The 114,543-nt window shown below is 69.7% G+C and carries 113 protein-coding genes and 1 pseudogene (1 of these 114 running past the window's edge); 95 read left to right on the top strand and 19 right to left on the bottom strand.

Annotation, left to right across the window (positions count from 1 at the left end; all coding sequences use genetic code 11):
• The first annotated feature begins 126 nt into the window (after positions 1 to 126).
• The 19 genes from rplJ (at position 127) to H976_RS28485 (ending at position 24,254) form a co-directional block, all read left to right on the top strand.
• Positions 127 to 840, top strand: coding sequence for a 50S ribosomal protein L10 (rplJ, locus tag H976_RS0104305; RefSeq protein WP_027860546.1), 714 nt, complete (start codon positions 127 to 129; stop codon positions 838 to 840).
• Between the two features lie 51 nt (positions 841 to 891).
• Positions 892 to 1,284 (top strand): 50S ribosomal protein L7/L12, encoded by a 393-nt coding sequence (gene rplL / locus H976_RS0104300; RefSeq protein ID WP_027860545.1) that lies wholly within the window; start codon positions 892 to 894, stop codon positions 1,282 to 1,284.
• 264 nt (positions 1,285 to 1,548) lie between these two features.
• Positions 1,549 to 2,502 carry an ABC transporter ATP-binding protein gene (locus H976_RS0104295; protein ID WP_027860544.1) on the top strand — a complete coding sequence of 318 codons (954 nt, stop codon included), beginning with the start codon at positions 1,549 to 1,551 and terminating at the stop codon, positions 2,500 to 2,502.
• Positions 2,503 to 2,509: 7 nt separating this feature from the next.
• Positions 2,510 to 3,295, top strand: a complete 786-nt coding sequence (locus H976_RS0104290) for an ABC transporter permease (protein WP_027860543.1) — start codon at positions 2,510 to 2,512, stop codon at positions 3,293 to 3,295.
• Positions 3,296 to 3,299: 4 nt separating this feature from the next.
• Positions 3,300 to 4,127 (top strand): ABC transporter permease, encoded by an 828-nt coding sequence (locus H976_RS0104285; protein WP_027860542.1) that lies wholly within the window; start codon positions 3,300 to 3,302, stop codon positions 4,125 to 4,127.
• A 2-nt stretch (positions 4,128 to 4,129) separates the two neighbouring features.
• Positions 4,130 to 5,434 (top strand): MCE family protein, encoded by a 1,305-nt coding sequence (locus tag H976_RS0104280; RefSeq protein ID WP_027860541.1) that lies wholly within the window; start codon positions 4,130 to 4,132, stop codon positions 5,432 to 5,434.
• Positions 5,431 to 6,471 (top strand): MCE family protein, encoded by a 1,041-nt coding sequence (locus H976_RS0104275; RefSeq protein WP_027860540.1) that lies wholly within the window; start codon positions 5,431 to 5,433, stop codon positions 6,469 to 6,471. Before H976_RS0104280 ends, H976_RS0104275 begins: the two co-directional genes overlap by 4 nt.
• A complete protein-coding gene (locus tag H976_RS0104270) occupies positions 6,468 to 7,436 on the top strand; it encodes an MCE family protein (RefSeq protein WP_036224510.1) in 969 nt (322 codons plus the stop codon). The genes H976_RS0104275 and H976_RS0104270 overlap by 4 nt, the downstream gene beginning before the upstream one ends.
• Position 7,437: 1 nt before the next feature.
• Positions 7,438 to 8,619: an MCE family protein gene (locus H976_RS0104265; protein ID WP_027860538.1), complete on the top strand. Its 1,182-nt coding sequence runs from the start codon at positions 7,438 to 7,440 to the stop codon at positions 8,617 to 8,619.
• 8 nt (positions 8,620 to 8,627) lie between these two features.
• Entirely contained in the window at positions 8,628 to 10,115 is a 1,488-nt protein-coding gene (locus H976_RS24445) for an MCE family protein (protein WP_196803948.1), read from the top strand.
• Positions 10,112 to 11,395 carry an MCE family protein gene (locus H976_RS0104255; RefSeq protein WP_027860537.1) on the top strand — a complete coding sequence of 428 codons (1,284 nt, stop codon included), beginning with the start codon at positions 10,112 to 10,114 and terminating at the stop codon, positions 11,393 to 11,395. Before H976_RS24445 ends, H976_RS0104255 begins: the two co-directional genes overlap by 4 nt.
• Before the next feature lie 6 nt (positions 11,396 to 11,401).
• Positions 11,402 to 11,950 (top strand): hypothetical protein, encoded by a 549-nt coding sequence (locus H976_RS0104250; RefSeq protein WP_027860536.1) that lies wholly within the window; start codon positions 11,402 to 11,404, stop codon positions 11,948 to 11,950.
• Between the two features lie 14 nt (positions 11,951 to 11,964).
• Positions 11,965 to 12,843 carry a DnaJ domain-containing protein gene (locus H976_RS0104245; RefSeq protein WP_027860535.1) on the top strand — a complete coding sequence of 293 codons (879 nt, stop codon included), beginning with the start codon at positions 11,965 to 11,967 and terminating at the stop codon, positions 12,841 to 12,843.
• A gap of 232 nt (positions 12,844 to 13,075) precedes the next feature.
• Positions 13,076 to 16,579: a DNA-directed RNA polymerase subunit beta gene (gene rpoB / locus H976_RS0104240; protein WP_027860534.1), complete on the top strand. Its 3,504-nt coding sequence runs from the start codon at positions 13,076 to 13,078 to the stop codon at positions 16,577 to 16,579.
• 92 nt (positions 16,580 to 16,671) lie between these two features.
• Positions 16,672 to 20,556, top strand: a complete 3,885-nt coding sequence (locus H976_RS0104235; protein WP_027860533.1) for a DNA-directed RNA polymerase subunit beta' — start codon at positions 16,672 to 16,674, stop codon at positions 20,554 to 20,556.
• Positions 20,557 to 20,715: 159 nt separating this feature from the next.
• Positions 20,716 to 21,231, top strand: a complete 516-nt coding sequence (locus tag H976_RS24440) for a DUF4232 domain-containing protein (protein WP_051276162.1) — start codon at positions 20,716 to 20,718, stop codon at positions 21,229 to 21,231.
• 22 nt (positions 21,232 to 21,253) lie between these two features.
• Positions 21,254 to 21,859, top strand: a complete 606-nt coding sequence (locus H976_RS0104225; RefSeq protein WP_027860532.1) for a GrpB family protein — start codon at positions 21,254 to 21,256, stop codon at positions 21,857 to 21,859.
• Positions 21,860 to 21,975: 116 nt separating this feature from the next.
• Complete coding sequence (locus tag H976_RS0104220; RefSeq protein WP_231388785.1) at positions 21,976 to 23,229, top strand: geranylgeranyl reductase family protein; 1,254 nt, start codon at positions 21,976 to 21,978, stop codon at positions 23,227 to 23,229.
• A 215-nt stretch (positions 23,230 to 23,444) separates the two neighbouring features.
• Positions 23,445 to 24,254, top strand: a complete 810-nt coding sequence (locus H976_RS28485; protein WP_051276161.1) for a 1-acyl-sn-glycerol-3-phosphate acyltransferase — start codon at positions 23,445 to 23,447, stop codon at positions 24,252 to 24,254.
• Here the strand turns inward: H976_RS28485 and H976_RS0104210 are convergent.
• Complete coding sequence (locus H976_RS0104210; protein ID WP_027860530.1) at positions 24,190 to 25,293, bottom strand: acyltransferase family protein; 1,104 nt, start codon at positions 25,291 to 25,293, stop codon at positions 24,190 to 24,192. The two genes, H976_RS28485 and H976_RS0104210, sit on opposite strands and share 65 nt — an antisense overlap.
• Positions 25,294 to 25,338: 45 nt before the next feature.
• Here H976_RS0104210 and H976_RS0104205 point away from each other — a divergent pair, with 45 nt between their 5' ends.
• From H976_RS0104205 to tuf, 7 genes are all read left to right on the top strand, one after another.
• A complete protein-coding gene (locus tag H976_RS0104205; RefSeq protein WP_027860529.1) occupies positions 25,339 to 26,229 on the top strand; it encodes an NUDIX domain-containing protein in 891 nt (296 codons plus the stop codon).
• A 10-nt stretch (positions 26,230 to 26,239) separates the two neighbouring features.
• The gene (locus tag H976_RS0104200) at positions 26,240 to 27,502 is read left to right on the top strand and encodes a hydroxyacid-oxoacid transhydrogenase (protein WP_036224670.1); all 1,263 of its coding nucleotides are present in this window, start codon (positions 26,240 to 26,242) and stop codon (positions 27,500 to 27,502) included.
• On the top strand, positions 27,496 to 30,312 hold the full coding sequence (locus H976_RS0104195) for an FAD-binding and (Fe-S)-binding domain-containing protein (RefSeq protein ID WP_027860527.1): 2,817 nt from the start codon (positions 27,496 to 27,498) through the stop codon (positions 30,310 to 30,312). Before H976_RS0104200 ends, H976_RS0104195 begins: the two co-directional genes overlap by 7 nt.
• Before the next feature lie 139 nt (positions 30,313 to 30,451).
• Entirely contained in the window at positions 30,452 to 30,826 is a 375-nt protein-coding gene (rpsL, locus tag H976_RS0104190) for a 30S ribosomal protein S12 (RefSeq protein ID WP_027860526.1), read from the top strand.
• A gap of 73 nt (positions 30,827 to 30,899) precedes the next feature.
• Positions 30,900 to 31,370 (top strand): 30S ribosomal protein S7, encoded by a 471-nt coding sequence (gene rpsG / locus H976_RS0104185; RefSeq protein ID WP_027860525.1) that lies wholly within the window; start codon positions 30,900 to 30,902, stop codon positions 31,368 to 31,370.
• Between the two features lie 85 nt (positions 31,371 to 31,455).
• Positions 31,456 to 33,567 carry an elongation factor G gene (fusA, locus tag H976_RS0104180; protein ID WP_027860524.1) on the top strand — a complete coding sequence of 704 codons (2,112 nt, stop codon included), beginning with the start codon at positions 31,456 to 31,458 and terminating at the stop codon, positions 33,565 to 33,567.
• Positions 33,568 to 33,642: 75 nt separating this feature from the next.
• On the top strand, positions 33,643 to 34,836 hold the full coding sequence (gene tuf, locus H976_RS0104175) for an elongation factor Tu (protein WP_027860523.1): 1,194 nt from the start codon (positions 33,643 to 33,645) through the stop codon (positions 34,834 to 34,836).
• A gap of 64 nt (positions 34,837 to 34,900) precedes the next feature.
• Here the strand turns inward: tuf and H976_RS0104170 are convergent, their stop codons facing one another.
• Positions 34,901 to 36,244, bottom strand: coding sequence for a transaminase (locus H976_RS0104170; protein ID WP_027860522.1), 1,344 nt, complete (start codon positions 36,242 to 36,244; stop codon positions 34,901 to 34,903).
• A 67-nt stretch (positions 36,245 to 36,311) separates the two neighbouring features.
• Here H976_RS0104170 and trmB point away from each other — a divergent pair, with 67 nt between their 5' ends.
• Positions 36,312 to 37,040 carry a tRNA (guanosine(46)-N7)-methyltransferase TrmB gene (trmB, locus tag H976_RS0104165; protein ID WP_027860521.1) on the top strand — a complete coding sequence of 243 codons (729 nt, stop codon included), beginning with the start codon at positions 36,312 to 36,314 and terminating at the stop codon, positions 37,038 to 37,040.
• Positions 37,041 to 37,061: 21 nt separating this feature from the next.
• Here trmB and H976_RS0104160 read toward each other — a convergent pair whose 3' ends face one another.
• Together H976_RS0104160 and H976_RS24430 are read right to left on the bottom strand one after the other, a co-directional pair.
• A complete protein-coding gene (locus H976_RS0104160; RefSeq protein ID WP_027860520.1) occupies positions 37,062 to 37,715 on the bottom strand; it encodes a response regulator transcription factor in 654 nt (217 codons plus the stop codon).
• On the bottom strand, positions 37,712 to 38,848 hold the full coding sequence (locus H976_RS24430) for a sensor histidine kinase (protein WP_155917950.1): 1,137 nt from the start codon (positions 38,846 to 38,848) through the stop codon (positions 37,712 to 37,714). Before H976_RS24430 ends, H976_RS0104160 begins: the two co-directional genes overlap by 4 nt.
• A gap of 158 nt (positions 38,849 to 39,006) precedes the next feature.
• Here H976_RS24430 and H976_RS0104150 point away from each other — a divergent pair, with 158 nt between their 5' ends.
• Positions 39,007 to 39,477: a hypothetical protein gene (locus H976_RS0104150; protein WP_027860519.1), complete on the top strand. Its 471-nt coding sequence runs from the start codon at positions 39,007 to 39,009 to the stop codon at positions 39,475 to 39,477.
• Positions 39,478 to 39,495: 18 nt separating this feature from the next.
• On the opposite strand, the gene H976_RS0104145 is transcribed toward H976_RS0104150, so the two are convergent.
• Entirely contained in the window at positions 39,496 to 39,918 is a 423-nt protein-coding gene (locus H976_RS0104145; protein WP_036224505.1) for a hypothetical protein, read from the bottom strand.
• A gap of 129 nt (positions 39,919 to 40,047) precedes the next feature.
• On the opposite strand from H976_RS0104145, the gene H976_RS0104140 reads away from it, so the two are divergent.
• From H976_RS0104140 to rplQ, 36 genes and pseudogenes are all read left to right on the top strand, one after another.
• Complete coding sequence (locus tag H976_RS0104140) at positions 40,048 to 41,364, top strand: MFS transporter (protein WP_027860517.1); 1,317 nt, start codon at positions 40,048 to 40,050, stop codon at positions 41,362 to 41,364.
• Positions 41,365 to 41,733: 369 nt separating this feature from the next.
• Positions 41,734 to 42,042 (top strand): 30S ribosomal protein S10, encoded by a 309-nt coding sequence (rpsJ, locus tag H976_RS0104135; protein ID WP_008360994.1) that lies wholly within the window; start codon positions 41,734 to 41,736, stop codon positions 42,040 to 42,042.
• A gap of 73 nt (positions 42,043 to 42,115) precedes the next feature.
• Positions 42,116 to 42,739, top strand: coding sequence for a 50S ribosomal protein L3 (gene rplC, locus H976_RS0104130; protein WP_369758997.1), 624 nt, complete (start codon positions 42,116 to 42,118; stop codon positions 42,737 to 42,739).
• A gap of 2 nt (positions 42,740 to 42,741) precedes the next feature.
• Positions 42,742 to 43,395: pseudogene (gene rplD, locus H976_RS24425) on the top strand (50S ribosomal protein L4); the annotation flags it as partial.
• Positions 43,396 to 43,541: 146 nt separating this feature from the next.
• Positions 43,542 to 43,847, top strand: coding sequence for a 50S ribosomal protein L23 (rplW, locus tag H976_RS0104120; protein ID WP_027860515.1), 306 nt, complete (start codon positions 43,542 to 43,544; stop codon positions 43,845 to 43,847).
• 27 nt (positions 43,848 to 43,874) lie between these two features.
• Entirely contained in the window at positions 43,875 to 44,708 is an 834-nt protein-coding gene (gene rplB, locus H976_RS0104115; protein WP_027860514.1) for a 50S ribosomal protein L2, read from the top strand.
• Positions 44,709 to 44,712: 4 nt separating this feature from the next.
• The gene (gene rpsS, locus H976_RS0104110) at positions 44,713 to 44,994 is read left to right on the top strand and encodes a 30S ribosomal protein S19 (protein WP_027860513.1); all 282 of its coding nucleotides are present in this window, start codon (positions 44,713 to 44,715) and stop codon (positions 44,992 to 44,994) included.
• A 27-nt stretch (positions 44,995 to 45,021) separates the two neighbouring features.
• Positions 45,022 to 45,444 (top strand): 50S ribosomal protein L22, encoded by a 423-nt coding sequence (gene rplV / locus H976_RS0104105; RefSeq protein ID WP_081682647.1) that lies wholly within the window; start codon positions 45,022 to 45,024, stop codon positions 45,442 to 45,444.
• Positions 45,444 to 46,280, top strand: coding sequence for a 30S ribosomal protein S3 (rpsC, locus tag H976_RS0104100; protein ID WP_027860511.1), 837 nt, complete (start codon positions 45,444 to 45,446; stop codon positions 46,278 to 46,280). The genes rplV and rpsC overlap by 1 nt, the downstream gene beginning before the upstream one ends.
• Before the next feature lie 5 nt (positions 46,281 to 46,285).
• On the top strand, positions 46,286 to 46,705 hold the full coding sequence (rplP, locus tag H976_RS0104095) for a 50S ribosomal protein L16 (protein WP_027860510.1): 420 nt from the start codon (positions 46,286 to 46,288) through the stop codon (positions 46,703 to 46,705).
• Positions 46,705 to 46,932, top strand: a complete 228-nt coding sequence (rpmC, locus tag H976_RS0104090; protein ID WP_027860509.1) for a 50S ribosomal protein L29 — start codon at positions 46,705 to 46,707, stop codon at positions 46,930 to 46,932. The genes rplP and rpmC overlap by 1 nt, the downstream gene beginning before the upstream one ends.
• Positions 46,929 to 47,201, top strand: a complete 273-nt coding sequence (gene rpsQ / locus H976_RS0104085; RefSeq protein WP_027860508.1) for a 30S ribosomal protein S17 — start codon at positions 46,929 to 46,931, stop codon at positions 47,199 to 47,201. The genes rpmC and rpsQ overlap by 4 nt, the downstream gene beginning before the upstream one ends.
• 12 nt (positions 47,202 to 47,213) lie before the next feature.
• Positions 47,214 to 47,582, top strand: coding sequence for a 50S ribosomal protein L14 (rplN, locus tag H976_RS0104080; RefSeq protein ID WP_027860507.1), 369 nt, complete (start codon positions 47,214 to 47,216; stop codon positions 47,580 to 47,582).
• A gap of 1 nt (position 47,583) precedes the next feature.
• Positions 47,584 to 47,940: a 50S ribosomal protein L24 gene (gene rplX / locus H976_RS0104075; RefSeq protein ID WP_231388784.1), complete on the top strand. Its 357-nt coding sequence runs from the start codon at positions 47,584 to 47,586 to the stop codon at positions 47,938 to 47,940.
• Positions 47,940 to 48,539, top strand: coding sequence for a 50S ribosomal protein L5 (rplE, locus tag H976_RS0104070; protein ID WP_231388783.1), 600 nt, complete (start codon positions 47,940 to 47,942; stop codon positions 48,537 to 48,539). Before rplX ends, rplE begins: the two co-directional genes overlap by 1 nt.
• A 1-nt stretch (position 48,540) precedes the next feature.
• Positions 48,541 to 48,726 (top strand): type Z 30S ribosomal protein S14, encoded by a 186-nt coding sequence (locus tag H976_RS0104065; protein ID WP_027860504.1) that lies wholly within the window; start codon positions 48,541 to 48,543, stop codon positions 48,724 to 48,726.
• Positions 48,727 to 48,805: 79 nt separating this feature from the next.
• Entirely contained in the window at positions 48,806 to 49,210 is a 405-nt protein-coding gene (rpsH, locus tag H976_RS0104060) for a 30S ribosomal protein S8 (protein WP_027860503.1), read from the top strand.
• A gap of 34 nt (positions 49,211 to 49,244) precedes the next feature.
• Positions 49,245 to 49,784: a 50S ribosomal protein L6 gene (gene rplF, locus H976_RS0104055; RefSeq protein WP_027860502.1), complete on the top strand. Its 540-nt coding sequence runs from the start codon at positions 49,245 to 49,247 to the stop codon at positions 49,782 to 49,784.
• A 2-nt stretch (positions 49,785 to 49,786) separates the two neighbouring features.
• Positions 49,787 to 50,170: a 50S ribosomal protein L18 gene (gene rplR / locus H976_RS0104050; protein ID WP_027860501.1), complete on the top strand. Its 384-nt coding sequence runs from the start codon at positions 49,787 to 49,789 to the stop codon at positions 50,168 to 50,170.
• 48 nt (positions 50,171 to 50,218) lie between these two features.
• Positions 50,219 to 50,842, top strand: a complete 624-nt coding sequence (gene rpsE, locus H976_RS0104045) for a 30S ribosomal protein S5 (RefSeq protein WP_027860500.1) — start codon at positions 50,219 to 50,221, stop codon at positions 50,840 to 50,842.
• Positions 50,842 to 51,024, top strand: coding sequence for a 50S ribosomal protein L30 (gene rpmD / locus H976_RS0104040; RefSeq protein WP_027860499.1), 183 nt, complete (start codon positions 50,842 to 50,844; stop codon positions 51,022 to 51,024). Before rpsE ends, rpmD begins: the two co-directional genes overlap by 1 nt.
• Position 51,025: 1 nt before the next feature.
• Positions 51,026 to 51,466 carry a 50S ribosomal protein L15 gene (gene rplO, locus H976_RS0104035; RefSeq protein WP_027860498.1) on the top strand — a complete coding sequence of 147 codons (441 nt, stop codon included), beginning with the start codon at positions 51,026 to 51,028 and terminating at the stop codon, positions 51,464 to 51,466.
• A gap of 144 nt (positions 51,467 to 51,610) precedes the next feature.
• A complete protein-coding gene (gene secY / locus H976_RS0104030; RefSeq protein WP_027860497.1) occupies positions 51,611 to 52,906 on the top strand; it encodes a preprotein translocase subunit SecY in 1,296 nt (431 codons plus the stop codon).
• Between the two features lies 1 nt (position 52,907).
• A complete protein-coding gene (locus H976_RS0104025; protein WP_027860496.1) occupies positions 52,908 to 53,483 on the top strand; it encodes an adenylate kinase in 576 nt (191 codons plus the stop codon).
• A gap of 16 nt (positions 53,484 to 53,499) precedes the next feature.
• Positions 53,500 to 54,339 carry a type I methionyl aminopeptidase gene (gene map / locus H976_RS0104020; protein WP_027860495.1) on the top strand — a complete coding sequence of 280 codons (840 nt, stop codon included), beginning with the start codon at positions 53,500 to 53,502 and terminating at the stop codon, positions 54,337 to 54,339.
• Entirely contained in the window at positions 54,336 to 55,067 is a 732-nt protein-coding gene (locus tag H976_RS0104015; protein WP_027860494.1) for a glutamine amidotransferase, read from the top strand. The genes map and H976_RS0104015 overlap by 4 nt, the downstream gene beginning before the upstream one ends.
• A gap of 30 nt (positions 55,068 to 55,097) precedes the next feature.
• On the top strand, positions 55,098 to 56,063 hold the full coding sequence (locus H976_RS0104010) for a MoxR family ATPase (RefSeq protein WP_036224659.1): 966 nt from the start codon (positions 55,098 to 55,100) through the stop codon (positions 56,061 to 56,063).
• Position 56,064: 1 nt separating this feature from the next.
• Positions 56,065 to 57,240 carry a DUF58 domain-containing protein gene (locus H976_RS28480; RefSeq protein WP_051276153.1) on the top strand — a complete coding sequence of 392 codons (1,176 nt, stop codon included), beginning with the start codon at positions 56,065 to 56,067 and terminating at the stop codon, positions 57,238 to 57,240.
• Positions 57,237 to 59,471 (top strand): transglutaminase-like domain-containing protein, encoded by a 2,235-nt coding sequence (locus H976_RS0104000; protein WP_155917946.1) that lies wholly within the window; start codon positions 57,237 to 57,239, stop codon positions 59,469 to 59,471. The genes H976_RS28480 and H976_RS0104000 overlap by 4 nt, the downstream gene beginning before the upstream one ends.
• 220 nt (positions 59,472 to 59,691) lie before the next feature.
• Positions 59,692 to 59,913 carry a translation initiation factor IF-1 gene (infA, locus tag H976_RS0103995; protein WP_027860491.1) on the top strand — a complete coding sequence of 74 codons (222 nt, stop codon included), beginning with the start codon at positions 59,692 to 59,694 and terminating at the stop codon, positions 59,911 to 59,913.
• Between the two features lie 35 nt (positions 59,914 to 59,948).
• Positions 59,949 to 60,062: a 50S ribosomal protein L36 gene (gene rpmJ, locus H976_RS0103990; RefSeq protein WP_004008316.1), complete on the top strand. Its 114-nt coding sequence runs from the start codon at positions 59,949 to 59,951 to the stop codon at positions 60,060 to 60,062.
• A 177-nt stretch (positions 60,063 to 60,239) separates the two neighbouring features.
• Complete coding sequence (gene rpsM / locus H976_RS0103985) at positions 60,240 to 60,614, top strand: 30S ribosomal protein S13 (protein ID WP_027860490.1); 375 nt, start codon at positions 60,240 to 60,242, stop codon at positions 60,612 to 60,614.
• A gap of 74 nt (positions 60,615 to 60,688) precedes the next feature.
• Entirely contained in the window at positions 60,689 to 61,096 is a 408-nt protein-coding gene (gene rpsK / locus H976_RS0103980) for a 30S ribosomal protein S11 (RefSeq protein WP_027860489.1), read from the top strand.
• Between the two features lie 29 nt (positions 61,097 to 61,125).
• Complete coding sequence (gene rpsD / locus H976_RS0103975) at positions 61,126 to 61,734, top strand: 30S ribosomal protein S4 (protein WP_027860488.1); 609 nt, start codon at positions 61,126 to 61,128, stop codon at positions 61,732 to 61,734.
• Positions 61,735 to 61,806: 72 nt separating this feature from the next.
• Positions 61,807 to 62,820 (top strand): DNA-directed RNA polymerase subunit alpha, encoded by a 1,014-nt coding sequence (locus tag H976_RS0103970; protein ID WP_027860487.1) that lies wholly within the window; start codon positions 61,807 to 61,809, stop codon positions 62,818 to 62,820.
• Positions 62,821 to 62,869: 49 nt separating this feature from the next.
• Positions 62,870 to 63,508 carry a 50S ribosomal protein L17 gene (gene rplQ, locus H976_RS0103965; RefSeq protein ID WP_027860486.1) on the top strand — a complete coding sequence of 213 codons (639 nt, stop codon included), beginning with the start codon at positions 62,870 to 62,872 and terminating at the stop codon, positions 63,506 to 63,508.
• Positions 63,509 to 63,577: 69 nt separating this feature from the next.
• On the opposite strand, the gene H976_RS0103960 is transcribed toward rplQ, so the two are convergent.
• Both H976_RS0103960 and H976_RS0103955 read right to left on the bottom strand, forming a co-directional pair.
• Positions 63,578 to 65,260, bottom strand: coding sequence for an FAD-dependent oxidoreductase (locus tag H976_RS0103960; RefSeq protein WP_027860485.1), 1,683 nt, complete (start codon positions 65,258 to 65,260; stop codon positions 63,578 to 63,580).
• Positions 65,257 to 65,856, bottom strand: a complete 600-nt coding sequence (locus tag H976_RS0103955) for a hypothetical protein (RefSeq protein WP_196803966.1) — start codon at positions 65,854 to 65,856, stop codon at positions 65,257 to 65,259. The genes H976_RS0103960 and H976_RS0103955 overlap by 4 nt, the downstream gene beginning before the upstream one ends.
• 43 nt (positions 65,857 to 65,899) lie before the next feature.
• On the opposite strand from H976_RS0103955, the gene truA reads away from it, so the two are divergent.
• The 6 genes from truA (at position 65,900) to H976_RS0103925 (ending at position 71,620) form a co-directional block, all read left to right on the top strand.
• Positions 65,900 to 66,727: a tRNA pseudouridine(38-40) synthase TruA gene (gene truA / locus H976_RS0103950; protein ID WP_027860483.1), complete on the top strand. Its 828-nt coding sequence runs from the start codon at positions 65,900 to 65,902 to the stop codon at positions 66,725 to 66,727.
• A gap of 56 nt (positions 66,728 to 66,783) precedes the next feature.
• A complete protein-coding gene (locus H976_RS0103945) occupies positions 66,784 to 66,987 on the top strand; it encodes a hypothetical protein (RefSeq protein ID WP_027860482.1) in 204 nt (67 codons plus the stop codon).
• A complete protein-coding gene (locus H976_RS0103940; RefSeq protein WP_027860481.1) occupies positions 66,984 to 67,343 on the top strand; it encodes a hypothetical protein in 360 nt (119 codons plus the stop codon). Before H976_RS0103945 ends, H976_RS0103940 begins: the two co-directional genes overlap by 4 nt.
• Positions 67,340 to 69,628 (top strand): glycosyltransferase family 1 protein, encoded by a 2,289-nt coding sequence (locus tag H976_RS0103935; RefSeq protein ID WP_027860480.1) that lies wholly within the window; start codon positions 67,340 to 67,342, stop codon positions 69,626 to 69,628. Before H976_RS0103940 ends, H976_RS0103935 begins: the two co-directional genes overlap by 4 nt.
• 70 nt (positions 69,629 to 69,698) lie before the next feature.
• Positions 69,699 to 70,688: a GDP-mannose 4,6-dehydratase gene (locus H976_RS0103930; protein ID WP_027860479.1), complete on the top strand. Its 990-nt coding sequence runs from the start codon at positions 69,699 to 69,701 to the stop codon at positions 70,686 to 70,688.
• 8 nt (positions 70,689 to 70,696) lie between these two features.
• Positions 70,697 to 71,620, top strand: a complete 924-nt coding sequence (locus tag H976_RS0103925) for an NAD(P)-dependent oxidoreductase (protein WP_027860478.1) — start codon at positions 70,697 to 70,699, stop codon at positions 71,618 to 71,620.
• A gap of 2 nt (positions 71,621 to 71,622) precedes the next feature.
• On the opposite strand, the gene H976_RS0103920 is transcribed toward H976_RS0103925, so the two are convergent.
• Complete coding sequence (locus H976_RS0103920) at positions 71,623 to 71,988, bottom strand: single-stranded DNA-binding protein (protein ID WP_027860477.1); 366 nt, start codon at positions 71,986 to 71,988, stop codon at positions 71,623 to 71,625.
• 112 nt (positions 71,989 to 72,100) lie between these two features.
• On the opposite strand from H976_RS0103920, the gene H976_RS0103915 reads away from it, so the two are divergent.
• Positions 72,101 to 72,703 (top strand): class I SAM-dependent methyltransferase, encoded by a 603-nt coding sequence (locus tag H976_RS0103915; RefSeq protein ID WP_027860476.1) that lies wholly within the window; start codon positions 72,101 to 72,103, stop codon positions 72,701 to 72,703.
• Here H976_RS0103915 and H976_RS0103910 read toward each other — a convergent pair.
• From H976_RS0103910 to H976_RS0103885, 6 genes are read right to left on the bottom strand one after another with little or no spacing between them, the layout of a single operon-like run.
• Positions 72,700 to 72,903 (bottom strand): ferredoxin, encoded by a 204-nt coding sequence (locus H976_RS0103910; RefSeq protein ID WP_027860475.1) that lies wholly within the window; start codon positions 72,901 to 72,903, stop codon positions 72,700 to 72,702. The two genes, H976_RS0103915 and H976_RS0103910, sit on opposite strands and share 4 nt — an antisense overlap.
• The gene (locus H976_RS24415; protein WP_051276151.1) at positions 72,887 to 74,044 is read right to left on the bottom strand and encodes an NADH-ubiquinone oxidoreductase-F iron-sulfur binding region domain-containing protein; all 1,158 of its coding nucleotides are present in this window, start codon (positions 74,042 to 74,044) and stop codon (positions 72,887 to 72,889) included. The genes H976_RS0103910 and H976_RS24415 overlap by 17 nt, the downstream gene beginning before the upstream one ends.
• Positions 74,041 to 74,604, bottom strand: a complete 564-nt coding sequence (locus tag H976_RS0103900; protein ID WP_027860474.1) for a ferric reductase-like transmembrane domain-containing protein — start codon at positions 74,602 to 74,604, stop codon at positions 74,041 to 74,043. Before H976_RS0103900 ends, H976_RS24415 begins: the two co-directional genes overlap by 4 nt.
• Positions 74,601 to 75,530: an FAD:protein FMN transferase gene (locus H976_RS0103895; protein ID WP_027860473.1), complete on the bottom strand. Its 930-nt coding sequence runs from the start codon at positions 75,528 to 75,530 to the stop codon at positions 74,601 to 74,603. The genes H976_RS0103900 and H976_RS0103895 overlap by 4 nt, the downstream gene beginning before the upstream one ends.
• Positions 75,530 to 75,805 (bottom strand): hypothetical protein, encoded by a 276-nt coding sequence (locus H976_RS24410; protein ID WP_036224502.1) that lies wholly within the window; start codon positions 75,803 to 75,805, stop codon positions 75,530 to 75,532. Before H976_RS24410 ends, H976_RS0103895 begins: the two co-directional genes overlap by 1 nt.
• Before the next feature lie 39 nt (positions 75,806 to 75,844).
• Positions 75,845 to 76,192, bottom strand: coding sequence for a hypothetical protein (locus tag H976_RS0103885; protein ID WP_027860472.1), 348 nt, complete (start codon positions 76,190 to 76,192; stop codon positions 75,845 to 75,847).
• Between the two features lie 158 nt (positions 76,193 to 76,350).
• Here H976_RS0103885 and H976_RS0103880 point away from each other — a divergent pair, with 158 nt between their 5' ends.
• Entirely contained in the window at positions 76,351 to 77,205 is an 855-nt protein-coding gene (locus tag H976_RS0103880; protein ID WP_027860471.1) for an alpha/beta hydrolase, read from the top strand.
• Positions 77,206 to 77,211: 6 nt separating this feature from the next.
• Here H976_RS0103880 and H976_RS0103875 read toward each other — a convergent pair whose 3' ends face one another.
• Positions 77,212 to 78,048 (bottom strand): phosphotransferase, encoded by an 837-nt coding sequence (locus H976_RS0103875; protein ID WP_027860470.1) that lies wholly within the window; start codon positions 78,046 to 78,048, stop codon positions 77,212 to 77,214.
• Between the two features lie 61 nt (positions 78,049 to 78,109).
• On the opposite strand from H976_RS0103875, the gene H976_RS0103870 reads away from it, so the two are divergent.
• From H976_RS0103870 to H976_RS0103855, 4 genes are all read left to right on the top strand, one after another.
• Entirely contained in the window at positions 78,110 to 79,786 is a 1,677-nt protein-coding gene (locus H976_RS0103870) for an ABC-F family ATP-binding cassette domain-containing protein (protein ID WP_027860469.1), read from the top strand.
• A 248-nt stretch (positions 79,787 to 80,034) separates the two neighbouring features.
• A complete protein-coding gene (locus H976_RS0103865; protein ID WP_027860468.1) occupies positions 80,035 to 80,910 on the top strand; it encodes a DMT family transporter in 876 nt (291 codons plus the stop codon).
• A 66-nt stretch (positions 80,911 to 80,976) separates the two neighbouring features.
• Positions 80,977 to 82,551, top strand: a complete 1,575-nt coding sequence (locus tag H976_RS0103860; RefSeq protein WP_027860467.1) for a long-chain-fatty-acid--CoA ligase — start codon at positions 80,977 to 80,979, stop codon at positions 82,549 to 82,551.
• Between the two features lie 83 nt (positions 82,552 to 82,634).
• On the top strand, positions 82,635 to 83,645 hold the full coding sequence (locus tag H976_RS0103855) for a hypothetical protein (protein WP_027860466.1): 1,011 nt from the start codon (positions 82,635 to 82,637) through the stop codon (positions 83,643 to 83,645).
• A 4-nt stretch (positions 83,646 to 83,649) separates the two neighbouring features.
• Here H976_RS0103855 and H976_RS30275 read toward each other — a convergent pair whose 3' ends face one another.
• The gene (locus H976_RS30275; protein WP_196803947.1) at positions 83,650 to 84,600 is read right to left on the bottom strand and encodes a hypothetical protein; all 951 of its coding nucleotides are present in this window, start codon (positions 84,598 to 84,600) and stop codon (positions 83,650 to 83,652) included.
• Between H976_RS30275 and H976_RS28475 the strand changes: the two genes are divergently transcribed.
• The 8 genes from H976_RS28475 (at position 84,550) to H976_RS24390 (ending at position 95,780) form a co-directional block, all read left to right on the top strand.
• Positions 84,550 to 86,754: a glycosyltransferase gene (locus H976_RS28475; RefSeq protein ID WP_369758994.1), complete on the top strand. Its 2,205-nt coding sequence runs from the start codon at positions 84,550 to 84,552 to the stop codon at positions 86,752 to 86,754. The genes H976_RS30275 and H976_RS28475 overlap by 51 nt on opposite strands.
• Positions 86,751 to 87,863 carry a family 16 glycosylhydrolase gene (locus H976_RS0103840; protein ID WP_027860464.1) on the top strand — a complete coding sequence of 371 codons (1,113 nt, stop codon included), beginning with the start codon at positions 86,751 to 86,753 and terminating at the stop codon, positions 87,861 to 87,863. Before H976_RS28475 ends, H976_RS0103840 begins: the two co-directional genes overlap by 4 nt.
• A 122-nt stretch (positions 87,864 to 87,985) precedes the next feature.
• A complete protein-coding gene (locus H976_RS0103835; protein WP_027860463.1) occupies positions 87,986 to 89,359 on the top strand; it encodes a glycoside hydrolase family 16 protein in 1,374 nt (457 codons plus the stop codon).
• 13 nt (positions 89,360 to 89,372) lie between these two features.
• Entirely contained in the window at positions 89,373 to 91,391 is a 2,019-nt protein-coding gene (locus tag H976_RS0103830) for a glycosyltransferase family 2 protein (protein WP_155917940.1), read from the top strand.
• A 34-nt stretch (positions 91,392 to 91,425) separates the two neighbouring features.
• Positions 91,426 to 92,619, top strand: a complete 1,194-nt coding sequence (wecB, locus tag H976_RS24400; RefSeq protein ID WP_081682642.1) for a non-hydrolyzing UDP-N-acetylglucosamine 2-epimerase — start codon at positions 91,426 to 91,428, stop codon at positions 92,617 to 92,619.
• Positions 92,616 to 93,878 (top strand): UDP-N-acetyl-D-mannosamine dehydrogenase, encoded by a 1,263-nt coding sequence (gene wecC, locus H976_RS0103820; RefSeq protein ID WP_027860461.1) that lies wholly within the window; start codon positions 92,616 to 92,618, stop codon positions 93,876 to 93,878. The genes wecB and wecC overlap by 4 nt, the downstream gene beginning before the upstream one ends.
• The gene (locus tag H976_RS28470) at positions 93,878 to 94,795 is read left to right on the top strand and encodes an NAD(P)-dependent oxidoreductase (protein ID WP_051276146.1); all 918 of its coding nucleotides are present in this window, start codon (positions 93,878 to 93,880) and stop codon (positions 94,793 to 94,795) included. The genes wecC and H976_RS28470 overlap by 1 nt, the downstream gene beginning before the upstream one ends.
• On the top strand, positions 94,788 to 95,780 hold the full coding sequence (locus tag H976_RS24390; protein ID WP_051276144.1) for a hypothetical protein: 993 nt from the start codon (positions 94,788 to 94,790) through the stop codon (positions 95,778 to 95,780). The genes H976_RS28470 and H976_RS24390 overlap by 8 nt, the downstream gene beginning before the upstream one ends.
• Before the next feature lie 7 nt (positions 95,781 to 95,787).
• Here the strand turns inward: H976_RS24390 and H976_RS0103805 are convergent, their stop codons facing one another.
• Positions 95,788 to 97,056 carry a polysaccharide biosynthesis tyrosine autokinase gene (locus tag H976_RS0103805; RefSeq protein ID WP_027860460.1) on the bottom strand — a complete coding sequence of 423 codons (1,269 nt, stop codon included), beginning with the start codon at positions 97,054 to 97,056 and terminating at the stop codon, positions 95,788 to 95,790.
• Between the two features lie 153 nt (positions 97,057 to 97,209).
• On the opposite strand from H976_RS0103805, the gene H976_RS0103800 reads away from it, so the two are divergent.
• The 10 genes from H976_RS0103800 to H976_RS0103755 all read left to right on the top strand — a co-directional run bounded on the left by H976_RS0103800 (position 97,210) and on the right by H976_RS0103755 (position 111,018).
• Positions 97,210 to 98,541: an O-antigen ligase family protein gene (locus tag H976_RS0103800; protein ID WP_027860459.1), complete on the top strand. Its 1,332-nt coding sequence runs from the start codon at positions 97,210 to 97,212 to the stop codon at positions 98,539 to 98,541.
• A 100-nt stretch (positions 98,542 to 98,641) separates the two neighbouring features.
• On the top strand, positions 98,642 to 100,498 hold the full coding sequence (locus H976_RS24385) for a nucleoside-diphosphate sugar epimerase/dehydratase (RefSeq protein ID WP_051276142.1): 1,857 nt from the start codon (positions 98,642 to 98,644) through the stop codon (positions 100,496 to 100,498).
• Positions 100,495 to 101,634: a glycosyltransferase gene (locus H976_RS0103790; protein ID WP_027860458.1), complete on the top strand. Its 1,140-nt coding sequence runs from the start codon at positions 100,495 to 100,497 to the stop codon at positions 101,632 to 101,634. The genes H976_RS24385 and H976_RS0103790 overlap by 4 nt, the downstream gene beginning before the upstream one ends.
• Before the next feature lie 70 nt (positions 101,635 to 101,704).
• Positions 101,705 to 102,667: an NAD-dependent epimerase/dehydratase family protein gene (locus H976_RS0103785; RefSeq protein ID WP_027860457.1), complete on the top strand. Its 963-nt coding sequence runs from the start codon at positions 101,705 to 101,707 to the stop codon at positions 102,665 to 102,667.
• Positions 102,664 to 103,923, top strand: coding sequence for a nucleotide sugar dehydrogenase (locus H976_RS0103780; RefSeq protein ID WP_027860456.1), 1,260 nt, complete (start codon positions 102,664 to 102,666; stop codon positions 103,921 to 103,923). The genes H976_RS0103785 and H976_RS0103780 overlap by 4 nt, the downstream gene beginning before the upstream one ends.
• A gap of 8 nt (positions 103,924 to 103,931) precedes the next feature.
• Positions 103,932 to 105,020 (top strand): glycosyltransferase, encoded by a 1,089-nt coding sequence (locus H976_RS0103775; RefSeq protein ID WP_027860455.1) that lies wholly within the window; start codon positions 103,932 to 103,934, stop codon positions 105,018 to 105,020.
• Entirely contained in the window at positions 105,008 to 106,891 is a 1,884-nt protein-coding gene (gene asnB / locus H976_RS0103770) for an asparagine synthase (glutamine-hydrolyzing) (protein ID WP_027860454.1), read from the top strand. Before H976_RS0103775 ends, asnB begins: the two co-directional genes overlap by 13 nt.
• On the top strand, positions 106,888 to 107,973 hold the full coding sequence (locus H976_RS28465) for a glycosyltransferase (protein ID WP_051276140.1): 1,086 nt from the start codon (positions 106,888 to 106,890) through the stop codon (positions 107,971 to 107,973). Before asnB ends, H976_RS28465 begins: the two co-directional genes overlap by 4 nt.
• Positions 107,970 to 109,673, top strand: a complete 1,704-nt coding sequence (locus H976_RS0103760; protein ID WP_027860453.1) for an ABC transporter ATP-binding protein — start codon at positions 107,970 to 107,972, stop codon at positions 109,671 to 109,673. The genes H976_RS28465 and H976_RS0103760 overlap by 4 nt, the downstream gene beginning before the upstream one ends.
• Complete coding sequence (locus H976_RS0103755; protein ID WP_155917938.1) at positions 109,663 to 111,018, top strand: O-antigen ligase; 1,356 nt, start codon at positions 109,663 to 109,665, stop codon at positions 111,016 to 111,018. The genes H976_RS0103760 and H976_RS0103755 overlap by 11 nt, the downstream gene beginning before the upstream one ends.
• Here H976_RS0103755 and H976_RS0103750 read toward each other — a convergent pair.
• Positions 110,922 to 111,752 carry a bifunctional 2-polyprenyl-6-hydroxyphenol methylase/3-demethylubiquinol 3-O-methyltransferase UbiG gene (locus tag H976_RS0103750; RefSeq protein ID WP_036224632.1) on the bottom strand — a complete coding sequence of 277 codons (831 nt, stop codon included), beginning with the start codon at positions 111,750 to 111,752 and terminating at the stop codon, positions 110,922 to 110,924. The two genes, H976_RS0103755 and H976_RS0103750, sit on opposite strands and share 97 nt — an antisense overlap.
• A 149-nt stretch (positions 111,753 to 111,901) precedes the next feature.
• On the opposite strand from H976_RS0103750, the gene H976_RS0103745 reads away from it, so the two are divergent.
• The gene (locus H976_RS0103745) at positions 111,902 to 113,932 is read left to right on the top strand and encodes an acyltransferase family protein (protein ID WP_196803944.1); all 2,031 of its coding nucleotides are present in this window, start codon (positions 111,902 to 111,904) and stop codon (positions 113,930 to 113,932) included.
• Here H976_RS0103745 and H976_RS24375 read toward each other — a convergent pair.
• Positions 113,899 to 114,543: the 3' portion of a ceramidase domain-containing protein gene (locus H976_RS24375; protein ID WP_051276138.1), read on the bottom strand. 108 nt of this gene lie beyond the right edge of the window; only the last 645 of its 753 coding nucleotides appear in the window; the start codon falls outside the window, past its right edge — the gene reads right to left on this strand; its stop codon occupies positions 113,899 to 113,901. The two genes, H976_RS0103745 and H976_RS24375, sit on opposite strands and share 34 nt — an antisense overlap.

The raw sequence follows: 114,543 nt of genomic DNA, 5'->3' as shown, positions 1-114,543 counted from the left end.
AGTGAGACGCCCTGCGTCATACGCCCTGTGCACCTGCACAGGGCGTTTTTGCTGTGCGGCCCGACCTGGTCCGAGGCTCGGGCGACACACAGCCGTGTGCCGTCCAACCAGGTTGGAAGGAGACCCATGGCGCGGCCAGACAAGGCAGCAGCCGTCGCGGAGATCGTCGACTCGTTCAACGAATCCACGGGCGCTGTGCTGACCGAGTACCGCGGTCTCACCGTGAAGCAGCTGCAGGACCTGCGGCGAGCCCTCGGCGAGAACGCCAACTACGCCGTGGTCAAGAACACGCTGACCAAGATCGCTGCCAAGGAGGCGGGCGTCGACGGGTTCGACGACCTGCTCACCGGCCCGACCGCCATCGCCTTCATCAACGGCGACCTGGTCGAGGTAGCGAAGGGCCTGCGTGACTTTGCCAAGGCGAATCCCGCCCTCGTCATCAAGGGTGGCTTTGTCGACGGTGCCTCGATGGACGCCAAGGAGATCGCCAAGCTGGCCGATCTCGAGTCCCGCGAGGTTCTCCTGGGCAAGCTGGCGGGCGCCATGCTCGCTTCGCTCAGCCAGGCCGTCTACCTGCTCAACGCCCCCATCTCGCAGGCTGCCCGGCTCGCCGGCGCCCTGCAGGCCAAGGCGGAGCAGGACCCCACCATCCTCAAGGGCGGAGCCGGTGAGCCGGCGGCCGAGGTGACGGAGGCCCCCGAGGCCGCCGCTGCCGAGGAAGCCCCTGCCGAGGAGACCGCGGACGAGGCGCCCGTCGCCGAGACCGCCACCGACGACGCAGCCGCGTCGGAGGAGTCCAGCGAGGCCCCCGAAAACAGCTCTGAGAGCACCGAGGCCTGACATCCGTCGCGTCCCGCACGGGACGAGGCACCAACTGAAAGGAACGCCACCATGGCGAAGCTCAGCACCGACGAGCTGCTCGACGCTTTCAAGGAGATGACCCTCCTGGAGCTCAGCGAGTTCGTGAAGCAGTTCGAGGAGACCTTCGGCGTGACCGCGGCCGCTCCGGTCGCCGTTGCCGCTGCCCCTGCGGCCGGCGGCGCCGGCGCGGGTGCCGAAGAGGCCGCCGAGCAGGACGAGTTCGACGTCGTCCTCGAGGCCGCTGGCGAGAAGAAGATCAACGTCATCAAGGAGGTCCGCGCCCTGACGAGCCTCGGCCTGAAGGAGGCCAAGGACCTCGTCGAGTCGGCCCCCAAGGCTGTCCTCGAGAAGGTCAACAAGGAGGCGGCGGAGAAGGCGAAGGAGTCCCTCGAGGGCGCCGGCGCCACCGTCACCCTGAAGTGACCTCGCAGGCCCTCACGGCCTGCTGAGAACCGGCCGACGGCCGCTTCGGACCCCCGGGTCCGGGGCGGCCGTCGTCGGTTTCCGGACCGCTTCCGGTGGGTTGCGGCCGATTTTATGAGACGACGGACACCAAGGGTGACGAGCAGGACAATGTGTGCGTAACTTAGCGGTCGGCTACTCGTTGGTACGTGTGGGTGGGGAGATCCGTGCGTACGTCGCTGTCCAGGCCCGAGACCGACGGAACTGAGTGAGAGGGAGGCCCCGATGGGTGTCGAGATCGAGATCAAGGACTTGACCAAGAGTTTCGGCAAGCAACTGATCTGGGGCGACGTCACCCTCACCATCCCGGCCGGCGAGATCTGCGTCATGCTCGGCCCTTCCGGAACCGGCAAGTCCGTCCTCCTCAAGACCATCATCGGCCTGCTCAAGCCGGACAAGGGCAGCGTCGTGATCGAGGGCATCGACATCGCGACGTGTCCCGAGAAGGAGCTCTACGAGATCCGCAAGCTGTTCGGGGTGCTGTTCCAGGACGGCGCGATGTTCGGCTCGATGAACCTCTACGACAACATCGCCTTCCCTCTCCGCGAGCACACCAAGAAGAGCGAGTCGGAGATCCGCGAGATCGTCATGGAGAAGCTCGACCTCACCGGTCTGATCGGCACCGAGGACAAGCTCCCGGGCGAGATCTCCGGCGGCATGCGCAAGCGGGCCGGTCTGGCCCGCGCCCTGGTCCTCGACCCCGAGATCGTGCTCTTCGACGAGCCTGACTCCGGTCTCGACCCGGTCCGCACCTCGTTCCTCAACCAGCTGATCGTCGACCTGAACGCCCAGATCGACGCCACCTTCCTGATCGTCACCCACGACATCAACACGGCGCGCACCGTGCCCGACAACATCGGCCTGCTCTACCACAAGCACCTGGCGATGTTCGGCCCGCGCGAGATGCTGCTCTCCTCCGAGGAGCCTGTCGTGCGGCAGTTCCTCAACGCCCAGATGGTTGGCCCGATCGGCATGTCCGAGGAGAAGGACGCCGACGAGCTGGAGTCCGAGAAGGACATGGAGCTGCCTCCGCTGCCGCCGATCCCGCCCCAGATCGAGCCCAGCAGCGGTGTGCCGCGCCGCAGCCAGCGCGAACCCGGTGTCTGGTGCAAGGAGAACGGCATCACGCCACCTCCGGGCTCCTTCGAGGAGAACATGACCATGACCACCGGGTCGTGACTCGCTGATGGCTTCAGCTGTTGCCAACCGCGTACTGGCTCCAGTCGGTACTGCGGGGAAGCTCTTCGCCTTCGGGCTGGACGTCGGGCGCAACCTGTTCAAGCGCCCGTTCCAGACTCGTGAGTTCATCCAGCAGGCGTGGTTCATCGCGTCGGTGACGATCATTCCGACTGCTCTCGTCGCCATCCCGTTCGGCGCGGTCATCGCGCTCCAGGTCGGCAGCCTGATCAAGCAGTTCGGCGCGCAGTCCTTCACGGGGTCGGCGTCCGTGCTCGCCGTGGTGCAGCAGGCCGCCCCCATCGGTACGGCGCTGCTGATCGCCGGCGCGGGCGGCTCCGCGATCGCCGCCGACCTCGGCGCCCGCAAGATCCGCGAAGAGCTCGACGCCATGATGGTGCTGGGCATCGACCCGATCCAGCGCCTCGTCGTACCCCGCGTGCTCGGCTGCATGATGGTCGCGGTCTTCCTCAACGGCATGGTCACCGTCGTCGGTGTCGCCGGTGGCTACGTGTTCAACGTGATCCTCCAGGACGGGACACCAGGCGCCTACATCGCCAGCTTCACCGCGCTCGCGCAGCTGCCCGACCTGTGGATCGGCATGATCAAGGCCCTGATCTTCGGGATGCTCGCCGCCATCGTCGCGGCCTACAAGGGCATGTCGGCCGGCGGCGGCCCGAAGGGCGTCGGTGACGCCGTGAACGAGTCCGTCGTCATCACCTTCGTGCTGCTGTTCATCGTCAACTTCACCCTGAGTGCGATCTATCTCCAGATCGTTCCTCCGAAGACGGGTTGACGCCATGGTCGACCTGAAGCAGGCCTACACCAAGCCGCTCTCCTCCCTCGACAAGATGGGCGAGGAGCTCGGCTTCTACATCCGCGCGCTCCGGGCCACGCCGCGGTCCATCACCCGCTACCCCAAGGAGATCCTGCGGCTGCTCGCCGAGGTGACCCTGGGCTCAGGTGCGCTCGCAGTCATCGGCGGAACGGTCGGCGTCATCACGGCGATGACCTTCTTCACCGGCGCCCAGGTCGGCCTGTCCGGCTACGCCGCGCTCGACCAGATCGGCACGGCGGCGTTCTCCGGGTTCGTCTCGGCGTACTTCAACACCCGCGAGATCGCGCCGCTCGTCGCCGGCATCGCGTTGGCGGCCACGGTGGGCTGCGGGTTCACCGCCCAGCTGGGTGCCATGCGGATCTCCGAGGAGGTCGACGCCCTCGAGGTGATGGCGATCCCCTCGATGCCGTTCCTGGTCACCACCCGCATCGTCGCGGGCCTGGTCGCGATCATCCCGCTCTACGTCGTCGGCCTGCTGTCGTCGTACTTCGCCACCCGACTGACCGTGACCCTGTTCTACGGGCAGAGTCCGGGGACCTACGACCACTACTTCAACCAGTTCCTGCCACCGGGTGACGTCTTGTGGTCCTTCGGCAAGGTGGTCGTCTTCGCCGTGTCGGTCATCCTCATCCACTGCTACCACGGCTACACCGCCGGCGGCGGACCCGCGGGCGTGGGCGTCGCCGTGGGCCGGGCAGTGCGTACGTCGATCGTCGTCATCAACGTGATCGACCTGTTCCTGTCCATGGCCATCTGGGGCTCGTCGACCACGGTCAGGTTGGCGGGATAGGCATGTCCAAGTACTTCATGGCCCCACGCTTCCTGGGTGTGGTGTTCGTAGCCCTGCTCGTCCTCGGCGTGTGGGCGGTCAATGGCGTCTTCAACCAGAAGTTCACCAGCTTCGACCACGTCACGCTCAAGTCCGACACCATCGGCCTGCAGCTCCCCAGCCGGGCCGACGTCAAGGTGCGCGGCGTGATCGTCGGCGAGGTCCTCAAGGTCGAGAGCGAGGGCGACGGAGCCACGCTCGACCTGGGCATCAAGCCCGACGCGATCAGCTCGATCCCCGGCAACGTGACCGCCTCGATCCTGCCCAAGACCCTGTTCGGCGAGAAGTACGTCGAGCTCAACGTCCCGAAGGACGCCGCCTCGACCTCCCTGAAGCCGGGCGCCGAGATCGACCAGACCAAGCTCCCGATCGAGGTCGAGAAGGTCCTCAACGACCTCTACCCCTTGCTGCGCACCGTGCAGCCGGCCGAGCTCAACTACACGCTGAACGCGCTGGCTGATGCTCTTGAAGGTCGCGGCACCAAGCTCGGCGAGAGCTTCTCCACGCTCGATGGCTACCTCAAGCAGCTCAACCCGCAGCTGCCGGCCCTGATCGACGACTTCAAGCTGCTGGCCAAGGTGACCGACACCTACGCCGACGTCACCCCGGAGCTGGCAGCCACGCTGCGCAACACCGTCAAGACCGGCAACACCCTGGTCAGCAAGCAGGCGAAGCTGAACGCGTTCCTCAAGGACACCACGGCGTTCTCCGACACCGCGACGCAGTTCCTGGACACCAACGGCGACAACATCGTCCGCCTGGGCCAGCTCAGCGAGCCGATCCTGGCCCTGCTCGCGCGCTACTCCAGCACCTTCCCCTGCATGCTCGAGGGCATCGTCAAGCAGGCACCCATGCTGGCCAACACCTTCCGCGGGTTCCGCTTCCACATCACCTTGAAGACGATCCCCTACCAGCCGCGCGGCTACACGGCGGCCGACAAGCCCGTCTACGGCGCCGACAACGCCCCCAACTGCGCCGGCCTGCCCAACCCGCCGATTCCCTACTACCCGAGGGGCGGGGAGTTCCCGAACATCAACGACGGCGTCAACAACATCGGGAAGGGTGACAACCAGCGCACCGCGACCGGCTTCGGCCAGCGCACGGCCACCCCCGGGTTCACGACCGGTACGTCGGGCACCGCCTCGCAGAAGGCGCTGATCAACTCGCTGTTCGCGCCCTCCCTCGGCGTCCCCGCCGACCAGATGTCCGACCTCACCGCGTTGCTGTTCGCGCCGACCCTCGCCGGTTCGGAGGTGAGCGTGAAGTGAGCGTTCTCGACAAGGACACCAGGGGACCCCTGGTCAAGCTGATCATCTTCATCGTCGCCACCACGATGGCCACGGGTGTGCTGGTCGTGCTGATCGGCAACATCACCTTCCAGACCTCGCGCGACTACAAGGCGATCTTCACCGACGCCACCGGCGTGACCAAGGGCGACGACATCCGTATCGCGGGCGTGAAGGTCGGCAGCGTGAAGAAGGTCGAGGTGGTCGACCGCACGCACGCCCGGGTCTCGTTCACGGTGGCGAAGAGCTCCATCGTCACCAAGAGCTCCACCGCGACGATCCGCTACCGCAACCTGGTCGGCCAGCGCTACATCTCGCTGACCCAGGGGGTCGGTGACCTCGACCGGATGGCGTCGGGCACCACCATCCCGGTCTCCCGGACCCAGCCGGCCCTCGACCTCACCGTGCTGTTCAACGGCTTCAAGCCGCTGTTCGCCGCGCTGTCCCCGGCCGACATCAACAAGCTGTCGGCCGAGGTGATCCAGGTCTTCCAGGGCGAGGGCGGCAACTTCAACGCCCTGCTCCAGAACACCGCGTCGCTGACCAACACCCTGGCCGACCGCGACAAGGTCATCGGCGAGACCATCGACAACCTCAACGTGGTGCTGAAGACCCTCTCGGGCCGCGACAAGCAGCTGAACAGCCTGATCACCCAGTTCCAGCGGTTCATGGCCGGCCTGGTGCAGGACAAGGACGCCATTCTGGGTTCGCTCGACTCGGTGTCCAACCTGGCCGAGCAGACCTCCGACCTCGTCACCGGCATCCGCCCCTCCCTCGTCAAGGACGTCAAGGGCCTGCGCCAGGTGGCCGGCAACCTCAACGCCGGTCGCGCCGAGCTGGACCGGGCGCTGCAGATCCTGCCCATCAAGCTCACCAAGATCGGACGTACGGCGATCTACGGCTCCTTCTTCAACTTCTACCTCTGCGACTTCCAGGGCAAGGTCGACCTGCCCACTGGCGGCAGCCGGACGATCACCTACGACATCGGCAAGCCCGGGACGAGGTGCAACCTCGGATGAGTACGCCATTTCGTGAGCGCAACCCGGTCAAGATCGGGGCGATCAGCATCGCCGTGATGCTCGCCCTGCTGGTCGCCGCGTTCAAGGCCGGTGACCTGCCCCTGATCGGCGGCGGCGACACCTACCACGCCGACTTCGCCGAGGCCGGTGGCCTGCAGGCCAACGACGAGGTCCGCATCGCCGGCGTGCGCGTGGGCAAGGTGACCGGTATCGACCTCGACGGCGACAAGGTCAAGGTCACCTTCAAGGTCGACACTCCGTCCCACTTCGGCAGCGAGTCGGGCGCCCAGATCAAGGTCAAGACCCTGCTCGGTTCGATGTACCTCGCACTCCTGCCCAAGGGGTCCGGCCAGCTCGAGAAGGACGCCACCATCCCGGTCTCGCGCACCCAGTCGCCGTACGACATCGTGCAGGCCTTCTCCGGGCTCGCCAACCGTGCCGAGCGCATCGACACCGACCGGCTGGCGAAGTCGATCGACACCGTCGCCGACCTGACCAAGGACACGCCGGCGGCCTTCCAGGGCACCTTGCGCGGGCTGTCGCGTCTCTCGCAGACGGTGGCCAGCCGCAACGAGCAGATCAACGACCTGCTCAAGAACCTCGACACGGTGTCGGGCACCCTGGCCGACCGTGACCAGGACATCGTCAGCCTGATGCACGACAGCGACACCCTGCTGCGGGCACTTGTCTCGCGCCGTGCCGCCGTGCACCGGCTGCTCGTGTCCACCAGCAAGTTCTCGACCGAGCTGACGCTGCTCGTCCAGCAGTCGCGGGCCGACCTCAAGCCCGCCCTGAACAACCTCCAGGGCGTGGTGAACCTGCTGCTGAAGAACCAGAACAACCTCGACGAGAGCCTGCGGCTGATGGCGCCGTTCTACCGGGTCTTCGCCAACACCCTGGGTGACGGTCCGTGGTTCGACACCTGGATCTCCAACCTGCCCCCTATCCCGCCGGTGGGTGGTTGAGATGAAGATCTTCAATAGGGTCAACCCGCTGATCGCGGCACTGGTGGTCGCGGCGCTGATCGCTGGGCTGCTCTTCGTGTTCTGGCCGAGCAGCGACAAGAAGTACATCGTCGCGGACTTCCCGCGCACGGTGTCCCTCTACGAGGGCTCCGACGTCAAGATCCTCGGCGTGGCCGTCGGCAAGGTCGACAGCGTGGTCCCCGAGGGCACCAAGGTGCGGGTCAAGCTCTCCTACGACGCGAAGTACAAGGTGCCGGCCAACGCCAAGGCAGCGGTCATCTCGCCGTCGGTCGTGGGCGACCGGTTCGTCCAGCTGACGCCGGCGTACCGCGGTGGCGAGGTGATGGCGGACAACACGCACCTCGGCGTCGACCGTACGGCGACCCCGCTCGAGCTCGACGAGATCTTCCGCAGCCTCAACGACCTCAACATCTCGCTGGGGCCCAACGGTGCCAACAAGTCCGACGCCAGCGGCACCGGACCGCTGACCCGGCTGCTCGACTCCACGGCACGCAACCTCGGTGGCCAGGGCGTGCAGTTCAACCAGACGCTGAAGAACTTCGGAGCGTTCTCCAAGACCCTGGCCGACAACAAGGACGAGCTGTTCGGCACGCTCTCGCAGGTCGAGCAGTTCACCAAGACGCTGTCCAAGAACGACCAGACCGTGCGCAGCTTCAACGACTCGCTCGCCAGCGGTGCCGACCTCCTGGCCGGCGAGCGCCAGGACCTCGCCGCGGTGCTGCGCAACCTGAGCACCGCGATGACCCAGGTGAGGTCCTTCGTCAAGGAGAACAAGGCGTCGCTGACGCGCAACATCTCCGGCCTGAACCGCATCTCCAAGACGCTGGTGAAGCAGCGCGACGCGCTGGACAAGACGCTGCAGTACGCCCCCACGGCCCTGAACAACCTCTACCTGGCGGGCAACGTCAAGCAGGGCACCCTGGACACGCGTGACAACGCCGGTCAGCTCTTCAGCCAGCTGCAGGACGACCCGGCAGCGACCCTGTGCACGCTCATCGGCCAGGCCAACCCGCCGGGGGGTGTCTGCAGCACCATCTCGGGTGCCATGAAGAGCAAGGCGCCCGGGCGTGCCGCGGCGCTGAGCGGCACCTCGACGCAGCCGGCCCGGGTGGTCGAGCCGATCGATCCCACCATGGGCGGACTCCTGGAGCCGACGCGATGAGGACCGTGATGACGACCGCCCGCCGGCGTACCGCCGCGCTCCTTGCAGCGATGCTCTCCGGGGCGCTGCTGCTGTCGGGCTGCTCGATCTACGACTTCCCGCTGCCGGGTGGTGCCAAGACCGGCGACAACCCGCAGCACCTGACCCTGATGTTCCGCGACGTGCTCGACCTGGTGCCCCAGTCCACGGTGAAGGTCGACGACGTGACCGTCGGCAAGGTGAAGGCGATCAAGCTCAAGGGGTACGTCGCCGAGGTCTCCGTCGAGATCCCCCGCGACCTGAAGCTGCCGGCCAACACCACGGCCCAGATCCGCCAGACCAGCCTCCTGGGCGAGAAGTTCATCGCCCTCGACCGGCCGCAGAACGCCAGCAGCGCGATGCTGTCGGACCACGCCGTCATCGGCCTCGACCGCACCGGGCGCAACCCGGAGGTTGAGGAGGTGTTCAGCGCGCTCGCCCTGCTGCTCAACGGCGGTGGCGTCGGCCAGCTCAAGACGATCGTCTCCGAGCTCAACAACGCGATGTCCGGCCGTGAGGACGACGTCCGGTCGGTGCTCACCCAGATCCGCACGTTCATGGGCCAGCTCGACCAGAACAAGGCCGCCGTGGTGGCCGCGATCGAGAACACCAACCGGCTCGCGGCCGGGCTGCGCAAGCAGGACAGCACGATCAAGAGCACGCTGGACGACCTGCCGCGCGCGCTGCAGTCCGTGAACAGCCAGCGGGCCGACCTGGTCAAGCTGCTCAAGGCGCTCACCCGGCTCTCCGGCGTCGGCGTCGACGTCATCAAGGCGTCCAAGGTCTCGACGATCAACAGCCTCCGCGAGCTCGCGCCTGTCCTCGACGGCTTCGCCAAGGCGGGCAAGAACTTCCCCGAGTCCTTCCAGGTCTTCCTCACCTACCCGTTCGTGGACGCAGCCGTGGGTCGTGACCCGCAGGTGGCCCGCAACCTGCACATGGGTGACTTCACCAACCTGTCGATCAAGCTCGACCTGAACATCGCCGACCTCAACCTGCCGGACATCCCGCCGATCACGATCCCGCCGCAGCTGTGCGACGCGGTGAAGACGGCCCGACGGTTCGCTCACCAGCGCATCTACAACCTCCCCGGTCTCACCGACGCGCAGAAGAAGGCCATCGACCAGGTCGTGCAGGCCAAGATCGAGGACGACGACTGCACCATCACCCTCAACACGGTGCGCAAGTACATCGCCGCGGCGCTGCTGTCGCTCGGCACGGCCGTGACCCAGGCCGTCTGTCCCCAGGCGGGTCCGCTGCTGTGCGGCCTGCTCGCCAGCCCCGGCGCCCTGCCGACCCTCGGGCCGATCCCGCTCGGGAACAACGCCGGTGGTGGCCTCGGCGGACTGCTCCCACGGGCGCAGCTGAACAGCGGCTACCAGCAGCCGCGCAGCATCGACCCGTTCCATCTCGCCCAGCTGGGGCTCGACCCCGGCATCGGGACCATGCTCTTCCAGGGGGTGGCTGAAGTCCGATGATCACCTCACGTACCAAGAAGCAGCTGATCGTGTTCGCGATCATCACCCTGCTCGGGGTGACCTTCGTCGGCGCACGCTACGCCCGCCTCGACCGGCTGTTCTACGACTCGGCGTACGCCGTGGACGCCCACTTCGCCCAGTCGGGCGGCATCTTCACCGGCGCCGAGGTCACCTACCGCGGTGTGACCATCGGCAAGGTGTCGAAGATGAAGCTCACCGACAAGGGCGTCGATGTGATCTTGTCCATCAACAAGAGCGAGGACAAGATCCCCGAGAAGAGCGTCGCCCTGGTCGGCAACAAGTCGGCGGTCGGTGAGCAGTACGTCGAGCTGCAGCCCCAGACCGACAACGGGCCCTACCTCAAGGACGGCTCCGCGATCGAGACGCCGGACACCGAGACGCCGGTGTCGACGACGGAGATCCTCACCAACCTCGACAACCTCGTCGAGTCGGTCCCGCAGGCCGACCTGCGCACGGTGGTGGCCGAGTCCGGTGCCGCCTTCCACGACGCCGGTCCGAGCCTGGGCCAGATCATCGACACCTCGAGCTCGTTCATCAAGACCGCCGAGGCCAACTTCGAGACCACCACGGCGCTGATCAGGGACTCGCGCGTGGTGCTGCAGACCCAGGTCGACAAGGGCTCGGCGATCCGCAGCTTCTCCAAGAACCTCGCCTTGTTCTCCGGCACGGTCGCCGCCAACGACAAGTACCTCCGCGCGCTGATCGACAACGGCTCGGCGACCGCCAACGAGCTGCGCTCGTTCCTGGAGCAGAACAAGGTCAACCTGGGCCAGCTGCTGAACAACCTGGTCACGACCAACGAGATCGTGGTCAAGCACCTCAAGGGGATCCGCCAGATTCTGGTCATCTACCCCTACGTCGTCGCCGGCGGCTTCACGGTGGCCGAGAAGTCCGGGAGCAACTACAACGCCCGGTTCGGCCTGATCCTGACCCAGGGCGCGGACGCCTGCGAGAAGGGCTACGAAGGCACCGACCGCCGCTCGGCCCAGAACACTGCGGATCGGCCGATGAAGACCAACGTCGGATGCGCGGACCCGAGCAGGAACTTCCGCGGTGCCGAGAAGTCCCCGCGGGGCCGCACCGGCGCGGCGTACCGCTCACCGGTGGCCACGTACGATGCGAGCACTGGCAAGGTCGTCTGGACCGACCAGGACACTCGCCCGCAGATCGCCTACGACGGTGGCGCCGCCGATGTGTTCGGCGAGGACTCCTGGAAGTGGATGCTCCTGCAGCCGTCGCTTGCCCGCAATCAGGAGTAGTAACCCTTGAGCAACGAAACCCACGCCGGGATCGAAGATCCCGGGGAGCACGGCCGTCCTGCCCGCCGTCTGTCCGAGCGCCTGCTGCGCATCGCGGCGGCGGTGCTGGCGCTGGTCCTGGTCGTCGCCGTGGCCTTCGCCCTCTACTTCGCGGCCAAGGTTCGCCACTCCGACGACGAGCAGCAACAGCGGGCCGAGGCCGTCAACGCTGCCTCCCAGTTCGCGCTGCGGATGGACACCTTCGACGGCAAGGACATGGACAGCTACTCCAAGAAGGTCCAGCAGCTGCTCACCACGAAGTACAAGAGTGAGTTCGACAAGCAGTTCCAGCCGTTCAAGCAGGTCTACACCCAGGCCCAGGCCGTGGGCACCGGCAAGGTCGTGATGAGCGGGGTCGCCTCCTACGACGACGACTCCGCGACCGTCCTGGTCGTGCACGACGGCTCGGTCAAGTCCAAGCTCGGCCAGTCCCAGGTGCGGCACCAGCGCTGGACCGTCGACCTGGTCAAGGTCGACGGACGCTGGCTGGTCGACGACTTCAGCCCGGTCAACTAGAAGGAGGCTCCGACATGACCAGCAGCACCAACCCCACCTGGTACGACGTGCTCGGCGTCTCCCGCGACGCCAGCCCGGCGGAGATCAAGGCCGCCTGGCGCGACGCCACCGACAAGTTCGAGCCCGGCAGCGGGGCCGGACAGTTCCGGATGTTCAACGAGGCAGCCGACGTGCTGCTCGACCCCGCCCGCCGGGCCGAGTACGACGCCTCCCTCGCCGCCCCCGGAGGCACGAGCGAGGCGGCCCCTCCGCCCCCCGCGCCGGTCGCGGCGGAGCCGACGCCCCTGGTCGACCCCGAGACGGACGCGAAGGCACAGCGCCGCGAGGAGCGGGCGCGCCGTCGTGAGCAGAAGCGCGAGGCCAAGGCCTCGCAGGCACCGGCCGCCGAGCCGGCCTCGCGCTGGACCATGGTGGTCGCCGGCCTCGTCGCCCTGCTGGCCGTCGCCGCCGTCGTGGTGGCGGTGGTCCTGGGACTCCAGGTGCGGACCGAGGCGCGCGTCGCCGACGCCCGGGAGCAGGCTCCCGCGGCCGCCGAGCGGGCCGCCAAGGCGATCTTCGCCTACAACTACCAGGACATGCCGGCCGACCTGGCCCGCGCGAAGCCGTACCTCACCGACGACTTCGCGAAGGAGTTCACCAAGAACTTCCACCTGCTCGAGAAGCAGCAGGACGGCACGCCCGGACCGGCGATCCAGACGAAGACCGTGGTGAAGTCGGACGTCCCGGCCACCAGCGTCGTCGACGCCGAGGACGGCGTGGTCCGGGTGCTGGCCTACGTCAACCTCACCTCGACCCGGCCCGGTCGGGATCCCCAGATCTTCCAGAACCGGGTGACCATGAAGATGGTCAAGGACGGCGACCGCTGGCTCGTCGACAAGGTCGACACCTACTGATCTGCCGGAAACACGGGTCCGGAGGATGTGCTACTCCTACGGCCCGGTACGGGGTAGCGTGTCCGGCCAGAGGAGCCCTGTACGACCCGGGATCGACCGGAGTTGTCCAGGGCTTGGGCAGTGTTGTAGTCTGACTCTTTGCGCCCTCCCTCAAATGCTTCCTGCCTGCCCGGTGGCTGGTTTGTGGTGGGACTGGGCGCCGCCACACATGTGAGCCTCGGAAGGACCACTCTTGGCCGCCTCGCGCAGCAAGAACAGCACCAACAACAGTCCCCGCCGCATCTCCTTCGCCAAGATCTCCGAGCCCCTCGAGGTTCCGCAGCTTCTTGCCCTCCAGACCGACAGCTTCGACTGGCTGATCGGCAACGAGAAGTGGGAGAACAAGGTTGCGGAGCGCCGGAAGGCCGGCGAGGAGCTCTCGCAGAAGTCGGGACTGCACGAGATCTTCGAAGAGATCTCCCCGATCGAGGACTTCTCCGAGACGATGTCGCTCTCGTTCGAGAACCCCGTCTTCCTCGACCCGAAGTACACCGAGGAGGAGTGCAAGGAGAAGGACTTCACCTACTCCCGTCCCCTCTACGTCTCCGCTGAGTTCACCAACGGCGAGACCGGCGAGATCAAGGGCCAGACCGTCTTCATGGGCGACTTCCCGATGATGACCCGCAAGGGCACCTTCATCATCAACGGCACCGAGCGTGTCGTGGTCTCCCAGCTCGTGCGTTCGCCCGGCGTCTACTTCGAGCGTTCGGCCGACAAGACCTCCGACAAGGACATCTTCACCGCGAAGGTGATCCCGTCGCGTGGTGCCTGGCTGGAGTTCGAGATCGACAAGCGCGACATGGTCGGCGTACGCCTCGACCGCAAGCGCAAGCAGAACGTCACCGTGCTGCTCAAGGCCCTCGGCTGGACCAACGAGCAGATCCGCGAGGAGTTCGGCGAGTACGAGTCGATGATGCTGACCCTCGAGAAGGACCACACCGAGGCTCAGGACGACGCGCTGCTGGACATCTACCGCAAGCTGCGCCCGGGTGAGCCCCCGACGCGTGAGGCTGCGCAGACGCTGCTGCAGAACTACTACTTCAACCCCAAGCGCTACGACCTGGCCAAGGTCGGCCGCTACAAGATCAACAAGAAGCTCGGCACCCACGAGGCCTTCGACCAGTCGACGCTGACCATCGACGACATCGTGGCCACGATCCGCTACATCGTGCAGCTGCACGCGGAGAAGCCGAACCTGGTCGATGCCAAGGGCAAGGACATCAAGAACGCCCACAACGAGGCGATCGAGGTCCGGGCCGACGACATCGACCACTTCGGCAACCGGCGCATGCGCACGGTGGGCGAGCTGATCCAGAACCAGCTCCGCACCGGCCTGGCCCGGATGGAGCGCGTGGTCCGCGAGCGGATGACGACCCAGGACGTCGAGGCCATCACCCCGCAGTCCCTGATCAACATCCGTCCCGTGGTGGCGGCGCTGAAGGAGTTCTTCGGAACCTCGCAGCTCTCGCAGTTCATGGACCAGACCAACCCGATCGCCGGTCTGACCCACAAGCGCCGGCTCTCCGCGCTCGGCCCGGGCGGTATCTCCCGTGACCGCGCGCAGATGGACGTCCGCGACGTCCACCCGTCGCACTACGGCCGCATGTGCCCGATCGAGACTCCTGAAGGCCCGAACATCGGCCTGATCGGGTCGCTGGCCTCCTACGGCCGGATCAACCCGTTCGGTTTCGTGGAGACCCCCTACCGGGTCGTGAAGAAGGGTCGCGTCACCAACGAGATCCACCACCTGACCGCCGACGAGGAGGACTCGAAGGTCATCGCGCAGGCCAACGCGCGTCTCGACGACCAGGACAACCTGATCGACGAGCGGGTGCTGGTCCGCACGCGTGGCGGAGAGGCCGTCGACATCCCGCGCGACGAGGTCGAGTACATGGACGTCTCGCCGCGCCAGATGGTGTCGGTCGCGACCGCGCTGATCCCGTTCCTCGAGCACGACGACGCCAACCGCGCGCTCATGGGCGCCAACATGCAGCGCCAGGCCGTGCCGCTCATCAAGAGCGACGCGCCCCTGGTCGGCACCGGCATGGAGTACCGCGCTGCGGTCGACGCCGGCGACGTGGTCACCACGGACGTGGCCGGTGTGGTCAAGTCGGTCTCGGCCGACGAGGTCGTGATCATGACCGACGAGGGCGGCGACAAGTCCTACCGCCTGCTGAAGTTCACGCGCTCCAACCAGGGCACCTGCATCAACCAGCGTCCGCTGGTCAGCGAGGGTGACCGGGTCGAGGTCGGTTCGCCGATCGCCGACGGGCCGTGCACCGACGAGGGCGAGATGGCGCTGGGCACCAACCTGCTCGTCGCCTTCATGCCCTGGCAGGGTCACAACTACGAGGACGCGATCATCCTGAGCCAGCGACTGGTGCAGGAGGACGTGCTCACCTCGATCCACATCGAGGAGCACGAGGTCGACGCCCGCGACACCAAGCTGGGTCCCGAGGAGATCACCCGCGACATCCCCAACGTCAGCGACGACCTGCTCGCCGACCTCGACGAGCGGGGCATCATCCGCGTCGGCGCGGAGGTCACCACCGGTGACATCCTCGTCGGCAAGGTGACCCCCAAGGGTGAGACCGAGCTGACCCCGGAGGAGCGGCTGCTCCGCGCGATCTTCGGTGAGAAGGCGCGCGAGGTCCGCGACACCTCGATGAAGGTGCCCCACGGTGAGTCGGGCACGGTCATCGGCGTACGCGAGTTCAACCGCGAGGACGGCGACGAGCTGCCCCCGGGTGTGAACCAGCTGGTCCGCGTCTACGTCGCCCAGAAGCGCAAGATCTCGGTGGGCGACAAGCTCGCCGGGCGTCACGGCAACAAGGGCGTCATCGCGAAGATCCTGCCGATCGAGGACATGCCGTTCACCGAGGACGGCACCCCGGTCGACGTGATCCTGAACCCGCTCGGTGTCCCGCGACGGATGAACATCGGCCAGATCCTCGAGCTCCACCTGGGCTGGCTGGCCAAGCAGGGCTGGGACCTGAACCTCCACGAGGACAAGTCCGACACGGAGTGGAAGCAGCGCCTGATCAAGATCCACGCCGACAAGGCCGACCCGGACACCAACGTCGCCACTCCGGTGTTCGACGGTGCTCGTGAGGACGAGATCGTGGGTCTGCTCGGGTCCAGCAACCTGAACCGTGACGGTGTCCGCATCGTCGGGGACAACGGCAAGGCCAACCTGTTCGACGGTCGCTCGGGCGAGCCGTTCCCGGAGCCGGTCGCGATGGGCTACATGTACATCCTCAAGCTCCACCACCTCGTCGACGACAAGATCCACGCTCGCTCGACGGGTCCGTACTCCATGATCACCCAGCAGCCGCTCGGCGGTAAGGCCCAGTTCGGTGGCCAGCGCTTCGGTGAGATGGAGGTCTGGGCCATGGAGGCGTACGGCGCCGCCTACGCCCTGCAGGAGCTGCTCACCATCAAGTCCGACGACGTGCCTGGTCGCGTCAAGGTCTACGAGGCCATCGTGAAGGGCGAGAACATCCCCGACTCCGGCATCCCCGAGTCGTTCAAGGTTCTCGTCAAGGAGATGCAGTCGCTCTGCCTCAACGTCGAGGTGCTGTCGCAGGACGGCACCGCGATCGAGATGCGCGACGCGGAGGAAGACGTCTTCCGTGCCGCCGAGGAGCTCGGCATCGACTTGTCCCGCCGCGAGCCCAGCTCGGTTGAAGAGGTCTGAGGAAGGCGGCGGTACGCCGGACCCGGCGTACCGCCCCACCTCAGCCCCCACCACGATCCAAACCCAAATTTGAACGAGGGAAAGCAGCCACCGTGCTCGATGTGAATTTCTTCGACCAGCTGAAGATCGGCCTGGCCACCGCGGACGAGATCCGCGCCTGGAGCCACGGCGAGGTCAAGAAGCCGGAAACCATCAACTACCGCACGCTCAAGCCCGAGCGTGACGGACTCTTCTGCGAGAAGATCTTCGGTCCCACCCGGGACTGGGAGTGCTACTGCGGCAAGTACAAGCGCGTGCGCTTCAAGGGCATCATCTGCGAGCGCTGCGGCGTCGAGGTGACCCGTTCCAAGGTTCGTCGTGAGCGCATGGGCCACATCGAGCTCGCCGCGCCCGTGACGCACATCTGGTACTTCAAGGGTGTGCCGAGCCGGCTGGGCTACCTGCTCGACCTGGCTCCGAAGGACCTCGAGAAGGTCATCTACTTCGCGGCGTACATGATCACCAGCGTCGACGAGGACGCCCGCCACAAGGACCTCTCGGACCTCGAGGGCAAGATCGGCCTGCAGCGCAAGAGCCTGGAGAACCGTCGCGACGTCCAGATCGAGGAGCGGGCCCAGAAGCTCGAGGCCGACCTGGCCGCCCTCGAGGAGGAGGGCGCGAAGGCCGACGCCAAGCGCAAGGTCAAGGACGGCGCCGAGCGCGAGATGGCCGCTGTCCGCAAGCGCTCGGACGCCGAGCTGGCCCGTCTCGAGGAGGTGTGGAACACCTTCAAGAACCTCAAGGTCCAGGACCTCATGGGTGACGAGCTGCTCTACCGCGAGATGAAGAACTGGTTCGGCAAGTACTTCGAGGGCCACATGGGCGCCACGGCGATCCAGAAGCGCCTCGAGACCTTCGACATCGCCGACGAGGTCGCGTCCCTGCGCGAGACCATCGCCACCGGCAAGGGCCAGAAGAAGGTCCGCGCCCTCAAGCGACTCAAGGTCGTCGACGCGTTCCGCAAGACCGGCAACAGCCCCATGGGCATGGTGCTCGACGCCGTCCCGGTCATCCCGCCGGACCTGCGTCCGATGGTGCAGCTCGACGGTGGCCGCTTCGCGACCTCCGACCTCAACGACCTGTACCGCCGCGTGATCAACCGGAACAACCGGCTCAAGCGGCTGCTCGACCTCGGTGCGCCCGAGATCATCGTCAACAACGAGAAGCGGATGCTCCAGGAGGCCGTCGACTCGCTGTTCGACAACGGCCGTCGTGGTCGTCCCGTCACCGGCCCGGGCAACCGGCCGCTGAAGTCGCTGTCCGACATGCTCAAGGGCAAGCAGGGTCGTTTCCGTCAGAACCTGCTCGGCAAGCGCGTGGACTACTCGGGCCGTTCGGTCATCGTGTCCGGTCCGCAGCTGAAGCTGCACCAGTGCGGTCTGCCGAAGTACATGGCGATCGAGCTGTTCAAGCCGTTCGTGATGAAGCGTCTGGTCGACCTGTCGCACGCGCAGAACATCAAGTCCGCCAAGCGGATGGTCGAGCGCGCCGTACGCCCCGAGGTCTGGGACGTGCTGGAAGAGGTCATCGCCGAGCACCCGGTGCTGCTGAACCGCGCACCGACGCTGCACCGCCTCGGCATCCAGGCCTTCGAGCCGCAGCTGATCGAGGGCAAGGCCATCCAGATCCACCCGCTCGTCTGCTCGGCCTTCAACGCCGACTTCGACGGTGACCAGATGGCCGTGCACCTGCCGCTCTCCGCGGAGGCGCAGGCCGAGGCCCGCATCCTGATGCTGTCGACGAACAACATCCTGAAGCCGTCGGACGGTCGCCCCGTGACCATGCCGACTCAGGACATGATCATCGGCATCTTCTTCCTGACCCGCGCCGACGAGGGTGCGATCGGCGAGGGCCGGGCGTTCTCCTCCATCGGCGAGGCGATCATGGCCCTCGACAAGAAGGAGATCACTCTCCAGTCGAAGGTCCGGATCCGTCTCGAGGGCGTCGTGCCGCCTGCCGGCACCGAGCTGCCCGAGGGCTGGGAGCAGGGTGACCCGGTCACGCTCGACACCACGCTGGGTCGCGCGCTGTTCAACGAGACGCTGCCGTCGAACTACGAGTACGCCGAGTTCGGTGTCGGCAAGCGTGAGCTCGGCCGGATCGTCAACAACCTCGCGGAGCGCTACTCCAAGGTCGAGGTGGCACACAGCCTCGACTCCCTCAAGGACGCCGGCTTCGCCTGGGCCACGCGCTCGGGTGTGACCGTGTCCATCGAGGACGTGGTGACCCCGGCCAACAAGCCGGAGATCCTCGCGAAGTACGACGAGAAGGCCGCCAAGGTCCAGTCGCAGGCCGAGCTGGGTCTGATCACCGACGACGAGCGCCGTCAGGAGCTCATCGAGATCTGGACCCAGGCGTCCAACGAGGTCGCCAAGGCCATGGAGGCCAACTTCGACAAGAACAACCCGATCTACATGATGGTGGACTCGGGTGCCTCCGGAAACATGATGCAGATGCGTCAGGTGGCGGCCATGCGTGGTCTGGTGGCCAACCCGAAGGGCGACATCATCCCGCGTCCGATCAAGGCGAACTTCCGTGAGGGCCTCTCGGTCCTGGAGTACTTCATCTCCACCCACGGTGCCCGCAAGGGTCTCGCCGACACCGCGCTGCGTACCGCCGACTCGGGTTACCTGACCCGCCGTCTGGTGGACGTGTCGCAGGACGTGATCATCCGCGAGGACGACTGCGGGACCGAGCGGGGCATGCCCAAGGTCATCGGTGTGCGTGGCGAGGACGGCGTGGTCCGCAAGGACGAGAACGCCGAGACCTCGGCGTACGCCCGCACGGCGGCTGTCGACATCACGCACCCGGACACCAACGAGGTGCTCGCGGTGGCCGGTGCCGACCTGGGTGACGTGCAGATCGAGGAGCTCGTCGCGGCCGGTATCGAGGAGGTCAAGGTCCGCTCCGTGCTGACCTGTGACGCCAAGACCGGCACCTGCGCGAAGTGCTACGGCCGTTCGCTGGCCACCGGCAAGCTGGTCGACATCGGTGAGGCGGTCGGCATCATCGCCGCGCAGTCCATCGGTGAGCCCGGCACGCAGCTGACGATGCGTACCTTCCACACCGGTGGTGTGGCCTCGGCCGACGACATCACGCAGGGTCTGCCCCGCGTGGTCGAGCTGTTCGAGGCGCGCCAGCCCAAGGGTCGTGCTCCGATCTCGGAGTCGGCCGGTCGGATCGAGATCGAGGACACCGACAAGGCCCGCAAGGTCCTGGTCACCCCCGACGACGGTTCGGACGTCCAGGAGTACCCCGTCAGCAAGCGCTCGCGCCTGCTGGTGGCTGACGGCGACCACATCGAGGTCGGCCAGCAGCTCACCCAGGGAACTCCCGACCCGCAGGAGGTGCTGCGCATCCTCGGTGTCCGCAAGGCCCAGGAGCACCTGGTGGCCGAGGTCCAGCAGGTCTACCGCAGCCAGGGTGTGTCGATCCACGACAAGCACATCGAGATCATCGTGCGGCAGATGCTGCGCCGCGTCACGGTGATCGAGTCCGGCGACACCAAGCTGCTCCCGTCCGACCTCGTCGACCGGGTGCGCTACGAGGAGGAGAACCGCCGCGCGGTCTCCGAGGGCTCCAAGCCCGCCTCGGGTCGTCCGGTGCTGATGGGCATCACCAAGGCCTCGCTCGCGACCGAGTCGTGGCTCTCGGCGGCCTCCTTCCAGGAGACCACCCGGGTGCTCACCGACGCTGCCATCAACGGCAAGTCGGACTCGCTGCTGGGTCTGAAGGAGAACGTGATCATCGGCAAGCTGATCCCGGCTGGTACCGGCCTCGAGCGGTACCGCAACATCCGGGTGGAGCCCACCGAGGAGGCCCGCGCTGCGGCGTACGCCGTGACTGGCTACGACAGCTACGGAGACGACTACTTCGGCTCCGGCAACCAGACCGTGGCGCTGGACGACTTCGACTTCGGGTCCTACCAGCAGCACTGATCGGTTGATCTGACTCGACGGCCCCCGGCACTGCGCCGGGGGCCGTCGTGCGTCCCGGGCGGTTTCTCAGGCAATCCTTCGCCACGTGAGGTATCTGGCAGGCGCTGTCGGGCGTCTCATGGATGAGGCTGCACTCGCGGCCACCGAGGAGGTCCCATCGTGTCCGGTTCCCGCAAGCTCGTCTCCGGTTTCGCCGCAGTCTCCGTCGCCGCGCTCGCTCTGGTGGCTGTACCGCTCGCGCCCGCGCAGGCGGCGACTCCGCAGTGCACCAACGCGAACCTCCACGCGACCTTCCACCACACCGACTCCGGGGCCGGCCACCGCTTCGGACGACTGGTGCTCACCAACGTCTCGAACCACGCCTGCCACACGGGTGGGTACGGCGGGCTGTCGTACGTCGGTCACGGCAACGGCACCCAGATCGGTGCCGCTGCGACCCGCGACGCGGGCACGGTGCGCACCCTCGTGCTCTCACCGGGCCAGCGGGTCGTCAGTGAGGTGTCCGAGACGGTCGCGAGCAACTTCTCGGCCTCGACCTGCCACCCCACCGCTGTCGACGGCTTCCGTGTCTATGTGCCGAACGCGACCAGGTCGCAGTTCATCGCGCACCGCACGACCGGTTGTGCCAATGCATCGGTGCACCTGATCGCGCACAAGCCCTTCCGTCGGCCCTGACCCGTCGGGCTACCCTCACCGGATGCCGACGCCAGAGGAGATCACCCGTCACCACGGCGTCGACCCTCCCGCGGGGGAGTCGGCCTGGGTGCCGGGGAAGTCGCCTCGAGCCGGGGTCGAGGTGGTGGATCCGGACCCCTCCTGGCCCGACCTCTTCTCGTCGTTGGCCGAGCGGATTCGCGGGGCGCTCGGCGCGAGGGCATTGTCTGTCGAGCACGTCGGCTCGACCGCCGTACCCGGGCTGCCGGCGAAGCCGGTGATCGACATCGACCTCACGGTGGCCGACTCCGCCGACGAGGCAGCCTGGCTGCCCGCACTCGAGGAGGCGGGCTTCGAGCTGGTCATCCGCGAGCCGTGGTGGCACGAGCACCGCTGCCTGACCTTCGAGGACCCGCGGTGCAACCTGCACGTGTTCTCACCCGACTGCCCGGAGACGATCCGGCACGTCCTCTTCCGTGACTGGCTGCGGGCTCACCCCGACGACCTCGAGGCCTACCGCAACGCCAAGCTCGGCGCCGCCAGGGCCGCCAACGCCGCCGGTGAGCACGTGATGGACTACAACGCCCGCAAGCAGCCGGTGATCCGGGCGATCTACGACCGCGCGTTCAGGGATGCGGGGTTGTTGTAGGTGCAGGAATCCCCGGTCAGCCGGGTATCCATGGACTCTTCGGGCGTGGCAACACCCCAATGGACCATGAGTACCCGGCTAGCCGGGTGTCCCGGCACCGCTGCGAGAATGTCCGGGTGAGCAGCACCGACACCCCGAGCGCGCCGTTGCGCACCGACGTGCTCGTTGTCGGGGCGGGGCCGGCGGGCTCGGCCACCGCGGCGTGGGCGGCCCGGGCGGGGCTGGACACGGTGCTCGCGGACGCAGCGGTGTTCCCCCGCGACAAGACCTGCGGCGACGGGTTGACGCCTCGCGCGATCGGTGAGCTCGAGCGGCTGGGCCTGGGCGACTGGGTGCGCGCGCACACGGTCAACCACGGCCTGCGGGCGCACGGCTTCGGTCAGACCTTGCTGCTGCCCTGGCCGGGCGGCTCGCTGCCGGCGTACGGGTCGGCCGTGGCGCGCACCGAGCTCGACGACCACCTCCGCACCACCGCGATCAAGGCGGGCGCGCAGGGCATGGACGGTGCCCGGGCGGTCGACGTACGCATGGACGGCGGTCGCGTCGCCGGGGTCCTCTTCGACCGCGACGGTGACCGCGTGGAGGTGGCCTGCGAGCGGCTGGTGGTGGCGGACGGCGTCCGGTCGCCGCTGGGCAAGAAGCTCGGACGGGAGTGGCACCGCGACACGGCGTACGGCGTCGCGGCGAGGTCGTACGTCGACTCCGGCAAGCACGATGATCCCTGGATCAGCAGCCACCTCGAGCTGCGTGGTCAGGAGGGAGAGATCCTCTCCGGCTACGGCTGGATCTTCCCGCTGGGCGACGGCCAGGTGAACATCGGCGTCGGCACCCTCGCCACCGAGAAGCGTCCCGCCGACGTCGCCCTGCGCCCGCTGATGCAGTTCTACGCCGACGAGCGGCGGGAGGAGTTCCAGCTCTCCGGCGAGCTGCGGATGCCCACCTCCGCGCTGCTACCCATGGGCGGCGCGGTCTCCCATGTCGCCGGACCCAACTGGGCGTTGGTGGGTGACGCCGCAGCGTGTGTGAACCCGCTCAACGGCGAGGGCATCGACTACGGGCTCGAGGGCGGCAGGCTCGTCGTCGACCTGATGCTGGAGGGCGCCGACCTGGCCGAGGCGTGGCCACGACTGCTGCGCGAGCACTACGGCGAGGCATTCTCGATCGCCCGGCGGCTGGCCGGGCTGGTGACGGTGCCCCGGCTGCTCCCGGCCCTCGGCCCGGCCGGGATGCGCAGCGACTGGCTGATGACGCTCGCCCTGCGGTGGATGGGCAACCTGGTCACCGACGAGGACCGCGACCGGGCGGCTCGCGTGTGGCGGTGGGCCGGTCGTCGTTCGGTGCGGTTCGACGACCGCCCGCCGTTCAGCTGAGCGGCGGTGGTTTGGGAGGTGGCGGCTCGGGTCACGAGTTTCCCCGGGCGCCCGGGGAACCGCCCTCGTGCCACACCAGGGTCGTCGTACGCCGCCCGGGGGAGCTTTCCTGTGACACGAGCACGCGGGTGCGGTCGACGCGGCTCGTCCAGCTGTCCAATCCCGCCGCCCGACTGCGCCGAAGCCCTACGGTGGCGCGACAGGCAGGAGGGGTGATGGGTGACGCGGTCTACCGGTGCGTGAACGGGCTCGGCCGGCTCGCGCTGCTCGGCCTCGGGCTCGACGTCCGCTGGACCGGCGAGGAGCACCTGCCGCGCACCGGACCCGTCGTGCTCGCCGCCACGCACGTGTCCTACCCCGACTTCGTGCTCGTCGAGAAGGCTGCCGTGACCCGCGGTCGCCACGTGCGGTTCATGACCCGCCACGACGTCTGGGAGGTGCCGGTCGTGCCGTGGTTCATGGACCGGATGCGGCACATCCCGGTGAACCGGCAGGCGCCGGCGTACACCTATCTCCGCGCCCGCCACGAGCTCGAGGCAGGGGAGGCCGTCTGCGGGTTCCCCGAGGCCGGGATCAGCCACTCCTACACCGTGCGGCCGCTGATGCGGGGAGTGGCGTCGCTGGCAAGGGACACCGGAGCTCCACTGGTGCCGGTCGCGATCTGGGGCTCCCAGCGGGTCGCCTCGGTGGGCGACCCCACGTCCACGGTCGAGTGGACCCGCCGGCGCCGCGTGGACCTCGCCTTCGGCCCCCCGTTGTACGTCGGCCCGGGGGACGACGTGACCGCACGGACCCACGAGCTCGGGCACCATCTCACCGACCTGCTCGAGGGCCTCCAGCGGTTGCCCCACCACGTGCCGCGACCCGGCGAGGTGGCCACCTGGTACCCCGCCCACCTCGGCGGCCACGCACCCACTCGTCAGCGAGCCCGTGAGCTCGACGCGGTGCCGTTCAACGCGGTCACCCCGAGCTGGGGTCCGGACCTGGCGGCGTTCGGGAAGCCAGCCGTTTCCGACGACGGGTGAACGTGCCGATCGGGTCGACGAACATGGTCAGCCGGCTCGAGACCGGTTTCCAGGCCAGGAAGAGGGCCAGCGCCGGGGCCAGGATCGACACCAGGATCATGGAGAGCGGCCAGTGGTCCGCGGCCCAACCCTTGAAGCCGGCGAACTCGGCGCCGAGCACGAAGAACCCGTGGAACAGGTACACCACGAGGGTGGCCCCGCCGAGGGTGGAGAACCACGTCTTGCTGCGCGGCACGACGGCGAAGAAGGCGAAGGAACCCACCAGGCCCGCGATCAGCAGCGACATCCGGATCACCATGGCGCGCAGGTTGTCCGGGTCGAGCGCGTCGTAGCGCGAGCGGTAGTAGAGCCACTCGGTCTCGAACCAGTTGCCGGAGAAGCGGGCGACCACGAACAGGATGACGAGAGCGCCGATGCCGTACCAGCGTGCCCGCCTGGTGCGCAGCAGACTCCAGTGGCCCTCGTGCATCTTCAGCCCCAGCACGAAGAACGGCAGCAGCCCGAAGATGCGGGCATTGTCGAAGATGTCGTTGGCGTAGAGGCCCGCCACCAGACTGATCACGACCGCGACCACCACCTTGCCCGGCATCCGCTTGAAGATCGGCGTCATCAGGCGCCAGAAGAACATCGCGGAGAGGTACCACATCGGCCAGTGGGGGTTGGCCCACAGCCGCTCGAAGTCGACACCGCCGACGACGTGCCGGTAGAGCGCGTAGACGCCCTCGAAGATCACGTACGGCACGGCCACCGTGGTGACCAGGTTCCACAACCGGATGCGGGTGTACTCGAAGGACCGCGAGAGGTAGCCGGTGACGATGACGAAGGCCGGGATGTGCCAGGCGTAGAGGAAGTTGTAGAACCAGGTGTCGACCTGGGTCGCGGTCGAGCTGCCGCCGTCGGTGAGGTTGAGCGGCAACAGGGTCCAGGAGTGCCCCAGGACCACCAGCGTGACCAGCGCCATCTTGGCGTTGTCGAACCACGGGTCGCGTTGCTTGGCCGGCGCCGGGCTGGGCGCGAGTGGAGCATCGACGTCGGGCACGGGCACAAAATACCGGCCACCTGCGAGGTCCCTAGACTCCCCTCCATGGTCGAGGATCCGGGTGGCCTTCCACGCAGGCAGCGGGTCGCGGCGTACGCCGTGATCGTGCGAGCCGGCGAGGTCCTGCTGTCCCGTCTCGCGCCCTCGATCTCCGAGGCCGAGCTCTGGACGTTGCCCGGCGGTGGCATCGAGTTCGGCGAGCACCCCGACGACGCCGTGGTGCGCGAGGTCCACGAGGAGACCGGGCTCGAGTGCCACCTCGGCCGACCGCTGTGGATCGGGTCGGCGCACCGGGTCGTCGACCGCACGAGCGCGCCGACCGAGATGCACTCCGTGCGGATCGTGTACGACGCCTGGGTGGCCGCAGAGGCGCCCGAGCCCCGGGTCGTCGAGATCGACGGGTCCACCGTCGACGCCCGCTGGCTACCCGTCGCGGACGTCGAGTCCGGCCTCGTCCCGACCGTCCCGATGGTGCGCGAGGCGCTGGCCCACCACTGGCCCGCCGAGCGGCAGCGGCTCGCGGCGTACGCCCTCGTCCGGCGAGACGACGCCCTCCTGCTGACCCGCCACTCGGCTCGCGGTCCGCGCCCGGGCACCTGGACGCTGCCGGGAGGTGGCCTCGACCACGGCGAGCCGCCGGCCGTGGCGGTGGCCCGCGAGGTGCTCGAGGAGACCGGGCTGGTCGCCACGGTCGGGAACCTGCTCGGCGTGCACGACGAGCACTTCACCGGAACCGCGCCACACGGTCGCGAGGAGGACTTCCACGGCGTCCACCTCGTCTTCGCGGTCGACGTGAGCGACGAGGAGCCGAACGTCGAGGACCTCGACGGGACCACCGACGCCGTCGCGTGGGTCCCGCTGGCCGAGGTGACCTCCGGCGCGGTCCTGGTGTCCACGCTGGTCACCGCCGCGCTGGGCATGGGCGCGGCTCGTTAGATTGGCGGACATGAACGAATCCGTGTTCACCTACGGCGCTCCCGGACTGAAGTTCGGCGAGGGGGCCTCGGACGAGATCGGCTACGACCTCTCGCAGTACGACGTGAAACGGGTGCTCGTGATCACCGACCCCGGCGTCGCCGCGACCGGGCATCCCCAGCGGGTGGCCGACCAGATGGGCCAGTTCGGCATCGAGGCGGCGGTGTACGACGGCACCCACGTCGAGCCGACCGACGCCAGCCTCGAGGCGGCGATCGCCCACGCCCGTGACACCGGCCCGTGGGACGCCTACGTCGCGGTCGGCGGGGGATCAGCGATCGACACCGCCAAGGCGGTCAACCTGCTCACCACCAACGACGGTGAGCTGATGGACTACGTCAACGCCCCGGTCGGCAAGGCCCGCAACCCCGAGAAGCCGCTCAAGCCGCTGGTGGCAGTCCCGACCACGACCGGCACCGGCGCGGAGTCCACGACGATCTGCGTGCTCGACGTACTCGCGCAGAAGGTGAAGACCGGCATCAGCCACCCCCGGCTGCGGCCCACCCTGGCTGTGGTCGACCCGGTCCTGACGCTGACCCAGCCGGCAGGGGTCACCTCGGCCGCCGGGATGGACATCCTGTGCCACGCGCTGGAGAGCTACACCGCGCGCTCGTTCGCGTCGTACGACAAGAAGCGGCCCGAGGAGCGGGTGCCCTACTGCGGAGCCAACCCGATCTCCGACATGTGGTCGGAGAAGGCGATGTCGCTGCTGTCGCGCTGGTTCCGGCCCGCCGTCCAGGACGGCGACGACACCGAAGCCCGGCATGCCATGGCCATGGCCGCGACCTTCGCCGGTCTCGGTTTCGGCAACGCCGGCGTGCACATCCCGCACGCCAACGCCTATCCGATCGCCGGACGGGTCAAGGACTTCCACCCCGAGGGCTACCCCGACGACGAGGCGATGGTGCCCCACGGGATGGCCGTCTCGCTCACCGCGCCCGAGGCGTTCCGGTGGACCTTCGAGGCCGATCCCGGGCGACACCTGCGGGCGGCCGAGCTGCTCGCGCCCGGCCACGACTACGACGGACCCGACGCGCTCCCCAACGTTCTGACCGACCTGATGCGCGACATCGTCATCCCCAACGGCCTCGGCGCTGTCGGGTACGACGAGGGCGACATCGACGACCTCGTCGAGGGCACCCTCAAGCAGCAGCGCCTGCTCGCCACCGCCCCACGCGAGGTGACCGAGGAGGATGCGGCACAGATCCTGACCCGGTCGCTCGAGCTGTGGTAGCCGGCGACGTCGTCGCCGCGCTCCGCCGTGCTGGACTCGTCGAGGTCGACGACTCGCAGCTCGCGAGGACGCTGTACGCGAGCGACGCCTCCCTCTACCGGATCCCGCCGCTGGTCGTCGTACGCCCCCGCGACACCGACGAGATCGCCGCCACCCTCGCGGTGGCGCGGGAGACGGGTACGCCGCTGACCATGCGCGGAGCCGGTACGTCGATCGCCGGCAACGCGATCGGGGCCGGCATCGTCGTCGACACCAACCGCCACCTCAACCGCGTGCTCGAGCTCGACCGCGAGGCGCGCCTTGCTCGCGTGCAGCCCGGTGTGGTGCACGCCGTGCTCCAGAAGCAGGCGGTGGCGGCCGGGCTCCGGTTCGGTCCGGACCCGTCGACCCACACCCGCTGCACAGTCGGCGGGATGATCGGCAACAACGCGTGCGGCTCGCGGGCGCTGGCCTACGGCCGGACCGTCGACAACGTCGAGGCTCTGAGCGTGCTGCTCGCCGACGGGACGGTCGTCTCCTCGGTGGTTGAGGAGCGAGCGCAGCGAGCGTCTCGAAACCGCCAGCTCCAGGCACTCGACACCCTGGTCGACGAGCACCGCGGCACCGTGCGTACCGAGTTCGGTCGCTTCGGGCGCCAGGTCTCGGGCTACTCCTTCGAGCACCTGCTCCCCGAGCACGGCCGTCGGTTCGACCGCTTCCTGGTCGGCACCGAGGGCACCCTCGGGCTGGTCCTGGAGGCGACCGTCCGGCTGGTCGAGGACGCGCCTGCTCGTGCACTCGCGGTGCTCGGCTACCCGACGATGGCCGATGCGGCCGACGCCGTACCCGCCCTCCTGGAGCACCCGCTCGTCGCGTGCGAGGGGCTGGACCAACGCATCGCGGGCATGGTGACGGGCCATCCCGAGCTCCCGGCCGGCGGCGGCTGGCTGTTCGCCGAGGTGACCGGCACCGATCTCCGCGAGGCCGAGTCGAAGGCCGAGGCAGTCGCCGCGACGGCGGGAGTGCCGCACCGGATCGTCACCGACGTCGTCGAGCAGCTGGCCCTGTGGCGGATCCGTGAGGACGGCGCCGGGCTCGCGGCCCGCTCGCTGAGCCGCCCGGCCCAGGCAGGGTGGGAGGACGCCGCCGTTCCGCCCGACAGGCTCGGCGACTACCTGCGCGACTTCGACGCGCTGTTGAAGGACCGCGCCCTCGATGGCGTGCCCTACGGCCACTTCGGTGACGGCTGCGTGCACGTGCGCATCGACTTCGAGCTCGAGGACGCCGGTGGTCGGAGCCGTTTCCGGGGCTTCATCGAGGACGCGGCCGACCTGGTGGCGTCGTACCGCGGCTCGATGTCGGGGGAGCACGGCGACGGCCGGGCCCGCTCCGAGCTGCTGCCGCGGATGTACTCCCCGCAGGCGATCGCGCTGATGCAGCAGGCGAAGCGGATCCTCGACCCCGGCAACCTGCTCAACCCCGGCGTGCTCGTCGAGCCTGCCCCCTTCGACGCCGACCTGCGGCTGGCCGCACCCATGCGCCCGGTGCGTACGACGCTGAAGCTGACCCACGACTCCGGCTCGTTCAAGGACGCCGTGCACCGCTGCACTGGCGTGGGCAAGTGCATCGCCGACAACACGGGCACAGGTGGCGTGATGTGCCCGTCGTACCTCGCCACCCGGGAGGAGAAGGACTCCACCCGCGGCCGCGCGCACGTCCTCCAGGACGTCGCCAACGGCACCCTCGGCTTCGACGACCCGGCCGTCGGCGACGCGCTCGACCTCTGCCTGTCCTGCAAGGGCTGTGCCCGCGACTGCCCGACCGGCATCGACATGGCGACCTACAAGTCGGAGGCCCTGTCGCAGCAGTACCGCCGCAAGCTGCGCCCCCGCTCCCACTACGCCCTCGGCCAGCTGCCGCGCTGGGCCCGGATGACTCCGCCGAAGCTGGCCAACGCCATGCTCCGCAGCGAGACCGTCGGCCGTCTCGCGAAGGCCGCCGCCGGGGTCGACCGGCGCCGCAGCCTGCCCCGCTTCTCCGAGCAGCCACTGCGTGCGTCATACGGACGGAGCGCTCAAGGCCACGATTCGGATGACGCAAAGCCGGACGTGTGGATCTGGGCCGACTCCTTCACCGACCGGTTCGCTGCCGACACCGGACGGGCGGCGATCGAGCTGCTCGAGTCGTTGGGACTCCGGGCCGCCGTCATCCCCGACCAGGCGTGCTGCGGCCTCACCTGGATCACCACCGGGCAGCTGGCCGCGGCGCGGCGCATCGTGGGCGCGGCGGTCGAGACCCTGCACGGGTACGTCGCCGACGGGACCCCCGTCATCGGCCTGGAACCCAGCTGCCTGGCCGCGATCCGCGAGGACGCCGGCCAGCTGGTCGACGACCCGCGCGTCGCCGAGGTGAGCAGGGGCCTGCTGTCGCTCGCGGAGTTCCTCGCCGACCAGGTGCGCCGCGGGACATGGACGCCGCCCGACCTCACCGGCGTCGAGGTGGTGGCCCAGCCGCACTGCCACCACCACGCCGTCATCGGCTGGGAGACCGACGCCGCGCTGCTCGCGCAGACCGGTGCCACCGTCACCCGCGTGGGCGGCTGCTGCGGCCTCGCCGGCAACTTCGGGGTCGAGCAGGGGCACTACGAGGTCTCGGTGGCCGTGGCCGAGCACGACCTGCTGCCCGCCGTACGGAATGCCGGGCCAGACGCCGTTGTTGTGGCAGACGGATTCTCCTGCCGCACGCAGCTCGACGACCTCGCCGGACGGCGGGCCTTGCACCTCGCGGAGCTGCTCCACCCGCGTTTTGCCTTGACTGCTGCCCGCCGGTAGTCTTGCTCCTTGTGCTTGGGCGATCCAGGCCTGTTTGCGTGCCCTCTGTGCCGCACTCCCGCACCACATGCAACAAGCGACATCATCGTGCCCGGCAAGGCGTCGGGTACTGAGAGCAGAACAGAAAGGGAACCACCAGGTGCCCACCATCAACCAGCTGGTCCGCAAGGGCCGCCAGGACAAGGTGTCCAAGAACAAGACGCCTGCCCTGAAGGGTTCGCCCCAGCGACGCGGTGTCTGCACCCGCGTCTACACCACGACTCCCAAGAAGCCGAACTCTGCTCTTCGCAAGGTCGCCCGCGTGCGCCTGTCGAGCGGCATCGAGGTCACCGCTTACATCCCGGGTGTCGGCCACAACCTCCAGGAGCACTCGATCGTGCTCGTCCGCGGCGGCCGGGTGAAGGACCTGCCCGGTGTCCGCTACAAGATCATCCGCGGTTCGCTCGACACCCAGGGTGTCAAGAACCGCAAGCAGGCCCGTAGCCGTTACGGCGCCAAGAAGGAGAAGAGCTAATGCCGCATTCAGCAGAGTCCGCTTCCTTCGCTTCCGCCATCAGCCCTGCAAACCGTAAGTCGGTGAACCTCTAATGCCGCGCAAGGGTCCCGCAACCAAGCGGCCAGTCGACATGGACCCCGTCTACGGGTCCCAGCTCGTCTCCCAGCTCGTCTCCAAGGTGCTGCAGGACGGCAAGAAGCAGGTCGCCCAGCGCATCGTCTACGGCGCCCTCGAGGGCACCCGTGAGAAGACCGGCACCGACCCCGTCGTGACGCTCAAGCGCGCGCTCGACAACGTCAAGCCCGCCATCGAGGTCAAGTCCCGCCGTGTCGGTGGCGCGACCTACCAGGTGCCGATCGAGGTCAAGGCGGGCCGCAGCACCACGCTGGCCCTGCGCTGGCTCGTCGGCTACGCCGCGGACCGTCGCGAGAAGACGATGTCCGAGCGCCTGATGAACGAGATCCTCGACGCCTCCAACGGCCTCGGTGCCGCTGTGAAGAAGCGCGAGGACACCCACAAGATGGCCGAGTCCAACAAGGCCTTCGCCCACTACCGCTGGTGATCGCCGGGAGGGGAACACGGCGCTCAGCACCGGCGTTCTCCTCCCGCACCCCAGACGTTTTTCTACCCTAAGGAACAGGCTTTCAGTGGCTGTCGACATCACCACGGACCTCAACAAGGTCCGCAACATCGGCATCATGGCGCACATCGATGCCGGCAAGACCACCACCACCGAGCGCATCCTCTTCTACACCGGCATCACCTACAAGATCGGTGAGGTCCACGAGGGCGCCGCCACGATGGACTGGATGGAGCAGGAGCAGGAGCGCGGCATCACGATCACGTCCGCCGCGACGACCTGCTGGTGGAAGGACCACCAGATCAACATCATCGACACCCCCGGGCACGTCGACTTCACCGCCGAGGTCGAGCGCTCGCTGCGCGTCCTCGACGGAGCGGTCGCCGTCTTCGACGGTGTCGCCGGTGTCGAGCCCCAGACGATGACCGTGTGGCGCCAGGCCAACAAGTACTCCGTGCCGCGGATGTGCTTCGTGAACAAGCTGGACCGCACCGGCGCCGACTTCTGGCGCTGCGTCGACATGATGGTCGAGCGCCTCAACTCCACCCCGCTGGTCCTCCAGCTGCCCATCGGTGCCGAGGCCGACTTCCTCGGTGTCGTCGACCTGGTCGGCATGCGTGCCCTCACCTGGCGCGGCGAGACCAAGATGGGCGAGGACTACGAGATCGAGGAGATCCCCGCGGAGCTGGCCGAGCAGGCCGCCGAGTACCGCGAGAAGCTGCTCGAGACGCTGGCCGACGCGGACGACGAGATCATGGAGAAGTTCCTCGAGGAGGGCGAGTTCTCCGTCGAGGAGCTCGAGGCCGCGATCCGTCGCGCCACCCTGGCCGACAAGATCAACCCCGTCCTGTGCGGCACTGCGTTCAAGAACAAGGGCGTGCAGCCCCTGCTCGACGCCGTCGTCAAGTACCTGCCCTCCCCGCTCGACATCGACGGGATCCAGGGCCACTCGGTCAAGGACGAGGACGAGGTCATCGTCCGTCAGCCCAGCGACGACGAGCCGTTCGCCGGTCTCGCCTACAAGATCGCGACCGACCCCCACCTCGGGAAGCTGATCTACGTCCGCGTCTACTCCGGCAAGCTCGAGGCGGGCACCTCGGTGCTCAACTCGGTCAACGGCCGCAAGGAGCGGATCGGCAAGGTCTACCAGATGCACGCCAACAAGCGTGAGGAGATCGCGTCGGTCGGCGCCGGCCAGATCGTGGCCGTCATGGGCCTGAAGGACACCAAGACCGGTCACACCCTGTGCGACCAGAACCACCCGGTGATCCTCGAGTCGATGACCTTCCCGGCCCCGGTGATCGAGGTCGCGATCGAGCCCAAGACCAAGGGTGACCAGGAGAAGCTCGGCACCGCGATCCAGCGCCTGTCCGACGAGGACCCCACGTTCACCGTCAAGGCGGACGAGGAGACCGGGCAGACGATCATCGCCGGCATGGGCGAGCTCCACCTGGAGATCCTCGTCGACCGGATGAAGCGCGAGTTCCGGGTTGAAGCAACCGTCGGCAAGCCGCAGGTCGCCTACCGCGAGACCATCCGCCGCAAGGTGGAGAAGCACGGCTACACCCACAAGAAGCAGACCGGTGGGTCCGGCCAGTTCGCGAAGGTGCTGGTCTCACTCGAGCCCAACATCGACGCGGAGACCGGCCACGGCGCCGGCTATGAGTTCGTGAACAACGTGTCCGGTGGTCGCGTGCCGAAGGAGTACATCCCCTCGGTCGACCAGGGCGGCCAGGAGGCCATGGAGTTCGGCGTGCTCGCCGGCTACCCGATGGTGGACGTCAAGTTCACCCTCGAGGACGGCGCGTACCACGACGTGGACTCCTCGGAGCTCGCGTTCAAGATCGCCGGCAACCAGGCCTTCAAGGAGGCCGCACGGATGGCCAAGCCCGTGCTGCTGGAGCCGATGTTCGCGGTCGAGGTCGTCACCCCGGAGACCTTCATGGGTGACGTGATCGGTGACATCAACTCGCGCCGCGGACAGGTGCGGGCGATGTCCGAGCGCTCGGGGGACCGCGTCGTCGACGCCCTCGTGCCGCTCTCTGAAATGTTCGGGTACGTTGGTGACTTGCGGTCGAAGACCTCAGGTCAGGCGTCGTACTCGATGGAGTTCGACTCGTACGCCGAGGTTCCCCAGAACGTCGCCGACGAGATCATCAAGAAGGTCCGTGGCGAGTAACGTTCGCACCGGCCCTCGGCAGCAGCACAGCAGTTCAACTACACGAGTCAAGTAACAACAACAGGAGGAGCCCCAGTGGCTAAGGCGAAGTTCGAGCGGACCAAGCCGCACGTCAACATCGGAACCATCGGTCACATCGACCACGGCAAGACGACGTTGACCGCAGCAATCACGAAGGTGCTGCACGACAAGTACCCCGACCTGAACGCTGCCTCGGCCTTCGACGAGATCGACAAGGCCCCCGAGGAGCGTCAGCGCGGTATCACCATCTCGATCGCGCACGTCGAGTACCAGACCGAGGCGCGCCACTACGCGCACGTCGACTGCCCGGGTCACGCGGACTACATCAAGAACATGATCACCGGTGCCGCGCAGATGGACGGCGCGATCCTGGTCGTGGCCGCCACCGACGGTCCGATGCCGCAGACGCGTGAGCACGTGCTGCTCGCCCGCCAGGTCGGCGTGCCGGCCCTGGTCGTCGCGCTGAACAAGTGCGACATGGTCGACGACGAAGAGCTCATCGAGCTCGTCGAGATGGAGGTGCGCGAGCTCCTCAACGAGTACGAGTTCCCCGGCGACGACGTCCCGGTGATCAAGGTCGCTGCCTTCCCGGCCCTCCAGGGTGACGAGAAGTGGGGCGAGTCGATCCTCGAGCTGATGAACGCGGTCGACGAGTTCATCCCGCAGCCCGAGCGCGACACCGAGAAGCCCTTCCTGATGCCCGTCGAGGACGTCTTCACGATCACCGGTCGTGGAACCGTCATCACCGGTCGCATCGAGCGCGGCATCGTCAAGGTGAACGAGGAGGTCGAGATCATCGGCATCCGCCCGGGTTCGCAGAAGAGCACGGTCACCGGTGTCGAGATGTTCCGCAAGCTCCTCGACGAGGGCCAGGCCGGCGAGAACGTCGGGCTGCTCCTCCGTGGCACCAAGCGCGAGGACGTCGAGCGCGGCATGGTCGTGATCAAGCCGGGCACGACCACCCCGCACACCAACTTCGAGGCCTCGGTCTACATCCTCTCGAAGGAGGAGGGCGGCCGTCACACGCCGTTCTTCAACAACTACCGCCCGCAGTTCTACTTCCGTACGACGGACGTGACGGGCGTGGTGACCCTTCCCGAGGGCCGCGAGATGGTCATGCCGGGCGACAACACCGACATGTCGGTCGAGCTGATCCAGCCGATCGCCATGGAGGACGGTCTCCGCTTCGCGATCCGCGAGGGCGGTCGCACCGTCGGCGCCGGTCGCGTCACCAAGATCACCAAGTGAGCTTGCTGATCTAGCGCTTCACCGAACGGCCCCGGACCTGCTGGTCCGGGGCCGTTCTGCGTGCTCAGCCGACGAGTGCCTGCACGGCCTCGCCGAACACCTCGGTGTGCCCGTCGACGTCGGCCTCGGTGTGGTGCGGGCTGAACAGCGCCATGTTGTGGAAGGGCGTCAGCAGCACCCCGCGGTTCAGCGCCCACAGGTGCATGAACCCCTCGAGGTCGTCGTCGACCGCGGCCGCTGCAGCGGCACCGTCACGCGGCGGAGGGCAGAACCAGTACTCGGCCCGGCAGCCGAGGCGCTGCACGTGCCACGGCAGCGCGTGCTTCTCGATGACGCCCGCGACCCCGTCGGTGAACCGCTGAGCCAGGGGTACGGCGACCGCGAAGTCCTCCTCGCGCAGGCACGTCGAGAGCGTCGCCCTGATCGCAGCGAGGGCCAGGGCGTTGGCCGTCAGTGTCCCGCCGACGCCGGCGACGTCGATCTCGTGACCCAGCATCGGGCCGGCCAACCGATCGGCGATCTCCGCGGTCATGCCGTAGGCCGCTGACGGCACCCCGCCGCCGATCGGCTTCCCGACCACCACGAAGTCGGGATCGAGACCCCAGGCGCTCGTGCAGCCACCCGGCCCGGCGCACAGGGTGTGCGTCTCGTCGATCACCAGGAGCACGTCGTGGCGGCGGGTGACCTCCCGGACGCCGTCGAGGTAGCCGTCGTCGGGCAGCACGATGCCGATGTTGGTCAGGGCCGGCTCCATCAGCAGGCAGGCGACGTCGCCCTCGGCCAGACGTCGGTCGAGGGCGTCGAGGTCGTTGAACGGCACCACGGCGGTCGTCGTCACGACGTCGACCTGGGGACCGAGAGCGCCGGGCCGGGGGACCACCCGCCCCTCGTCGAGCACGGCCAGGGTCTCGTCCACCGTGCCGTGGTAGCACCAGTCCATCACCGCGATCCGTGGCCGTCCGGTGAGGTGACGGGCGAACCGCAGCACGAACCGGTTTGCGTCGGTGGCCGACATCGCCAGCTGCCACGTCGGCAGCCCGAACCTGCGGGCCAGCTCCTCGCCGACCCATACCGCGTCCTGCGACGGCAGCATCGTGGTGATGCCGGCGGCTGCCTGACGAGCGACCGCCTCTGCCACCTGGGGGAGCGCGTGCCCGGTCATCGCGCCGGTGTCGCCGAGACAGAGGTCGACGTACTCCAGCCCGTCGGCGTCGACCAGCCGCGCGCCCGTGGCCGAGGCGGCAAAGACCGGGAAGGCGCCCGGCCACCGGGTCATCCATGGCATCGGCACGCCGGCCAGGAGCGGCCCTCGGGCTCGCGCGGCCTGCTCGGCGGAGCGGGGGTGGAGGTCGAGGAAGAGCTGGTCCTCGGCGGCGCGGAGGTCGGCAAGGCGCTGGCGGTCGATCATGAGGGCAATCTAGGCCCCGGGGGGAGGGGGTGGTCTCGCGTCCCGGCGCGAACGCGACAATGAGCACGTGAACCACCCGCTGCCTCCCGCGCGACCGCACCAGCGCTTCACCGACGACGGGCGGCGGATCCGCGAGGTGCTCACCTACTCACGCCGGGGCAGCCGCTTCACCCCGTCGCAGCAGGAGTCCTGGGACGCCCACCACCGCGACTGGGTGATCCCCGACGAGGCGGTCGACGACCCGTCGTTCAGCTGGGCGGAGGAGTTCGGGCGGACCGCACCGATCGTCGTCGAGATCGGCTCCGGGATCGGCGAGGCGACCGCTGCGCTCGCGGCCGGCCGTCCGTCGTACGACATCGTCGCGCTCGAGGTCTGGCGGCCCGGAGTCGCGCACACGCTCGGGCTCCTCGCCGAGGCAGGTGCCGACAACGTCCGGCTGCTCTCCGTCGATGCAGTCTGGTGCGTGGAGCACCTGTTCGGTGAGGGCGAGGTCACGGAGCTGTGGACCTTCTTCCCCGACCCGTGGCCGAAGACGCGGCACCACAAGCGGCGGCTGGTCAATGCCGAGTTCGCACGGCTGGCTGCCTCGCGACTCCGTCCCGGCGGGATGTGGCGGTTGGCGACCGACTGGGCGGACTACGCCGCACAGATGTGCGCGGTGCTCGACGCCGACCCGGCGTTCGAGGGCGGACCGGTGCCGCGCTGGGAGGACCGGCCGGTCACGAAGTTCGAGCGCAAGGGACGGGCAGCCGACCGGCAGATCGTGGACCTGGCCTACCGACGTCTGGTCGACTGACCGCCCGACTTCCCGCACACCTCACCCGCCCGGCTGGACGAGGCCCGACTCGTAGGCGAGTACGACGGCCTGGACCCGGTCACGCAGCCCCAGCTTCATCAGCAGCCGGGCCACGTGGGTCTTGACCGTGTTCTCGGTGACGAACAGCGCCGCTGCGATCTCCGCGTTGGACTCACCGCGCGCGAGGTGGGCGAGGACCTCGGTCTCACGGTCGGTCAGTGACCCGAACGCCTCGGGTTCCCGCGACGGCGCTCGGCGACGCGAGAACTCCTCGATCAGTCGCCGGGTCACCGAAGGGGCGAACAACGATCCCCCGTCGGCCACCACCCGTATCGCGGTGATCAGTCGCTCCTCCGGGGCATCCTTGAGCAGGAAGCCACTGGCCCCCGCACGCAGCGCGTCATAGACGATGTCATCGAGGTCGAACGTGGTCAGTACGAGAACCCGTGGTGGATCCTTCGCCGCGGTGACAGCCCGTGTCGCGTCGATGCCGTCGACTCCGGGCATCCGCACGTCCATCAGGACGACGTCCGGGTTCCTCTCGGCACAGATCTCGATCGCCTGTGCCCCGTCCGCTGCCTCGCCGACGACCTCGATGTCCTCCTGGTCACTGAGGATCATGCGGAGGCCCGTCCTGACCAGTGGCTGGTCATCGGCCAGCACGACGCGGATCATGACGTCCCCAACAGGTACGGAAGCCGGGCGCGTACGACGTAGCCACCCTCTGCGGGACCGGCCTCGACCGAACCGCCTGCCACCGAGACGCGTTCACGGATGCCGATCAGGCCGTGGCCGGTGCCAGCCCCCGACGTCGTCGTGGCCCCGTCGTTGGTGACCGCGACCTCGAGGTCATCAGGCCCGTAGACCAGCTCTACCTTCGCGTGTGCCTGAGGTCCGGCGTGCTTGAGCACGTTGGTCAGCGCCTCCTGCACGATCCGGTAGGCGGAGAGGTCGAGCCCAGGTGGCACCGGCAACGGATCGCCACTGACCTCGAGCTCGACAGGGAGGCCCGACGAGCGCACCTCATCCACCAATTCGTCGAGGCGTTGGAGGGATGGCTGCGGCTCGGCACGAGCGCCGTCCTCCTCGGTACTGCGGAGCAGCCCGAGCAGGCGGCGCATGTCGGCCAGGGCCGAGGTGTTCGTGTGCTCGATCGAGGCCAACGCCCGTCGTACCGCCTCGTTGTCGCGGCCGACCATCTTCGCGCCACCACGCGCCTGGAGGACGGTCACAGCGATCGCGTGGGAGACGGTGTCGTGCAGCTCGCGAGCGATGCGGGCGCGCTCGTCGGCGATGGCGCGAGCACTCTCTTCCTGCAGCGCGAGGTTGCGCGCACCGAGCTCGCGTTCCCGGTCGCGGCGGACCCGCACGGCAACGCCGAGGCTCCACGGGGTCCCGCAGAAGACGAGGGCGAAGAAGACGTCGGAGGCATCGTGCGCGCCGTCGCCGACCACGAAGCCCACCGTCACCCCCAGCACTCCGAGGACCCCGAGCCACGCCTCGACCCCGTGCGCGTTGGCTCCCAGCGAGAACAGGTTGAACAGGAAGATCGCGACGAACACGATCGAGTTCCCATCGAAGTCCGGCGCCCAGTGGACGACGGCCACGTCGAGCACGGCGACGACGACGAAGGACAGGAACGGCGCCCGTCGCCGGGCCGCCAGTGCCAACCCAGCGGCGATCGCCAGCGGCACCGCGACGACGTGGTTCGCATCGTCGTAGGCGAGCAGCTCCCCGGCGTACGCCACCGCGAAGGCCACCGCAACCAGCAGGTCACCGTGTCGACGCACCCCTGGAGGCACCCTCATGGAGCCACGTTAGGGCCTCGGGCCGGGGTCGGCAGTCACTCCTGAGGATGACGCCTCGACTCACTCGGGGGAGCGACGGGTTTCGTCAGCCCGGGCGACGACGGAGGTGTGTCTCAGACCGAACACTGCTGGGACAACCAACCCGAGAGGAAACCGCCATGAGCTCCATCACTGCAGGTGCCAGTCCGAGTGCCATCGTCGACCGTGACCGCGCGCGGCACGCACTCGTCCCAGTAGCGGCAGTCAGTCTCGGGGTCGCTGCGTTCCTCGATCTGGCTCGCGCCGACAGCGCCGTGGAGGCGCTGAGCATGGTCGTGTTCGACCTGGTCGTCGTCGGTCTGCTCTACCCGCTCGTCGTGGTCCGCGGCCTGCGTCACGAGAGCGCAATCGGACGTGCCCTCGCCCTGGGCATCACCGGCGTCCTGCTGATCGTCCCCGCTGCGTGGTCTGGACTGCCGATCATCCTGGGGGCTGCGGCAGCGTTGCTCGGGTACGCCGGCCGACGGGCGTCGACCGGTGCCGGCAAGGCGACCGCAGCGTTCGTGATCGGAGTGCTCGCCGTGGTCGGGTACGCCGCCTTCTACGTGAGCGACTGGATCGCCAACCCCGGTGCGAGCTGGTGGTCGTAGGTCCCGCGTCGGTCGGGCTCAGTCCTGGTGCAGGTGCCAGCTGAGCCCGGCCGCCTCGAGTGCGTCCTCGACCCGCAGGCGCTCGGCCTCCCGGTCGATCCCCTCGGGCAGGTCGGTGAGGGACGTCGGGACACCCAGCGCCCTGGCCGTCGCGACGAGCACGCCGTCGTAGGCCGCCACGATGCCCTTCTGCCTGGCCATGGGTACGCCGGGGCGGGGTGACCTCGCCTCGGGACGGAGCCGGCGCAGGTCGGCCGCGAGCTTCTCCAGCGGAGGTCCGGCCGGCGGGGCCGGGGGAGGCGGCACGACCCGCACCCGGCGACCCAGGGCGACACTGACTTCACAGATGCGCTCGCGGTGGATGAGCACGGCGAAAGCCGTCACCGGGACCATGGAGATCGCGACGACTTCGAGCAGTCCGGTCAGGACCCTGCCGTCCATGTCCTGACTCTAAGCCCTGTTGGCAACCGCTGGGTCGGTCGAGGACCGGTGGATCCGGTGGCAGGATCCCGGCGATGGTGGGCAGTCAGCCCCGGCGTGCGAGCGCTCCGACGTCCCTAGACTCGCGGCGTGGCCACCACCGCGAAGCCCGAGGCGCGCACCAGCACCCGGGCCTGGTGGGTCGCCGGGGTCACCATGGCTGCCCTCGTGGCGGCCGCGGGTTTCCGCTCCTCGACCGGTGCGCTGCTCGAGCCGCTGGAGCACGAGTTCGGCTGGTCCCGGGCGACGACGTCGGGTGCGGTCAGCCTCAACCTGGTGATCTACGGGCTCACGGCCCCCTTCGCAGCGGCGCTGATGGAGCGGTTCGGCGTACGACGGGTGGTGGCGCTGGCGCTCGCCCTCGTCGCCGCGGGGGCCGGCCTGACGTTGGTGATGACCTCGGCCTGGCAGCTGTGGTTCCTTTGGGGCGTCCCGATCGGCGTCGGCACCGGGGCGATGGCCCTCGTCTTCGGCGCCATCGTGGCCAACCGCTGGTTCGTGCGCGACCGCGGGCTCATCACGGGCGTCTTCTCGGCGGCGAGCTCGACCGGACAGCTGATCTTCCTGCCGGCCATCGCCCACCTGGCACACGGGCCCGGTTGGCGCTGGGCCGCGGGCCTGGTGGCCGGGTTCGCGCTGCTGCTCGTGCCGGTGGTGCTGCTGGTCATGCGCGACCGGCCCTCCGACGTCGGCCAGGTGCCGTACGGCGCCCCGGAGTCGTACGCCGAGCCGCCGGTCGTGCGCGACGGACCGGGGCCGGCCAGGCTCGCGCTGACGACGCTGCGCGAGATCAGCCACCGCTGGACGTTCTGGGCCCTGTTCCTGACGTTCTGGATCTGCGGCTGGTCGACCAACGGGCTGATCGGCACCCACTTCATCCCGGCCGCCCACGACCACGGCATGCCGGAGACCACGTCAGCGGGACTGCTCGCCCTGATCGGCATCTTCGACATCGTCGGCACGATCGCGTCGGGGTGGCTCACCGACCGGGTCGACTCCCGCTACCTGCTCTTCGGCTACTACTTCCTGCGCGGGCTGAGCCTGCTCGTCGTACCCACCCTGCTCGGGCCGCACGTCCAGCCCAGCCTGTTCCTGTTCATCGTCTTCTACGGGCTCGACTGGGTGGCCACCGTGCCGCCGACGGTCGCCCTGTGCCGGATCCACTTCGGGCTGGAGAAGTCGGGCGTCGTGTTCGGCTGGGTGTTCGCCTCGCACATGGTCGGCGCGGGGGTCGCGGCGTCGTACGCGGGCTGGATCCGGCAGGGACTCGGCGACTACTTCGTCGCCTGGATGACGGCCGGCGGGCTGTGCCTGCTCGCCTCGCTGATGTGCCTGTCCATCCCACGGGCGCGGAGGTCCGGAGACCCCGCTCTGGAGCAGGTGGCCCAGGAGTCCGCCCAGCTGTGAGGCCCGGGAAGGTGCACGGCGAACCCGATTTGGCGTACCGCGGGTGTCTCTGACAAGATAGTTCGGTTGCTCCGGCGGGATTGCCGGGGCGCGGACATTGACTACTGAACAGGTTCTCCTGAGCTGCTGACATGGCAGTTGTAGTGGTCGCGCGTGTTCGCGCCGCACCAGGAGATCCCGTTCTGCCCGGCCCACCGGGCGCCACTCCAGACAACGACCAGCACGATCGTGTGCGTCGCGCGCAGTTTGAAGGCCGCGACACGCCCGACCGCGTGGGTCGGGGCCTGGAGCGAGAAGGAGCAGGGCGGACCACCTCACCGAGGGGGTCCGAGACCAGTCGTTGGGACTACTGAGTAAGGACGTTGTTTGATGGCGGGACAGAAGATCCGCATCAGGCTCAAGGCCTATGACCACGAGGTGATCGACACCTCGGCGCGGAAGATCGTGGACACCGTGACCCGTACGGGCGCGAAGGTGGCCGGCCCGGTGCCGCTGCCGACGGAGAAGAACGTCTACTGCGTCATCCGCTCGCCCCACAAGTACAAGGACTCCCGCGAGCACTTCGAGATGCGCACCCACAAGCGCCTGATCGACATCATCGACCCCACGCCGAAGACCGTCGACTCGCTGATGCGTCTCGACCTTCCCGCCGGCGTCGACATCGAGATCAAGCTCTGAGGCCCAGGAGATTAGTGGAGTCATGAGCACTTTCGAACGCAACCTCAAGGGGCTGCTGGGCACCAAGCTCGGCATGACCCAGACCTGGGACGAGAACAACCGCATCGTCCCCGTCACCGTGATCGCGGCCGGCACCAACGTGGTGACCCAGGTCCGCACCCCGGAGAAGGACGGCTACAACGCCATCCAGATCGGCTTCGGAGAGATCGACGGCTCGAAGGTCACCAAGCCCTCGGCCGGTCATTTCGGCAAGGCCGGGGTCACCCCGCGCCGCCACGTGGCCGAGATCCGTACGTCGGAGGCCCCGGCCTACGAGGTCGGCCAGGAGCTCGGTCCCGACACCTTCGCCGCCGGCCAGGAGGTCGACGTCACGGGCACCAGCAAGGGCAAGGGCTACGCCGGTGTGATGAAGCTGCACGGCTTCCACGGCGTCGGCGCCTCCCACGGTGCACACCGCAACCACCGCAAGCCGGGCTCGATCGGCGCCTGCGCGACCCCGGGTCGCGTCTTCAAGGGCACCCGCATGGCCGGCCGCATGGGTAGCGACACCGTCACCACCCAGAACGTCACCGTGCACGCCGTCGATGTCGAGAAGGGCCTGATCCTGCTCAAGGGCGCCGTTCCCGGCCCCAAGGGTGGCCTCGTCGTCATCCGCTCGGCTGCGAAGAAGTCCGCAACTCTCACCGGGGAGGCCTGAGCATGACCGCCAAGACCGTGAAGGTCGATCTCCCCGCCGAGATCTTCGACGCCAAGACCAACATCCCGCTGATCCACCAGGTCGTGGTGGCCCAGCAGGCCGCTGCTCGTCAGGGCACCCACGCCACCAAGACCCGCGGCGAGGTTCGCGGCGGTGGCCGCAAGCCCTACAAGCAGAAGGGCACCGGCCGCGCCCGCCAGGGCTCGACCCGCGCGCCGCAGTTCGCCGGTGGTGGCGTCGTCCATGGCCCGCAGCCGCGTGACTACGACCAGCGCACCCCGAAGAAGATGAAGGCCGCCGCCCTGCGCGGAGCCCTCTCCGACCGGGCCCGCGCCGGGCGCATCCACGTCGTGGAGTCGTTGATCGGTGACCAGAAGAAGCCGTCGACCAAGGGTGCCGTCGAGGCGCTGAACGGGCTCACCGAGCACCGCCGCCAGCTGGTCGTGCTCGAGCGTGACGACGCCCTGACGTGGCTCTCGCTGCGCAACGTGGCCTCGGTGCACCTCCTCGCCGTCGACCAGCTGAACACCTACGACGTGCTGCTCTGCGACGACGTGGTGTTCACCCAGGGCGCCTACGACTCGTTCGTCAACGGCACCGCCTCGGCGACCGCCCGCAAGGCGACCATCGTCGAGCCCGCCGGCAACGACGCGGCTGACGACGAGGCCGAGGTCGAGGAGGCTCCCGCAGTCGAGGAGCCGACCGCCGCTGCCGACGAGCCGGGCGACGCCGACGAGCCGACTGAGGCCACCGACGACACTGAGGCCGCCGACGAGGCTGAGACCGCTGAGGAGGACACCAAGTGAGCACGCTGCACAAGGACCACCGCGACGTACTGATCGCGCCGGTCGTGAGCGAGAAGAGCTACGGCCTCCTCGACGCGAACAAGTACACGTTCCTGGTGCGTCCCGACGCGAACAAGACCGAGATCAAGGTCGCGGTCGAGAAGGTCTTCGACGTCAAGGTCACCTCCGTGAACACGCTGAACCGACCCGGCAAGACCCGTCGTACCCGCACCGGCACCGGCAAGCGCAAGGACACCAAGCGCGCGATCGTCAGCCTGGCCGAGGGTCACCGCATCGACATCTTCGGAGGTCCGGTCTCCTGACCGGGCTCGAGGAGCTGAGGAACTGACATGGCAATCCGCAAGTACAAGCCGACCACCCCGGGCCGTCGTGGCTCGTCGGTCGCTGACTTCGTCGAGATCACCCGGACCACGCCGGAGAAGTCGCTGGTCAAGCCGCTGCCCAAGAAGGGTGGCCGCAACAACCAGGGCCGCATCACCACCCGTCACCAGGGTGGTGGCCACAAGCGCGCCTACCGCATCGTCGACTTCCGTCGCTACGACAAGGACGGCGTGCCGGCCAAGGTCGCGCACATCGAGTACGACCCCAACCGCACCGCGCGCATCGCGCTGCTGCACTACGCCGACGGCGAGAAGCGTTACATCATCGCGCCGCTCGGCGTCAGCCAGGGCACCGCGATCGAGGCCGGTCCGACCGCCGACATCAAGCCGGGCAACAACCTGCCGCTGCGCAACATCCCCGTCGGTACCACGATCCACTGCATCGAGCTCCGGCCCGGTGGCGGTGCCAAGATCGCCCGTTCCGCCGGCAACAGCGCCCAGCTCGTCGCCAAGGAGGGCTCGCGCGCACAGCTGCGGATGCCCTCCGGCGAGATGCGTTACGTCGACGTCCGCTGCCGCGCCACGGTCGGCGAGGTCGGCAACGCCGAGCAGTCCAACATCAACTGGGGCAAGGCCGGCCGGATGCGGTGGAAGGGCAAGCGCCCGACCGTCCGCGGTGTCGTCATGAACCCCGTCGACCACCCGCACGGCGGTGGCGAGGGCAAGACCTCCGGTGGTCGCCACCCGGTCACCCCCTGGGGCAAGCCCGAGGGCCGTACGCGCAAGCGCAAGGCCAGCGATGCCCTGATCGTCCGTCGCCGCAAGTCCGGTAAGAGGAAGTAGCCAGATGCCACGCAGCCTGAAGAAGGGCCCGTTCGTCGACGACCACCTGATCAAGAAGGTGGACGCCCAGAACGAGGCCGGGACCCACAACGTGATCAAGACGTGGTCGCGTCGCTCGATGATCGTGCCGGCCATGATCGGCCACACGCTCGCCGTGCACGACGGACACAAACACGTCCCGGTGTTCGTGACCGACTCGATGGTCGGCCACAAGCTGGGCGAGTTCGCGCCCACCCGCACCTACCGGGGCCACGTCAAGGACGACCGGAAGAGCCGCCGCCGCTGACCGCGGTAGCTGAGGAGAGAACAGACAATGAGTGTTACTGAGCGTCGGCGCACCAGCGCCCGCCGTGACTCGCTGCTCGGCGACCAGCCGGGTGCGTTCGCCAGCGCGCGCTTCGTCCGGATCACCCCGATGAAGGCCCGCCGTGTCGTGGACATGGTCCGTGGACTTCCCGTGGATGACGCCCTGGCGTTGCTGCAGTTCGCGCCGCAGGCGGCCAGCGAGACCGTCTACAAGGTGCTCGAGAGCGCCGTGGCCAACGCCGAGACGACCGAGGACCTCGACCGCGGCACGCTCGTGGTCAGCAAGGCCATGGTCGACGAGGGCCCCACCATGAAGCGCTGGCGCCCGCGTGCGCAGGGCCGGGCCACCCGGATCAACAAGCGCACCAGCCACATCACGCTCGTGGTGTCGCCTGCCGACGAGAACCAGACGAAGGGACGGAAGGCCTGATGGGTCAGAAGATCAACCCGAACGGGTTCCGCCTCGGCATCTCCACCGACCACAAGAGCCGGTGGTACGCCGACAAGCTCTACAAGTCCTACGTCGGTGAGGACGTCGCGATCCGTCGTCTCCTGTCCAAGGGCATGGAGCGCGCCGGCATCGCCAAGGTGGAGATCGAGCGCACCCGCGACCGCGTGCGAGTGGACATCCACACCGCACGGCCGGGCATCGTCATCGGTCGCCGCGGTGCCGAGGCCGACCGCCTGCGCGGCGAGCTGGAGAAGCTCACCGGCAAGCAGGTGCAGCTGAACATCCTCGAGGTGAAGCAGCCGGAGATCGACGCTCAGCTGGTCGCCCAGGGCGTGGCCGAGCAGCTCGCCGGTCGTGTGCAGTTCCGTCGCGCGATGAAGAAGGCCATGCAGACCTCGATGCGCTCCGGTGCCAAGGGCATCCGGATCCAGTGCTCGGGTCGTCTCAACGGCGCCGAGATGTCGCGCTCGGAGTTCTACCGCGAGGGCCGCGTGCCCCTGCACACGCTGCGTGCCGACATCGACTACGGCTTCTACGAGGCCAAGACCACCTTCGGCCGCATCGGCGTGAAGGTCTGGATCTACAAGGGCGAGGTCGCGGGCACCCGCGCCGAGCGCGAGGCCCAGGCTGCGGCCCGTGCCGGAGCCCCCGGCCGTGGCCGTGGCGGCGCCCGCACCGACCGCCCCACGCGTGGTTCGCGTGGCGGTGCCGAGCGTCCGACGCGTTCCGACCGTACCGAGGCTCCTGCTGCCGAGACCGCTGCTGCGGCCCCGGCTGCCGAGGCCGCACCGACCGCTACCAACGGGGAGGGCTGAACATCATGTTGATGCCTCGAAGGGTCAAGCACCGCAAGCAGCACCACCCGAAGCGGACTGGCGCCGCCAAGGGTGGCACCAAGCTCTCCTTCGGTGACTTCGGTATCCAGGCGACCGAGTCCGCCTACGTGACCAACCGACAGATCGAGTCAGCGCGTATCGCGATGACCCGTCACATCAAGCGCGGCGGAAAGGTGTGGATCAACATCTACCCCGACCGCCCGCTGACCAAGAAGCCCGCCGAGACCCGGATGGGTTCCGGCAAGGGCTCGCCCGAGTGGTGGGTGGCCAACGTCAAGCCCGGTCGCGTCATGTTCGAGCTTGCCGGTGTCGACGAGGACATTGCCCGCGAGGCCATGCGTCGCGCGATCCACAAGCTCCCGATGAAGTGCAAGTTCATCAGCCGTGAGACAGGTGATTTCTGATGGCGACCGCACATGAGCTCGACGAGCTGAACAACGTCGACCTCGAGGGCAAGCTGCGCGAGGCCAAGGAGGAGCTGTTCAACCTCCGTTTCCAGGCCGCGACCGGTCAGCTCGAGAGCCACGGCCGTCTCAAGGCCGTCAAGAAGGACATCTCCCGGATCTACACCGTGGTGCGCGAGCGCGAGCTCGGCATCCGTACGGCGCCGGGCGCTAAGGAGAACGCATGAGCGAGAACGCTGTTGAGGACAGGTCGGCCCGCAAGGTCCGTGAAGGCCTGGTCGTCAGCGACAAGATGGACAAGACCGTCGTGGTCTCTGTCGAGGACCGCGTCAAGCACGCGCTCTACGGCAAGGTGCTGCGTCGTTCCACCCGGCTCAAGGCACACGACGAGGCCAACTCCTGTGGAGTCGGCGACCGTGTGCTCCTGATGGAGACCCGCCCGCTCAGCGCGACCAAGCGCTGGCGCGTGGTGGAGATCATCGAGAAGGCGAAGTAGGAGACAGGACAGATGATCCAGCAGGAGTCGCGACTCAAGGTCGCCGACAACACGGGTGCCAAGCAGATCCTGTGCATCCGTGTGCTCGGCGGCTCCGGTCGGCGCTACGCCGGCATCGGTGACGTCATCGTCGCCACCGTCAAGGACGCGATCCCGGGCGGCAACGTCAAGAAGGGCGACGTCGTCAAGGCCGTGATCGTGCGCACCGTCAAGGAGCGCCGTCGTGCCGACGGTTCCTACATCCGCTTCGACGAGAACGCAGCGGTGATCCTCAAGGCCGACGGGGAACCCCGTGGCACGCGCATCTTCGGCCCCGTGGGCCGCGAGCTGCGCGAGAAGCGGTTCATGAAGATCATTTCGCTCGCGCCGGAGGTGCTCTGAGATGAGCGTGAAGATCAAGAAGGGCGACACCGTCAAGGTGATCGCAGGCAAGGACAAGGGTGCCGAGGGCAAGGTCATCCAGGTGCTCCGGGAGGAGCAGCGGGTGATCGTCGAGGGCGTCAACCGGGTCAAGAAGCACACCAAGGTCGTCAACCAGGGCGGCCGCGCCGGCAACACCGGCGGCATCGTGACCGCGGAGGCCCCGATCCACGTCTCCAACGTGATGGTCGTCGACGGCAAGGGCACCACCCGCATCGGCTCCAAGCGGGTGGAGGCCACGAAGCGTCGCAGCGACGGGTCGACGTACGAGACCACGCGCAGCGTCCGCGTCTCCCGGAAGTCCGGAGAAGAGATCTGATGACTGAGTCAATGACCGAGATCAACAGCGACCGCTCGGCCGAGCAGTCGGCCGGCCCGCGCATGAAGGCCCGCTACCGCGAGGAGATCCTCCCCGCGCTGCGCGAGCAGTTCGGCTACGCCAACGTCATGCAGGTGCCGGGCCTGACCAAGATCGTGGTGAACATGGGTGTCGGCGAGGCCGCTCGCGACTCCAAGCTCATCGAGGGTGCCGTCAAGGACCTCACCGCGATCACCGGCCAGAAGCCGCAGGTCACCCGGGCCCGCAAGTCGATCGCGCAGTTCAAGCTGCGTGAGGGGATGCCCATCGGCGCGCACGTCACCCTGCGTGGCGACCGCATGTGGGAGTTCCTCGACCGCCTGCTGGCGCTCGCCCTGCCCCGCATCCGCGACTTCCGTGGTCTCTCGGACCGCCAGTTCGACGGGCGCGGCAACTACACCTTCGGTCTCACCGAGCAGGTCATGTTCCACGAGATCGACCAGGACAAGATCGACCGCTCCCGCGGCATGGACATCACCGTGGTGACGTCCGCGACCAACGACGACGAGGGCCGGGCTCTGCTGAAGAAGCTCGGTTTCCCGTTCAAGGAAGGCAACTGACATGGCGAAGACCGGACTGAAGGTCAAGGCCGCACGCAAGCCCAAGTTCGCGGTGCGCGGCTACACCCGCTGCCAGCGCTGCGGCCGGCCCAAGGCCGTCTACCGCAAGTTCGGCCTGTGCCGCATCTGCCTCCGGGAGATGGCACACGCCGGCGAGCTGCCCGGCGTCACCAAGAGCTCCTGGTAACCACCACCTACAAACGATCGCTACAGGTCGCCCCGAGATGCGGGAGCGAAACCGGAGTGGAGAAAGGGCCGAGAAGGCCATGACGATGACTGACCCGATCGCAGACATGCTGACGCGTCTGCGCAACGCCAACCAGGCGTACCACGACTCGGTGTCGATGCCGTACAGCAAGCTCAAGCAGGGCGTCGCCGAGATCCTCAAGCAGGAGGGGTACATCACCTCCTTCGAGGTCAAGGACCTCGAGGGCGTGGTCGGCAAGACGCTGGAGATCCAGCTCAAGTACGGCCGCAGCCGTGAGCGCTCCATTGCCGGCGTACGCCGGATCAGCAAGCCCGGCCTGCGCGTGTACGCCAAGCACACCGCCCTGCCGAAGGTGCTCGGCGGCCTCGGCGTCGCGATCATCTCGACCAGCCAGGGCCTGCTCACCGACCGTCAGGCCAACAGCAAGGGTGTAGGTGGGGAAGTCCTCGCCTACGTCTGGTGACCCGGAACAAGACGAGGAAGCTGAGGTAGAAGCAATGTCGCGCATCGGCAAGCTGCCCGTCCCGGTCCCGTCCGGAGTCGACGTGCAGGTCCAGGCGAACATCGTCACGGTCAAGGGCCCCAAGGGCACCCTGACCCACGCGGTGGCCGCGCCCATCACCGTCGAGAACGGTGACGGTGCCCTCGAGGTGAAGCGTCCCAACGACGAGCGGGAGAGCCGTGCCCTGCACGGACTGACCCGGTCGCTGATCAACAACATGGTCGTGGGCGTCACCGAGGGCTACGAGAAGAAGCTCGAGATCGTCGGCGTGGGCTACCGCGTCCTCTCCAAGGGCCCGACCCAGCTGGAGTTCCAGCTCGGCTACTCCCACTCGATCACGTTCAACGCCCCCGACGGCATCACCTTCACCGTCGAGGGCCCCACCAGGCTCGGTGTCCAGGGCATCGACAAGCAGCTCGTCGGCGAAGTCGCCGCCAACATCCGCAAGCTGCGCAAGCCGGAGCCCTACAAGGGCAAGGGCGTGCGCTACGCGGGAGAGCACATTCGCCGCAAGGTCGGAAAGGCTGGTAAGTGACGATGGCTATCGCACTCAAGACTGGCAAGCACACCGCGGCCCGGGTCGCGTCCCGCGCGCGGCGCCAGATCCGCGGTCGCAAGAAGGTCAGCGGCACTGCGGAGCGTCCTCGCCTCGTGGTGACGCGCTCCTCGAAGCACATCACCGTGCAGGTCGTCGACGACCTGGTCGGCAAGACGCTTGCGTCGGCCTCGACCATGGAGCCCGACGTCCGCTCGATCACGGGTGACAAGACGGCCAAGGCCCGCAAGGTCGGCGAGCTCGTCGCCGAGCGCGCGAAGTCCGCTGGTGTCGAGGGCGTGGTCTTCGACCGCGCCGGCAACAAGTACCACGGTCGCGTTGCGGCCCTCGCGGACGGCGCCCGCGAGGGCGGCCTGACCTTCTGATCCACCCAAGAGATTCCACAGAGCTTAAGAAATGGAAGAGGTAGTTTCATGAGCGGACCCCAGCGCGGAGGACGCGCCGGCGGTGGCGAGCGTCGTGGAGGTCGCGACAACCGCGGCCGAGACGGTGCCGACAAGAGCACCTACATCGAGCGCGTCGTCGCCATCAACCGTGTCGCCAAGGTCGTCAAGGGTGGTCGTCGCTTCAGCTTCACCGCCCTGGTGATCGTCGGCGACGGTGACGGCATGGTCGGCGTCGGCTACGGCAAGGCCAAGGAGGTCCCGGCCGCGATCGCCAAGGGTGTCGAGGAGGCCAAGAAGCACTTCTTCAAGGTTCCCCGCATCCAGGGCACCATCCCGCACCCCGTGCAGGGTGAGAAGGCTGCCGGCGTCGTACTCCTGCGTCCTGCCGCCCCCGGTACCGGCGTGATCGCCGGTGGCCCGGTGCGCGCGGTGCTGGAGTGCGCGGGCATCCACGACGTGCTCAGCAAGTCGCTCGGCTCCTCGAACCAGATCAACATCGTGCACGCCACGGTGGCAGCACTGCGCGCCCTCGAGGAGCCCGCTGCCGTCGCCGCACGTCGTGGTCTGCCGGTCGAGGACGTGGCCCCGGCTGCCCTGCTCCGGGCTCAGGCCGAGGTGCCGGAGGGCGTGAGCCAGGAGGTGGCCTCCTGATGCCGCGTCTCAAGGTCGAGCAGAAGAAGTCCACCATCGGCTGCAAGAAGAACCAGCGCGACACGTTGCGCTCGCTGGGTCTCAAGCGGATCGGTGACGTGGTCGTCAAGGAGGACCGCCCGGAGTTCCGGGGCATGGTCCACACCGTCCGTCACCTCGTGACGGTCGAGGAGGTTGACTGACATGTCGCTCAAGCTGCATCATCTGCGCCCGGCTCCCGGCGCCAAGACCGCCAAGACCCGCGTGGGTCGCGGTGAGGCGTCGAAGGGCAAGACGGCCGGTCGCGGTACCAAGGGAACCAAGGCCCGTTACCAGGTGCCGGCGGCGTTCGAGGGTGGCCAGATGCCCATCCACATGCGCCTGCCCAAGCTGAAGGGCTTCAAGAACCCGTTCAAGGTCGAGTTCCAGGTCGTCAACCTCGACCGGATCAACGAGCTGTTCCCCGAGGGCGGCGAGGTGACTGTCGCTGACCTGGTCGCCAAGGGCGCCGTCCGCAAGGACAAGCCCGTGAAGGTGCTGGGCCAGGGCGACCTCTCGGTCGCCGTCCAGGTCACTGCGCACGGCTTCTCGGGTTCCGCCAAGGAGAAGATCGCGGCTGCCGGCGGCAGCGCGACCCAGATCTGACCGCACCTATTGCGTGACAGGGCAGGATGATCCCGAAGGTCCCGTAGTCCACGGAGGCCTGAGGACGATCGTCCTGCCCTGTTAGGCTTCCACGGATTTGGTCCCCTCCCCAGCCGGCCTGATCGAAACCCGAAAGAGGAGCACGTGCTAGGCGCATTCGCCAACGCTTTCCGGACACCGGACCTGCGCAAGAAGCTGCTGTTCGTGCTGTTCATCGTGGCCGTCTTCCGGCTCGGATCCCACATCCCGACGCCCGGGGTCGACGTGGCCAACGTGCAGTCGTGCTTCGAGGCCACCAAGAACAGCGGCGTCTACGGGTTGATCAACCTGTTCTCCGGCGGAGCGCTGCTCCAGCTGACGATCTTCGCGCTGGGGATCATGCCCTACATCACCGCGAGCATCATCCTGCAGCTGCTCGTGGTCGTGATCCCGCGGCTGGAGGCCCTCAAGAAGGAGGGCCAGGCCGGTCAGACCAAGATCACGCAGTACACCCGCTACCTCACCCTCGCGCTGGCCATCCTCCAGGCGACCGGCATCGTGGCCCTCGCCCGCACCGGCAACCTGCTCCAGGGCTGCGACAAGCCGCTGCTCTACAAGGACACCACCTGGGTGGCCATCCTGATGGTCATCACGATGGCCGCTGGCACCGCCGTGATCATGTGGCTCGGCGAGCTGATCACCGAGCGCGGCATCGGCAACGGCATGTCGATCCTGATCTTCACCCAGGTCATCGCGACCTTCCCGGCCGCCCTCTGGGGCGTGCAGAAGGCCAAGGGCCCGTGGGTCTTCGGTGCGGTCATCATCATGGGCATCGTGGTGATGGCGGCCGTGGTCTTCATCGAACAGGCGCAACGGCGAATACCGGTGCAGTACGCCCGCAGGATGGTCGGCCGCAAGATGTTCGGCGGCTCCTCGACCTACATCCCGCTCAAGGTCAACCAGGCCGGCATCATCCCGGTCATCTTCGCCTCGAGCCTGCTCTACCTGCCGGCCATGGCGGTGCAGTTCAACTCGGGCACGAACAACCAGATCCTGATCTGGATCCAGCGCTACTTCGTCCGGGGCGACCACCCGCTGTACATGCTGGCCTACTTCCTGCTGATCATCTTCTTCACCTACTTCTACGTCGCGATCACCTTCAACCCACAAGAGGTCGCGGACAACATGAAGCAGTACGGCGGTTTCATCCCCGGGATCCGGGCGGGAAAGCCGACCGAGGAGTACCTCAACTACGTCCTCTCCCGCATCACGCTGCCCGGCGCTCTGTATCTGGGTCTGCTGTCCTTGATCCCGTTGATCGCACTCGTGTGGGTCCAGGCCAACCAGAACTTCCCGTTCGGCGGCACCTCGCTGCTGATCATGGTCGGTGTCGCGCTCGACACCGTGAAGCAGATCGAGTCCCAGCTCCAGCAGCGCAACTACGAAGGATTCCTGCGCTGATATGAGAATCATCCTGATGGGGCCCCCGGGGGCCGGCAAGGGCACTCAGGCCAAGGTCGTCGCCGAGCACTTCGGCGTACCCGCGATCTCGACCGGTGACATCTTCCGGTTCAACGTCTCGGAGGGCACCGAGCTGGGCGTGAAGGCCAAGCAGTACATGGACGCCGGGGAGTACGTCCCGGACGAGATCACCAACCTGATGGTGCGCAACCGCATCGACGAGTCCGACGCCGAGCCGGGATTCCTGCTCGACGGCTACCCGCGCACGCTCTCGCAGGTCGAGGAGCTCGACGGGATGATCAAGTTCACCGGCCACGAGCTCGACGCCGTCGTGGTGCTCACCGTCGACAGCGAGGAGCTGGTGCAGCGGTTGCTGGCCCGCGCGGAGACCGACGGTCGCTCCGACGACACCGAGGACGTCATCCGCCGCCGCCAGGAGGTGTACGCCGAGCAGACCGAGCCGCTGATCGACGTCTACCGCGACCGCAACCTGCTGATCGAGGTCGACGGCATGGGCGAGGTCGACGAGGTCACCAAGCGCATCTTCGACGCCCTCGACGACGTCCGCGAGAGCTGAGCCCGGGTAGGCCGCCATGGGCTTGCGAGACCGCGGGGTCGAGATCAAGACCCCCGAGCAGATCGGCAAGATGCGGGTCGCCGGGCTGCTCGTGGGGGAGACCCTCGAGCTGCTCCGCGAGTCGGTGCGGCCCGGCATCACGACCGGTGACCTCGACGCCATCGCGGAGAAGAACATCCGCGACGGGGGCGGCGTGCCGTCGTTCCTCGGCTACGGCCATCCTCCGTTCCCGGCCACGATCTGCGCTTCCGTGAACGACGAGGTGGTGCACGGCATCCCCGGCGAGCGGACCCTCCAGGAGGGTGACGCGATCTCCATCGACTGCGGGGCGATCGTCGACGGCTGGCACGGCGACGCGGCGATCACCGTCGCGGTCGGCGAGGTCGCCCCCGACGTACTCCAGCTGATGCGGGTCACCGAGGGCTCGATGTGGGCCGGCATCGCCGCCGCTCGTCTCGGCGGCCGGGTCACCGACATCTCGCACGCCGTCGAGTCCTACGTGCGCTCGCAACCGCATCCGACCGGCGGCACCTACGGCATCCTCGAGGACTTCACCGGGCACGGGATCGGGACCGCCATGCACCAGCCGCCCAGCGTGCCCAACTACGGGCGCGCGGGACGCGGCCCGAAGCTCGAGCGCGGCCTCGCGCTCGCCGTCGAGCCGATGATCACGCTCGGCAGCAAGTACACCGACCTCGACGACGACCAGTGGACCGTGGTCAGCGACGACGGCAGCTGGGCGGCCCACTTCGAGAACACCTTCACCCTCACGCCCGACGGCGCCTGGGTCCTCACCGCCCTCGACGGTGGCCGGGCAATGCTCGCCGCGCTCGGCGTCCCGTACGGCGGCGAGTGAAGCCCTTCCTGCTGCTCTCGATCCGGGCCGAGCCAGCAGCAGCCGACAACGAGTACGACTCGTTCCTCCGGTTCACCGGCCTGCCCGAGGCAGAGCTGCCCCGGGTCAACCTGGTCCGCGACGAGCTGCCTCCGGTCGACCTCGACGCCTTCTCCGGCATCCTGCTCGGCGGCGGGCCGTGGAACGCCAGTGACGCCCGCGAGACGAAGTCGGCGGCCCAGGTGCGCTCCGAGGTGGCCATCCTGCGCCTGCTGGACGAGGTGGTGGAGCGCGACTTCCCCTTCCTCGGCGCCTGCTACGGCATCGGCACCCTCGGGGTCCACCAGGGCGCCGTGGTCGACCGCAGCTCGCCCGAGCCCGTCGGTCCGCTCTCGGTGACGCTCACGGCCCAGGGCGAGGCCGATCCGCTGTTCGCCGGTGTGCCCACCGACTTCGCGGCGTACGGCGGGCACAAGGAGGCCATGGTCACGCTGCCCTCGAGCGCGGTCCAGCTGGCCACGTCGGCCGCCTGCCCGGTGCAGGCCTTCCGGGTGGGCAGCAACGTCTACGCCACCCAGTTCCACCCCGAGCTCGACCTCGAGGGCGTCTGCACCCGGATCGAGGTCTACAAGGACGCCGGCTACTTCCCGCCCAGCGAGGCGGAGACGCTCAAGGAACGATCGCGGGCGGTCGAGGTGAAGCACCCGATGACCCTGCTGGCCAACTTCGTCTCGCTGTACGCCCGCTGACCCGGGACCCCGAGCCCTACGATGACCGCCATGACGTCTGGCACCGAGCGCGTGGAGTGGTTCGGCGACACCTTCGAGGCGATGACGCAGAACATCGAGCGTGCTGTCCTCGGCAAGCGCAACGTCATCCGGCTCACCCTGGCCTGCCTGGTCTCCGAGGGCCACCTGCTGATCGAGGACTTCCCGGGGACCGGCAAGACCATGCTGGCCCGGGCGCTGGCGGCCACCCTGGAGGGCTCCCACGCGCGCATCCAGTTCACGCCCGACCTGCTGCCGAGCGACGTGACCGGGGTGACGGTCTACGAGCAGCAGAAGGGCACCTTCACCTTCCACCCCGGCCCGATCTTCCACGCGATCGTGCTGGCCGACGAGATCAACCGTGCCTCGCCCAAGACCCAGTCGGCGCTGCTCGAGGTGATGGAGGAGGGACACGTCACCGTCGACGGGATCACCCACGACGTGCCGCGGCCGTTCATGGTCATCGCCACCCAGAACCCGATCGAGCAGGCCGGCACCTACCGGCTTCCCGAGGCCCAGCTCGACCGGTTCCTGATGAAGACCTCGGTCGGCTACCCGGACGCCGCCGCGACCGAGGAGCTGCTGATGAACTCCCAGGTCCGCGACCGCGCCTCGCTCGTCGAACCGATCCTGAAGACCGAGCTCGTCACCGAGATGAGCCGCATCGCCGACGCGGTGTACGTCGACCGCGCGGTGATCAGCTACGTGCGCCAGCTGGCCGAGGCCTCTCGTGAGGCCGAGCACGTGCGACTCGGCATCTCGGCGCGCGGTTGCCTGGCCCTGATCCGGGTGACGAAGACCTGGGCCGCGGCGGCCGGGCGGGCGCACGTCGTACCCGAGGACGTGGCGGAGCTGGCTCACCCCGTGCTCAGCCATCGCCTGATCCTGGATGGCGAGGCGCAGTACCGCGGGGTCGCCATCGAGACCGTGGTCGACGACCTGCTGGACCGCGTGCCCGTGCCTGCCCTGCGGGCGTGACGTGCGGCGCCGGCTGTCGCGCCCGTTCGGCGTGGTGACGTCCGGAGGTCGGTCGCTGGTCGCCGTCGGGGTGTTCTCCTACGCGGCCGACGTGCTGGGCGGCTGGCCGGTCTTCCGGCTGCTGTGGGTGGTCTGCGTGCTGCTCGCTGCGGTGGCGGGGGCCACGGTCCTGGTCCGCCCGCGGATCCACACCACGCTCCAGGTCGCACCGCCGCGGACCATGGCGGGAGAAGGCGCCCAGGTGCGGCTGCGGGCGAGCAGCACGAGGCGGCTCCCGGTGCTGAGCCCGCTGGTCGCCCTTCCTGTCGGTACGACGGAGCACCTGATCCGGCTCCCGATGCTCCGTCGGGGCCGTCAGGTCGAGGAGCAGATCGAGCTGTCCGGCCTCAGCAGGGGAGTCGTGCCGGTCGGGCCCGTGACCGCCCGGCGGGGTGACCCGCTGGCGCTGCTGAGCTGGCACGAGACCTGGTCGCCGGCGGTCGAGCTGCTGGTGCTGCCTCGGATCGTGCGCGTGGAGTCCCTCGGCATCGGCGTGATCCGCGACCAGGAGGGCACGCCGAGCGACGAGATCTCGATGAGCGACCTCGCCTTCCACGCGCTGCGCGAGTACGTGCCCGGCGACGAGCTGAGGCACGTGCACTGGCGCTCGTCGGCCAAGGCCAGCACCCTCCAGATCCGGCAGTACCACGACACCCGGCGCAGCCACATGACGGTCGTGCTCGACGCGAGCGCGGCGTCGTACGCCGACCCGGCGGACTTCGAGACGGCGGTCTCGGTCGCCGCCTCGATCGCGGCCCGGGCCTACGAGGACGGCGTCGAGGTCTCGATGCTGTGCGGTGACCACGCCGTGACCGGACAAGGGCTGGACGGCATCCTCGACGCCTGCTGCCGCATCGAGCCGGGCGACTCGGAGCCGGTGCAAGGCGCACGCCAGGCGATGCGCCTCGCTCCGGAGACCAGCTGGCTGGTCGTGGCGACGGGCGGCTCGGCACCGGATGGCCTAGCCGGTCTCGTGCGCACCGGGCTTCCCGACGACGTCTCGCTGTTGTGCGTCCGGGCCGACGGCAGCTCGCCGACCAACGTGTCGCGCGCGGCCGGCACCCGGATGGTCTCGTTGCGGACGCTGGATGACCTGCCGCGCGCCCTTCCCGCCGTCGTCCACCAGGCGTCGGCGTGATCCGCCCGCCGCGTCCCTGGGTGGTCGTCGACTGCCTCGCCGTGCTGGCCCTCGTGGGGCTGGCCGAGCTCGGGCTGGCCAACACCTTCGAGGGCGGCGGCTACCTCGTCGTGGCCGGCCTGGCCGCCGTCCTCGGCCTGCTCGTGGCCGTCCTGACCGCCGGACTACCCGGAGCCGTCCTGGTCGGCGCCGTCCCGATCGTCGCCCTGGTGTTCGGCGGGCCGGTGGCCCTGCGGTCGAAGGGCCTCGGCCTGGGCGTGCCCGGGGCGCAGACGCTGGGCGACGTGCTGCAGGGCACGCTGCGGGGCTGGGGCGAGCTGCTGTCCACGCTGCCCTGGGTCGACCTGTCGGGGTCGCCGGCCATGGTGCCCTTCCTGCTCGGTTACCTCGGGGCGGTGCTCGCCGGAGCGCTGGCCGTGCGGACCCGCAGCGCCGGCGCCCCGCTCCTGCCGATGCTGGTCGTGCTCACGGTCGTCCTGCTCCTGCGCCGCCCCGAGGGCACGGGCAGCGACCTGCTGGACTGGTACCCCGTCGCCTTCGCCGTCGTCGCCGTCGGCTGGCTGGTGGTCCGCAGCCTCCGGGTCGCGCCGGGCGCATCCGTCAGCGGCGCCGGGCACGGGCGGGTGGCCCGCACCGCGGTGGCGGCGCTCGTGGTCGGGGCGGTGCTGCTGGTCGCGGTGCCGTTGACCATCCCGTTCGCGCCCTCGGGCGCGCCCGCCTCCCAGGGCACCGCACTGCGTGAGAACCGTCAGAGACTGGTGGACGTCTCGGCGCTGGACTCGCCGCTGCGACGGTTCCGTACCTTCACCGACCAGGGCACCAACACCCTGGAGAACGTCCACGACAAGGTGCTGTTCACCGTGCGCGGAGCACCGAAGGGCAGTCGCGTGCGGCTGGTCACCCTGGACCGGTACGACGGCCACGAGTGGCTGCCCAGCAACAACACCGAGGCCGGGACGTCGGACGACGCCTTCCTGCGTGTCGACAGCCGGGTCGACAACCCGCTCCGGGGGCGCAAGGTGCGGGCCTCGGTGTCGGTGACGCGGGCCTACCGCTCGGCGTGGATGCCCACCGTGGGATCCCTGACCTCGCTGCAGCTGATCTTCGCCGACCCCAGGGAGCAGCGCGACGAGATGCGCTACAACCTGGCCACCGCGACCGCTGTGCTGCCCTCCGGCATCGGTAGCCAGGATCCCTACGAGTTCACCTCGGTCTCGCCGCGGTCCGACGTCGATGCCTCGACGCCGGGGTGGGAGGGACCGACCCAGCCGGTGGTGGGTCTGCGTCGGCTCGACGCCTTCCTGCCGGCCGTGCTCGACGCGAACATCCCGCCGATGCGCAAGGTCTTCATCCTCGCCGGCTACCTGCACGACCAGGGTCGCTACAGCGACGGTGCACCTCCCGGCGAGCTGCAGTACAAGGCCGGCCAGGGCCTCGATCGGCTGGTCGACGGGTTCCTGCTCGCTGCCCCGCCGGTGGGTGACGACGAGCAGTACGCCGCGGCCATGGCGATGCTGGCCAACCGGGTCGGCGTACCCGCTCGGGTGGTGGTGGGTGCTGTCCTGCCGGGCGACGGCAAGGTCCGCGGCGCGGACATCCACGCCTGGGTGGAGCTGCGCGTCCTCGACGGCAGCTGGCGGACCCTGCCCACCAAGACGTTCATGAGCAGGACCCCGGTGCTGCGCACCCTGGCGCCACCCGTCGCCGTGCCGCCCCCCGCGACCACGCCCCCGGCCGAGAAGCCGCACCCGCCCACGGCTCGTGACCGGTCCTCGGCGCAGGACCACTCCGGCACCGGCTCCGGGACCGGCGTACGCCTGCTGCCGTGGCTCTCGCTGCTCGTAGTCCTGCTGCTCGTGCCCCTCACCAAGGGCGTCCGCCGCCGCCTGCGCCGCAGGCGAGGCCGGGCAGCGGACCGCATCGCCGGCGGGTGGACCGAGCTGGTCGACCACGCCCGTGACCTGGGAGTCCCGGTCAGGCTGCACGTCTCACGCCCGGAGCAGGCGCGGGTGATGGCGCTGCCGGGAGGCGAGTCGCTCTCACGGGAGGCCGATGACGGCGTCTTCGCCGCTTCCGAACCCTCCGACGCCGCCGTGGAGGCGTTCTGGGACCAGATGATGGCCGAGCGCCGGGACCTGCGGGAGGGCCGCCGTCTCGCCCGGCGACTGTGGGCGCCGTTCAACCCGCTGTCGCTGTGGCGCCACCGCGGCGAGCGACGCCCCGCCGATTAACGGTTGGCACAGCAAAGTGGGTAACATAGACCCTCGGCCCAACGTGGGCTCGTTTTGTGGTGCCTCGCGGCTGCCCGGACAAGCGCTGATTCGCCTCTCGGCGACGTGCTGCGCGCTCGGGGAAATGAGGCTCACCGAACGGCACCACGAGGTCCACCCGGCTCGTCCGGGGCGGTTCCCGGGCCAACGGTAGACACACGATCAACAGATTGCGGAGGACATGCCGAAGAAGGAAGGCGTGATCGAGATGGAGGGCTCCGTCGTGGAGGCCCTTCCCAATGCCATGTTCCGGGTCGAGCTGACCAACGGACACAAGGTTCTCGCCCACATCAGCGGCAAGATGCGCCAGCACTACATCCGGATCCTCCCCGAGGACCGCGTGGTGGTGGAGCTGTCCCCCTACGACCTGACTCGCGGTCGCATCGTCTACCGGTACAAGTGAGCACCAGCCGACCCACGACCAGAAAGGGCTGACAGATGAAGGTCAACCCGAGCGTCAAGCCGATCTGTGACAAGTGCAAGGTGATCCGTCGCCACGGCCGCGTCATGGTGATCTGCGAGAACCCGCGACACAAGCAGCGCCAGGGCTGAGCCCCGGCCACACCACAACTGAATACATCCACTCACGTGCTCGCTCAGGCCCCTCGGGGCTGAGACCACCTCCGGAACGGATGGCCGGAGCTCCCGCTGCGAGGCAGGAGACGCGACACGACCAGACCACCGTGAAGTACCGAAGGGCCGCAGCGCCCTTGAAAGGAAGAGCCATTCATGGCACGCCTCGTTGGTGTTGACCTCCCGCGCGACAAGCGCATCGAGATCGCACTCACCTACATCTACGGCATCGGCCGTACCAGCGCCCAGAAGATCCTCGCCGAGACCGGGGTCGACCCCAATGCGCGAGTGCACACGCTGGGCGACGACGAGCTCGTCAAGCTCCGCGACGCGATCGAAGCCGACTACAAGTTCGAGGGTGACCTCCGACGTGAGGTCCAGGCCGACATCCGCCGCAAGATCGAGATCGGTAGCTACCAGGGCCGCCGGCACCGCCAGGGCCTGCCCGTTCGTGGGCAGCGCACCAAGACCAACGCGCGCACCCGCAAGGGTCCCAAGCGCACCGTCGCCGGCAAGAAGAAGGCGAAGTGACCACAGGCCCCGTGCCCACGCACAGGTCCCGTCACCGCCACCCCACAGCAACCGCCACGATTTCAGGAGTCTGAATGCCCCCCAAGAGCCGCAGCGCGGCCGGCACCAAGAAGGTGCGCCGCAAGGAGAAGAAGAACGTCGCCCAGGGCGAGGCCCACATCAAGAGCACGTTCAACAACACCATCGTCACGATCACCGACCCCACCGGTGCGGTGATCTCGTGGGCCTCTGCCGGCACCGTCGGCTTCAAGGGCTCGCGCAAGTCCACCCCGTTCGCCGCGCAGATGGCCGCCGAGGCCGCTGGTCGCCGGGCGATGGACCACGGGATGAAGAAGATCGACGTCTTCGTGAAGGGCCCGGGCTCGGGCCGCGAGACCGCGATCCGTTCGCTGGGTGCGATCGGCCTCGAGGTCGGCACCATCCAGGACGTCACGCCCACCCCCCACAACGGTTGCCGCCCGCCCAAGCGCCGGCGCGTCTGACCCCGAGACAGAACAGGAGACTCTGACCCATGGCTCGTTACACCGGCCCCATGACCAAGAAGTCGCGCCGTCTCGGTGTCGACCTCGTCGGCGAGGACAAGGCCTTCGAGAAGCGCCCCTACGCGCCCGGCCAGCACGGCCGTACGCGCATCAAGGAGAGCGAGTACCGCAACCAGCTGCAGGAGAAGCAGAAGGCCCGCTTCACCTACGGCGTGATGGAGAAGCAGTTCCACAACTACTACGACGAGGCCAGCCGTCGTCCCGGCAAGACCGGTGACAACCTGCTGCAGCTCCTCGAGTGCCGCCTGGACAACGTGGTCTACCGCGCCGGCTTCGCCCGGACCCGCCGTCACGCCCGCCAGCTGGTCACGCACGGTCACTTCCGGGTGAACGGCAAGAAGGTCGACATCCCGTCGTACCAGGTCGACGCCCACGACATCATCGACGTGCGCGAGAAGAGCCTGGAGATGACGCCGTTCATCGTGGCTCGTGAGACCCACGGCGAGCGCATCGTCCCGGCGTGGCTCGAGGCCATCCCCTCGCGCATGCGGGTGCTGGTGCACTCGCGTCCGCTCCGCGCGCAGATCGAGCTGCCGATCCAGGAACAGCTCATCGTCGAGTACTACTCCAAGAAGTAAGCACCACCAAGCCCCATCCATGTGTAGTTCGAGTCCGTCAAATAGCGGGTGGGCTCGGAAAGGAAAACAACTGTGCTCATCGCTCAGCGCCCGACCCTGTCGGAAGATGTCGTCGACGAGTTCCGCTCGCGGTTCGTGATCGAACCGCTGGAACCCGGCTTCGGCTACACGCTCGGCAACTCGCTGCGTCGCACCCTGCTGTCCTCGATCCCGGGGGCCTCGGTGACCAGCATCAAGGTGGACACCGCTCTTCACGAGTTCTCCACCATCGAGGGCGTCAAGGAAGACGTCACCGAGATCATCCTCAACCTCAAGGGCCTCGTCGTCTCCAGCGAGCACGACGAGCCGGTCGCCATGGTGCTGCGCAAGTCGGGCGCCGGAGTCGTGACCGCGGCTGACATCGAGGCCTCCGCCGGCGTCGAGGTGCACAACCCCGACCTGAAGATCGCCACCCTGAACGACAAGGGCAAGATCGAGATGGAGCTCATCGTCGAGCGCGGCCGTGGCTACGTCAGCTCGGTGCAGAACAAGGGCGCGGACAACGAGATCGGCCGGCTCCCGGTCGACTCGATCTACAGCCCGGTGCTCAAGGTGACCTACAAGGTCGAGGCCACCCGAGTCGAGCAGCGCACCGACTTCGACAAGCTGGTCATCGACGTCGAGACCAAGCCGTCGATCAGCCCGCGTGACGCCATCGCCTCGGCGGGCAAGACGCTGGTCGAGCTGTTCGGCCTGGCCCGCGAGCTCAACGTCGAGGCCGAGGGCATCGACATCGGCCCGTCGCCCGTCGACGAGCAGCTGGCGCAGGACCTCGCCCTCCCGGTCGAGGACCTGAACCTGACGGTTCGCTCCTACAACTGCCTCAAGCGTGAGGGCATCCACACCGTGGGTGAGCTGATCTCGCGCTCGGAGCAGGACCTGCTCGACATCCGCAACTTCGGTGCGAAGTCGATCGACGAGGTCAAGGCCAAGCTGGTCGAGATGGGCCTGTCCCTCAAGGACAGCGCGCCCGGCTTCGACCCGGCGACCGCCCTGGCGGCGTACGACGACGATGACGACTCCTTCGTCGAGGACGAGCAGTACTAATCCCCTCTACTCCGGTACCTGACACGGCCGGGGAGAATCGAGAGAAGCAATGCCAACCCCCAAGAAGGGTGCCCGCCTCGGCGGCAGCCCGTCGCACCAGCGCCTGATCGTCTCGAACCTCGCCACGGCGTTGTTCGAGCACGGTCGGATCACCACCACCGAGGCCAAGGCGCGCGTGCTGCGTCCGGTCGCGGAGAAGCTGATCACCAAGGCCAAGCGGGGCGACCTGCACAACCGTCGTGAGGTCCTCAAGACCGTCCGCGACAAGTCGGTCGTGCACACGCTCTTCACCGAGATCGCGCCCACCTTCGCGGAGCGTCCTGGCGGGTACACCCGGATCACCAAGATCGGCCCCCGCAAGGGCGACAACGCCCCGATGGCCGTGATCGAGCTGGTGACCGAGTCCTACACGCCGTCAGCGCCGAAGAAGAAGCCTGCCAAGAAGGCTGCTGCCGCGGAGACGCCGGCACCGGCCGTCGAGGTCGAGGAGCCGACCACCGAGGCCGCTCCGGCCGAGGTCGAGGCCACCGACGAGACCGGCGGCACCCAGGTCGTGGAGACCGAGCCTGCCGAGGTCGAGACCGCCGAGGCGCAGAGCGAGGCCACCGAGGAGACCGAGGAGGCGCCGGTCGAGGCCGAGGCCACCGAGGAGCCTGCCGCGGAGTCCGAGGACGACGCCAAGGCCTGACCCAGGTCAACGCATCGAGGGCCCGTCACCGAACCGGTGACGGGCCCTCGTGCACGTCCGGGGCCTGTGTCAGCGCGTGACGGCCGTGGCGTCGGCGATGTGGGCGTGCACGAGTGGTACGACGCTCGCGCCCTCGCCCGACGCGGCGGCGACGCGCTTCATCGAACCCGACCGGATGTCGCCGGCAGCGAACACACCCGGCACCGGCGTCGCCAGGTTGGCGGGCGGCAGTCCGTCGGCCCAGGAGTGCTTGGGCACGTCGCGACCGGTGAGCACGAAGCCGTGCTCGTCGCGGATCACCTCCGGCGGCAGCCAGTCGCACTGCGGTGCGGCGCCGATGAGCAGGAAGAGGCCGCCCGCTTCGTGGCGGGTCACCTCGCCGGCGTTCAGGTCGCGTACCCCGATCCACTCCAGGCGCCCCTCGCCGCCACCGTCGACCACCTCGGCGCACTCCTGGATGCGGATGCGCGGGAGGTACTTCATCTCGCGGATCAGGTAGTCCGACATGGTGGCCGAGACGTCGGGGCGTCGTACGAGCAGGGTGACGGAGCGGGCGAACCGGGCCAGGTGCAGCGCCGCCTGTCCTGCGGAGTTGCCGCCGCCGACGACGAACACGTCGCGGTCCTCCATCTCCTGCGCCGCGCTCACCGCGGCGCCGTAGTGCACGCCGAGCCCCACCAGGTCCTCGATCGGGTCGACGCCGAGGCGGCGGTAGGCGACTCCGGTCGCGATCACCACGGCCCGGGCGCGTACCTCCCCGCCCTCCGTGACGACCCGGTGCGGGTCGCCGTTGCTGCCGAGCACCAGCGACTCGACCGGCCAGCCGGTGAAGAACTTGGTCCCGAAGCGGATCGCCTGGTTGCGGGCCCGCTGCGCCAGCCGCATGCCGGAGATGCCGCGCGGGAAGCCGAGGTAGTTGCGGATCATCGAGCTGGTGCCGGCCTGACCGCCGATGGCCCCCGACTCGAGGACGACCGTCGTGAGGCCCTCGGAGGAGCCGTACACCGAGGCGGCCAGCCCGGCCGGGCCGGAACCGACCACGACGAGATCCACGATCTTGTCGACGTCGATCTCGTCGGGAGCGCCGTAGAGGGTCGCGGCGAGCTCGCGCACCGAGCGCGGCTGGGTCGTCTTCCCGCCGAGGGCCGAGACCACGGGCAGCTCGCCGTCGCCCCCGTGGCGGGCCAGTACCTCACGTCCCGTGGGCGAGTCGGGCGACACCACTTGGGCCGGCATGCCCATCTGGTAGGCGAAGTCGCGCAGCGCCACGGTCAGGGGGTCGAGTCCGGCCGACACGATGTGCGCCGTCGGTACGACGGGTGCGGTCGACCCCCAGTCGGAGAGCAGCTCGGTGACGGCCGTGTGGAACTCCTCGTCACGCACCCCGCGCGGCATCAGCAGGTAGGCGTCGTACTTGCCGGTGGCCAGGCCGTGCCGCAGCTCCTCCGCGCGCTGGCGGAAGTGGTCGACGTGGGCGGCGATGATCCGGCGGGCGGTCGGCACCCGCTTGCGCCAGCCATGAACGGCCTGCAGGACGTATCCGTCGGGAAGCTCCGTCTCGGACACCAGCAGGGCGACGTGTTCATCGGGGCCGAGTGACGAGAGCAGCTCGTCGGTCTCGGCTGCGCTGTGGGTGGTGCGGAGGTCGTAGTCCGCGGCGTAGCGGGCGAACTGCGACTCCAGCACGTCGGCGTGGTACGGCGCGACCAGCACGATCAGCGGCTTGCGGGGGATGACGGCTTCGGCGGTCATGACTCCATCCTCTGGTGGACGTCAAGGCCCAGCAGCCGGCTGGTCAGGTCGACGGCCGGACCCAGCAGCAGGATCACCGCGACGGTGCCAGGTCCGATGGTGGCGCCGAGCAGCCACCCGAGGGCGGCGCCACCGAACTGCGCCACGCTGTAGCTCCACTTGAAGGGCAGCGGCGGATCCCAGGCGAGGGCCGCTGCCTCGATGGGGCCGGCGCCGAGATGCGCGCCGAGATAGGCGGCAATCCCCAGCGACAGCACCGGGAAGGCTGCCGTCAGGAGCAGCGCCTGCCCGAGGACGCTGTCGGGCTTGTCCAGCACCGGGAGCAACCGGTCGACGACCAGGCCCACCAGCACGATCTGCACCACGGTGCCGACCCCCGGCAGCAACCGGCGAGCCGCCGCCAGGAGCAGGAAGGCGAGGCTGATGCCCAGGTTGGCCACGAAGAACGGCAGCCCGGTCCTGATCGCCGTTCCGTTGACCAGCGTGGAGAAGCCGTCGGAGCCGAGGTCGGCGGTGAGCAGCATGGCGACACCGGTGCCGAGGACGAGACACCCGACGACGAGGAGCACCAGTTGTCGGAGGGGCAGGCGGCGCACGTGGGCAGCATGGCAGAGCGGCCCTGGCGATAGGTTGGCGGCCGTGCGGCTGCGCATCGACCTCGCCTACGACGGATCCGCCTTCCACGGCTGGGCCCGGCAGCACGGCCTGCGCACCGTGCAGGGAGAGCTCGAGCAGGCACTGGACACGGTGCTGCGCACGACGGGCACGTCCGTCACCGTGGCCGGTCGCACCGACACCGGGGTGCACGCGCGCGGCCAGGTGGCCCACGTGGACGTCGACGCCGACGCCGTGGTGGCCGCGGCCGGACGGAGCCCGGAGCCGCCCGAGGACGCGCTGGTACGCCGGCTCAACGGGGTGCTCGACCTGGATGTCCGGGTCCACGCCGTCGCCGAGGCGGCCGACGGCTTCGACGCACGCTTCTCGGCGCTGTGGCGGCGCTACGCCTACCGGGTGGCAGACCGGGCGGCTTCGGTGGATCCGCTGACCCGGGGGCACGTCCTCGCCTGGCCACGGGCCCTCGACGAGGTGGCGATGAACGCCGCCGCGGCCCTCCTGGTCGGGGAGCACGACTTCGCCGCCTTCTGCCGCAAGCGCGAGGGTGCCACCACGACCAGGACGTTGCTCGACCTCGGCTGGAGCCGGGACGGGGGCTTGCTGGTGGCGGCGGTCCGGGCCGACGCCTTCTGCCACAACATGGTGCGGGCACTGGTGGGCTGCCTGCTCTCCGTGGGCGAGGGGAGGCGGGAGCCGGAGTGGGCGCACGCCGTGCTCGCTGCCGGTGTGCGCGACCCGGCGGTGACGGTGGTGCACGCGCACGGGCTCACCCTGGAGGAGGTGCGGTACCCGCCGGACGACGAGCTCGCGGTGCGGGCGCACGCCTCCCGGCGGGTGCGTGGTCCGCTGTAGTGTGCGTTGGCGGCAACCCGTCAGGGCTCGGAGTGGCACGAACCAGGAGAGTCACCATGACCGGAGCAGGTCCCCGGGACCTGACGGCCCTGCATCGCCGGATCCTGGACGCCAAGGGCGGCACCTTCGGTGCCGTGTCGGTGCAGCCCGACGCGTCGTCCGCGGTCGATCGCTCGTTCCGGCGTCGGCGCAGCCGCTCGCGGCTCGGCTCCCTGGTCCAGCGGGCCGCGGCCAGGGCCGGCAGGCTGGGCCGACGGTGACCGAGTCGATGGGCACGGCCGGTCAGCAGTTCGACGAGGTCTACGCCCGCCTGGCGGCGCTGGTCACCGAGCAGGCCACGGCGCGCAAGCTGCGACCGCCGCCGTTGCGCGACCCCTCGGTGGCCCACCTGTCCGTGGTCGACGTCCCCCGCGCCGCGCTGCTCGCCATCGAGGACGACCGGTCCTTCATCGCGAGCTGCTACCTCGTGCTGCTCGACGTCGCACCGAACACCAAGCAGCTCAACCACCGGCTGCGCTGGCTCCGCGAGGGCACCAGGACCCGCGAGGAGCTGCTGGACCAGATCCTCGGCTCGAAGACGTTCGCCAACAGTCGTCGTCGGGTGCACTTCACGTGAGCCGGACGACCGTCTTCGTCGACGTCTCCGACCTGTTGCGTCACGGCGCGCGCACGGGGATCCAGCGCGTGGTCGGGCAGGTGCTGCCCCGGCTCGCCGCAGCGGCCGATGACGAGCTGGAGCTGCTCATGCTCCGGTTCGACCCGATCGAGCACCTCTACCTCGAGCTGGACACGACCTCGATGCTCGCGGTGCTGGCCGGTGCCACCGACGAGCCGGAGGTGGTCGGTCGGCGCGACATCGGCGCGTTCGGTACGACGGACGTGTTCCTCGACCTCGACTCGGCCTGGAACTCGCCGCTGAAGCGGTCCACGCTGTACCCCCGTCTGAAGGACGCGGGCGTGACCATCGTGAGCTACGTCTACGACCTGGTCCCGCTGAAGGTGCCGGAGGTCGTGCACGAGACGACCTCGGCCAACTGGGTGGTGTACCTGTCGGCGGTGCTCACCTGGAGCGACCTGGTGATGTCGGACTCGCGCAGCGCCGAGCGTGACCTGCTCGACCTCAAGGAACAGCTCGACGTCCGACGCCACATCCCGACCCTGGTCACCCGGCTCGGCTGCGACCTGCCGGAGGTCTCCGCGCCCGGCGACGACGAGCTGGCGCTGCTCGAGCCGTTGACCGGCGGGCGGTTCGTGCTGTTCGTGGGCACGATCGAGCCGCGCAAGGAGCACCTCGTCGCACTCCGGGCCTTCGACGAGATCGCCGAGGAGTACCCGGACGTCCACCTGGTCCTGGCCGGTCGCAAGGGCTGGATCCGGGACGACACGGTGGCCACGATCACCGGCCATCCGTCGTACGGCGAACGGGTGCACTGGATCCAGGCACCGAGTGACGCCCTGCTCGCCGAGCTCTACCGCCGGGCGACGGCCTGCCTCTACCTCTCCCGCTACGAGGGCTACGGGCTCCCGATCGCGGAGGCACTGGCGCACGGCCGGGTCACCGTCGCGTCGTACGGCAGCGGCATGCCGGAGGTGGGTGGCGACGCCTGCGACTTCGTCTGGCACAACCTGGTCCCCGAGGTCGCGGAGACGCTGGCGCAGTACCTCGGCGACCCCGACCTGCTCGCTGCCCGTGAACGGCACATCCGGGAGAGCTTCCGTCCGCTGTCGTGGGACACGGTGACGCGGACGATCGAGGCCGCCCTGCGAGGCCTGCCAGCGGACGGGCGACGCCTTGCCGAGGGCCGCCCGGAGCGGCTCCAGCTGGTCGTGCTGGGTGACCACCCGGCCCGGCTCCGGCGCGCTCTCGCTGCCTGGGGCGAGCGCACCGACCTCGCCACCGAGCTCGTCGTGGTGGCTCCGCGGCGAGCGCTCGCGAGGGTGCGGAAGACACCGACGCGGGTCCCGGTCGTCCCGGTCGACCGGAGTCTCCTGCCGGCCGGACGTGGGTGGGACGACCCCACGCTGCCGACCGGGCTGGCCGAGCTGGACGAGGTCGACGACGTGTTCGTGCTGCTCGACGAGACCCACCTCCCGTCTGGCGAGGTCACGCTCGACGCGTTCGTCACGCCGGAGGGGCGGATGACGGCGTACCACCTCGGCGAGCTGACCCGCTGGACCCGCCGTGAGGACGACCTCGACGAACGGCAGCGGGCCACGGCGAGCATCCTCGGACCGCGGGGCCTCGAGCTGCTCGGGTACGCCGGAGACCGGCCGCAGGTCGTCGACAAGCAGCTGCTCCGGGAGGCCGGTGCCTGGGCCGACCGGGAGGCCGGAACGAGCCGGATCGGTGGCTGGTCGGCGTACCTCGACCACGCGGTGACCACCCACCCCTCCCTGTTCGACAAGCGAGCGGTCCGTACGACGGTCGAGCCGGCCTTCGAGCGCAACCCGACCCTCCAGCTCCGCAACGAGCGCCAGCTGAGGGCCAACGACCTCGCCCACGGCGCCATCCGGTTCGCCGGGGACGCCGTGCAGCTGCTGGTCGCCGGACTGCCCCAGCTCATGACGGTGGCCGAGGGCACCCACGTCTCCCTCGACATCGCCTACCAGCTGCTGGCTCGGGGGACGGCCGCGCACGACATCGGCCTCTCCTACCGGGTCGGCGACGGACCCGTGCACGAGACCGGGATCCGGCGACGCAGCGACCGCTGGGACAGCTACGAGTCGGGGTTCGTGTCGCTCGCGGTCGAGGGCACCCGCAGGGGCGTCCACGACGTGGAGTTCTTCCTCCAGCTCGACGGCCGACCGGTGCGGGCAGCCGGCCTGCGCTACCTCGCCACCCTCGTGGTGGTCGGCGCCGACGAGCGACCCGTCAAGTACTACGACCGGCTCGCCCGGTAGCCGGGCGGGCCGGATCCGGCCTCGCCGATACGATGGCCGCTGCCGAGACAGCCGCACGAAAGGAACACCCGTGGCGGACGCCAAGCGAGCCCTCATCACCGGGATCACCGGGCAGGACGGCGGGCACCTCACCGAGCTGCTCCACGAGAAGGGCTACGAGGTCTTCGGCCTGATCCGCGGCCAGCGCAACGCGCGCCGCGAGGCGGTCATCGACGAGTTCCCCTACGTCACCCTGATCGAGGCCGACCTCACCGACCAGACCTCGCTGATCCAGGCCGTCGAGGCCTCCCAGCCCGACGAGGTCTACAACCTCGCCGCGGTCAGCCACGTCGGCTTCTCCTTCCGCAACCCGCAGCTCACCGCGGACATCACCGGCAAGGGAGTGCTGAACCTGCTGGAGGCGATCCGGATCGCCGGCTTCAAGGACAGGGCCCGCTTCTACCAGGCCTCCACCTCGGAGATGTTCGGCGGTCTCGACTACAACCGCCCCGGCACCGGCTACAACGAGGACTCGCTGTTCCACCCGCGCAGCCCGTACGGCGTCGCCAAGCTCTACGGGCACTGGATCACCCGCAACTACCGCGAGAGCTACGACATGTTCGCGGCGACCGGGATCCTGTTCAACCACGAAGGGCCACGGCGCGGACTCGAGTTCGTGACCCGCAAGATCACCGATGCCGTCGCGCGCATCGACGCCGGCACCGCCGACCACGTCGTGCTCGGCGACCTGTGGCCCAAGCGGGACTGGGGGTACGCCGGCGACTACGTCCGCGGGATGTGGCAGATGCTCCAGCACGACGAGCCCGACGACTTCGTGCTCGCCTCCGGCGCGACCCACTCGATCGAGGACTTCCTGGCCCTCGCGTTCGCCGAAATCGGCGTCGATGACTGGCGTCCCTACGTCAAGCAGGACCCTGCCTTCATGCGCCCGGCCGAGGTGGACATCCTGCTCGGTGACTCCGCCAAGGCCGAGCGGGTGCTGGGCTGGAAGCGGGACTACGACCTCCCCGGCCTGGTCCGGCTGATGGTCGAGCACGACGTCGCCCTGCAGAAGCGCTGACTCCGACGATGCGTGTCGCTGTCACGGGGGCGACCGGCTTCGTCGGCCCGCACCTCGTTCGTGAGCTGCTGGAGACCGGGCACGACCCCGTCGCCGTGAGCAACCTGGAGACCGCCGACCTCGGCGTGCCGTTCCTCTCCTGCGACCTGACCCAGGAGTGGCCGGCCGCGCTCGAGGACGTCGACGCGGTCGTTCACCTCGCCGGCCTCTCGGCGGTGGGACCATCTTTCTCGGCGCCCCAGCGGTACGTCGAGACCAACAGCGCCATGGTCACCACGATGTGTGAGGCGATGCAGGAGGCCGGCTCCCGAGCCAGGGTGCTCGTGGTCAGCAGCGGCGCGGTGTACGACGCGTTCCAGCCGCAGCCGATCGACGAGTCGGGACGGGTCTCGACCAACTCGCCGTACGTCGTCAGCAAGCTGCTGGTGGAGAACCTGGTCGCCTACTACGCCGGACGCGGCCTCGACCTCGTCGTCGCCCGGCCGTTCAACCACATCGGCCCGGGCCAGGGTGAGGGCTTCGTCCTGCCCGACCTCGTCACCGAGGCCCTCTCGGCCGCCGCCGAGGGTCGGCCGATGCGCACCGGCGACCTCAGCACGGAGCGCGACTACACCGACGTACGCGACGTCGCCCACGCCTACCGCCTCTTGCTCGAGGCCGAGCTCGGGCCGGACTTCGCCGACGACCGCGTGTTCAACGTGTGCAGCGGACGGGCCCGCACGGGCGACGAGCTGTGCGAGCTGGCGCTGGCCGGCCTCGGGCTCCAGGACCTCGAGCGGTCGGTCGACGAGTCGCGGATCCGGCCCAACGACCCGCGGTCGATCACCGGCGACCACGCCCGGCTGAGCCGGGTGACCGGCTGGGAGCCCGCGCACGAGGTCGAGGACACCGTGCGGGACTACGTCGCGGAGCGACTGGCGCACCGCGACTGAGGTCAGTCGACATGGGGGAGGGTCACCCGGGCAAGACGGCCGGCCTCGACCTCGTAGCGGCTCGCCCGCCCGCTGCCGGTGGCGAAGAACCGCCGACGCAGCGACCCCTCCACCCGCACCGCGTCGTCGGGCCCCAGGGAGGTGGCGGTGCGCTGGGTGCGCTTGGACCAGCAGGCCACGTCGATGACGTCGACCGCCCGCTTGGTGCTGCCGCGGACGGGTGGACGGTCGACGACGATGCGCAGGGTGACGAGCCGGTCGCCACTGGGCAGGTCACGGGAATCGGGGACGGCGCTGACCCGTCCCACGAGGGTCACGGCGTTGACGTGGCCGGAGGCGAGGCTGCTGGTGCTGAGCTGTTCGGTCATGGCGGCAGCACAGTCCATCGCCCGGCCCCCGGGCCAGTGCCGTCTCCGGACCTGTGGATAGGTTGGCGGCGGCGCGTGGGTGTGGACGCCGAACGGCACGTAAGGAGGTCTCGTGGACGAGCACTACTTCACCGCGGACCCGACCACTCCCTTCAAGCGGGTGCCGGTCCGCACGAACGTCTGGGGGCACTGGCTGGAGCTGACCTCGGGCTCCGGGGTGTTCGCCCAGGGTCGGCTCGACATCGGCACCGGCGTGCTGCTGCGTGAGGCGGCACCTCCCGAGGACGCACGCGAGGTGCTCGACCTCGGCTGCGGCTACGGCGTGATCGGGCTGGCCATCGCGGTCGCCGTGCCGGAGGCCCGGGTGACGGCGGTCGACGTCAACGAGCGGGCCCTGCTGCTGGCCCGCGAGAACGCCGAGCGCCTCGGGGTGGCCGACCGGTTCACGGCGGTGCTGCCGGACGAGGTCGACCCCGCTGCGTCGTACGACGAGATCTGGTCGAACCCCCCGATCAGGGTCGGCAAGGACGCCCTCCACGAGCTGCTGCTCGCCTGGCTGCCGCGGCTGCGCCCCGAGGGCCGGGCGCTGATGGTGGTCGGCAAGAACCTCGGCTCGGACTCGCTGGCCAGCTGGCTGGGCGAGCAGGGCTACCCGACCGAGAAGCTGTCCAGCGCCAAGGGGTTTCGCGTGCTGGAGTCCCGGCCGGCCTCCTAGTCCACGAGCCTCAGCGCCTGCAACGGGCAGGCCTTCACCGCCCGGCGGGCGTGCCCCGCGAGCGAGACGGTCACCTGCGGGTCCCGCTCGTCCCCGGTGACCAGCGGGAAGCCCCAGTCGTCGGTGGTCAGCAGCTCGGGCAGCAGCTCGGCGCAGGCGCCGTGGCCGTCGCACCGGGTCCAGTCAACGTGGATCCGCATCGCAGGCTCCTTCCAGGTGCTGCTGCACGTGGGCGGCGAAGACCTGCATCGTGCTGGCCACGAACCGCGCCGTCCCGTCCGGGTGGGCGCAGGCGCCGCGTCCGTCGACCAGCCCGCGGAGCCGCTCGACCTCGGTGACGGTCGTCGCCGTCCCCGGCGAGGCGAGCCGGGCCAGGGCGTCGGCCAGCAGCGGCATCCCGTTGACACAGGGACCGCACTGACGGGCACTCTGCCCCGCGAGGTACCGCGCGATGGTCGCCGCGTGCGCCAGCGGACAGGTGTCCCGGTCGAGGACGAGGAGGACGCCCGCGCCCGGCGACGCCCGGAACCTGGCGAGGTCGTCGACGGTGAGCAGCACGTCCGCGTCGGGCGGCACCCAGGCTCCGTGGTAGCCGCCGACCAGGACGCCGGTGACCCGGTCGAGGTCGGCGCCGGCCGTCCGGAGGGCCGAGCGCAACGGCAGGCCGCGTGCGATCTCGAGCACACCGGGGTGCCTCAGGGTCGTGGGGCCGGTGGCGCTGATCGTGGCCAGGAAGGTGCCGGGGTCCGACGGGGTGCCCACAGCCCGGAACCAGGCGGCGCCGTTGCGGGCGATCAGGGCCAGCTGGGCGAGCGTCTCGGCGTTCAGCACCAGGGTCGGTCGCCCGTCGACGCCCCGGTGGAAGACCGGCACCCGCGGGTCGGAGGGCACGCCGGGGCGGCCGTCCAGCAGGTTGACCAGTGCGGACTCCTGCCCGGCCACGAACCCACCGGGCAGCAGCCGCACCTCGACCCGCGTGCCCCGGGCCGCGAGCTGCACCGGCTCGGCGGGGATCCGTGGTCCGAGGGCGAGCACGAGCCGCTTCGCGCCGAGGGCCGCACCGACGAGGGACAGGCCGTCGACGACGAGACCGGGGGATCGGGCGAGCAGGAGTGCGTCCTTGGCGCTGAGCGGCTCGCCCTCCATCGCGTTGCCGACGACGACGGGGAGGTGCCCGGCCACCGACGCCAGCTTGCGGGCGGTGGGGAAGCCGCCTCCACCGCGTCCGGTCAGACCGGCTTCCTCGACCAGTCGGATCAGCTCGGGGGCCTCGAGGTGGGGGAGCGGGTACTCCGGGGCCGGCCCGAGCAGCCGGTCGGTGCTGGTCAGCAGGGTGCTCATCGAGTCACCACCCTCGCGATGCGTGAGCGGCCGCGTTCGGCGTACGACGGGAGCAGGCGCCAGGTCACGGCGGCCGCGACCGCGCCGGTGCAGAGCACGGCGACCGTGTCCATCCAGAGTGACCAGGCGTCGGTGCCGTTGCCGAGCGCGTGCAGCATGGCCACCGGCCAGAGCGCGTAGGTGAGCCAGTGCACGGCCCTGAAGATGCGGGGGCCGACCCAGCGGCGCAGCAGGCTGACGACGGTGACCACGGCGAGCAGGTCGACCGCGAGCGTGCCCAGGCCCTGCCACAGCGGCCGGAAGCTGCCGAGGAACGGCACCACCGCATCGACGAGGTGGAGCTGGGCGTAGGGGTCGAGGAACAGGGATCCGACGTGCACGGCGATCAGGCCGACGCCGGTCAACGCGGCCGTGCGGTGCACCTCGTTGAGGCCGAACCGGCCCAGACCCGCGACCGGGCGTCCCGAACGGCTGAGGATGCCCAGGACGATGCTCAGCGTGAACACGACCAGCGCGACCACCCCTGTCCCGCGCCCGAGGGCCCACAGTGCCTCGTTCATGCCGCCGCCTCCCGAGGCCAGCCACCCAGGGTGACCAGCCCGCCGTGCTGGGGCACCAGTCGGGCCGGCAGCCCGGTGCCGCGCAGCCAGGCCAGGGCGTCGCGGCCCTTCACCATGGCGGCCGTCGTCGCCGTGTTCGCCTTCAGCGCCGTCGGGGCGACCACGGTGATGCTGCGCCAGGGACCGGTGGCCGGCAACCCGGTGCGCGGGTCGACGAGGTGGTGGCGTGGGCGGCCGGCCTGGGTCCAGGTACGCCGGGCGCTGCTCGACGTCGCGACGGCTGCCCCGGCGGCGAGCGTGATCTGCTGGGGTACGTCGCTGGGCAGGTCCTGCACGAGCACCTGCCACCCACCCTCCGGAGCGGGACCGGCCGTGGCGATGTCACCGCCGAGGCTGACCAGGACACCGGTCTCGAGACAGGACGCCACCAGCCGGGCGCACCGGTCAGCGGCACCGGCCTTGGCAGTCGCGCCCAGGTCGAGCTGCAGCCCGGGCGGCAGCTGGAGGTGAGGGCCCTCGAGGGTGAGGGTGCGCCAGCCGGCGGCGCGGCGTACGACCGTGACCCGGGGTCGCTCCTTCGTGGACTCGCGGCGGCGTACCTCCTCGAGGTCGGTGTCGTAGCCCAGTCCGACGAGCACCGAGCCCAGGGTGGGGTCGACGGCGCCGTCGGTCTCGCGGGCTGCCTCGAGCGCATCGGCCATCAGGTCGGCCAGCAGCGGACTCAGCTCGGCGCCACCTTCGTGGTTGCGCGCGAGGGTCATCAGCTCGCTGTCGGGGCGGAACCGGCTGCAGGCCCTCTCGATCTCGGCGAGCAGCCAGTCGACCAGCGCCCGAGCGGAGGGCAGGGCGGCCGGATCGGTCACCACCAGGCGGCACGAGGTGCTCCAGAGCTCCCAGTCGCGGCTGGCCAGGGTCGGCGTACTCATCACGACCCGCTCGTGGTCGCGTGGCTGCTGCCGGAGCTGCCCGAGGTGGCCAGCGCGGAGGAGCTGCTCGAGCTGTCCGTGGAGGTGCTGGTGCCCGACGACGTGCTCGACGAGGTGCCCGTCGAGGTGTCGGTCGTCGTGGCAGGTGTGGCCATGATCGCTCCGGTGGCGGCGAGCGACGTCGCCAGCGCGCCGCCGACGGCCAATGCCCGCATGCGGCCCGTGCGTCGGGTGGCCTGGCTGCGTTGCCGGGCCTGGTTGTCGTGCTCGTCCATGATGGTCCTCTCGTGGTGGTCGTGCGGTCGTGGAGCTGGTCAGGAACCGCTCGAGTGGCCTTGCGCGGGGGTGCTGCCACCCGGGGCGGCGAGCTGGCCACGCTGGGGTACCTGCTGGTTCTGGAGCTGCTGGTCATCGGGAGCCTGGAAGCCACCGTCGTCGTCGTCCTCTTCGGGGGTCGCGAGCTGCGGGCGCGACTGGTCCTCCGTGGTGCCTGTGCTGGGCGTCGTCGAGTTCGTTGAGCCGGCGCCATGGATGGTCGCCCCGATGGCGATCGCGACCCCGAGGGCTCCGGTGGCGCCTGCGGCGACGACGCCGCGGCGTACCGAACGGGTACGCCTCAGCTGCTCCTCGCGCTCGCTGCCCGTCTCTCCAGGAGTGCTCATGGCCCTACGGTGCGACGGAGTCCTGTGCCTCGGCTGTGAGTGCTCTGGTCAGTGCGTGTGGGCCTGATGGACTAGTGCGCTCTGGCGCGGACGCGGCCCGCGGAAGATGCTGGTGGCCTCACCGTGTCCGTCCGCAAGCACTCCGCGAAGGATCACCGATGACCACCACCGTCACACCCCGCGAAGCAGAAGAGGTCGCGACCGCCAACGAGTCCGGGCGTCAGCCCGTCCTGTTCATCCACGGCCTCTGGCTGCTCGCCGGCAGCTGGGAGCCCTGGCGCAGACTGTTCGAGGAGAAGGGGTACGCCACCGTCGCGGTCGACTGGCCCGACGACCCGGCCGACTACGAGGCAGCGCACGCCGACCCGAGCGTCTTCGCCAAGAAGGGGGTCGGCCAGGTCGCCGACCACGTCGCCGAGGTGATCGGCGACCTGCAGCGCAAGCCGATCGTGGTCGGGCACTCCTTCGGCGGACTGCTGGCCCAGATCGTGGCCGGCCGCGGCCTCTCCCTCGCGACCGTCTCCATCGACCCGGCGCCCAGCCGCGGGGTGCTGCCGTTGCCGTTCTCGGCGCTGAAGGCGTCCTTCCCCGTGCTCGGCAACCCGGCCAACCGCAGCAAGGCGGTGACCCTGACCTTCGACCAGTTCCGCTACGGCTTCGCCAACGCCGTCAGCGAGGAGGAGGCGCACCACCTCTACGAGACCTACCACGTGCCGGCGCCGGGGCGGCCGCTCTTCCAGGCCGCGACGGCCAACCTCGACTGGAGGACGGAGGCCAAGGCCGACGCGAGCAACCCCGATCGCGGACCGATGCTGGTGATCTCCGGCGAGAAGGACCACATCGTCCCGTGGGCGCTGGCCAACGCGGCGTACAAGCGGCAGCGGAAGAACGCCAGCTCCACCGAGATCAAGGAGATCCCCGGCGTCGGGCACTCGCTGGTGATCGACAGCCACTGGCGTGAGGTCGCGGACGCTTCGTTGGCGTTCCTCGACAAGCACGGCGCTGCTGCCTGAGCGGCGTCAGGCCCAGCTCGCGATCCACGCCGGCAGCGCCTCGATGAGCCATTGCCGGGTGCCGCGCAGCGCCTCGTGCGGGCGGTGCTCGTCGAGCAGCTCCACGGCCGTCCACAGCTTGAGCAACAGCAACGAGTGGGCGCGCAGCGGCACCTCGAGCGGGGCGCCCAGGCGTTGCCGGGCGGAGGAGTACGCCGCTGCGGCGTCGTCGGCCTCGCGCCGCGTGGGGAGCCCCGGAAGCGTGATCGCGACGTCGACAGCGGGACTCGAGAGACCGGCGCGCTCCCAGTCGAAGAGGGCGACGCTGCCGTCCGCACGGACGCCCCAGTTGCGGGGGTTGGGGTCGCCCGAGACAGGAGTGTCGCCGGAGAGCAGACCGCGGGTGTCGTGGGCGAGCCGCGCGAGGTCGATCCCGAGTGCACGCTGTGCCGTCGTGGTCATCGCGTCGGTCCACTCCGGACGGAACGGGTCGTCCAGTCCGCCGTACACGTCCGCGACGGTGTGCAGGGTGGCGAGGACGTCGTACACCGCCGGGCTGGTCCACAGCTCGCGGGGAAGCGGTCCGGGCAGGTGCTCCAGGACGAGCCACCCTGCCTCGCCGGTCTCGACGTACCCGTGCAGCCTCGGCACCAGGTCCGCGACCCGGGGAGCTGCGTGGACGTAGAAGGCCAGCTCGCGCGGGTGCACGTCACCCTTGACCACGACGCTGGCGCGCTCGCCGTCGACACGGCGTACCGCCCGGCCGCTGAGCCCGGTCAGCGGCTGGCTGTCGCGGACCTCGCCCACGACCGCGATGACGGCGTCGGTGACCTCGACGGGCCAGGTGTCCGGGAGCGCGTGCACCCAGCGATCATGGCCGAAACCCGGATGACAGCGGGGCGGGGTGCCGGGAGGATGACGTTCCATGGGCCATGTGGACGTCGCCGGCGTGCGATTCGAGCTGCCCGACGGCCGGGTGCTCCTCGACGACGTGTCGTTCCGGGTGGGCGAGGGCGCGAAGGTGGCGCTGGTGGGGGCCAACGGCGCCGGCAAGACCACCCTGCTGCGGATCATCACCGGTGAGCTGACTCCCAAGACCGGTGCCGTCACGCGCACTGGCGGTCTCGGCGTGATGCGACAGCTGGTGGCGCGCGGCTCCACCACGGTGGCCGAGATGCTGCTGTCGGTCTCGCCGCCCCGGGTCCGGGCGGCGGCCGCCGAGGTCGATCGACTCGAGCTGAAGCTGATGGACACCGACGACGAGGCGACCCAGATGGCCTACGCCACGGCACTCTCCGAGTTCGCCGATGCCGGCGGCTACGAGATCGAGGTCGTCTGGGACACCTGCTGTACGACGGCCCTCGGGGTGGGCTACGAGAAGGCGAAGTACCGCGACCTCGACACCCTCAGTGGTGGGGAGCAGAAGAGGCTGGTGCTGGAGTACCTGCTCGCCGGTCCCGACCAGGTGCTGCTGCTCGACGAGCCGGACAACTTCCTCGACGTACCCGGGAAGATCTGGCTCGAGGGTCGGATCCAGGAGTCGCCCAAGACGATCCTGTTCATCAGCCACGATCGCGAGCTGTTGAACAACACCGCGACCCGGGTGGTGACCGTCGAGCTCGGGGCTGCCGGCAACTCGGTGTGGACGCATCCGGGTGGTTTCGCGTCGTACCACGAGGCGCGGCGCGACCGGTTCGCCCGCTTCGAGGAGCTGACCCGGCGTTGGGAGGAGGAGCACACCAAGCTCAAGGTGCTGGTGCAGACGCTGAAGCAGAAGGCGACGTACAACGACGGGATGGCCTCGCGCTACCACGCCGCCCAGACGCGGCTGCGCAAGTTCGAGGAGGCCGGTCCGCCGACCGCGCAGCCGCGACAGCAGCAGGTGAGCATGCGGCTCAAGGGTGGTCGCACCGGCAAGCGCGCGGTGGTGTGCGAGGACCTCGAGCTGACCGGGCTGATGAAGCCGTTCGACCTCGAGGTCTGGTATGGCGAGCGGGTCGCCGTACTCGGCTCGAACGGGTCGGGCAAGTCCCACTTCTTGCGACTGCTGGCGGCCGGAGGCAGCGACCCCGACGTGGAGCACCGGCCGGTGAGCGACACCCCGGTGGCGCCGGTGACGCACCAGGGCCGGGCCAAGCTCGGCGCGCGGGTGCGGCCGGGCTGGTTCGTGCAGACGCACGCTCACCCCGAGCTGATGGGCCGCACGCTGCTCGAGATCCTGCACCGCGGTGACGACCATCGTGACGGGATGCCGCGTGAGCCGGCCTCTCGCGCGCTCGACCGCTACGAGCTGGCGCACGCCGCCGACCAGAGGTTCGAGTCCCTGTCCGGCGGTCAGCAGGCGCGCTTCCAGATCCTGCTGCTCGAGCTGTCCGGCGCCACCCTGCTGCTCCTCGACGAGCCGACCGACAACCTCGACGTGGAGTCGGCCGAGGCCCTGGAGGAGGGGCTCGAGCGGTTCGAGGGCACCGTGCTCGCGGTCACCCACGACCGCTGGTTCGCCCGCGACTTCGACCGCTACCTCGTCTACGGCGCCGACGGCTCGGTCTACGAGTCCGACGGCCCGGTCTGGGACGAGGGCCGGGTCCAGCGCACGCGCTAGCTCCCCGACCGGGCACTTCTGGTTGGCGGCAGTGCGCTGACCGGGGGATTTTGGTTGGTAGGAGCCCGCCGAGAGGGCAATCGTGGTTGGTCTCGGCCAGCCATTTCTGCCCGGTGGGCGTCGTACGGCCAACCGTTTGTGCCCGGTGGGCGTCGTACGGCCAACCGTTTGTGCCCGGTGGGCGTCGTACGGCCAACCGTTTGTGCCCGGTCGGCGGGGGGAGGGTGGGGAGACCTAGGGTGGCGGTCGTGCCTCGAGGGTCCGTCGTCGTTCCCGCTCCGCTGCTGGTGTTCGGCGGAGTGGTCTCGGTGCAGTTCGGCGCGGCGCTGGCGGCCACCCTGGTCCCGGAGATCGGGGCGGGCGGATCGGTGCTGCTGCGGATCGCGTTCTCGGCGCTGATCCTGCTGCCGCTGGCGCGGCCGCGGCTGGTCGGCCACTCGCGACGGGCGTGGCTGACCGTCGTGGTGTTCGGGGTGGTGCTCGGACTGATGAACTGGAGCTTCTACGGGTCGCTGGCGCACCTGCCGCTGGGGGTCGCGGTGACCGTCGAGTTCCTCGGTCCGCTGGTGCTGACGACGGTGCTGTCGAGACGAGCGCTCGACTACGTGGCGGTGGCGGCGGCCGGGGGCGGAGTACTGCTGATCTCCGAGGTGTTCACCGTGCCCCTCGACGAGCTCAGCTGGATCGGGCTGACCCTCGCGGCCACGGCGGGGGTGATGTGGGCGGCGTACATCCTGTTGAGCGGGCGCACGGGTGCCGAGTTCCCGAAGCTCGACGGCCTGGCCCTGGCCCTGGTCGTGTCCACGATCGTGGTGCTGCCGGCCGGGTTGGCGAGCAGCGACCTCTGGACCCGCGAGCACGTCGTCAAGGGCCTCGGCCTGGCGGTGCTGTCCTCGTTGCTGCCGTACTCCCTCGAGCTGCTCGCCCTGCGCCGGCTGGCAGCCAACGTGTTCGGGATCCTGCTCTCCCTCGAGCCGGCGGTGGCCGCGGTGGCGGGGTTCGTGGTGCTCGACCAGACCCTGCACCCCGCACAGGTGGTCGGCCTTGTGCTCGTGGTGGTCGCCAGTGCGATCGTCATGGGCGTACGACGACCCGAGGAACCGGGCCAGATCGAGTCCGCCTGAGGGGGACGCTGAGGAGAGGACCCTGAGGAGAGGACATGACCGTGTGGCCTGTGTCACGCTCTGCCCATGACCGAGCTGGCCGACCCGACGTTCCTCGACGACCGACTGGCCCACTGGGCCGAGGTGAACCCGGACGGCGAGGCGTTCACGTACCTCGGTCGCACGTGGACGTGGGCCGAGTGGGAGGGGCGCGTACGCCGCCTGGCCGGTGCCCTGAAGGCGAAGGGGATCGGCCGTGGCGACGTGGTGTCCTTCCTCGACAAGAACCATCCGGCGTGCGTCGAGCTGACCATGGCGGCGGCCAGCATCGGCGCCGCCAACGCGATCATCAACTTCCGTCTGGCCGGCGACGAGATCGACTACGCGGTCAACGACTCGGGGGCCAGGCTGCTCCTCGTCGGCACCGAGCTGATGCCGCAGATCGAGAAGATCCGCGACCGGCTCACGAATGTCGAGCACGTCATCGAGGTGGCGCCCGAGGGCGGCGACGGCGACGAGTACGAAGCCATGCTCGCGGCCGCCGAGCCGGTCGGACGCGACCCCGAGGTCACACCCGACGACGTCTGCCTGGTGATGTACTCCAGCGGTACGACGGGGCGCCCCAAGGGAGTCACCCTCTCGCAGGCCAACATGGTCGCGCACACCCTGAACGCCCATGAGGGTTGGGGATTCGACGACGGCGACAAGAACATGGTCTCGATGCCGCTGTTCCACGTCGGCGGTTCGTCGTACGTCCTGTTCGGCATCCACGACGGCGTGCCGAGCGTGATGACCCGCGACCCCGACGGTGCCTCGCTGGCCGGCGCGATCATGCAGGGCGCCAACCGCACCTTCCTGGTGCCGGCCGTGCTCGCCCAGGTGCTGCAGTCCGGGGATGACGCGATCAAGCTGTTCGGCCAGCTCAAGACCTACTGCTACGGCGCCGCGCCGATGCCGATGCCGCTGCTGCGCGCCGCGATCAAGGCCTGGCCCGACACCGACTTCCTCCAGGTCTACGGCCTGACCGAGCTGTGCGGCGTGATCACCCACCTGCTGCCCGATGCGCACCGCGACGACGCCCACCCGGAGCGGCTGGTCAGTGCCGGACGGCTCATCCCGCAGGCCCAGCTCAAGGTCGTCGATCCCGAGTCGCTGGAGGAGGTGCCGACCGGGGAGAACGGCGAGCTCTGGTTCCGTACGCCGCAGCTGATGCAGGGCTACCTGAACAAGCCCGAGGCCACGGCCGAGGTGATCACCGAGGACGGCTGGTTCCGCACGGGCGACATGGGCAAGGTCGACGCCGACGGGTTCGTCTACGTCGAGGACCGGCTCAAGGACATGATCATCTCGGGTGGGGAGAACATCTACTCGCCCGAGATCGAGCGCGTGCTGGCCGAGCACCCCGCGGTGGCCGAGGTCGCCATCATCGGCGTACCCGACGATCGCTGGGGCGAGACGGTCAAGGCCGTGGTCTCCCTCAAGCCGGACACCGAGGCGACCGAGGAGGAGCTGATCGCCTTCTGCCGTGAGCACCTGGCCCACTACAAGTGCCCGAAGAGCGTGGACATCATCGAGGCGCTGCCGCGCAACCCGACCGGCAAGATCCTCAAGCGTGACCTGCGCAAGCCCTACTGGGAGGGGCGCGACAGATCCACCGTCTGACGCTGCCCCTGCTGCTCGCGCTCGCTCTGCTGACAGGGTGTGGCAGCGCGAGCTCCACCGACCTGCCTCCGCCCGGCGACCGGGTGCCGATCACCTCGCGCGCGATCGCCGCGGTGATGCTCGACCACCTCTCGGCCCGGACGACCCACCGGCAGGCGACGTACGTCGACGAGAACTCGCCGGCGGGCTATGTCGGAGCGGACTTCCGCTACCACGGCGGGGGCGAGGACGACGGTGACCTGGTGCGGGTCACCCTGCAGCGCTCGAGCCACCTGCCCGCCTGCAGCGACGACCAGTGCGCCGACCTGGGTGACGGCGCCCAGCTGAGGTGGGATCTCGTGGAGCCCGAGGAGGACCCGGGGGTCGTCGCCGTCGCGTTCGAGCGCGACGGCGCGCTGACCACCGCGCTGCTGGCCGGCCCGGACATCACCCGCGATCCGCGCAAGCTGAAGCTGCAGCCGTCCGTGCAGGCCCTGACCGACCTGGTGCGCGACCAGCGGCTGCGGCTGCGCACCAGCCCCCAGGCGATCGCCGACGGAGGCCACGTGGCGCACTGGAGCGGTGGCGAGCGCAAGCCGGGTGAGCTCGACGAGGTCCCGAACAACGACCAGACAGTGGTCACCGGCTTCATCTTCGGGTGGGAGCACGACTGGCGCTACCTCGGTCCCTCACCGCTGAAGCAGCTCTTCGGGCCGAAGGCGATCGGCGGCAGGGTCGCGGTCTCCAAGGAGCTCGAACCGATCGGTCCCGGCACGGTCGACGCCCTCGCGGCCCCGTCGCCACCGGCCTGGCTCACCAGCTGCCTGCCCGGCTACACCTGCTGGTCGAATGGGGCCGAGCACTTCGCCTGGAGGCCGGCCAGCGGCAGTGACCACGGTGACGCCTACCTCGTGCACGTCGACCCCTCGGGTGAGACCGTCGCACTGCACACCGACGGCCGATACCGGCTCTCGCACAGTCGTCGCGCGGCCATGGCCGCCTCCGGCTACTTCCTCTGGGGCACCGACTTCTACGACGACAGCCAGCCGCTGCGTGTCGGGCTCACCACCACCCGCGTGCGCTTCGAGCAGGCGAGCAGGGCCACCCACGGCTAGTCACCTAGTCGCGCGCGGTGGCGTCCTCGGCATCGAGCCGGTCGAGCAGGTCGCGCAGGCGCGTCGAGGAGGCCGCGCTGCCCTCGGCCACCGCCTCGACGTACTGCTCCAGGAACGGCAGCCGCGACTGCGCCTCCTCCACGGCGTCGAGGCGCTTGGCCAGCGCGGTGGAGCGCTCGTGCACGACCTCGCGGTTGCGCAGCAGCATCCGCTCCAGTCGACCGGTCTGCACGTGCACCTGCCGGGCCAGCAGCAGCACGGTGTACGCCGTCACCGCCGTACCGACCGCGACCAGCACGATCAGGAGCGGTAGCGCGATGCTCACCAGCACCTGGGGTGAGTCCGGCAGCAGCCCGGGCAGGAGCAGCGCCAGCACGACCACCAGCGCGGTCACGCCGAGAACCAGCCGTCGCCGCCGACTCGCGCGCCAGCGGTCGGCCCGGGCCAGCGTCGACAGCAGCTTCGGCGTCGGCCGGCTCTTGCCGACGTGGTGGACCGAACGCTGCACCGGCCGCTCCGGCGCAGCGTCGGTGCCCGCGTCTGCGCCGGCGTCGAGCGCCGCCAGGACCGCGCCGACCTGACCCGTGTGGTCAGCGGTGGACGGCGCCAGGCTCAGCAGCACCGACTCGTCGACACGCTCCGCGTCGGTGATGGTGACGCCGCTCCGATCGAGCAGGTCGTCCAGGCCGGCGTGCGCACCGGGTCGTACGGCGATGCGCAGCGCCGCACCGCCGGCGACGAGCCGGGCACAGGCGGCCTCCAGCGCCGCGGTGAAGTCCCCGTCGAGGACGAGGCCGAGCTCCACCAGCTGGTCGGGGTCGACCTCCTCCTCGAGGTCGGCATAGCTGGTGACGAACAGGTCCGCGTCCTGTCGACCGAACGCAGCGGCAGCCGACTCGCGGCTGTGGCCCACCGCGACGCGACGGTGGGTGCCGCGGCCATCGTCTATCGTCACGTGGAACTCCCTGGCTGTGGAAGGCGACCCGAAAGGAGGAATGTGGGGATCACCCGTGGTGGAGGATCTACCTCACCCGCCCCGCGGCTGGTGAGTCCATCGGTCAGCGTAGTGGTCCCGACGTTCCGAGGCGCGCAGCGAGTGCGCGAGTGCCTCGCCTCGCTCGTGGCGCAGACGGTGTCCCCAGACCGCGTCGAGGTGGTCGTCGTCCACCCGGGCAACGATGCCGAGATCCCCGCGCTGGTGGACGATCTGCGAGCGAAGCACTCCCGCCTGAACCTCCGCATGGTGGAGGCGCGCGGGCCCGACGAAGGCCAGGCGCGCAACGTCGGCATCGCGGCCGCGCGGGGCGACTACCTGACCGTCGTCGACCCCGACGACCGCCCGGGCCCTGACTACCTCGAGGCCTTGCTCGAGGAAGCCGATCCGGGCGTCGTGACGGTGGCGGTGGTCGCCGAACCGGACGGGCGTGGGTCGACCGACCCCGCTCTTCGGCGCGTCGCAGGTCGGACGCTGCTGGCCAGCGAGCTGCCTGCGTTGTTCGGCTCCCACACCGGCACCCTGGTGAGCACCGAGCTCGCCCGCTCCGCAGTCGTCGACCCCGGCCTGCGCAGCGGTGCGGACCACGCCTACTGGCTGTCCCTGTTCGCGCAACGGCAGTTCCGTTTCCGCGTGCTGCGAGCCGGCGACGACGCGACGTACCACCGCATGACGCGCCCGAGCAGCAGCCAGGGTGATGACGGGTTCTTCGACGTCGTACGACGACTCGAGTGCATGCGGGCTCTCGAGGGCGTGCCGCGCACCGACCCCTCCGTGGCGCGAGTGGCCCGCGCGGTGGCCGAGGACCTGGCGTCCGGGATCAACAGCCATCTCCGCGCCCACCCGGACCAACGTCCCCGCGTCGTGGCGGAGGCCGAGACGATGGGCGTGCGCGAGGTGCCGTGGTCGACGGTGAACGCCGGGCTGGCCCGCGACCTCGCCATCTGCTACTGCTTCCCACCCGACAACGACACCAGCGGTCTGGTCGCCGCCAAGCGCATCCGCGGCCGGGGAGTGGTGACCGACGTGGTGAGCCACGACCTGTCGTGGATCCGCGACGTGGACCCGCTGTCGCTCCGTGTCCCCGGTGAGTTCCTGGGCCGCCACCACGTGGTCCGGGGGACAGCCAGCTTCACCGGCTGGACACACCTGTCGCGGTTCGCGAAGGAGGCGGTCGCCACCGTCGACCGGTGGGAGGCCGAGCAGGGCTCCTACGCCACGCTGTACAGCCGGGCCATGGCGGTCTCCTCGCACTACGCGGCCGCGCTGGTCAAGGCACGTCGGCCCGAGATCCGCTGGACGGCGGAGTTCTCCGACCCGATGCGGTTCAACATCTTCGGCGAGGAGCGACCCGACGAGGTCGCCTGGGACTGGCTCTCCCACGAGCTGGCCGACGCCATGTGCGCTGCCGGCCACCAACCGGTGCTCCGCCCGGAGGAGGGTCTGCGACTCTTCGAGTGGGTCGAGCGCCTCGTCTACGCACTGGCCGACGAGATCACCTTCACCAACGACCAGCAACGCCGGCTGATGATCGAGCACTGCGAGGACCCCGCGCTGGCGCAGCGGGCGATGGAGATCTCACAGGTGCACGCTCATCCCGTACTTCCGCGCCCTTTCTACGAGCTCGCACCGGTCGATCTCGACCGCACCGATGACGCGGTGCAGCTGGCGTACTTCGGGGCGTTCTACCAGACGCGCCACCTGGGCGACCTCGTCCAGGCGCTGCTACGGCTTCGCCAGGACGAACGCGAGCGGCTGCGCCTGCGCGTCTACACCCCCGACCCGTCCCGGCTCACGCTCGAGCTGGCCCGGCTGGGCCTGGCCGGCACGGTCACCGCTCACCACTACCGCCCGGTCCTCGAGTTCCTCAACCTCACCACCCACTTCGACGTCCTGGTGCTCGACGACGCCCGCACGTCCGGGTCCCACGACGTCAATCCCTACCTGCCCTCGAAGCTGTCCGACTATCGCGGCAGCGGTACGCCGATCTGGGCGATCGCCGAGCCGGGTAGTGTGATGAGCTCGCTGCAGTTCGAGTACGAGTCGACCCTCGGGGACGTCGACCAAGCGGTCGCTGTGCTTCGTGAGCTGGTTCGGGAGCGGGTTTCCACATGAAGAAGCGAACGGCCTGGCTGATGTCCATGGTCTTCGGGTGCGTCTCGGCGCTGAGTGCCTGCGGGCAGCTGGACGACGAGTCCGGCCGGCGCGAGCCCGCGAACGCGGCGACCAGCTCGTCTGCTGCGGCGAGGTCGAAGCCGGCTCGGGCCACGATCCAGCTGAGCCGGCTGCCGTTCGTGGCGAGCGTGGCCACGTTCTCGCCGCGCCGACCGCGCGCCTGGGTCAGCATCCAGCGCTGGGACGGAGCGGTCTGGCGCACGGCCATCTCCGGCCGGCAGAGCCGCGCCGGCACGTTCGCCTTCGCGCTCAGTCCGACGACGTCGATCGGCCAGAAGTACCGCGCCGTGAGCGTGTCCGGGCGCGGTGGTCGCCTGGTCTCGCGGGTGGCCACGCCCTCCACACGCTGGCGCAAGGTCTGGGGTGACGAGTTCGCCGGCACCCGCCTCGACCCCGGCAAGTGGCGCACCCGCGTGCAGGAAGCGACCGGACGGCGCCAGTGTGCGACTCCTGGTCCTGCCCTGGTGCACGTGCGCAGTGGGCAGGCGGTCCTCGGGATCAGGCGCGTCGGCGGAAAGACGCGGGCCTGTCCTCACGGCGTGTTCAAGAACGCCATGATCGGCACCGGGGAGCCGACGCCCGGGTTCAGCGCGCGTTATGGCCTGTTCGCGGCACGTCTGAAGTTCCAGGCCGGCCGCGGCCAGCACGGCGCGTTCTGGATGCAGGCGGCCGAGAGCGGCGGAGCCGAGATCGACGTGGCGGAGTACTTCGGTGACCACCGGTCCGACGGCGGCATCAGCAGCTTCATCCACAAGACCTCCTCCACGGGCGCGCTCACCAGCGTGGGCGGCAACCGACGCTCGGTGAAGAAGCTGTTGGGCAAGCGGCGCACCCCGTCCTCCGGCTGGCACGTGTGGTCGGTCGAGTGGTACCCCGGCGGCTACGTCTTCCGGATGGACGGGCACGTGACCATGCGGACCAGCAAGGCGCGCGTGGCGGTCCGCGAGTACGTCGTCCTCAGCCTGCTCACCTCCGACTGGGAGCTGCCCGCGCTCAACACCACGACGTCGACGATGAAGGTCGACTGGGTACGTGCCTGGCAACACTGAGACCCCGGCGGCTCGAAATTTGGTCGTTTTGCCGCGTTGTGGCCGCGCGCAGGGTTGAATGTCGCCGTACGTCGCGTCGCTGCAGTCGGCGTGGTGGTCGCTATCTCCGGAGCCCCCTCGCCATGAAATCTCGCCCGCTCGTCTCGGTCCTGGCCCTGACGATCCTGAGCGTCGTCCTGGTCGGACTGACGCAGCCGACCGCATCTGCAGCGGCGTTCGCCGCCCGCGTGTCCCGACCGGTGCCGGTCGTCGGCGAGGTGGTCACGGTCGCAGGGGCGGTGCCCCCGGCCAAGCGGACGGTGGTGCTGCAGAAGCTCCTCGGTGGACGGTGGGTGCGGGTGAAGGCGGCGAGGACGGCTCTCTACGGGAGGTACACCTTCGCCGTGCGTGCGACCGCGACCAACACCCCCTACCGAGTCGTGGCACCACTGGTGAAGATCAAGAAGCGGAAGTACCCCGCCCGCAGCTCGAACGTCGTGCACGTCACCGGGGTGCGCCCGAGCCTGACGTTCGGCGCACCGGTCCGGGACGCCTACACCGGGAGCACGATCGCCTCGGCCACCGCGCTGTTCGTGCCCGCCCGTCCCGGGACCCCGGTCGACCTCTACCGCCTGACGAACGGGGCCTGGACCAAGGTGGCCACCGCGAAGCAGAGCTCCGCCGGAGTGGCGACCTTCGCGCCGGCCCCCGACTCGTCGGGGTCACCGGAGACCTTCCGGGTGGTCGCCGCGCCGGGGTCCGGGGCCGCAAACCTCGTCAGTGGGTCCTCGCAGTCGAGCTCCGTCTCGAGCTCGTTCGGTGACGAGTTCACCGACCCGACGAGCAGCACCAACTGGGCGACGCGCACCCAGCTCCCGGGTGGCCTGCGCACCTGCGCCCAGACCGACCCCGACATGGTCACCTTCGGCAACGGGACCGTCACGTTGCGAGCCGAGAAGCAGGCCGTCAACCCGACGACCACCAGCTGCCCGAACGGCTTCTGGCACAACGGCATGATCGGGACCGCGGGCGCGACGCCGAGCCGAACCTTCGGCCCCTACGGGTACTACGCCGCACGCGTGCTGTTCCAGAAGGCAGCCGGCTCCCACGGCTCGTTCTGGATGCAGGCCGCCGGCGCGGACGCGGCCAACGGTGTGGAGATCGACGTGGCCGAGTACTTCGGCGACGGCCGCACCGACGGCGGCCTCAGCAACTTCGTCCATGCCACCACGGGCTCCAGCACGGCGACCTCGGGTGGCATCCAGACCACCGCGAAGTCGGCCCTGGGTGCGGGGCGGACGCCGTCCAACGGGTGGCACGTCTACTCGGTGCAGTGGTCCCCGGCGGGCTACGTCTTCCGGGTCGACGGCATCCCGACCTTCTCGACGGCCCAGCCCCGGGTGGCGAGCGGCACCGAGGAGCTCGTGCTCAGCCTGCTCACCTCCGACTACGAGCTGAAGGCCATGAAGTCGAGCTCCACGTCCATGTCGGTGGACTGGGTCCACACCTGGGGATGACACCCTGAACCTCGTGTCGGGACCAGTACGCGCCGTGCCTGAGGTGACCGTGATGGTCACGACGTACGACGGCGCCGACCGCATCGGCCGCTGCCTGGACTCGCTGGCGACCCAGACCCTCCCTCCCGAGCGGTTCGAGGTGCTGGTCGTCCAGAACGGACCGCCGTGCGCCACGCCGGCCGTGGTCCGGGAGTTCGCTCGCGCCCACCCGAGCCTCCAGGTGCGCCTGGTCGAGCTCAGCCAGGGCGGGCTCGGGCACGCGCGCAACGTCGGGCTGGGGGCGGCCCGCGGCAGCTATGTCACCTACGTCGACGACGACGACTGGATCACGCCGCCCTTCCTCGAGGTGCTGTTGCGGCATGCGCGCGAGGGCGTCGTACCGGTCGCCCTGGTCAGCGCCAGGCACGACGACGGCACGGCGCCGATCGGTGACCTCGACTTCGACAACTACGCGAGCCGCAGGCTGCTGCCGTACGCCGGGCGCACGGTGTCCAGCGACAAGGTCGTCGCCGCCATCTCCTTCAATGCCGGCAAGCTGCTGCCCACCCGGATCGCCCGGAGCCTGCGCTACGACGAGAACCTGCGCAGCGGCGAGGACTTCGTCTACTGGCTCGAGCTGCTGAACCGTCACCCCTTCCGGCTGCACGTCGTCAGCACCGAGGAGCAGGTCGCCTACTGCCGCTCCCTGCGGGAGGGCAGCCTCGGCCGCCAGAGTGCCGACTACGAGTTCCTGGTGACGCAGCGGCTCGACTGCCTGGCCGCGCTCGAACGGGTCGAGACCGAGGACCCGGTGGTGGCGCGGGTGGCACACCTGATGCGGGTGGGGCAGGCCGAGTGGATGAACCGTTATCTCCGCGAACGTCCCGACGAGCACCACCGGGTGGTCCTCGACGCTCGCGGCCGCGGGCTGGCCAGGGTGCCGTGGCGCTCGGCCAACCAGGGACTCGGCCGCGACCTCACCCTCATGTGCACGGTGTCAGGACACCTCGACACCAGCGCTCTGCTGCCGGCGATCCGCCTGCGCGGTCGCGCGGTCGTCTCCGACGTGATCGGCAACGAGGACGGGGAGTTCGCCGTCCTCGACCGCGGCTCGGACCGGGTGGCCGAGGAGTTCGTCGATCGGCGTCGGCTCCTCGACGCGGTTTCTGGCGCCGACCGTTGGTCCTCGATCAGCCGGTTCGCCTGGCAGGTGGAGGAGCAGGCTGCGGCATGGGAGAAGGACAAGGGCGCCTACCGCCGCGTGCACAGCGGTCCCACGGCTCTGGCCACCCACGCCGCGGCAGCGCTGCTCAAGGTGCGTCGCCCGGAGCGGCTCTGGGTCGCCGACCTGTCCGACCCCGGTGCCTTCGCCGTCGACGACACCCCCGCTCCCGAGGACGCGCTCGGCCGTGAGCTGCGGCGCGCGCTGCACGAGCAGGGCGTCGAGCTCCCCGAGTGTGGGCTGGGCGAGTTCGTGCAGCTGGTGACCTTTGCCCTGGCCGACCAGCTGTCGTTCGGCGAGCGCGAGGGCCTGGAGGCGATGCTCGCCGACTGCCGTGACAGTGCCCTCGCCGACCGCGTCCGGCTGCTGTCCCGGGTCGACGAGCTGACGTCCGTCCCGCTCGTGGAGTCGACGTACGACGTCTCCGGCAGCGGCGTCATCGACATCTGCCACCTCGAACCCTGGGGGTCCGACCCGAGGCTGGGCGACCTGATGGACGTCGTACGCCGGACGGCGCCGCGCGACCGCCGACGCATCCGCGTGCACGTGTTCACGAGCGACTGGGACCAGCGGCGCCTCGAGGTCACGCGGGCCGGTCTCGGCGACGTCTTCGCGGTGCGCCCTCTGGTGCCGCTGACGGAGCTCCTCTCCCTGGCGCGGCACCTCGACGTCGTCCTCCTCCACGAGGGTGGGCAGCTGGCCCGGATGATCTCCGCCGGCCAGCATCCGCCGCAGGTGTGGACGATGCAGGACACCGACGCGCCCGGATTCGAACGCCGGTTGCGCGACCTGCTCGACCAGTCAGGCGCGAGGGCTGCGTTACGGTCCTGATGTCTCGGGACGCGGACGTGAGGAGGGCAGGCCCATGCGGAAGCACATCCTGGTCGTCTACGGCACCCGTCCCGAAGCGATCAAGCTCGCCCCACTCGTGCGCGCCCTGCGTGCCGACGGCGACCTCCGCACGCAGGTGGTCGTCACCGGTCAGCACCGGGAGATGCTCGACCAGGTCCACTCCTTCTTCCGGATCACGCCGGACGTCGACCTCGACCTGATGAGCCACGGAGCCACCCCCAACGCGGTGGCGCGGGCGGTCCTGAGTGAGCTCGAGCGCGTGCTAGAGGCCGAGCGACCGGACGCCGTGGTGGTGCAGGGCGACACCACCAGTGCCTTCGCCGCGTCGCTCGCCGCGTTCCTGGCCGGCGTCCCCGTGGTCCACCTGGAGGCCGGCCTGCGCACCGGCAACCTCCGCTCGCCGTTCCCCGAGGAGGCGAACCGCCGGCTGACCGGTGTCGTCACGTCGCTGCACCTGGCGCCGACCGCGACGGCCCGACGCAACCTCGAGCTCGAGTCGGTCGATCCGGCGACGATCCTGGTCACCGGCAACACCGTCGTCGACGCCCTGCAGTGGGCGGTGCAGCAGCCGGTCGCGTTCACCGACGAGCGGGTGGCGTCCCTGGGTCGCGACCGGCCGCTTGTGCTGGTGACCACCCATCGCCGCGAGTCATGGGGAGAGCCCATGCAGCAGGCAGTGGCGGCCATCGGTGATGTCGCCCGGGACCATCCCGAGCTCGACGTACTGCTCCCGCTGCATCGCAACTCGGTGGTGCGTGACGCCGTGCAGCCTGCCCTCGGCGAGCTGCCCAACGTGATCCTGACCGAGCCGCTCGCCTACGCCGAGTTCGCCCACCTGATGGCCCGGTGCCGGCTCGTCGTCACCGACTCCGGCGGCGTGCAGGAGGAGGCGCCGAGCTTCGGCAAGCCGGTCCTGGTGCTGCGCGACACCACCGAGCGCCCGGAGGGAGTCGAGGCCGGAGTCGTGCGGCTGATCGGCACCGACCGGCAACGAGTGGCCCACGAGATCGAGCGTCTTCTCGACGACCCCACGGCGTACGCCGAGATGGCGCGGGCCGTGAACCCCTACGGCGACGGGGAGGCCGCTCGGCGGAGCACGGGCGCGATCCGTTTCTTGCTGGGCCTGGGCCCCATGCCCGAGCCGTTCGTGGTCGCTGACCTGGATGCGCCGGCAGCGGAGCCGGTGACCGCCCAGGGGCGCCCGTGACGTCCTACGAGCGTGGCGTGGCCGTCATCGGGCTGGGCTACATCGGCCTGCCCACGAGCGCGGTCCTGGCCGACCACGGTCTCCGCGTGCACGGCGTGGACACCGACCCACGGGTCGTCGAGGCACTCAACCGTGGCACCGTGCACATCGTCGAGCCGGACCTCGACGAGGTCGTCCGTCGGGTGGTCGACGCCGGGAGGCTCACGGCGTCGGCCGACATGGTGGCGGCCGACGTCTACGTGGTCGCCGTGCCCACACCGTTCGTCGACGACCACCAGCCGGACTTGCGCCACGTCGAGCAGGCAGCGCGCGCGATCGCCCCGCTGCTGCGCGGTGACGAGCTGGTGATCCTGGAGTCGACCTGTCCGCCGGGGTCGACGGCCAGGATGAGCGCCTGGATCGCCGAGGAACGCCCGGACCTGCGCCTTCCCCACGAGCACCCGGAGTCACCGGACGTGCACATCGCGCACTGTCCCGAGCGGGTGCTGCCGGGCCACACCCTCGACGAGCTGGTCAGCAACGACCGCGTCGTCGGCGGGCTCACGCCGGAGTGCGGTCGCCGGGCCGCGTCGCTCTACGAGCTGTTCGTCGAGGGTGAGATCTCCCTGACCGACGCGGCCAGCGCCGAGATGGCCAAGCTGGTGGAGAACACCTTCCGTGACGTCAACATCGCCTTCGCCAACGAGCTCGCCGAGGTGTGCGACCACCTCGGGCTCGACGTCTGGCAGGTCATCGAGCTGGCCAACCACCACCCGCGCGTGCAGGTGCTCCAGCCCGGTCCCGGTGTGGGCGGGCACTGCATCGCCGTCGATCCGTGGTTCATCGCGGCAGCGGCTCCCGAGCAGGCCCGGTTGATCCGCCAGGCACGCGAGGTCAACGATGCCCGGCCCCAGCAGGTCGTCGACCGCGTCGACGGTGTCGCGGCCACGGGCGCCACCGTGGCGTGCCTGGGGCTGGCGTTCAAGCCCGACGTCGACGACATGCGGGAGAGCCCGGCCGTGACCGTCGTCCAGCGGCTCGCCGAGTCCCGGCCCGACCTGCACCTGCTGGCCGTCGAGCCGTACGCCGAGAAGCTGCCGGCCGCCCTGGCGCCGTACGACAACGTCGTGCTCGACGACCTCGCCGAGGCCCTCGACCGCAGCGACGTCGTGCTGCTGCTCGTGCACCACGCGGCGTTCGTCGACCTCGACCCGGCCCTGCTGGAGGACAAGCAGGTCGTGGACACCAGGGGGATCTGGCGAGGAAGCAGGACCGGTTGATGGCACCGGGCGCTCGGGTCGGGGTGTTCGGTGCCCATGGGCTCGTGGGCGGTGCGGTGTCGGCCCACCTACGGGCCCGAGGTCGTGACGTGGTGCCGCTGCGTGCTCCCCGCGGGCCACGGCTGTCGCCGTCGGACGGTCGCGACACCTGGGTCGCGGCCGCGCAGGAGGAGTCGGAGGAGCTCGACCTCGGTGGACTGGAGGCAGTGGTCAACGCCGCCGGGAACGCCGATCCCGTCTCCTCCGACGACGCCGCCTTCCTGTGGCCCAACGCGGTGCTGCCGTTGTGCCTGCTGCGCGCCTGTGCTCGCGCCGGGGTTCCCCGTTTCGTGCACGTCAGCAGTGCCGCTGTCCAGGGCCGGCTCCGGTTGGATGACAGCGAGCGGCACCAGCCGCACTCGGCGTACGCGAGGTCCAAGGCCGTGGGCGAGGACCTGCTCCTCGCCGAGGCTCCTGGCCCGACCCGGTTGGTGATCTACCGTCCGGTGGGCGTGCAGGTCGCCTCGCGCCCGACGACCCGGTCGCTGGTGCGACTGGCCTCGTCCAGGCTCAGCGTGGTGGCGCGGACACCGGACGGACCGAGCCCGCAGCTGACCGTCGACTCGATGTGCACGGCGATCGGGTTCCTGCTGGAGCACGCCGATCCGCCCGTGGTCGTGGCCCACACCGGGGACGGGCTCTCGCCGTACGAGCTCTCCTGGCTCCTGGGTGGACGACGGCCTCTCCGTCTGCCGAACGCGGTCGCGCGGACAGTCGTCCGGGCCGCCGGCCTGCGCCACGCAGGGTGGGGACGACGTGCGGAGGTGCTGCTCTTCGGCCAGCCGGTCGAGCCCACCTGGTTGGGCCGAGAGCTCCGACCGACGGCCGACGCGGAGGACGCGTGGCGACGCCTGGGTCGCGAGGTGCGGAGTGGCTGACTCGTGGGTCGCCTTCCTGGTCGCCACGGTGTCGGCGGTCACGTTGGTCGGACTGTCCGTTCCGGTCCTACGCCGGTGGCGGGTGGTCGACGCCGCCTCGGTCCGTTCCTCGCACCGCGGGGAGATACCCCGTGGCGGCGGGGTGGCCGTGACCGTGGCAGTGGTGATCGCCTGCGTGGCGGCCGGTGCCGGCCAGGTCGTGCTGGTGCCGCTTCTGGTCTTCGCGGTTCCGCTCGCCGTGCTCGGTCTGGTCGACGACGTCCGGTCGCTGTCGCCCGAGATCCGGCTGCTGGTGCAGCTCGTCGCCGGCGTCGCCCTCGTCGTCTCCTACATCGCGAGCGGTGTGTCCTCGCTGGACGGCACGGCACTGCTCCTGCGTGTGGTCGCCGCTGCGGTCGGGATCGCTCTGGTGCTGTGGACCGTGAACGCGGTCAACTTCATGGACGGCATCAACGGCATCTCGGCGCTTTTCGCGATGGTGTGCGGCGGGTGGTACCTCGTGGTCGGCCTCCAGGACGACCATCGCCTCCTCTCCGTCCTCGGGGCGGCCCTGCTGGGAGCGGCGCTGGGCTTCCTGCCGTGGAACGCGCCGACGGCACGCGTCTTCCTCGGTGACAGCGGCAGCTATTTCGTCGGCGCGGTCGTGGCCCTGCTCGCGGTCGGCACCTGGGCGTCCGGCAGCGGTCTCCTCGGCGCCGTCGCGCCGCTGCTGGTCTACCTCGCCGACGTCGCGGTCACGTTGGCACGCCGTGTCGCGCGCGGCGACCGCTGGCGCGAGGCGCACCGGCTGCACGTCTACCAACGCGTCCTCGACCACCGACGCTGGCCGCACCTCACGGTGGCGCTGCTGGTCGCCGGCGCCAGCGCCTCGTGCTGCCTGCTGGTCGCGGTGCTCCCGGCAGGGCTGGCGTCGGTCGGGTGCCTGGCGGTCCTCGCCGGCTACCTCTCGCTGCCGCGGATGCTGGGTGCTCCTGCGTTCGGGTGACGGCGGGTCAGGACACGAGCACAGCACCGAGCACCGGAGTGTGCACCCGCTCGAACTGGGTCCGGGCCGCGACCACCTCCGGCTCCGTCGTACGCCCGCGCACGACCGTGAGCAGCACGCCGTCGCAGCGGGCGGCCAGGGCGGCCGCGTCGGTCCCGACGGTCGTGGGCGGGGCGGTCACCAGCACGAAGTCGTAGCGGTGTGCGGCATCCTCGACCAGCTGGCCGAGGGCCGGCGAGTGGAGCAGGTCGGCCGGGTTGGTCGGCGTCGTCCCCGCGACGATGACGTCGACACCGGACGCGGCGTGCTTCCGGGTCACGTCGTCGATCGTGGCACCGCCGTCGAGGTAGTCCGTCAGCCCGGCACCTGCGGCGTTGAGCTCGAGAAGGGCGGCCAGGCGGGGGTCGAGCAGGTCACCCTCCACGAGCAGCACACGCGCGCCGGTGTCCGCGAGGGCGCTCGCGACGGCGCTCGACAGCTGCGGCACTCCCTCCACGGCGTGCGGACTGCTGACGGCGACCGAGAGGCACCTGTCCGCACCGGGGAGCTGGAAGAAGAGGCTGGTGCGGAGCTCGCGGACCGCCTCGTCATGCTGCTCGGCCGGTCCGGGCAGCACCCCCAGCACCGGCGCGCCCAGGGCGTCGACGACCTGGTCCTCGTCGCGCAACCGGGGGTCGAGCCTCGCCACCGCCACGGCCAGCCCGAGCCCCACCAGCAGGCTTGCGACGGCACCGACCACGGGGTTGCGCCAGGCCGGGGCCGCCGTGGCCGAGACGGCCGGCCGCTCCTGGCTCACGACTGCTGCCCGAAGGACGGGGCGACCCTCACCGCGGGTGGCCTCGATCCGGTCGATGACCGTCGCGACCGACTCCGCTGCATGGGCTGCGATCTGTCGGGTTTCGTCGGCATGGGGGTCGCGCACACTGATGGTCAGCAGCGTGGTGCCGGTGCGCACCGAGACCGCGATCCGGTCCTCGAGCTGGTCCACGCTGAGGTGCAGGTCGAGCCGCTCGAGGACATCCTGGGCCACGGTGTCCCCACCGGCGATCTCGACGTACGACGCCATCCGTTGCTGGGCCAGCAGGGCGGCGGAGTAGGCATCGGACGACGTCGTGTGGGCCGTCCGCACGGGGGAGACCAGGACGTTGGAGGTCGAGGTGTACGTCGAGGTGGCCAGCTGGTCGAGCAGCAGGGTGAGGGCCGTGCCCGCGACCACGCAGAGCACGATGATCCACCACCCGCGCGCGAAGGCCCGCAGGTACTGGACTGGCGTCACCGGTGCCCCCTCGCTGTCGATCGACCTGCCCGGGTCGCTCGGGGCCCCACCCTAGGGGACCCGGACACGCTCGCCTCGACGCGCGCCAGAGGGTGAGGCGCGTCGCGGCACGGTTAGGGTCGGGGCCAGCCAGCCGCCGGGACGGAGGTCGTTGTGAGCAGCACGCCTGTCCCGTTGCCTGCGGCCGACCGGGTCCTGCGGACCGGTGCCGGCTCGACCATCCAGGCCCGGATCGCCCCGTGGGCGTACGCCGTGTCGCTGGCCTGGTGGGCGTCGAGCTGGAACCTGCGCAACTCGGTGCTGATGGTCTGGTCGCCCGTCGAACCGGTCTGGATCGGCACCGCCGCCGTGGCGCTGTGCGTGGTGCACCGGCTCGGCCAACCACTGCGCATCCACCCCGCCGTCACCGGGCCGCTGCTGCTGCTCGTCGTCGGGTTCCTGCCCGGTGCCCTGATGAGCAGCGGCGACGGGTACGGGCCGACCAAGCTCGCCACGATGGCGTTCGTCCTGTTGCCGGTGCTCTGTGCGGCGATCCTGCTGCTGGACAGCGCCCTCACCAGGTGGGCATGGGCGTGGGCACAGGCGATCTTCGGTGCGGCCGTCGCCGTGGGGGCGTTGGAGCTCAACGACCCGACGCGCATCCTCCAACCGGGTCGTTTCACGCTGGCGATGGTCGACACCATCAGCTCCTCGCGGCTTGTCGGTGCCACGGTCGTGGTCCTGCTGGTGGTCGCTCTCGGGTCGCGCCGACGATGGTGGTGGGCACTGCCCCTGGCGGCGGGCTTCGGCATGGTGCAGGTGCACATCGGCAGCCGCGGGCCGCTGATCGCGGTGGTGCTGACGCTGGCCGTCGTGGTGCTGACCGGCCGGTGCTTCGCCGGACGCCGGGCCCTGCTGGTTGTGTTCGGCGCCGCCGTGGCCGTCGCGGCGTACCTGTATGCACGGCTGGCCGGTGGAGCAGGCGGGGCGCGGATCGTCGAGTCCGTGCAGTCGGGCCTGGCCGACAGCCTGCGTACGGACCTGTTGAGCGATGCGATCCACCTGGGGGCGATCTCGCCCGCCGGCATCGGTTGGGGAGACTTCGCCCTTCGCAGCGACATCGGCGGCCAGGTCGCGAACGATGCGGGCGTCGCCTACGCGCACAACATCTTCGCCGAGACGTTCTCCGAGGGTGGCCTGCTGGCCGTGCTCGCGTTCGGGCTGCTGGCGGTGCTGGCCCTGCTCCGGCTCCAACGCGTGACCACCGACCCGCGGGAGGCCGTGGTGTTCGCGACGGTCGTCTACTGGCTGGTCAACGCCCAGACCTCGAGCGACATCGTCGGCAACCGCTTCATGTGGATCGCGCTCGCGTGCGGCCTGGCGTCGTACGCCGACGGCGTACTGCTGCGTGGCGCGCGCACCGGTGAGAGCGGCGGTGGGCGCAAACCCTTGGGATTCCGGCATAAGCCGCGTCCCTCGGGGAACGATGACCCCGGAGGGGCCTGAATCACGCAGCCCTGACAACGGTGCGGTGTGCCAGAACATGACCCGCACGTGACATCTTGTGTTGAGTTGGTCTCATTCTCAGGGGACGCGAGGAGTTGGCGTGCGAGACATCTTGGTCCGGGCCAGGAGGGGCAGGGTCTACCTGCTGGTGGCCTACGACTTCCTCTGCTGGGTCGCCGGGTTCGTCAGCATGGCGGCCGTCCAGGTGGCGGTCGGCTACAGCGACGTGCAGAACCTCGGTGCCGCGACCGCGGCCGGTGTCCTCTGCGGCCTGGGTTTCGTGGTGCTCGGCCTGCCTCTGCACCTCCACCACGGGCGGGCCAAGATCGGGTCGTTCTACGACGCCGTGCTGGTCGCCGGCCTGGCGGCGGTGGTGGCCGCCCTGACGATGATCGTCAACGTCCTCCTCGGATCACCCATGCGTGTCTCGGTGACGGTGATCGGGCCCTGCGTGACCTTCGCCCTGCTCCTGGGGGCCCGTGCGGCCTACCGGATGATGCGGGAGTGGATCGAGGTGCACCCGCCCAACACCCGTGCGCGCCGTCCGGTCGTGGTGATCGGCGCCGGGCTCGGTGGCACCCAGCTGATCCAGTCCATGGTGCGCGACCCGGAGTGCCCCTGGGAGCCCGTCGCCCTCGTCGACGACGACCCGGCGAAGCGGCACCGCCGTCTCAACGGCGTCCCGGTCATGGGCCTGGCGACCGACTTCGCCAATGTCGCCCACTCCGTCGGGGCTCGCACCGTCATCATGGCCGTGCCGAGCGCGACCTCGGAGCTGGTGCGCACGTTCAACCGGCAGGCGGTGCAGCACGGGCTCGAGCTCAAGGTCGTCCCCTCGACCGCTGACCTGACGAACCCCGCGCAGCTGCAGATGAAGGACGTCCGCGACATCGAGGTGACGGACTTCCTCGGCCGCAAGCCCATCGAGACCGACGTCCACGAGATCGCCGGGTACCTTGCCCACCAGCGGGTGCTGGTGACGGGCGCCGGCGGGTCGATCGGGTCCGAGCTCTGTCGACAGATCGCGCAGTTCGGGCCCGAACGGCTGGTGATGCTCGACCGGGACGAATCGGCGCTGCACGCGGTGCAGCTCTCGATCGACGGCCGGGCGCTGACCAACTCCGACGACCTCGAGCTGGTCGACATCCGGGACGCCGCCCGGGTGCACGCGGTCTTCCAGCGACACCGCCCCGACGTCGTCTTCCACGCCGCGGCGCTCAAGCACCTGCCGCTCCTGGAGGGTGCACCCGGCGAGGCCGTGAAGACCAACGTCCGCGGCACCCAGGTGGTCCTCGACGCCGCCCGGGCGTGCCACGTCGTGAGGTTCGTGAACATCTCGACCGACAAGGCGGCGAGTCCCTGCAGCGTTCTCGGCTGGAGCAAGCGGATCTCCGAGGGACTCACCGCGGCCGCGGGGGCGGTCGCCGACGGCGACTACCTGAGCGTGCGTTTCGGCAACGTCCTCGGCAGCCGCGGATCGGTGCTGACCACCTTCACCGCCCAGATCGCGCAGGGCGGACCGGTCACGGTCACCGATCCGCGCGTCACGCGCTTCTTCATGACCATCCGTGAGGCCGTGCAGCTGGTCATCCAGGCCGGCGCCATCGGTGGGGGCGGCGACGTGCTGGTGCTCGACATGGGTGACCCGGTCTCGATCGCGGATGTGGCCCAGCAGCTGATCGAGCTCAGCGGCAAGCCGGTCGACATCGTCTACACCGGCCTGCGCCCGGGAGAGAAGATGCACGAGGAGGTCTTCGGTCCCGGAGAGGTCGACCTGCGGCCGCGACACGAGCTGATCTCCCACGTCCCCGTGCCGGCCTGCCCCGACGACGTACTCCGTGATCTCGATCCTGACGCGGACGAGTGGGTCGTGCGGGCCGGACTGCGCGCCGCCGCCGAGCGGATGCTCACCGTGCCGCAGGACGGGTACGACACCGCGGACGTCGGGCGCACGTGAGCAGACGCATCCTGCACGTAGCAGCGGTCGACTACACCGCGGTCACGCTGCTGACCCCACAGCTGCGGCGCCTCCGCGCGCTCGGGTACGACGTGCGGCTCGCCTGTCGTCGTACCGACGACCGGCACTGGGACGCGCTCCGGGAGTTCGACCCGGTCGACATCGCCTTTCCGCGGGCGCTGCGGCCCGCAGCGATGCTGGGCGCCGCCCGCCGCCTCGCCCGGACGGTGTCCGACTGGGAGCCCGACCTCGTCCACCTGCACAGCCCGGCGGCCAGCCTGGCCGTCCGTGCGCTGCCCAGCCCGTGGTGGCCACGCTCCACCCGCGTCTTCTACACCGTGCACGGGTTCCTGCACACGTGGCCGCCCCAGGGCACCCTCGAGCGGGTCGTGCAGCGCGTCGAGCAGTGGCAGTCGAGGCGCACCCACACCTTGCTCTTCCAGAGCGTCGAAGACCTGCGTGAGGCGCAGCGACGCGGCTACTCGGGCCACCTGGTCCTGCTCGGCAACGGCGTCGAGGACGACTGGTTCGAGATCCCTCCGCGCACCCGTGACGAGCAGCTCCAGCTGGTCTTCGTCGGTCGACTCGTGCGGGAGAAGGGTGTCGTCGAGCTGGCCCGAGCGATCACCGGCCGGTCCGACGTACACCTGCACGTCGTGGGGGAGGCGCTTCCCTCGGACCGCCACCCGGTCGGCGAGGAGCTGGACCGGATCGTCCGCGAGGCCGGTGCAGGCGACCGCGTCACCCGTCACGGGATCCTGACCCGCGATGAGCTGGCCAAGCTGATGGAGGGCATGGACGTGCTCTGCCTGCCCAGCCACCGCGAGGGAGTGCCGCGCAGCGTGATCGAGTCGCTGGCAGCGGGTCGCCCGGCCATCGTGACCGACATCCGCGGCAGCAACGAGCTCGTGGAGGACGGCGTCAACGGGTGGATGGTCCCGGCCGGTGACGTCGCGGCGCTCACCCGGGTGATCGGACGGGTGGCCGAGCTGGCTCCGGAGGACCTGGCCCGGTTGGGGGCCCGAGCCCGCGAGTCCGTCGATCCGGCCCGTCGCGAGTCGCAGGTGCTGGACCGGCTCGTCGCTTCCTATGCGAACGCCGGTGTGCCACCTCCGGGGACGGCGGGGTCGATGTGACCATCTGTGTTGAAATGACCTGCACCGGGCGATCGGATCGCGGTGCACGACCACGATACGAAGGAGGACCATGAGGGTCCTGGTGACCGGCGGGGCCGGGTTCATCGGCAGCAATCTCTGCGAGCGCCTGGTGGACGACCCCACAGTGGACGCGGTCCGGGTCATCGACGACCTGTCGACCGGACACCTCGACAACCTCGACGTCCTCGACGTCGAGCTCGTGCAGGCCAGCATCCTCGACCCCGACGCGCTCCGGCGTGCCACGGCCGGGTGCGATGCCGTCGTGCACCTCGCCGGGCTCGGCTCCGTGCCGCGTTCGCTGAAGGACCCGCTCGCCTCGCACCACGCCAACGCGACCGGCACCCTGTCGGTGCTCCAGGCCGCCCTGGCCGCCGACGCGTACGTCGTGATGTCGTCCTCGTCCTCGGTGTACGGCGCCAACCCGACCCTCCCGAAGCACGAGGATCTCCGCTGCGTCCCGATGAGTCCCTACGCGGTGTCCAAGCTCGCGGCCGAGAGCTATGCGCTTGCCTTCCAGAGCGTCTTCGACCTGCCGGTGCTGCCGCTGCGGTTCTTCAACGTCTACGGCCCCAAGCAGCGTGCCGGCCACACCTACGCCGCCGTCGTGCCCACCTTCGTCGACGCGGCCCTGCGCGGGCAGCCGTTGCCGCGACACGGTGACGGCGAGCAGAGCCGCGACTTCACCTACGTCGGCACGGTGTGCGACATCCTGGCCAGAGCCGCCAAGGGGAAGGTCACGGGTGGGGCCACCAACCTGGCGTTCGGTGCCCGCGTCTCGCTCAACCGCCTCATCTCCCTGGTGGAGCAGGAGATCGGTCATCCGGTCGAGGTGGCCGAGCACCCGTCGCGGCCCGGCGACGTACGCCACTCGCAGGCCCTCAACGACCGGTTGCGCGCACTCTTCCCCGAGGTGCAACCCGTCCCGATCGAGGTCGGGCTGGCCGAGACCATTGCCTGGATGAGAGAGGAGCTGGCTCAGCCCGCCGAGCTGGCGCCGCACCGCATCAGATGAGCAGCGCAGAGAAGATCGTCGTCGTCGGGCAGGGCTACGTCGGCCTCCCCATCGCCATGCGGGCCGTCGAGGTGGGCTTCGACGTGGTCGGCCTCGACGTCGACCACACCAAGGTCGACCGTCTGCGATCCGGCCGCAGCCACGTCGAGGACGTCGGCAGCGACACGCTCGCGCAGGCCCTGGCGTCGGGCCGCTACCACCCGACCTCGACGTACGACGACGCCGCCGGTTTCGACTTCGCCATCATCACGGTGCCGACGCCACTCCGTGACACCTTGCCCGACCTCTCGTTCATCGAGGAGTCCGCAGCGGCCCTGGCCCCGCACGTCACCTCGGGCTGCGTGGTCGTGCTGGAGTCCACGACCTACCCCGGGACGACCGAGCAGCTCCTCGTGCCGATCCTGGAGCGGGGCAGTGGGCTGCAGACCGGCGACGACTTCCACGTGGGCTACTCCCCGGAACGCATCGACCCCGGCAACGCGACGCACGGGTTCGTGAACACGCCCAAGGTCGCCTCCGGCGTGACGGAGAAGTGCCGCAAGCAGGTCGTCGGTCTCTACGAGCGGCTCGTCGACGACGTCGTGGTCGTGTCGACGCCGAAGGAGGCCGAGCTCACCAAGCTGTTGGAGAACACCTTCCGTCACGTCAACATCGCGCTGGTCAACGAGCTGGCCATGTTCGCGCGCGACCTCGGCATCGACGTCTGGGAGGCGATCGACGCCGCCTCGACCAAGCCGTTCGGGTTCATGAAGTTCACTCCCGGTCCGGGGGTGGGCGGGCACTGCCTCCCGGTCGACCCGTCGTACCTCTCCTGGCAGGTGCGCCGCTCCCTGGGCTACAGCTTCCGGTTCGTCGAGCTGGCCAACGACGTCAACGAGCACATGCCTGACTACGTCGTACAGCGGGTGATGGAGGGGTTGAACGCCCGCTCGTTGCCGTTGCGCGGCAGCACCGTGCTGCTCGTGGGCATGTCCTACAAGAAGAACACCGGCGACGACCGCGAGTCACCGGCGCTGCGCGTCGCGGACCTCCTCGTGGCCCGTGGCTGCCTGGTCCAGGCGGCCGATCCCTACATCGAGCGGCTGCGTTCGGAGGGTGTCGAGCAGGTCGAGCTGGACGCAGCGGTGGTCGAGGCGGCCGATGCAGTGGTCATCCTGACCGACCACGACGACTTCGACTACGACCTCGTGGCGGCGGCGCCGGGCTACGTGCTGGACACCCGGCACCGACTCGGTGGCGCCCGCGAGACGCTCTAGGACGCGGGGTGAAGGTGGCCTTCGTGCTGGGCGGCAACGGTCAGGGCGGGACGGAGACGCAGGCACGGCTGCTGCTCGACGGTCTGGAGCGCCGCGGCGTGCAGGTGGACACCTTCCTGCTCGACGGGTCCGACGGCACCAGTGGGCTGCCGCGGACCACGACGGTGCTCGGGCCGGGACGCGTGGGCGGAGTGGCGGGTGCCCTCGCCGAGGCGCGCACCGGCCTGCGGCTGCGGCGAGCGCTGCGTCGTGGTCGGTACGACGTCGTCCACTCGGCGCTGGCGCGGGCCTACGTGCTCTCCACCCTCGCGCTGGTCGGTCGACGCCATGTCCGGCACGTGTCCTGGCGACGCAACGCCGGGTCCCACCTCGACAGCGGCTCCCGGGCCCACGCCTCGCTCGAGCGGCTCGCCCTGCGCGGGGCGGACGCCCTCGTGTCCAACTCCGCGGTCGTGGCCGAGCACTGGCGGGCCTTCGCACCCGGAGCGCGGGCCGAGCACGTCGTCATCCCCAACATCGTCGCTCCCTGGCGTTTCGACCCGGCTGCTGCGGCCGACGACCTCCCGACGACGTCCTCGCCGCGCGTGGTCTCGGTCGGCAACCTCCGCCCGGTCAAGGGACACCTCGAGCTGCTACAGGCGCTCGCCGAGGCGGCCTCGCGCGTGCAGCTCGTGGTCGTCGGCGAGGGTCCGGCTCGTCCTGCGCTCGAGGAGGCCGCGAGCCGGCTCGGAGTCGACCTCGTCCTCCCCGGGAAGGTGGAGGACACGCGTCCCTACCTGGCCGTGGCCGACCTCTACGTCCATTCGAGTCACAGCGAGGGCTCCAGCAACGCGATCGCCGAGGCGATGGCCTCCGGGCTCGCTGTCGTGGCGACCGACGTGGGCGGTGCGCGCGAGCTGCTCGGCGACACCGGCGTCCTGGTGCCGGTCGGGTCGGCCCGGCGGCTGGTCGAGGAGATGTCGTCGCTGCTCGAGGATCCGGAGCGTCGTACTCGCCTGGGAGCGGCTGCCCGCGACCGGATCCGCGAGAGGTCGGACCCGGACGCGGTCGTCAGCGCCCACCTCCAGGTCTACGGCGGTGCGACGTGTGCGGCATAGCCGGCCTGCTGGACGCCGGGTCGTCGGACCGGGACGACCTGCTCGCGGAGATGACCGCCACGCTGTTCCACCGCGGACCCGACGAGGCCGGCTACCACTGCGACGAGCACATCGCCCTGGGGATGCGGCGGCTCTCGATCCAGGACGTGCGACACGGTCACCAGCCCGCCCACGACGAGTCGCAGACGGTGTCCTGCGTCTTCAACGGTGAGCTGTACAACGTCGCCGAGCTCCAGGCGATGCTGCGGGACCGCGGACACCACCTGGCCAGCGAGGCCGACACCGACTGCATCCCGCACCTCTACGAGGAGTTCGGACCCCGGTTCGTCGACCACCTCCGCGGCATGTTCGCGGTCGCCGTCTGGGACGCCCGTCGTCGTCGCCTCGTCCTGGCCCGCGACCGTCTCGGCAAGAAGCCGCTGTACTACGCGCAGGCCGGCGACCGCATCGCCTTCGCCTCCGAGCTCAAGGCACTGCTGGTCGACCCGTCACTCGAGCGTCGCGCCGACCCGGTGGCACTGAGCCACTACCTCACCCTGCAGTACGTCCCGGCCCCGTGGTCGGCCGTCGAGGGTGTGCACAAGCTGCCTCCCGGGCACCTCCTGGTGGCCGACGACTCCGGTGTCCGGGTCGAGCGCTACTGGCAGCTCGAGTACCTCCCCGAGGGCGCGGCGGACCCCCGCTCGGACGAGCAGCTGGTCGAGGAGCTGCGCGCCCACCTGCTCGACGCGGTCAAGGTGCGGTTGGTGGGGGAGCGGCCCCTCGGGGCTTTCCTGTCGGGCGGCCTCGACTCCTCCGCGGTGGTCGGTGCCATGAGCGAGGTGAGCACCCAGCCGATCAAGACGTTCTCGATCGGCTTCGAGTCCGAGGCCTTCAACGAGCTGCCGCACGCAGCCAGGGTCGCTGAACGCTTCGGCACCGAGCACCACGAGCTCGTGGTCCGCCCACAGGCGCTGGACATCGTGCCGCGGCTGGCCACCTACTTCGACGAGCCGTACGCCGACTCCTCGGCCATCCCGAGCTGGTACCTCGCCCAGATGGCCGGGGAGCACGTCGTCGTCGCGCTCAACGGCGACGGCGGGGACGAGGTGCTCGCCGGCTACACGAGGTACGAGCGCTACCTCGCCGCCGGCGACCGCCGGCTTCCGCGCCCGGTCGCGCAGGGCATGCTGCGCGCCGGCACCTGGTTCAGTGCCCACAGCGCCGGACGGGCGCCGATGCGCAAGCTCGGCACCGGGCTGTCCCTGCTGGGTGAGGGCGACCCGGCACGCAGGTACGCCCGGTTCCTGTCCTACTTCCGCCCCGAGGAGAAGCTCGAGCTGTTCACCGACGACTTCGCGCGGCTCGTCGCGGGGCACGACACCTACGACCTCGTGCAGCAGGTGTGGGAGCAGTACGCCGCCACCGACCGTGTCAACCGGCTGCTGGCGGTCGACACCCACACCTACCTCCCGGGCGATCTCCTGCCCAAGGTCGACATCACCACCATGTCGGTGAGCCTGGAGGCGCGCAGCCCCTTCCTCGACCAGCAGCTCGTTGAGTGGGCAGCAGGGATCGCCGGTGACCGCAAGCTCGCGGGAGGCACCAGCAAGGCGCTGCTCAAGCGGCTCCTGGCCGACTGGGTGCCCGACGACCTGGTGCACCGGCGCAAGCAGGGATTCGGCGTGCCGCTGGCCGAGTGGCTGCGGGGTCCGCTGCTGGACCTGATGAACGACGTCCTGCTCGACCGTACGGCGGTCGAGCGCGGGATCCTCGACCCGCGCGCCGTACGCCGCCTCGTCGACGAGCACGCAGCGGGTGTCGACCGGAGTGCGCGGCTGTACGCGCTGATGATGCTCGAGCTGTGGCACCGGGAGGTGCTCGCCCGATGAGTCGCCGGATCGTGATGGTGATCGGGACCGCCAGCCTCGGCGGCGCCGAGGGACAGATGACCCGCCTCGCCGTGGAGCTCGCCCAGCGGGGCGTGGACGTGCGGATGGCCTTCCTCAACCGCGGTGGGCCACTCACGGCCCAGCTCGACGCGGCCGGTGTCTGGTGGCGCCTGATGGGCACCCCGTGGTTGCCCTCGTCCACGCTGCGGCGGATCGTGGCGCTCGTGCGCCTGACGTTCCTGCTCCTGCGGACGCGACCCGACGTGGTCGTGGCATGGCTTCCCGGCGCCATCATGCCGACGCTCCCGCTTGCCCGGGTCTTTGCGCCCCGCGCACGCCGCATCGCCGGGTTGCGGGGCACCATCTTCGACGAGGAGTTCCGCCTCACGGCACCCTTGCTCCGCAGCGCCATGCGGCGCGCCCACGTGGTGACGGTCAACAGCGCTGCCCTCACCGAGCTCGCGACGCGGTGGGGTGCGGTGGCCGACCGGGTCCGGTTGCTGGTCAACGGCGTGACCCCACCGGTGGAGCGCGCACATCCCGGCACCGAGCCGCCGACGGCCGTAGTGGTCGCGAACTACCGCTGGTACAAGGGGCACGACACGCTGCTCAAGGCACTCTCGACCGTCCGTTCGCCCCTCCAGGTGCGGTTGTGCGGGGACGGTGACCGGTCGACGGTCGAGCGTGAGGTGGCCGAGCTCGGCCTCGGCGACCGGGTGCACCTCGTCGACACGCCCGCCGACGTCGCGCGCGAGCTCGCGGCCGCACAGCTGGCCATCCACCCGTCCAACCTCGAGGGCATGTCCAACGCGATCCTCGAGCAGGTGGCCACCGGTCTGCCGATCGTCGCGACCGACGTAGGAGCCACCCGGTTGATGGTGCTCGACGGGGTCAACGGGTTCGTCGTCGCGCCGGGAGACCCCGACGCGATGAGCGAGGCGATCGACCGGTTGGCGAGCGACGCTGCGCTGCGCACCAGGATGGGCGCAGAGAGCATCCGCGTCAGCGAGCAGTACCTGTGGCCGGCGTGCGTCACGGCCTACCAGGACCTGTTCGACGAGGTCACCGGGGGAAGGCGGTGAAGGACCTCCGTGCGGTCAAGACGTTCCTGCAGCTGTTCGACGACCGGCTGCGCTCCTCGTTGCGCCGCGCGATCGCGCTGTCGGTCGCGGTGGCGCTGTGCGACTTCTTCGCGCTGCTGCTGCTGTTCCCCGTGCTGACGCAGCTGACCACGAGCGGCGGGTCGAGCGGTGACACGGTGCAGCTCCCGGTGTTGGGGGAGCAGCGTCCGGGGGTGCTCATCATCGGGTCGATGCTGCTGCTCGTGCTCCGGGCCGTCACCGGGTTCCTGGTGAAGTACTGGTGGAGCAGGCGCGTCGCCGAGGCCGAGGTCCGGCTCGGCACACGGGTGTTGCGCGCGTACGCCGAAGCGCCGTACCGCTTCCACCTCGGGACCAACTCCTCTGAGCTGCTCTCCAGATCCGTCGCCCACGTCAACCTCTCCACCAACAGCGCCCTGGTCGGCATGGTGAGCGCCGCGGTCGAGGCCACCAGCGCGCTCGCGATGATGGCCGCCCTGTTCGTCGCCAGTCCCGTCGCCGCCCTCGTCGTGACGGCGGTCCTCGCGGTGCTCGCCTTCCTCATCCTGGTGGTGTCGCAGCGCGCCGTCCGCCGCGAGAGCGAGCTGCTGGGCCGCCGCGTCTCGGCGGTGTACGTCCAGGCCGCCAACGTGCTGCGCGGCATCCGCGAGCTGACGGTGGCCAACGGTCGCGCCACCGCGGTGCGCGGGGTCGAGTCGGCCAGGCGCGAGATGGTAGAGGCGCAGCGTCGGGTCCTGATCCTCAGTGAAGGACCGCGACTGGTGCTGGAGGTGACGCTGTACGCCAGCGTCCTGGTCGCCCTCTTCCTCTCCCTGCAGTCCTCCGATCCCAGCGACACGCTCCCCCTGATCGCCCTGTACGTCGTGGCCGCGATGCGCCTGGTGCCGGGCGTCGCGCGGATGCTCGGCATCGCGACGCAGGTGCGCAGCTCGATCGAGATCGGCCTGACGGTCCTGGGTGAGCTCCACGAGCTGGAGGAGATCGGCGAGCGCCACATCTCGCCCGCGGGCGACCTTCCCGACGCCGGTGACCTGGTCCTCGACGAGGTGAGCTTCGAGTACGTCGAGGGTGTGGACGTGCTCTCCGAGATCACCCTCGAGGTGTCTCGCGGGGAGATGGTCGGCATCGTCGGCCCCTCGGGATCCGGGAAGACGACCCTGGTCTCGGTCATGCTCGGCCTGCTTCCGCCGACCCGCGGCAGGGTGACCTTCGGGGGAGCCGCGATCGGCACCGCCGACCCGTCGTGGATGAGTCGCATCGCCTACGTCCCCCAGGACGTCTACATCGCCGACGCGTCGGTCCGGGAGAACGTCGCCCTCGGGGACGACGAACCCGACGACGCCCGGGTGTGGAGCTCGTTGGCGCGCGCCCACCTCGACCAGGTCGTCCGGGAGATACCGGACGGCCTCGACGCCCGCCTGCACGAAGGGGGGGCACGCCTCTCGGTCGGCCAGCGACAGCGTCTCGGCATCGCCCGCGCGTTGTACCGCCGCGCGCAGGTGCTGCTGCTCGACGAGCCGACGGCGGCCCTCGACAGCATCACCGAGGGCCAGGTGGTGGGCACGCTGCTCGAGCTCAAGGGTGAGCTGACCATGATCATCGTGGCGCACCGCTTGTCGACGATCGCGGATGCCGACCGCGTCGTCGAGCTCAAGGACGGAGCGCTGACCCTTGTCCCGTGAGTGGGCTCCTCGCGCGGCGGCGGTGGTCCTGCCCCTGCTGACCGGTTACCTGGTCTACCGCTACATCGTCGGCACCGTGGGAACGCTGCACCTGCTCACCACGCTCGCAGTCGTCGTGGCGCTGGCCGTGCTCGCGACGCTCCGGCCCTGGACGGCGACGTACCTCGGGTTCGCGGCGACGGCCCTGGCCCTCAGCTACGACCCGCAGGTGGTGCGCCGGATCGGCACCCTGCTGCTCGCGGTGGGTCTGCTCGCCGGATGGCGGCTGGCGGACACGCGCGGTCGGCAGGTGGCGCTCCTGCTGCTCGCGCTGCTGGGGGTCAGCATCCTCACGGGCGTCGCCCTGACCCCGCCGGCCCTGTTCAAGGAGGGCACCGCCCTGGCCCTGACGTACGGCGTGCTGCAGGGCGCCAACGCCGCCCTCCACCGGTTCCCCGTGCGGCACCTCCTGCTCCTGCTGATGGCCTGGGGCTGCGTCGGCAGCGTGCCGATGCTGGTGAACCCGCCCGGCACGGAGGCCCGGTTCGGGGCGCTGGCCTTCGGCGAGAACGCCAACACCCTCGGGTTGCTGGCGGCGCTGGGTGCGGTCGCGGCGGCAGCGTGGGCTCGAGAGGCCAGCGACGGCTCGTGGTGGTGGACCATCCCGGTGGTCGCCCTGTGCGGGTACGGCGTGGTGCTGTCCGGGTCGCGCGCGGCCCTCTTGTGCGTGGCGTGCTCAGTCGCGGTCATCGTCTTCGCACGATGGCTGCGCGAGTCGCCGGTGAAGGTGGCGCTCGTCGCCTTCATCGGACTCGTGGCGGTGTTCCTGCTCGGACCGCTGGTCACCAATCGCTTCCTGGCCGCGGCCGGTCGCGACATGAGCGTCACGCACGGGCTCGGACAGCGTGGACGCATCGCGGAGTTCGCCCTGGACGAGACCTGGCACCACCCGTTCACCGGCATCGGGCTCGGCCGGCTCTCCGAGCTGACGACCGCAGACCCCCGCCTCGGCATCGAGATCAGCGCCCACAACACCTACCTGGGCCTGCTGGCCGCCTGCGGGGTCATCGCCGGAGCGCTGCTGCTCGCACTCGTCGTGCTCGCGCTCGTGCGCACGCGCCTCGGGGCCACGACCACGCTGTTGCCCCTGGCCGTCTCGGTGGTCGTCTCGGGGATAGCGCTGGAGTGGTACGGCACCACCACCATCGGCCCGTTGTGCTTCTCGGTGCTCGCGATGGCCGCTGCCTGTGTCGTCCCGGAGTCCTCTGCTCAGTCGGAGGCCGGCAGCGAGAACACGAACTGGTTGCAGCCGAGCCCCGCGCCGCACGTGAACATCTTCTCGAGCGTGAAGCCCCGCTCGCGGTAGAAGTCGAAGATCTCCTCGGGCTTGGCCACCTCGAACGGCCAGCCGCCCACCCAGTCGACGAGGTCACGCCCACGGTCCATACCGCGTGGCGGCGGGCCGGGGGAGGGGCGCCTGCCACGGGCCAGGCGCAGCAGGGCCGGCTTGCCCCACAGATAGGCCTTGGATCCCTGGAGCAGCGCCCACCTGCCGGCCGGGCCGGACTCGTTGTAGCGGCGCTTCACCCGCTTCCACACCCGCGACGGTCGGCCCTGGTCGTTGTAGATCGCGACGAACAGCCGACCGCCGGGCTTGACCAGCGGGACGACGTTGGCGAGGGCGGACCACATGTCACCGGTGTGGTGCAGGACTCCCCAGGAGTAGACGATGTCGAAGGTGCCGAGCCGGGACAGCATGTCCGCGTCCAGCGCCGAGCCCTGGAACACCTGCCAGCCCGGGTCGTCGGGGAAGTAGCGGCGCCGTAGCTCCTGGGTGCAGCCGACGCTGCCGGGATCGAAGTCGAAGGAGGTCACGGTCGCGCCCAGGCGACGTGCCGCCAGGCTGGACAGGCCGCTGCCGGAGCCGATGTCGAGGAAAGTCTTCGAGGCGAGGGCGCCGACCCCCAGGTACTCCTCGAGGGCCGTCATCGAGCCCGCGATCCGGTCCTCGTCCAGCACGTCGAGGAAGGACCGCCAGTTGGAGCCGAAGGCGAATCGCTCTCCGCTCGCGATCTCCTCCGCAGCACCCCGAGCCTGCATCTGCACTGTCCCCTCCTGTGTCGAGCCTGGGCGCTGGCGTGTTCGCCGGGCCACGAGTCGTCGTCACCGTACCCTTGTGGCTCGTGACCTCTCGGCTCGAGCCAAGGACAGCAAGCGCTGGGCCGGAAGACACGGCGGCGGCTCGCCGGGTGAGTGTCGCTACCGAGGCCGGGTCCCGGCGCCGTCGTCGGGACATCCAGGGCCTTCGCGCAGTCGCCGTCCTGGTCGTGGTCGCCTACCACGCGGGCGTTCCGGTGCGCGGCGGGTTCGTCGGTGTGGACGTCTTCTTCGTGATCTCGGGGTACGTCATCACCGGGCTGCTGCTGCGCCGGGCCGACGCAGGAGGCAGGGTTCGGTTCGGCCAGTTCTACCTTCGGCGCGCACGGCGGCTGGCGCCCGCCATGTGCCTGATGACGCTGGTCACGCTGGTGCTGGTCGCCTTCCTGTACTCGCCCGTGGGACCCGACCAGGGCGAGGCCGCCAAGGCGGCCATCGCAGCCACGTTCCTCTCGGCCAACGCCTACTTCTTCGCCACCACTGGTGGTTACTTCCAGCCGGACGCGAACTCGAACCCGTTCCTGCACACGTGGTCGCTCTCCGTCGAGGAGCAGTTCTACCTCCTGTTCCCCGCCTTCATCGCGCTGTTGCTCGCGTTCGGCCGACGGCGCGACGCACGCCGGACCCGCCGCCTGGTGCTGCTCGGCTTCACCGCGGTGGGGCTGGCCAGTCTGCTGCTCTGCGTGGCGCTGGTGGAGAACTGGATCCACGTCGAGCACTTCACCAGCCGGTTCGCGGACCCCCAGGCCGAGCTCCGCAAGTTCGCCTTCTTCGGCACTCCGGCACGCGGCTGGGAGTTCCTGGCCGGGGGGATCCTGGCACTGCTGCCTTCGGTCCGTCGCCGGGCCCTGCTGGTGAGAGCTGTCGGTGCGCTGCTGGTCGTCGGGTCGGTGCTCGCGCTTCGCGACGGGGCCGACGTGCCGGGGTACCTCGTCGCCGTACCCGTGCTGGGGACCGCCCTGCTGCTGTCGGCCTCGACCGACCGACCGGACACCGTGCACTCGGCGCTCAGTGCACGACCGATGACCTGGCTCGGGGACCGTTCCTACAGCTGGTACCTCTGGCACTGGCCGTTCATCCTGTTCGCCGCCTACCTGTGGCCGGACGCGGGGTGGGTCAAGCCCGCTGCAGCGGTGGTGGCGCTGGTCGTGGCAGCGGCCGCCTACCGCTACGTCGAGCGCCCCATCCACCGCGGACATTGGCCGTCCTCGCGGCGCGCCCTCACCGCTGTCCTGGTCGCCGGAGTTGCGGCGTCGACCGTCGTCGGGCTCGGGGTGTGGCAGCTGTCCAGGGACGGCTGGGGGAGCGCCCGGATCCAGGCCGTTCGTGCCGACGTCGCGCCGGAGCACGTCGACATCGCCGCCGGGTGCGCCAACACGCTGCCGCTCGGCAGCCCGGACCGCCCGCCGTGCACCTGGACGGTGCCGCGGCCGCGGGGCACGGTGCTGCTCATCGGCGACTCGAACGCCGGCCACCTCAGCGAGCCGTTCATCGCGGCCGCTCGCTCACTGGGGTACGACGCAAGCATTGTCACCAGCGGGGGATGTCCGCTTGCCCTGACATCCCGGGCACTGACGCCGGTGTGCACAGAGTTCGTCCAGGGGTCGATCGAGGAGCTGGAGGCCCACCCGGGCAGGTACGCGGCGGTGATCGTCTCCAACGCCACCGCGGGCTATCTCGGCGGCCCCGAGAGCACCCTGTTCGGCGACTCGACCGCCGAGCGGGTGGCGACCTGGAACGCCACCATCGACCGGACCGTCCGACGGCTGCGCGAGGTCGGCCCGGTGACGGTGGTCGGGTCGGTGCCGCAGTACGACGGCCTGCCGGCGTGCCTCGCCCCCACCATCTGGCGCTCGAGGTCATCCGCCTGTGGCGAGCTCTCCACGGACAGCGCCGCTCTCCGGTTCCGTCAGCGCGTGATCGACGACGAGCGCCGCACAGTGCTCGACGACGGGGGGCAGTACCTCGACACGGCCAGCCTGCTGTGCCGGACCAACGGTTGCAGCGCCCTCGTCCACGGGGTCTCGGTCTACCGCGACGGCGCACACCTGAGCGTGCAGGGCTCCATGCTCTTCGAGGACAGCCTGCGTCAGGCGATACGCGACCTGGTGGGCGAGGGCTGAGACCGCACGACCGGCACGACGGCGCTGTTCCAGTAGCGGTAGAGGCAGTACGCCGAGACCGCGCACAGCAGGTGCCAGACGGCATGGCCCTGGAGCAGCGAGTGCGGGTCGCACAGCGGTGCGTCGTTCTTGGAGAGGTTCCACACCACGAAGGCCACCGCGATCGAGCCCACCGCGGCCACGATCCAGCGTCCGTCCCCGGTGGGAGGGTCCCGACGGAGCCGGACCTCGATGACGATCGTCAGCACCAGCAGGGCCCCGAACACTAGGTTGCCGGCGTGCATCACGACCGGGAGCTCGCCGGGGATGCGTTCGACCAGCTCACAGGCCACCAGCGCGATGGCGAACACGAGGGCGAAGAACCCGGCGTCCCGACCCACCGCACGCATCAGGGCGTACGCCGCCGCGAAGCTCGCCACGAGGAACATGCTGGTCATGTCGAGATGACCACCGAGCGTGGTCTGGGTGGCGTGCATCGCCATGCTTCCCGGTCCGAGCAGCACCACCACGACGGCGTACGACGTGGCCAGGCCCGGTCGCGCCAGCCGACCCTGCGGTCGTCCCGCGTGCCAGCCGACCAGCACGCCGGCGAGGACGAAGCCGAGGTTGCT

Origin of the sequence: Marmoricola sp. URHB0036 (assembly GCF_000426045.1) — a bacterium.
GTDB lineage: Bacteria > Actinomycetota > Actinomycetes > Propionibacteriales > Nocardioidaceae > Marmoricola.
Note: the sequence above shows the minus strand (reverse complement) of the source record. Positions and strands in the feature narration are given on the sequence as shown.

Bases quoted from the DNA above. Each gene is read 5' to 3' on its own strand.
- rplJ (WP_027860546.1), top strand. From the start codon at position 127: ATGGCGCGGCCAGACAAGGCAGCAGCCGTCGCGGAGATCGTCGACTCG.
- rplL (WP_027860545.1), top strand. From the start codon at position 892: ATGGCGAAGCTCAGCACCGACGAGCTGCTCGACGCTTTCAAGGAGATG.
- H976_RS0104295 (WP_027860544.1), top strand. From the start codon at position 1,549: ATGGGTGTCGAGATCGAGATCAAGGACTTGACCAAGAGTTTCGGCAAG.
- H976_RS0104290 (WP_027860543.1), top strand. From the start codon at position 2,510: ATGGCTTCAGCTGTTGCCAACCGCGTACTGGCTCCAGTCGGTACTGCG.
- H976_RS0104285 (WP_027860542.1), top strand. From the start codon at position 3,300: ATGGTCGACCTGAAGCAGGCCTACACCAAGCCGCTCTCCTCCCTCGAC.
- H976_RS0104280 (WP_027860541.1), top strand. From the start codon at position 4,130: ATGTCCAAGTACTTCATGGCCCCACGCTTCCTGGGTGTGGTGTTCGTA.
- H976_RS0104270 (WP_036224510.1), top strand. From the start codon at position 6,468: ATGAGTACGCCATTTCGTGAGCGCAACCCGGTCAAGATCGGGGCGATC.
- H976_RS0104265 (WP_027860538.1), top strand. From the start codon at position 7,438: ATGAAGATCTTCAATAGGGTCAACCCGCTGATCGCGGCACTGGTGGTC.
- H976_RS24445 (WP_196803948.1), top strand. From the start codon at position 8,628: ATGACGACCGCCCGCCGGCGTACCGCCGCGCTCCTTGCAGCGATGCTC.
- H976_RS0104255 (WP_027860537.1), top strand. From the start codon at position 10,112: ATGATCACCTCACGTACCAAGAAGCAGCTGATCGTGTTCGCGATCATC.
- H976_RS0104245 (WP_027860535.1), top strand. From the start codon at position 11,965: ATGACCAGCAGCACCAACCCCACCTGGTACGACGTGCTCGGCGTCTCC.
- H976_RS0104225 (WP_027860532.1), top strand. From the start codon at position 21,254: ATGCCGACGCCAGAGGAGATCACCCGTCACCACGGCGTCGACCCTCCC.
- H976_RS28485 (WP_051276161.1), top strand. From the start codon at position 23,445: ATGGGTGACGCGGTCTACCGGTGCGTGAACGGGCTCGGCCGGCTCGCG.
- H976_RS0104205 (WP_027860529.1), top strand. From the start codon at position 25,339: ATGGTCGAGGATCCGGGTGGCCTTCCACGCAGGCAGCGGGTCGCGGCG.
- H976_RS0104200 (WP_036224670.1), top strand. From the start codon at position 26,240: ATGAACGAATCCGTGTTCACCTACGGCGCTCCCGGACTGAAGTTCGGC.
- rpsG (WP_027860525.1), top strand. From the start codon at position 30,900: ATGCCGCGCAAGGGTCCCGCAACCAAGCGGCCAGTCGACATGGACCCC.
- H976_RS0104170 (WP_027860522.1), bottom strand. From the start codon at position 36,244: ATGATCGACCGCCAGCGCCTTGCCGACCTCCGCGCCGCCGAGGACCAG.
- H976_RS0104160 (WP_027860520.1), bottom strand. From the start codon at position 37,715: ATGATCCGCGTCGTGCTGGCCGATGACCAGCCACTGGTCAGGACGGGC.
- H976_RS24430 (WP_155917950.1), bottom strand. From the start codon at position 38,848: ATGAGGGTGCCTCCAGGGGTGCGTCGACACGGTGACCTGCTGGTTGCG.
- H976_RS0104150 (WP_027860519.1), top strand. From the start codon at position 39,007: ATGAGCTCCATCACTGCAGGTGCCAGTCCGAGTGCCATCGTCGACCGT.
- H976_RS0104145 (WP_036224505.1), bottom strand. From the start codon at position 39,918: ATGGACGGCAGGGTCCTGACCGGACTGCTCGAAGTCGTCGCGATCTCC.
- rpsJ (WP_008360994.1), top strand. From the start codon at position 41,734: ATGGCGGGACAGAAGATCCGCATCAGGCTCAAGGCCTATGACCACGAG.
- rplC (WP_369758997.1), top strand. From the start codon at position 42,116: ATGACCCAGACCTGGGACGAGAACAACCGCATCGTCCCCGTCACCGTG.
- rplB (WP_027860514.1), top strand. From the start codon at position 43,875: ATGGCAATCCGCAAGTACAAGCCGACCACCCCGGGCCGTCGTGGCTCG.
- rpsS (WP_027860513.1), top strand. From the start codon at position 44,713: ATGCCACGCAGCCTGAAGAAGGGCCCGTTCGTCGACGACCACCTGATC.
- rplV (WP_081682647.1), top strand. From the start codon at position 45,022: ATGAGTGTTACTGAGCGTCGGCGCACCAGCGCCCGCCGTGACTCGCTG.
- rpsC (WP_027860511.1), top strand. From the start codon at position 45,444: ATGGGTCAGAAGATCAACCCGAACGGGTTCCGCCTCGGCATCTCCACC.
- rplP (WP_027860510.1), top strand. From the start codon at position 46,286: ATGTTGATGCCTCGAAGGGTCAAGCACCGCAAGCAGCACCACCCGAAG.
- rpmC (WP_027860509.1), top strand. From the start codon at position 46,705: ATGGCGACCGCACATGAGCTCGACGAGCTGAACAACGTCGACCTCGAG.
- rpsQ (WP_027860508.1), top strand. From the start codon at position 46,929: ATGAGCGAGAACGCTGTTGAGGACAGGTCGGCCCGCAAGGTCCGTGAA.
- rplN (WP_027860507.1), top strand. From the start codon at position 47,214: ATGATCCAGCAGGAGTCGCGACTCAAGGTCGCCGACAACACGGGTGCC.
- rplX (WP_231388784.1), top strand. From the start codon at position 47,584: ATGAGCGTGAAGATCAAGAAGGGCGACACCGTCAAGGTGATCGCAGGC.
- rplE (WP_231388783.1), top strand. From the start codon at position 47,940: ATGACTGAGTCAATGACCGAGATCAACAGCGACCGCTCGGCCGAGCAG.
- H976_RS0104065 (WP_027860504.1), top strand. From the start codon at position 48,541: ATGGCGAAGACCGGACTGAAGGTCAAGGCCGCACGCAAGCCCAAGTTC.
- rpsH (WP_027860503.1), top strand. From the start codon at position 48,806: ATGACGATGACTGACCCGATCGCAGACATGCTGACGCGTCTGCGCAAC.
- rplF (WP_027860502.1), top strand. From the start codon at position 49,245: ATGTCGCGCATCGGCAAGCTGCCCGTCCCGGTCCCGTCCGGAGTCGAC.
- rplR (WP_027860501.1), top strand. From the start codon at position 49,787: ATGGCTATCGCACTCAAGACTGGCAAGCACACCGCGGCCCGGGTCGCG.
- rpsE (WP_027860500.1), top strand. From the start codon at position 50,219: ATGAGCGGACCCCAGCGCGGAGGACGCGCCGGCGGTGGCGAGCGTCGT.
- rpmD (WP_027860499.1), top strand. From the start codon at position 50,842: ATGCCGCGTCTCAAGGTCGAGCAGAAGAAGTCCACCATCGGCTGCAAG.
- rplO (WP_027860498.1), top strand. From the start codon at position 51,026: ATGTCGCTCAAGCTGCATCATCTGCGCCCGGCTCCCGGCGCCAAGACC.
- H976_RS0104025 (WP_027860496.1), top strand. From the start codon at position 52,908: ATGAGAATCATCCTGATGGGGCCCCCGGGGGCCGGCAAGGGCACTCAG.
- map (WP_027860495.1), top strand. From the start codon at position 53,500: ATGGGCTTGCGAGACCGCGGGGTCGAGATCAAGACCCCCGAGCAGATC.
- H976_RS0104010 (WP_036224659.1), top strand. From the start codon at position 55,098: ATGACGTCTGGCACCGAGCGCGTGGAGTGGTTCGGCGACACCTTCGAG.
- infA (WP_027860491.1), top strand. From the start codon at position 59,692: ATGCCGAAGAAGGAAGGCGTGATCGAGATGGAGGGCTCCGTCGTGGAG.
- rpmJ (WP_004008316.1), top strand. From the start codon at position 59,949: ATGAAGGTCAACCCGAGCGTCAAGCCGATCTGTGACAAGTGCAAGGTG.
- rpsM (WP_027860490.1), top strand. From the start codon at position 60,240: ATGGCACGCCTCGTTGGTGTTGACCTCCCGCGCGACAAGCGCATCGAG.
- rpsK (WP_027860489.1), top strand. From the start codon at position 60,689: ATGCCCCCCAAGAGCCGCAGCGCGGCCGGCACCAAGAAGGTGCGCCGC.
- rpsD (WP_027860488.1), top strand. From the start codon at position 61,126: ATGGCTCGTTACACCGGCCCCATGACCAAGAAGTCGCGCCGTCTCGGT.
- rplQ (WP_027860486.1), top strand. From the start codon at position 62,870: ATGCCAACCCCCAAGAAGGGTGCCCGCCTCGGCGGCAGCCCGTCGCAC.
- H976_RS0103960 (WP_027860485.1), bottom strand. From the start codon at position 65,260: ATGACCGCCGAAGCCGTCATCCCCCGCAAGCCGCTGATCGTGCTGGTC.
- H976_RS0103945 (WP_027860482.1), top strand. From the start codon at position 66,784: ATGACCGGAGCAGGTCCCCGGGACCTGACGGCCCTGCATCGCCGGATC.
- H976_RS0103925 (WP_027860478.1), top strand. From the start codon at position 70,697: ATGCGTGTCGCTGTCACGGGGGCGACCGGCTTCGTCGGCCCGCACCTC.
- H976_RS0103920 (WP_027860477.1), bottom strand. From the start codon at position 71,988: ATGACCGAACAGCTCAGCACCAGCAGCCTCGCCTCCGGCCACGTCAAC.
- H976_RS0103910 (WP_027860475.1), bottom strand. From the start codon at position 72,903: ATGCGGATCCACGTTGACTGGACCCGGTGCGACGGCCACGGCGCCTGC.
- H976_RS24415 (WP_051276151.1), bottom strand. From the start codon at position 74,044: ATGAGCACCCTGCTGACCAGCACCGACCGGCTGCTCGGGCCGGCCCCG.
- H976_RS0103900 (WP_027860474.1), bottom strand. From the start codon at position 74,604: ATGAACGAGGCACTGTGGGCCCTCGGGCGCGGGACAGGGGTGGTCGCG.
- H976_RS0103895 (WP_027860473.1), bottom strand. From the start codon at position 75,530: ATGAGTACGCCGACCCTGGCCAGCCGCGACTGGGAGCTCTGGAGCACC.
- H976_RS24410 (WP_036224502.1), bottom strand. From the start codon at position 75,805: ATGGACGAGCACGACAACCAGGCCCGGCAACGCAGCCAGGCCACCCGA.
- H976_RS0103885 (WP_027860472.1), bottom strand. From the start codon at position 76,192: ATGAGCACTCCTGGAGAGACGGGCAGCGAGCGCGAGGAGCAGCTGAGG.
- H976_RS0103880 (WP_027860471.1), top strand. From the start codon at position 76,351: ATGACCACCACCGTCACACCCCGCGAAGCAGAAGAGGTCGCGACCGCC.
- H976_RS0103870 (WP_027860469.1), top strand. From the start codon at position 78,110: ATGGGCCATGTGGACGTCGCCGGCGTGCGATTCGAGCTGCCCGACGGC.
- H976_RS0103860 (WP_027860467.1), top strand. From the start codon at position 80,977: ATGACCGAGCTGGCCGACCCGACGTTCCTCGACGACCGACTGGCCCAC.
- H976_RS0103840 (WP_027860464.1), top strand. From the start codon at position 86,751: ATGAAGAAGCGAACGGCCTGGCTGATGTCCATGGTCTTCGGGTGCGTC.
- H976_RS0103835 (WP_027860463.1), top strand. From the start codon at position 87,986: ATGAAATCTCGCCCGCTCGTCTCGGTCCTGGCCCTGACGATCCTGAGC.
- wecB (WP_081682642.1), top strand. From the start codon at position 91,426: ATGCGGAAGCACATCCTGGTCGTCTACGGCACCCGTCCCGAAGCGATC.
- H976_RS28470 (WP_051276146.1), top strand. From the start codon at position 93,878: ATGGCACCGGGCGCTCGGGTCGGGGTGTTCGGTGCCCATGGGCTCGTG.
- H976_RS0103785 (WP_027860457.1), top strand. From the start codon at position 101,705: ATGAGGGTCCTGGTGACCGGCGGGGCCGGGTTCATCGGCAGCAATCTC.
- H976_RS0103780 (WP_027860456.1), top strand. From the start codon at position 102,664: ATGAGCAGCGCAGAGAAGATCGTCGTCGTCGGGCAGGGCTACGTCGGC.
- H976_RS28465 (WP_051276140.1), top strand. From the start codon at position 106,888: ATGAGTCGCCGGATCGTGATGGTGATCGGGACCGCCAGCCTCGGCGGC.
- H976_RS0103750 (WP_036224632.1), bottom strand. From the start codon at position 111,752: ATGCAGGCTCGGGGTGCTGCGGAGGAGATCGCGAGCGGAGAGCGATTC.